The organism is Thiothrix unzii (assembly GCF_017901175.1).
GTDB classification, from domain to species: Bacteria; Pseudomonadota; Gammaproteobacteria; order Thiotrichales; family Thiotrichaceae; genus Thiothrix; species Thiothrix unzii.
Genome location: NZ_CP072793.1, coordinates 740,571 through 855,913, shown reverse-complemented (window position 1 = coordinate 855,913; position 115,343 = coordinate 740,571). Strand labels below are relative to the sequence as shown.

General features: G+C 50.2%; 105 protein-coding genes and 1 tRNA gene (2 of these 106 cut by a window edge). 43 read left to right on the top strand and 63 right to left on the bottom strand.

Annotated features, from left to right (window positions below):
- Together J9260_RS04470 and J9260_RS04465 are read right to left on the bottom strand one after the other, a co-directional pair.
- Positions 1-819, bottom strand: partial view of a class I SAM-dependent methyltransferase gene (locus tag J9260_RS04470; protein ID WP_210219845.1) — the 5' portion only. Its footprint begins 21 nt before the window's first position; 819 of the gene's 840 nt are visible here — the first part of the coding sequence; it begins with the start codon at positions 817-819; its stop codon lies beyond the left edge, outside the window.
- Position 820: 1 nt separating this feature from the next.
- Entirely contained in the window at positions 821-1,132 is a 312-nt protein-coding gene (locus J9260_RS04465; RefSeq protein ID WP_210219844.1) for a cupin domain-containing protein, read from the bottom strand.
- A gap of 122 nt (positions 1,133-1,254) precedes the next feature.
- Between J9260_RS04465 and J9260_RS04460 the strand changes: the two genes are divergently transcribed.
- On the top strand, positions 1,255-1,833 hold the full coding sequence (locus J9260_RS04460; protein WP_210219843.1) for a Uma2 family endonuclease: 579 nt from the start codon (positions 1,255-1,257) through the stop codon (positions 1,831-1,833).
- A 123-nt stretch (positions 1,834-1,956) separates the two neighbouring features.
- On the opposite strand, the gene J9260_RS04455 is transcribed toward J9260_RS04460, so the two are convergent.
- Entirely contained in the window at positions 1,957-2,250 is a 294-nt protein-coding gene (locus J9260_RS04455) for a UPF0175 family protein (RefSeq protein ID WP_246499629.1), read from the bottom strand.
- 88 nt (positions 2,251-2,338) lie between these two features.
- Here J9260_RS04455 and J9260_RS18870 point away from each other — a divergent pair, with 88 nt between their 5' ends.
- The 3 genes from J9260_RS18870 to J9260_RS04440 are packed head-to-tail and all read left to right on the top strand — an operon-like array spanning position 2,339 to position 3,085.
- On the top strand, positions 2,339-2,614 hold the full coding sequence (locus J9260_RS18870) for an element excision factor XisH family protein (RefSeq protein ID WP_210219842.1): 276 nt from the start codon (positions 2,339-2,341) through the stop codon (positions 2,612-2,614).
- A complete protein-coding gene (locus J9260_RS18865) occupies positions 2,538-2,762 on the top strand; it encodes an element excision factor XisH family protein (RefSeq protein WP_425520101.1) in 225 nt (74 codons plus the stop codon). The genes J9260_RS18870 and J9260_RS18865 overlap by 77 nt, the downstream gene beginning before the upstream one ends.
- Positions 2,747-3,085 carry a XisI protein gene (locus tag J9260_RS04440; RefSeq protein WP_210219840.1) on the top strand — a complete coding sequence of 113 codons (339 nt, stop codon included), beginning with the start codon at positions 2,747-2,749 and terminating at the stop codon, positions 3,083-3,085. Before J9260_RS18865 ends, J9260_RS04440 begins: the two co-directional genes overlap by 16 nt.
- Positions 3,086-3,197: 112 nt before the next feature.
- Here the strand turns inward: J9260_RS04440 and J9260_RS04435 are convergent, their stop codons facing one another.
- A complete protein-coding gene (locus tag J9260_RS04435; protein WP_210219839.1) occupies positions 3,198-3,869 on the bottom strand; it encodes a hypothetical protein in 672 nt (223 codons plus the stop codon).
- A 121-nt stretch (positions 3,870-3,990) separates the two neighbouring features.
- On the opposite strand from J9260_RS04435, the gene J9260_RS04430 reads away from it, so the two are divergent.
- Positions 3,991-4,416 (top strand): helix-turn-helix domain-containing protein, encoded by a 426-nt coding sequence (locus J9260_RS04430; RefSeq protein WP_210217478.1) that lies wholly within the window; start codon positions 3,991-3,993, stop codon positions 4,414-4,416.
- A gap of 139 nt (positions 4,417-4,555) precedes the next feature.
- Positions 4,556-5,011 carry a transposase gene (locus tag J9260_RS04425; protein WP_210217793.1) on the top strand — a complete coding sequence of 152 codons (456 nt, stop codon included), beginning with the start codon at positions 4,556-4,558 and terminating at the stop codon, positions 5,009-5,011.
- 4 nt (positions 5,012-5,015) lie between these two features.
- Here J9260_RS04425 and J9260_RS04420 read toward each other — a convergent pair whose 3' ends face one another.
- The 5 genes from J9260_RS04420 to oppB form a co-directional block, all read right to left on the bottom strand.
- Positions 5,016-6,902, bottom strand: a complete 1,887-nt coding sequence (locus J9260_RS04420; RefSeq protein ID WP_210219838.1) for a hypothetical protein — start codon at positions 6,900-6,902, stop codon at positions 5,016-5,018.
- Positions 6,903-6,904: 2 nt separating this feature from the next.
- A complete protein-coding gene (locus J9260_RS04415) occupies positions 6,905-9,037 on the bottom strand; it encodes an AAA family ATPase (RefSeq protein WP_210219837.1) in 2,133 nt (710 codons plus the stop codon).
- 261 nt (positions 9,038-9,298) lie between these two features.
- The gene (locus tag J9260_RS04410) at positions 9,299-12,124 is read right to left on the bottom strand and encodes a valine--tRNA ligase (protein WP_210219836.1); all 2,826 of its coding nucleotides are present in this window, start codon (positions 12,122-12,124) and stop codon (positions 9,299-9,301) included.
- A gap of 55 nt (positions 12,125-12,179) precedes the next feature.
- A complete protein-coding gene (locus tag J9260_RS04405; RefSeq protein ID WP_210219835.1) occupies positions 12,180-13,013 on the bottom strand; it encodes an ABC transporter permease in 834 nt (277 codons plus the stop codon).
- Positions 13,006-13,926, bottom strand: coding sequence for an oligopeptide ABC transporter permease OppB (gene oppB, locus J9260_RS04400; protein WP_210219834.1), 921 nt, complete (start codon positions 13,924-13,926; stop codon positions 13,006-13,008). The genes J9260_RS04405 and oppB overlap by 8 nt, the downstream gene beginning before the upstream one ends.
- A gap of 133 nt (positions 13,927-14,059) precedes the next feature.
- Here oppB and J9260_RS04395 point away from each other — a divergent pair, with 133 nt between their 5' ends.
- Positions 14,060-14,377, top strand: coding sequence for an ArsR/SmtB family transcription factor (locus J9260_RS04395; protein ID WP_210219833.1), 318 nt, complete (start codon positions 14,060-14,062; stop codon positions 14,375-14,377).
- A gap of 12 nt (positions 14,378-14,389) precedes the next feature.
- Here J9260_RS04395 and J9260_RS04390 read toward each other — a convergent pair whose 3' ends face one another.
- On the bottom strand, positions 14,390-15,967 hold the full coding sequence (locus J9260_RS04390) for a peptide ABC transporter substrate-binding protein (protein WP_210219832.1): 1,578 nt from the start codon (positions 15,965-15,967) through the stop codon (positions 14,390-14,392).
- Positions 15,968-16,141: 174 nt separating this feature from the next.
- Between J9260_RS04390 and J9260_RS04385 the strand changes: the two genes are divergently transcribed.
- Positions 16,142-16,669 carry an SCP2 sterol-binding domain-containing protein gene (locus J9260_RS04385; protein WP_210219831.1) on the top strand — a complete coding sequence of 176 codons (528 nt, stop codon included), beginning with the start codon at positions 16,142-16,144 and terminating at the stop codon, positions 16,667-16,669.
- Positions 16,670-16,732: 63 nt separating this feature from the next.
- Here J9260_RS04385 and J9260_RS04380 read toward each other — a convergent pair whose 3' ends face one another.
- Positions 16,733-17,188 (bottom strand): transposase, encoded by a 456-nt coding sequence (locus tag J9260_RS04380; RefSeq protein ID WP_210217793.1) that lies wholly within the window; start codon positions 17,186-17,188, stop codon positions 16,733-16,735.
- Between the two features lie 139 nt (positions 17,189-17,327).
- Complete coding sequence (locus J9260_RS04375) at positions 17,328-17,753, bottom strand: helix-turn-helix domain-containing protein (protein WP_210217478.1); 426 nt, start codon at positions 17,751-17,753, stop codon at positions 17,328-17,330.
- Positions 17,754-17,981: 228 nt separating this feature from the next.
- Between J9260_RS04375 and J9260_RS04370 the strand changes: the two genes are divergently transcribed.
- From J9260_RS04370 to creD, 3 genes are read left to right on the top strand one after another with little or no spacing between them, the layout of a single operon-like run.
- Positions 17,982-18,761 carry a hypothetical protein gene (locus J9260_RS04370; RefSeq protein ID WP_210219830.1) on the top strand — a complete coding sequence of 260 codons (780 nt, stop codon included), beginning with the start codon at positions 17,982-17,984 and terminating at the stop codon, positions 18,759-18,761.
- Positions 18,758-20,911 carry a DNA methyltransferase gene (locus J9260_RS04365; RefSeq protein ID WP_210219829.1) on the top strand — a complete coding sequence of 718 codons (2,154 nt, stop codon included), beginning with the start codon at positions 18,758-18,760 and terminating at the stop codon, positions 20,909-20,911. Before J9260_RS04370 ends, J9260_RS04365 begins: the two co-directional genes overlap by 4 nt.
- A 32-nt stretch (positions 20,912-20,943) precedes the next feature.
- On the top strand, positions 20,944-22,314 hold the full coding sequence (gene creD, locus J9260_RS04360; protein WP_210219828.1) for a cell envelope integrity protein CreD: 1,371 nt from the start codon (positions 20,944-20,946) through the stop codon (positions 22,312-22,314).
- On the opposite strand, the gene J9260_RS04355 is transcribed toward creD, so the two are convergent.
- Positions 22,303-23,589: a DEAD/DEAH box helicase gene (locus J9260_RS04355; RefSeq protein ID WP_210219827.1), complete on the bottom strand. Its 1,287-nt coding sequence runs from the start codon at positions 23,587-23,589 to the stop codon at positions 22,303-22,305. The genes creD and J9260_RS04355 overlap by 12 nt on opposite strands.
- A 247-nt stretch (positions 23,590-23,836) precedes the next feature.
- On the opposite strand from J9260_RS04355, the gene pckA reads away from it, so the two are divergent.
- Positions 23,837-25,450: a phosphoenolpyruvate carboxykinase (ATP) gene (gene pckA / locus J9260_RS04350; protein WP_210219826.1), complete on the top strand. Its 1,614-nt coding sequence runs from the start codon at positions 23,837-23,839 to the stop codon at positions 25,448-25,450.
- Positions 25,451-25,673: 223 nt separating this feature from the next.
- Complete coding sequence (locus tag J9260_RS04345) at positions 25,674-25,991, top strand: hypothetical protein (RefSeq protein WP_210219825.1); 318 nt, start codon at positions 25,674-25,676, stop codon at positions 25,989-25,991.
- On the opposite strand, the gene J9260_RS04340 is transcribed toward J9260_RS04345, so the two are convergent.
- From J9260_RS04340 to J9260_RS18770, 3 genes are read right to left on the bottom strand one after another with little or no spacing between them, the layout of a single operon-like run.
- On the bottom strand, positions 25,988-27,253 hold the full coding sequence (locus tag J9260_RS04340) for a replication-associated recombination protein A (protein ID WP_210220709.1): 1,266 nt from the start codon (positions 27,251-27,253) through the stop codon (positions 25,988-25,990). The two genes, J9260_RS04345 and J9260_RS04340, sit on opposite strands and share 4 nt — an antisense overlap.
- 17 nt (positions 27,254-27,270) lie before the next feature.
- A complete protein-coding gene (lolA, locus tag J9260_RS04335; protein ID WP_210219824.1) occupies positions 27,271-27,903 on the bottom strand; it encodes an outer membrane lipoprotein periplasmic chaperone LolA in 633 nt (210 codons plus the stop codon).
- Positions 27,904-27,919: 16 nt separating this feature from the next.
- Positions 27,920-30,421 (bottom strand): FtsK/SpoIIIE family DNA translocase, encoded by a 2,502-nt coding sequence (locus J9260_RS18770; RefSeq protein WP_210219823.1) that lies wholly within the window; start codon positions 30,419-30,421, stop codon positions 27,920-27,922.
- Between the two features lie 99 nt (positions 30,422-30,520).
- Between J9260_RS18770 and trxB the strand changes: the two genes are divergently transcribed.
- Together trxB and aat are read left to right on the top strand one after the other, a co-directional pair.
- On the top strand, positions 30,521-31,486 hold the full coding sequence (trxB, locus tag J9260_RS04325; protein WP_210219822.1) for a thioredoxin-disulfide reductase: 966 nt from the start codon (positions 30,521-30,523) through the stop codon (positions 31,484-31,486).
- Between the two features lie 3 nt (positions 31,487-31,489).
- On the top strand, positions 31,490-32,236 hold the full coding sequence (gene aat, locus J9260_RS04320; RefSeq protein WP_210219821.1) for a leucyl/phenylalanyl-tRNA--protein transferase: 747 nt from the start codon (positions 31,490-31,492) through the stop codon (positions 32,234-32,236).
- Positions 32,237-32,276: 40 nt separating this feature from the next.
- Here aat and J9260_RS04315 read toward each other — a convergent pair whose 3' ends face one another.
- On the bottom strand, positions 32,277-32,879 hold the full coding sequence (locus tag J9260_RS04315) for a hypothetical protein (RefSeq protein ID WP_210219820.1): 603 nt from the start codon (positions 32,877-32,879) through the stop codon (positions 32,277-32,279).
- A 196-nt stretch (positions 32,880-33,075) separates the two neighbouring features.
- Between J9260_RS04315 and uvrA the strand changes: the two genes are divergently transcribed.
- On the top strand, positions 33,076-35,895 hold the full coding sequence (gene uvrA, locus J9260_RS04310) for an excinuclease ABC subunit UvrA (RefSeq protein ID WP_210219819.1): 2,820 nt from the start codon (positions 33,076-33,078) through the stop codon (positions 35,893-35,895).
- A gap of 113 nt (positions 35,896-36,008) precedes the next feature.
- A complete protein-coding gene (locus tag J9260_RS04305; protein ID WP_210219818.1) occupies positions 36,009-36,500 on the top strand; it encodes a DUF333 domain-containing protein in 492 nt (163 codons plus the stop codon).
- A gap of 89 nt (positions 36,501-36,589) precedes the next feature.
- On the opposite strand, the gene hflC is transcribed toward J9260_RS04305, so the two are convergent.
- The 3 genes from hflC to J9260_RS04290 all read right to left on the bottom strand — a co-directional run bounded on the left by hflC (position 36,590) and on the right by J9260_RS04290 (position 40,080).
- Positions 36,590-37,591, bottom strand: coding sequence for a protease modulator HflC (gene hflC, locus J9260_RS04300; protein WP_210219817.1), 1,002 nt, complete (start codon positions 37,589-37,591; stop codon positions 36,590-36,592).
- Positions 37,588-38,574, bottom strand: coding sequence for an FtsH protease activity modulator HflK (gene hflK, locus J9260_RS04295; protein ID WP_210219816.1), 987 nt, complete (start codon positions 38,572-38,574; stop codon positions 37,588-37,590). The genes hflC and hflK overlap by 4 nt, the downstream gene beginning before the upstream one ends.
- An 84-nt stretch (positions 38,575-38,658) precedes the next feature.
- Positions 38,659-40,080 (bottom strand): cytochrome-c peroxidase, encoded by a 1,422-nt coding sequence (locus tag J9260_RS04290; RefSeq protein ID WP_210219815.1) that lies wholly within the window; start codon positions 40,078-40,080, stop codon positions 38,659-38,661.
- Between the two features lie 224 nt (positions 40,081-40,304).
- Between J9260_RS04290 and J9260_RS04285 the strand changes: the two genes are divergently transcribed.
- Positions 40,305-40,901 carry a helix-hairpin-helix domain-containing protein gene (locus J9260_RS04285; protein ID WP_210219814.1) on the top strand — a complete coding sequence of 199 codons (597 nt, stop codon included), beginning with the start codon at positions 40,305-40,307 and terminating at the stop codon, positions 40,899-40,901.
- 75 nt (positions 40,902-40,976) lie between these two features.
- Here J9260_RS04285 and J9260_RS04280 read toward each other — a convergent pair whose 3' ends face one another.
- The 4 genes from J9260_RS04280 to J9260_RS04265 form a co-directional block, all read right to left on the bottom strand.
- Positions 40,977-41,195 (bottom strand): helix-turn-helix domain-containing protein, encoded by a 219-nt coding sequence (locus tag J9260_RS04280; protein ID WP_246499627.1) that lies wholly within the window; start codon positions 41,193-41,195, stop codon positions 40,977-40,979.
- A 58-nt stretch (positions 41,196-41,253) separates the two neighbouring features.
- On the bottom strand, positions 41,254-42,234 hold the full coding sequence (gene dusB / locus J9260_RS04275) for a tRNA dihydrouridine synthase DusB (RefSeq protein WP_210219812.1): 981 nt from the start codon (positions 42,232-42,234) through the stop codon (positions 41,254-41,256).
- A 140-nt stretch (positions 42,235-42,374) separates the two neighbouring features.
- Positions 42,375-42,884 (bottom strand): disulfide bond formation protein B, encoded by a 510-nt coding sequence (locus J9260_RS04270; RefSeq protein ID WP_210219811.1) that lies wholly within the window; start codon positions 42,882-42,884, stop codon positions 42,375-42,377.
- Between the two features lie 88 nt (positions 42,885-42,972).
- Positions 42,973-44,976, bottom strand: coding sequence for a monovalent cation:proton antiporter family protein (locus J9260_RS04265; protein ID WP_210219810.1), 2,004 nt, complete (start codon positions 44,974-44,976; stop codon positions 42,973-42,975).
- Between the two features lie 163 nt (positions 44,977-45,139).
- Between J9260_RS04265 and J9260_RS04260 the strand changes: the two genes are divergently transcribed.
- Together J9260_RS04260 and J9260_RS04255 are read left to right on the top strand one after the other, a co-directional pair.
- On the top strand, positions 45,140-45,604 hold the full coding sequence (locus tag J9260_RS04260) for a hypothetical protein (RefSeq protein ID WP_210219809.1): 465 nt from the start codon (positions 45,140-45,142) through the stop codon (positions 45,602-45,604).
- 2 nt (positions 45,605-45,606) lie between these two features.
- Positions 45,607-46,110: a tetratricopeptide repeat protein gene (locus J9260_RS04255; protein ID WP_210219808.1), complete on the top strand. Its 504-nt coding sequence runs from the start codon at positions 45,607-45,609 to the stop codon at positions 46,108-46,110.
- Here J9260_RS04255 and J9260_RS04250 read toward each other — a convergent pair.
- Positions 46,058-46,714, bottom strand: a complete 657-nt coding sequence (locus J9260_RS04250; RefSeq protein ID WP_210219807.1) for a YceH family protein — start codon at positions 46,712-46,714, stop codon at positions 46,058-46,060. The genes J9260_RS04255 and J9260_RS04250 overlap by 53 nt on opposite strands.
- 38 nt (positions 46,715-46,752) lie before the next feature.
- A complete protein-coding gene (locus J9260_RS04245; RefSeq protein ID WP_210219806.1) occupies positions 46,753-47,133 on the bottom strand; it encodes a YchJ family protein in 381 nt (126 codons plus the stop codon).
- 91 nt (positions 47,134-47,224) lie between these two features.
- On the opposite strand from J9260_RS04245, the gene J9260_RS04240 reads away from it, so the two are divergent.
- Entirely contained in the window at positions 47,225-48,466 is a 1,242-nt protein-coding gene (locus tag J9260_RS04240) for a TIGR03862 family flavoprotein (protein ID WP_210219805.1), read from the top strand.
- Here the strand turns inward: J9260_RS04240 and J9260_RS04235 are convergent.
- The 7 genes from J9260_RS04235 to J9260_RS04205 form a co-directional block, all read right to left on the bottom strand.
- On the bottom strand, positions 48,450-50,207 hold the full coding sequence (locus tag J9260_RS04235) for a hybrid sensor histidine kinase/response regulator (RefSeq protein ID WP_210219804.1): 1,758 nt from the start codon (positions 50,205-50,207) through the stop codon (positions 48,450-48,452). The genes J9260_RS04240 and J9260_RS04235 overlap by 17 nt on opposite strands.
- On the bottom strand, positions 50,207-50,824 hold the full coding sequence (locus J9260_RS04230) for a response regulator (RefSeq protein ID WP_210219803.1): 618 nt from the start codon (positions 50,822-50,824) through the stop codon (positions 50,207-50,209). The genes J9260_RS04235 and J9260_RS04230 overlap by 1 nt, the downstream gene beginning before the upstream one ends.
- A 26-nt stretch (positions 50,825-50,850) precedes the next feature.
- Entirely contained in the window at positions 50,851-52,509 is a 1,659-nt protein-coding gene (gene lnt, locus J9260_RS04225; protein ID WP_210219802.1) for an apolipoprotein N-acyltransferase, read from the bottom strand.
- Positions 52,510-52,524: 15 nt separating this feature from the next.
- Complete coding sequence (locus J9260_RS04220) at positions 52,525-52,887, bottom strand: hypothetical protein (RefSeq protein ID WP_210219801.1); 363 nt, start codon at positions 52,885-52,887, stop codon at positions 52,525-52,527.
- 612 nt (positions 52,888-53,499) lie between these two features.
- Positions 53,500-54,453 (bottom strand): hypothetical protein, encoded by a 954-nt coding sequence (locus J9260_RS04215; protein ID WP_210219800.1) that lies wholly within the window; start codon positions 54,451-54,453, stop codon positions 53,500-53,502.
- Between the two features lie 172 nt (positions 54,454-54,625).
- Positions 54,626-56,950, bottom strand: coding sequence for a coiled-coil domain-containing protein (locus J9260_RS04210; RefSeq protein ID WP_210219799.1), 2,325 nt, complete (start codon positions 56,948-56,950; stop codon positions 54,626-54,628).
- 101 nt (positions 56,951-57,051) lie between these two features.
- On the bottom strand, positions 57,052-59,361 hold the full coding sequence (locus tag J9260_RS04205; RefSeq protein WP_210219798.1) for a DNA internalization-related competence protein ComEC/Rec2: 2,310 nt from the start codon (positions 59,359-59,361) through the stop codon (positions 57,052-57,054).
- A 54-nt stretch (positions 59,362-59,415) separates the two neighbouring features.
- Between J9260_RS04205 and J9260_RS04200 the strand changes: the two genes are divergently transcribed.
- Positions 59,416-59,979 carry a DUF2062 domain-containing protein gene (locus J9260_RS04200; RefSeq protein WP_210219797.1) on the top strand — a complete coding sequence of 188 codons (564 nt, stop codon included), beginning with the start codon at positions 59,416-59,418 and terminating at the stop codon, positions 59,977-59,979.
- Here the strand turns inward: J9260_RS04200 and lolD are convergent.
- The 3 genes from lolD to J9260_RS04185 are packed head-to-tail and all read right to left on the bottom strand — an operon-like array spanning position 59,976 to position 63,157.
- On the bottom strand, positions 59,976-60,659 hold the full coding sequence (gene lolD, locus J9260_RS04195) for a lipoprotein-releasing ABC transporter ATP-binding protein LolD (protein ID WP_210219796.1): 684 nt from the start codon (positions 60,657-60,659) through the stop codon (positions 59,976-59,978). The genes J9260_RS04200 and lolD overlap by 4 nt on opposite strands.
- Positions 60,652-61,917 carry a lipoprotein-releasing ABC transporter permease subunit gene (locus tag J9260_RS04190; protein WP_210219795.1) on the bottom strand — a complete coding sequence of 422 codons (1,266 nt, stop codon included), beginning with the start codon at positions 61,915-61,917 and terminating at the stop codon, positions 60,652-60,654. The genes lolD and J9260_RS04190 overlap by 8 nt, the downstream gene beginning before the upstream one ends.
- A complete protein-coding gene (locus J9260_RS04185) occupies positions 61,910-63,157 on the bottom strand; it encodes a lipoprotein-releasing ABC transporter permease subunit (RefSeq protein WP_210219794.1) in 1,248 nt (415 codons plus the stop codon). The genes J9260_RS04190 and J9260_RS04185 overlap by 8 nt, the downstream gene beginning before the upstream one ends.
- An 86-nt stretch (positions 63,158-63,243) precedes the next feature.
- Here J9260_RS04185 and J9260_RS04180 point away from each other — a divergent pair, with 86 nt between their 5' ends.
- Positions 63,244-63,495, top strand: coding sequence for a hypothetical protein (locus J9260_RS04180; RefSeq protein ID WP_210219793.1), 252 nt, complete (start codon positions 63,244-63,246; stop codon positions 63,493-63,495).
- Between the two features lies 1 nt (position 63,496).
- Here J9260_RS04180 and pssA read toward each other — a convergent pair whose 3' ends face one another.
- Positions 63,497-64,276, bottom strand: coding sequence for a CDP-diacylglycerol--serine O-phosphatidyltransferase (gene pssA, locus J9260_RS04175; RefSeq protein ID WP_210219792.1), 780 nt, complete (start codon positions 64,274-64,276; stop codon positions 63,497-63,499).
- 189 nt (positions 64,277-64,465) lie between these two features.
- On the bottom strand, positions 64,466-64,585 hold the full coding sequence (locus J9260_RS04170) for a DUF3149 domain-containing protein (protein WP_210219791.1): 120 nt from the start codon (positions 64,583-64,585) through the stop codon (positions 64,466-64,468).
- A gap of 173 nt (positions 64,586-64,758) precedes the next feature.
- On the opposite strand from J9260_RS04170, the gene fnr reads away from it, so the two are divergent.
- Entirely contained in the window at positions 64,759-65,511 is a 753-nt protein-coding gene (gene fnr, locus J9260_RS04165) for a fumarate/nitrate reduction transcriptional regulator Fnr (RefSeq protein WP_210219790.1), read from the top strand.
- On the opposite strand, the gene hemN is transcribed toward fnr, so the two are convergent.
- The 7 genes from hemN to ccoN form a co-directional block, all read right to left on the bottom strand.
- Positions 65,508-66,893 carry an oxygen-independent coproporphyrinogen III oxidase gene (gene hemN / locus J9260_RS04160; protein WP_210219789.1) on the bottom strand — a complete coding sequence of 462 codons (1,386 nt, stop codon included), beginning with the start codon at positions 66,891-66,893 and terminating at the stop codon, positions 65,508-65,510. The two genes, fnr and hemN, sit on opposite strands and share 4 nt — an antisense overlap.
- A 330-nt stretch (positions 66,894-67,223) precedes the next feature.
- Entirely contained in the window at positions 67,224-67,727 is a 504-nt protein-coding gene (locus J9260_RS04155; RefSeq protein ID WP_210219788.1) for a FixH family protein, read from the bottom strand.
- A gap of 9 nt (positions 67,728-67,736) precedes the next feature.
- Positions 67,737-69,134, bottom strand: a complete 1,398-nt coding sequence (gene ccoG / locus J9260_RS04150) for a cytochrome c oxidase accessory protein CcoG (protein WP_210219787.1) — start codon at positions 69,132-69,134, stop codon at positions 67,737-67,739.
- Between the two features lie 167 nt (positions 69,135-69,301).
- Complete coding sequence (gene ccoP / locus J9260_RS04145) at positions 69,302-70,201, bottom strand: cytochrome-c oxidase, cbb3-type subunit III (protein ID WP_210219786.1); 900 nt, start codon at positions 70,199-70,201, stop codon at positions 69,302-69,304.
- Positions 70,198-70,377: a cbb3-type cytochrome oxidase subunit 3 gene (locus tag J9260_RS04140; RefSeq protein WP_210219785.1), complete on the bottom strand. Its 180-nt coding sequence runs from the start codon at positions 70,375-70,377 to the stop codon at positions 70,198-70,200. The genes ccoP and J9260_RS04140 overlap by 4 nt, the downstream gene beginning before the upstream one ends.
- A 4-nt stretch (positions 70,378-70,381) precedes the next feature.
- A complete protein-coding gene (ccoO, locus tag J9260_RS04135; protein ID WP_210219784.1) occupies positions 70,382-70,996 on the bottom strand; it encodes a cytochrome-c oxidase, cbb3-type subunit II in 615 nt (204 codons plus the stop codon).
- 12 nt (positions 70,997-71,008) lie between these two features.
- Positions 71,009-72,442, bottom strand: coding sequence for a cytochrome-c oxidase, cbb3-type subunit I (gene ccoN / locus J9260_RS04130; RefSeq protein ID WP_210219783.1), 1,434 nt, complete (start codon positions 72,440-72,442; stop codon positions 71,009-71,011).
- A 367-nt stretch (positions 72,443-72,809) separates the two neighbouring features.
- On the opposite strand from ccoN, the gene J9260_RS04125 reads away from it, so the two are divergent.
- Positions 72,810-74,045 (top strand): glycosyltransferase, encoded by a 1,236-nt coding sequence (locus tag J9260_RS04125; protein ID WP_210219782.1) that lies wholly within the window; start codon positions 72,810-72,812, stop codon positions 74,043-74,045.
- On the opposite strand, the gene J9260_RS04120 is transcribed toward J9260_RS04125, so the two are convergent.
- The gene (locus J9260_RS04120) at positions 73,991-74,896 is read right to left on the bottom strand and encodes a LysR family transcriptional regulator (RefSeq protein WP_246499742.1); all 906 of its coding nucleotides are present in this window, start codon (positions 74,894-74,896) and stop codon (positions 73,991-73,993) included. The genes J9260_RS04125 and J9260_RS04120 overlap by 55 nt on opposite strands.
- A gap of 281 nt (positions 74,897-75,177) precedes the next feature.
- Here J9260_RS04120 and ppsA point away from each other — a divergent pair, with 281 nt between their 5' ends.
- From ppsA to folD, 3 genes are read left to right on the top strand one after another with little or no spacing between them, the layout of a single operon-like run.
- Positions 75,178-77,559: a phosphoenolpyruvate synthase gene (gene ppsA / locus J9260_RS04115; protein WP_210219780.1), complete on the top strand. Its 2,382-nt coding sequence runs from the start codon at positions 75,178-75,180 to the stop codon at positions 77,557-77,559.
- Complete coding sequence (gene ppsR / locus J9260_RS04110; protein ID WP_210219779.1) at positions 77,559-78,389, top strand: posphoenolpyruvate synthetase regulatory kinase/phosphorylase PpsR; 831 nt, start codon at positions 77,559-77,561, stop codon at positions 78,387-78,389. The genes ppsA and ppsR overlap by 1 nt, the downstream gene beginning before the upstream one ends.
- Before the next feature lie 43 nt (positions 78,390-78,432).
- A complete protein-coding gene (gene folD / locus J9260_RS04105; RefSeq protein ID WP_210219778.1) occupies positions 78,433-79,290 on the top strand; it encodes a bifunctional methylenetetrahydrofolate dehydrogenase/methenyltetrahydrofolate cyclohydrolase FolD in 858 nt (285 codons plus the stop codon).
- Positions 79,291-79,462: 172 nt separating this feature from the next.
- On the opposite strand, the gene J9260_RS04100 is transcribed toward folD, so the two are convergent.
- Together J9260_RS04100 and queA are read right to left on the bottom strand one after the other, a co-directional pair.
- Complete coding sequence (locus J9260_RS04100) at positions 79,463-80,278, bottom strand: SH3 domain-containing protein (protein ID WP_246499626.1); 816 nt, start codon at positions 80,276-80,278, stop codon at positions 79,463-79,465.
- 239 nt (positions 80,279-80,517) lie between these two features.
- The gene (gene queA, locus J9260_RS04095) at positions 80,518-81,552 is read right to left on the bottom strand and encodes a tRNA preQ1(34) S-adenosylmethionine ribosyltransferase-isomerase QueA (RefSeq protein WP_210219776.1); all 1,035 of its coding nucleotides are present in this window, start codon (positions 81,550-81,552) and stop codon (positions 80,518-80,520) included.
- Between the two features lie 79 nt (positions 81,553-81,631).
- Between queA and J9260_RS04090 the strand changes: the two genes are divergently transcribed.
- Positions 81,632-81,718: transfer RNA gene (locus J9260_RS04090), tRNA-Leu, on the top strand.
- 72 nt (positions 81,719-81,790) lie between these two features.
- Here the strand turns inward: J9260_RS04090 and J9260_RS04085 are convergent.
- Positions 81,791-82,951 carry a glycosyltransferase gene (locus J9260_RS04085; protein WP_210219775.1) on the bottom strand — a complete coding sequence of 387 codons (1,161 nt, stop codon included), beginning with the start codon at positions 82,949-82,951 and terminating at the stop codon, positions 81,791-81,793.
- 261 nt (positions 82,952-83,212) lie between these two features.
- The gene (locus J9260_RS04080; protein ID WP_210219774.1) at positions 83,213-85,384 is read right to left on the bottom strand and encodes a PhoX family protein; all 2,172 of its coding nucleotides are present in this window, start codon (positions 85,382-85,384) and stop codon (positions 83,213-83,215) included.
- Between the two features lie 175 nt (positions 85,385-85,559).
- Between J9260_RS04080 and J9260_RS04075 the strand changes: the two genes are divergently transcribed.
- Both J9260_RS04075 and J9260_RS04070 read left to right on the top strand, forming a co-directional pair.
- Positions 85,560-86,375 carry an RMD1 family protein gene (locus J9260_RS04075; RefSeq protein ID WP_210219773.1) on the top strand — a complete coding sequence of 272 codons (816 nt, stop codon included), beginning with the start codon at positions 85,560-85,562 and terminating at the stop codon, positions 86,373-86,375.
- A gap of 4 nt (positions 86,376-86,379) precedes the next feature.
- Positions 86,380-86,709 carry a DMT family transporter gene (locus J9260_RS04070; protein WP_210219772.1) on the top strand — a complete coding sequence of 110 codons (330 nt, stop codon included), beginning with the start codon at positions 86,380-86,382 and terminating at the stop codon, positions 86,707-86,709.
- 16 nt (positions 86,710-86,725) lie between these two features.
- Here the strand turns inward: J9260_RS04070 and J9260_RS04065 are convergent, their stop codons facing one another.
- The 3 genes from J9260_RS04065 to J9260_RS04055 form a co-directional block, all read right to left on the bottom strand.
- Positions 86,726-87,454 carry an esterase family protein gene (locus J9260_RS04065; RefSeq protein ID WP_210219771.1) on the bottom strand — a complete coding sequence of 243 codons (729 nt, stop codon included), beginning with the start codon at positions 87,452-87,454 and terminating at the stop codon, positions 86,726-86,728.
- Between the two features lie 78 nt (positions 87,455-87,532).
- Entirely contained in the window at positions 87,533-88,492 is a 960-nt protein-coding gene (locus tag J9260_RS04060) for an acetylxylan esterase (RefSeq protein WP_210219770.1), read from the bottom strand.
- Between the two features lie 132 nt (positions 88,493-88,624).
- Positions 88,625-90,421 carry a pyruvate kinase gene (locus tag J9260_RS04055; RefSeq protein WP_210219769.1) on the bottom strand — a complete coding sequence of 599 codons (1,797 nt, stop codon included), beginning with the start codon at positions 90,419-90,421 and terminating at the stop codon, positions 88,625-88,627.
- 173 nt (positions 90,422-90,594) lie between these two features.
- On the opposite strand from J9260_RS04055, the gene J9260_RS04050 reads away from it, so the two are divergent.
- Complete coding sequence (locus J9260_RS04050) at positions 90,595-91,635, top strand: PstS family phosphate ABC transporter substrate-binding protein (protein WP_210219768.1); 1,041 nt, start codon at positions 90,595-90,597, stop codon at positions 91,633-91,635.
- 133 nt (positions 91,636-91,768) lie between these two features.
- Here the strand turns inward: J9260_RS04050 and J9260_RS04045 are convergent, their stop codons facing one another.
- The 6 genes from J9260_RS04045 to J9260_RS18765 form a co-directional block, all read right to left on the bottom strand.
- Positions 91,769-92,575, bottom strand: coding sequence for a UDP-2,3-diacylglucosamine diphosphatase (locus tag J9260_RS04045; protein ID WP_210219767.1), 807 nt, complete (start codon positions 92,573-92,575; stop codon positions 91,769-91,771).
- Entirely contained in the window at positions 92,526-93,224 is a 699-nt protein-coding gene (locus J9260_RS04040) for a class I SAM-dependent methyltransferase (protein WP_210219766.1), read from the bottom strand. Before J9260_RS04040 ends, J9260_RS04045 begins: the two co-directional genes overlap by 50 nt.
- A 2-nt stretch (positions 93,225-93,226) precedes the next feature.
- The gene (locus J9260_RS04035) at positions 93,227-94,441 is read right to left on the bottom strand and encodes a BtaA family protein (RefSeq protein WP_210219765.1); all 1,215 of its coding nucleotides are present in this window, start codon (positions 94,439-94,441) and stop codon (positions 93,227-93,229) included.
- 185 nt (positions 94,442-94,626) lie between these two features.
- Entirely contained in the window at positions 94,627-94,764 is a 138-nt protein-coding gene (locus J9260_RS04030) for a hypothetical protein (protein WP_210219764.1), read from the bottom strand.
- Positions 94,740-95,345 (bottom strand): transcriptional regulator, encoded by a 606-nt coding sequence (locus J9260_RS04025; protein ID WP_210219763.1) that lies wholly within the window; start codon positions 95,343-95,345, stop codon positions 94,740-94,742. Before J9260_RS04025 ends, J9260_RS04030 begins: the two co-directional genes overlap by 25 nt.
- A gap of 140 nt (positions 95,346-95,485) precedes the next feature.
- Positions 95,486-95,614 (bottom strand): hypothetical protein, encoded by a 129-nt coding sequence (locus tag J9260_RS18765; protein WP_281419448.1) that lies wholly within the window; start codon positions 95,612-95,614, stop codon positions 95,486-95,488.
- An 83-nt stretch (positions 95,615-95,697) separates the two neighbouring features.
- Between J9260_RS18765 and J9260_RS04020 the strand changes: the two genes are divergently transcribed.
- The 7 genes from J9260_RS04020 (at position 95,698) to phoR (ending at position 102,978) form a co-directional block, all read left to right on the top strand.
- On the top strand, positions 95,698-96,507 hold the full coding sequence (locus tag J9260_RS04020; RefSeq protein ID WP_210219762.1) for a GNAT family N-acetyltransferase: 810 nt from the start codon (positions 95,698-95,700) through the stop codon (positions 96,505-96,507).
- Between the two features lie 97 nt (positions 96,508-96,604).
- On the top strand, positions 96,605-97,996 hold the full coding sequence (gene pstC / locus J9260_RS04015; RefSeq protein WP_210219761.1) for a phosphate ABC transporter permease subunit PstC: 1,392 nt from the start codon (positions 96,605-96,607) through the stop codon (positions 97,994-97,996).
- Positions 97,997-98,007: 11 nt separating this feature from the next.
- Positions 98,008-99,291, top strand: a complete 1,284-nt coding sequence (gene pstA / locus J9260_RS04010) for a phosphate ABC transporter permease PstA (RefSeq protein ID WP_210219760.1) — start codon at positions 98,008-98,010, stop codon at positions 99,289-99,291.
- Positions 99,292-99,367: 76 nt separating this feature from the next.
- Positions 99,368-100,255 (top strand): phosphate ABC transporter ATP-binding protein PstB, encoded by an 888-nt coding sequence (gene pstB / locus J9260_RS04005; RefSeq protein ID WP_246499625.1) that lies wholly within the window; start codon positions 99,368-99,370, stop codon positions 100,253-100,255.
- A 23-nt stretch (positions 100,256-100,278) separates the two neighbouring features.
- The gene (gene phoU / locus J9260_RS04000) at positions 100,279-100,986 is read left to right on the top strand and encodes a phosphate signaling complex protein PhoU (protein ID WP_210219759.1); all 708 of its coding nucleotides are present in this window, start codon (positions 100,279-100,281) and stop codon (positions 100,984-100,986) included.
- On the top strand, positions 100,979-101,683 hold the full coding sequence (gene phoB, locus J9260_RS03995; RefSeq protein WP_210219758.1) for a phosphate regulon transcriptional regulator PhoB: 705 nt from the start codon (positions 100,979-100,981) through the stop codon (positions 101,681-101,683). Before phoU ends, phoB begins: the two co-directional genes overlap by 8 nt.
- Positions 101,683-102,978, top strand: coding sequence for a phosphate regulon sensor histidine kinase PhoR (phoR, locus tag J9260_RS03990; protein WP_210219757.1), 1,296 nt, complete (start codon positions 101,683-101,685; stop codon positions 102,976-102,978). The genes phoB and phoR overlap by 1 nt, the downstream gene beginning before the upstream one ends.
- Here phoR and J9260_RS03985 read toward each other — a convergent pair.
- From J9260_RS03985 to purL, 4 genes are all read right to left on the bottom strand, one after another.
- Positions 102,975-105,698, bottom strand: a complete 2,724-nt coding sequence (locus J9260_RS03985) for an ABC transporter substrate-binding protein (protein WP_210219756.1) — start codon at positions 105,696-105,698, stop codon at positions 102,975-102,977. The genes phoR and J9260_RS03985 overlap by 4 nt on opposite strands.
- Positions 105,691-106,953, bottom strand: a complete 1,263-nt coding sequence (locus J9260_RS03980; protein ID WP_210219755.1) for an inorganic phosphate transporter — start codon at positions 106,951-106,953, stop codon at positions 105,691-105,693. The genes J9260_RS03985 and J9260_RS03980 overlap by 8 nt, the downstream gene beginning before the upstream one ends.
- A 12-nt stretch (positions 106,954-106,965) precedes the next feature.
- Positions 106,966-107,643 (bottom strand): TIGR00153 family protein, encoded by a 678-nt coding sequence (locus tag J9260_RS03975; RefSeq protein ID WP_210219754.1) that lies wholly within the window; start codon positions 107,641-107,643, stop codon positions 106,966-106,968.
- Between the two features lie 169 nt (positions 107,644-107,812).
- Positions 107,813-111,706 carry a phosphoribosylformylglycinamidine synthase gene (purL, locus tag J9260_RS03970; RefSeq protein ID WP_210219753.1) on the bottom strand — a complete coding sequence of 1,298 codons (3,894 nt, stop codon included), beginning with the start codon at positions 111,704-111,706 and terminating at the stop codon, positions 107,813-107,815.
- Between the two features lie 171 nt (positions 111,707-111,877).
- On the opposite strand from purL, the gene J9260_RS03965 reads away from it, so the two are divergent.
- The 4 genes in view from J9260_RS03965 to J9260_RS03950 are tightly spaced (at most 33 nt apart) and all read left to right on the top strand, a layout consistent with a single transcriptional unit that may run on beyond the window.
- The gene (locus J9260_RS03965; protein WP_210219752.1) at positions 111,878-112,171 is read left to right on the top strand and encodes a type II toxin-antitoxin system Phd/YefM family antitoxin; all 294 of its coding nucleotides are present in this window, start codon (positions 111,878-111,880) and stop codon (positions 112,169-112,171) included.
- On the top strand, positions 112,158-112,577 hold the full coding sequence (locus J9260_RS03960) for a putative toxin-antitoxin system toxin component, PIN family (RefSeq protein WP_210219751.1): 420 nt from the start codon (positions 112,158-112,160) through the stop codon (positions 112,575-112,577). Before J9260_RS03965 ends, J9260_RS03960 begins: the two co-directional genes overlap by 14 nt.
- 33 nt (positions 112,578-112,610) lie before the next feature.
- Positions 112,611-112,784 carry a hypothetical protein gene (locus J9260_RS03955; RefSeq protein ID WP_210219750.1) on the top strand — a complete coding sequence of 58 codons (174 nt, stop codon included), beginning with the start codon at positions 112,611-112,613 and terminating at the stop codon, positions 112,782-112,784.
- 12 nt (positions 112,785-112,796) lie between these two features.
- Positions 112,797-115,343, top strand: the 5' portion of a protein-coding gene (locus J9260_RS03950) for a class I SAM-dependent DNA methyltransferase (RefSeq protein WP_210219749.1). It continues 12 nt past the right edge of the window; the window shows 2,547 of its 2,559 coding nt (coding positions 1-2,547); it begins with the start codon at positions 112,797-112,799; the stop codon falls past the right edge of the window.

The following is a 115,343-nucleotide window of genomic DNA, read 5'->3' as shown; positions in this document are numbered from 1 at the left end:
CATCAGGTGCTCGACTTTTTGTGTGTGTCGGAAGCCTGCTGCTTTGAGGCGGTGGATAACGCCATCGACAAAGCTGCTACCTTTTTTGACGACGTGTGGATTGCCGGTGTAGTGAAAGAGTCGTCCGTCGCGGCGTAGTACCCGGAAGATTTCGCGGTAGAATTCTTCGCTGTATAGCTCTCCGGCGAGGGAAAAACGCGGGGGGTCGTGAATGACTGCATCAAAAGAAGCGGCAGGTAGGGTGTTTATTAGTTCGTAGCTGCTGCCTTGGCGTTGCACGATTCCTGCTTGCTTTAAGTCGTTTGACCAAGGGTTTAGCGCACGTAGCCCCATGACTTCTGGGCTTAGTTCGATGCTGAGCACTTCGCTTGCACCTAGGCGGTGAGCGGCGATGGCGGCATAGCCCAATCCGCTACAGCAATCCAGCACTTTGTCACCTTTGCGCACGGCTTGTTGCGCCATTGCGGAGGCACTGGTAAAGGGGTCTGTTCCTTTGGAAATGTGCATTTTGACACCGCTAATTTCTAGCAGCGGTGCGCCAGCGGTGGGAACGAGCTTGTAGTAGCCTGTGCTACGGTCTTCCAAGGGGGTCATTGCGCCATCGTGACAGAGGTAGATTCGCTGGGTCTTTTTGACGATGCTTTTGAGGGTGTCGATGGAGAGTTGATTGTCTGCGTCGAGTACCAGGCACTGACCACTTAGGGCAAAGTCTTGTTCGGAAAGGTTCAGGTCGGTGGAAAGCCGGATGCTGGAAAGCCCGTTGGCGATAGCATCCAACGCTTGTTTGGCATTGTCGGTATGAAAGTAGAAGTTGGGCATATCAATAAAATACGGCTAACCAGAGGGTTTCTTCGGTAGGTGTTGTCCACGCGACGCGGTGCTTTTGGTGAGCCGCAATGTTGAGGTAATCACCTGCGTTTAGGTCAACAGTATGTGTTTCAAATTGAATACGCGCTTGGCCTTGAAGCACCAACACGAATTCCGCTTGATCTTGGTCATACCAATAGCCTTCGGCTGATTGTTGACCTTTGGAAATAATGCGTTCGATTTTGATGGTATCAGTTTGGATGAGCGACTCAAAGATTTCTGTGGGAATAGTCGCGGGGATATTCGCGAACATATTATTTCTCATGGGAAATTCCGTTTAACGTTGGGTTGTTTGCATAAACGCTTACTTGTACCATGTTTATCTAACCGTAGAACATAGATCGTACCCATGCCATGTTCGGCAGTAGTGATTTAAGGAAATGAGCCATGCCAGCGCAACCTGCTTACCTGTTGAGCGAAGCGGAATACCTCCAGCGCGAACGCCAAGCCAAGTTCAAAAGCGAATATTTGAACGGCAAAGTCTACGCAATGGCAGGAGCAAGCCGTGAACATAACCAGATTTCTACTAATCTGGTGGTTTCATTGGGGGCGCAACTGCTGGAAACACCTTGTGGGGTGTATTCCAGCGATATGAAAGTCAGGACTCGCACCGACAAAACCAACAAGTTCAGCTATCCCGATGTGGTGGTGACTTGCGGCGATGAGCAATTTGAGGATGAAAATGGCGATGTGTTGCTGAATCCGCTGGTGATTATCGAAGTCCTGTCCGCATCCACTGAAGCCTATGATCGTGGGCTGAAATTCTTCCATTACCAACTGATCCCGCCTTTGCAGGAATACCTGTTGGTGGCGCAGGATTATTGCCGCGTGGAAAAATACCAGCGGCAGGCGGATAAGCAGTGGGTCTATTCCGAGTTTCACGAGATGCAGGATGTGGTGGAAATCAGCACGTTGCAATGTCGGGTTAGGGTGGCGGATATTTATCGGCGGGTGTTGGCAGAATGAAGTGGGTATTGATCGTCGGCTTTTTGGCCGTACTGGGTCTTGGATATGTGTTGTACGATTATTTGACCGTAGATAGCTGCTTAGATGCTGGTGGGAAATGGGATTCAGATCGAATGGCTTGTATCAAGTAATCATCCGCAAATCTTCCAGTTCTCCATCCAGTGCTTCCGGTGCGGAATCAACCAGCGGGATGTTATGCTGTTGACATTCGGTGATGAAGGTAAAAAGGTCAATACCTGCAAACTCGGATGCAGCACCCGCCGACAAACTTCCCTCTTGGAACATCATCAGGGCAGCGTACAACTTGATGCGTTTGCCGAATTCTTCGGGGGATTGGTCGATAAGGTGTTGATCAGGAATGTCTAACGTGATTTGCATGGTGTGTTCCAGCATGAAGCGATTAGGTAATCGTAGCATGTTTGTCCCAAAGCGTTTCAATCGGGATGGCGACGGTTTGCCAGCCGTGCTATGTTCAGCGTAATCATGGTTGCAGCAAAGGATAGTCATGCCCCGCTTGGATATTTACCACGAAACGGTCAAACATGCCTTGGTCAAGGATGGCTGGACGATCACGCATGACCCATACAAACTGACCATTGGCAAAAAACGCCTGTTTGCTGATCTTGGCGCGGAAATGCTCCTCAGTGCAGAAAAAGGTATGCGCCGGATTGTGGTTGAGATCAAGAGCTTTACGGGTGTATCCGATGTCAACGATTTGGAACAGGCTATTGGTCAATACGTCCTGTATAAACAAATCATGGAGACTGCAAACCGAGCCTGATCGGGAATTGTTTCTGGCTGTCACCAATAAAGTAGCGAATACCATTTTCTCTGTTGAAATCGGTCAGATATTACTGGATGGCAATATTGTTAAAGTTTTGGTGTTTGATCCTGAAAGCGAGATCATTACGCAATGGCTACCGAATTGAATTACCCTGAAATTATCAAGAAAATCCTGCTGGAATACCTCAAGTACGATTCCGCAGATGATGTCATCAAATCCAGTGTTAGTTTTGATGATGAACACGGCAATTACGTTTTATTGCAAGCGGGTTGGCGTGGGGATGATTATCTGCAAGGTGCGGTTATTCATGTCCAGTTGATTGATAGTAAAGTTTGGGTGCAGTACGATGGTACGGAATATGGGGTTGCCAATGAATTGGTGGATGCGGGAATTCCCAAATCAGATATTGTGTTGGGTTTTCGACATCCATCTATTCGGCAGTATACAGGCTTTGCTATAGCTGGATAGCTACAACGTGCAGTTTTATGTCTAGAATCAAGCTTTTTCCTTTGGCATGTAGAATATGGAGAGTGCCTTAATGCAGCTAATTTCTTTTTTGCAATAAATATTGGAAAAAACATTACAACAAACTTTCACACGCCGGGCATTTTATATTCAATGGTTCTATTGGCATCTGTGAGTGATAAGACCAATAATCCCCATTCTTAATAAGGCGCGTATTACAATGATGGCAATGGTTGTAAGTGGTAAAATGTTTGCAATCATTACATTCATACCAAGAAGCTTTCATATTTCCAGTGGTTACCCGAACTGATTTTAAGTCATGAGAACCGCAGGCTATACAGAAATTAATAGACTCCACATCATCTGATTGAGAGCGATCAAGTTGATTATTCTCAACTCCGTATTGTAAGAACATTCCTATTAGGCGCTGAAACTCATCTAGATACCTAATTCTAAGCACTGGATTGGCGCAGATTGCACCGTACTTATGATAATTCTTTTTACGCAGGCCAAGATCCCAATTAAACATTTTTAACTCACCAAAATAACTATTATCGCCCCATATTTGTGGCGATATTTTTTCATCAATCGCATTTTGAGAAGGATGCAGAATGAATACAGCATTTTTGCCACCTTCACTATAATCCTTACTTTCATATAGTTCTCTGATTACAGCAGAGATACCACCACGTCTTTGCAAAACATCATCAGAATAAAATTTTGCATCCATTACAAAACGTTGTTTCAAGTCTTTTCTTTTATCCTTTTTATTACAGGTGACATCCATAACAAAATCAGGAGTTTTTCCATTGCTGAGTTTAGATTCATAAGTAACTAGCTAGAAGTTTCCACGTATAAGATCCTGCTGGTGTAAACTGGTAGTTTGTCACTTAAGAATGTCCGCACCGATGAAATTTGCCCAGCCGATCCCTGAAGAAATCCGCGTGACCTTGCAGGAAATGTATATGAACCACCCTACATTCCGCTGTCGTCAACGTGCGCAAGCAATTTTGTTGAGTACACGCGGCTTTACCCTTGCGGAACTGTGGTCAATCTTGGATGTACGGCGCGATGCCATCAGTGAGTGGCTCGACCGCTGGGAACATGAAGGGCTGCTGGGACTTTACGACCGTCCCCGCTCTGGTTGCCCCCGGATATACACAGAAGCTGAAGTAGCGTTGTTGAAAACCCTAGTGGACGAAGAGCCACGCCAAATCAAGACGGCTCAAACCAAACTGGCTGATCTAACCCAGAAAGTAGCCAGTACCAGCACCTTGAAACGCCTGTTAAAAAAAAGTTCCACTACCTCTGGAAGCGGATGCGTAACTCATTGAAAGATAAACGTGACCCCGTGGCTTTCAAGCGTGAGCAGGAAATTCAAGCATTACTCCACCAGCAAGCGGCGGCTGGCAAGTTGCTTATTTACTACTTCGATGGTTCAGGTTTTACCACAACTCCTTGCGTCCCTTACGGGTGGCAGAAACGGGGGAAACACGCAGGCTACTCACAGCTCAGAGCAAACGCTTGAATGTCTTGGGTTTTATGAGCCTAGACAACGATAGTTTTTTCCACACGGTGGAAGGGCGCGTTGACTCACAAGCTGCCATCGCCGCCTTTAGTGCCTTTGCTGACCGTTATGCCGAAGAATTTGCACAAACAAAAATACCTTGCTTGGTTATTCTGGATAACGCCCCGATACAAACCAGCAAAGCCTTTCTTGGTAAACGTGAAGATTGGATGTTGGCGGGAATTTGCTTACATTTTTTGCCAACCTACAGCCCTGAACTCAATCCTATCGAAATACTCTGGCGAAAAATCAAATATGAATGGTTGCCGCTGGATGCCTATAAAAGCTACAAGGACATGAAGGAACTGGTGTTAGCTATACTGGCTGGCTTCGGCGAAAAATACACGATAACTTTTGGATAATTACTTACCATAGCTTTATATGCCGCCCTACATTGTTATTAGTAAAATCTAGACTTTCATTACGGTTGTTTGTTAGCGCTATTTTTAAAAGCTTACGTTTCCAATCATGTGATGGACTATAGTGATAGTTTTGTACTAATACCTTGATTATTTGTAATAAGCACCAGCGTTCATATAGTAGTGGCATATTGATTAAGCCAATTTCATCAACTTGCTCCAAGGATAATAATAAATCGTCATCGCTTAAGTTTGTTAGTTCACGCAATGCTTTATAGCCAGAATGAATCGCTTGGTAATGGGGATTCTGCACAAAAGTCATGGAATTCGGAAAAGTAGGCGATGGCTTTATGTTAAGTCGCTTAAATTGATCTAGAATTACTTTAATTTTTTTCAATTTTGGTTCAAGAAATTCATATACTTGTTCTGCTTTTTTATGCTCATCCTCATGGATTTTCAGTCGATTTTGTATAGAGCGTTTTTCTCTTTCTTGTTCTTCTTTTTCTTTTTTGCTGAGTTCTTTAATCCAATTTTTAGCATTAAGGGCTATGGCTAGTTCCTTCATTTTTTTGAAATTTTCTTTTCTTTTTTCAAAATTAACCCCCCCAATTACTTCAATATTTTTTAATTTAATTAGTTTATAATTATGCCAGCGCACATCATTTTTTGACACGCCAGTGCTATAATCAAGTCGAGCATCTGTTTTATATTCAAAGCCTTCTTCTAATAAGTTTTGATAATGTTCGTTTCCAAGATTTAAGAAAACGTTTCTTTCTCCTGCCACTCGCTCAAACCAGACATCATTTAACTGCCGTTTCACACCCACAAAATAAGATTTACCATCGCTTGTTTTTCCTGTAATTTTTAAATACCACTTGTTTAATTCCGTGAATTGATCTTTATCATTAATCAGGTTTTTTAGTTCTCCTTTTAACGTGTTATTTACATGTTCAATATTATACAATTTCTTAATTGCTTCTAAATCTTTGCGTACTAAATTTTTATCAATTGGTTTTGTATTTCCAAAAGAATGGTATCGTTCATTCAATTTTTCGATTGCTAATTCAAAGCGATTTTTTTTATTTTGAGATATTGCTACTAACTGTCGTACAATTCTGTAAATTCTTTCTAAGGCAAATAATATATATCTATTTTCTGGTACATTGAAAATTGGATTAGTTGCTCTACTAGTTAAAAAATTACTATCGCCTTTTGTGGCAATTTCCATGAATGTTCGAGATACAGGTTTGACCATTTTTCGTGGCTTAAGCTCTTGATTTTCACGTAGTTCTGACTTGGGGTTCTTTAGTATTTGTTGAGTGTGAGATATTATATGGTTAATCAAATGAATGGTTTCTTCATTTATACCGCCACTTTGTGTTATTTTTGCTTTTCCAGTGACATAACTATGCTCATCTAAGATTAATTCCCATAAATCACTTTTAAAATCTGATAAGTAGCGATTTAATTGTTTTGCTGTAAACTCTGATGACCCAATATTTACTTGACATATTTGGCTTTGTAAAACAACCGTTATTTTACCAGCAGTTCTGTAGGTTTTGCTTTCCCAGCGTTTGTCTTTTGCTATCCAGAAATTAGCTTCAATCCACCATTCTTTACCTGTGTCTTTGTCAGTGATTTTTTTGAGTGGAATTTTGGTGTCATCTGCTCCCTTAATATAAGGGGCAATCAGATTGTTTTTTAAATATCGAAAAGCTAATTGTCCAAGTCTAATGCCATCTGCTTTTGGATATATCTCGGTATAGCAAAGAAAATGTTGAAGTTCATCATCAAACTCTACATTCAATGAACTAGAAGATTCCTTAATGCTAAGGATCGTATCTTCATTATACCAACTGACATCAAGATACTTCATTTCAAATATTGCTTGCATATTTACGCCCAGTAATTTACAACGCCATCATTTGCTCTAGCATTCGCAATAATGTTTTTAAGCGCAACTACACTTGAAAACTCATCTGTAATCAAGTTATGAGTTCTTATGATATTTTCAAGTTTCGGAAGCATTACCTTATCTATTAAGTCTAGTTTGTTTTGATTGCCAGACTGTTTGTTTCCATCAAAAGTAAATTTTGGTAGTATTTTATGGATTATGAAATTATTAATTGCTTGCTCATTGTTTTCGTTTAAATCAGAAAATAATTTCAAATAATTTAGACCTTGACGAATAGTTCGCATACCAAATTCAACACCTAAAGGGGAGAAAAACTCTTTATTTAAATCAATAAATATTTGACAGAATTTATCTTCATTATCAAATCGAGGGTACGCTTCTCTTATACCTAAGTCATTAATATCAAAATGAAGTGATTTGCTCACATTTTCAAAGCCATAACTTTCAATTTCAGAAGAAATACTCTGCCAATCACTTAGCAAAGGACTTTTAAATTTCATAATATGGGCGCGATCAAGAATTTTAGGTGATAGGTAATGTGTTGTTTCATCAATATTTACTGTGCCGATAATGCGAACATTTGCTGGCATTTTTATTTTGGAAGGGGTGCGAATAACGCCTGATAACATTCTCCTAATATCGCCATGATATTTAATTATTGAATCTTTTTCACTAAATCCAAAAATACGTTTCATCTCTGAATTAATATTTTCGTTTTGTACTAATTTGATAAAATCAATGATTCCATCTTGAGAATGCTTTTTTTCTGCCTCAGAAATGACAGTGACAACGGCTTTAAGTTCTGAAAAAATATGCGCAGATTCATCATCTGAGTACAATTGAATTTCAGGATTAGAATCTCTTGATTCGAGTTTTGATAAAAAGTCGGCGAAATAAAATTCGACTCTCGCCAAGTTCATTTCATCTAGGCAAATAAAATAAGGTATATCAGGATTATTCTGAGCTTCAATTAATGCTTCTAGGAACGGAGTGGCAAGATATTTTTTTTCAAGTGGATTGTAATACCCCAATAGATCTTCAGAACTAGTCCAGTTTGGTTTTACAGGAATGATTTTGGCAACTCCACCTACAGCTTTTGCAAAAGATTGCACTAAATTTGTTTTACCTGAACCAGAGTCACCCGCCAGGATAATTAAATCATTTGTACGAATAAGCGTTAAGTAATTCTCAATAATATGTCTTGGATAAAGAATATCCATGTTTTTTAAGTATGATTGAATATAAAAAACTGCCTGCTTATAGTCTAAATTAAAATCACTGGAAAAACTTAGTGTTTCAATTTTATTAAATTCTGGTACTATATTAATAGAAATTTCATCAAAATCATCATCATCAATAAACTCAAATTTTTTAAGGAAAATAGCTTTTTCTGCAATATATGATTTTAGTTTTTCGATTTTCTTGGACATTTTTTGTATTTCCTTTTCATGCTGATCAATCGCAGTTATCAGCTTTTTATTTTGAATATCAATATCTGACTTTAACTGAGAGCTATTTTCTTCAAGTATAGATTTTTGTTTGGCTAGTTTATTTATTTCAATGTCTTCTTGAGTCTTCTTTGCCTCAAGTGATTTTAAACTCTCTTGTAAAGCAATTTCTTTTTTAACTATATCTTTAGTGAGTTTTGATAACTCAAAATTATAAATAGCTTTTGCGATGTAACTTTCACAATCTGATTCTAAGATGTCGTTTTTATTGATGGGTATTGACTCAAGAATCTCTACTGAACCTATTTTAACTGCCATCTGAAAAGGATTATTATGCCTTATACGTTCCCTTTCGGGGGACAGACTAAGACTGCACTTTATAAAAATACTTTGGTTGTCTCCTAATATCTGTTTGGCATACTCAACATAAATATATGGATCTAGTTTTATATATTCATCCAATGGATAGTTAATTTCCCGGTTTTCGGTTGTTGTTCTTACCTCTTCAATAGAAGCCCACCGGCCATCATTCCTAAGTTTGAGTCTTCCCCAAATTTTAATTTCACCATTAGTTATATTCCAACTTTCATACAATCTCTGATACAGTTCACGGTCAGAAAGATTTTTAATTTCATCTACATGATAGATTGTCTCTGTCGCATTCATCTACGCTTCTTTTCCACTAGAATTGTTATAATTACACTGTTACAGTCTACTCAAATCACCATCAATAAAAAAGTTATATTGACAAGGTGTCGGTTCTAATTCGCATGTTGCTACCGATTGTCTATTTTAGGCGCATTGCCCTTGTGTGCATCCAAAGAATCCACAGGGAATGGATTATTTTTAAGCAATCAACCCGAGTCCAATACGGACAAGGGTTTCATGCACTTTCATTCAAGATTTAAAGTCGATTACGGTTTGTAATCACAACGCCCTTATCTTCTCCAACTGCCCCACCAACTGCCCCAACGCAGCCCGCTGCTCATCCGCCTGCTTGCGCGTCTGTTCCAGCACTGCCGCCGGAGCTTTGTCCGCAAACGCCGGATTATTCAGCCGACCTTCCAGCCCGCCGAGGTTCTTTTGCAGCTTATCGATTTCCTTGCTCAGACGCGCGATTTCCGCGTCTTTGTCGATCAGCCCCGCCAGCGGGATGAGGATTTGCATTTCGCCGACCAGTGCCGTAGCCGATTCCGGCGCATCCGCACCTGCTTCTAGCCACGTCACGTTGCCGACTTTCGCCAGCGTCCGCGCAAACGCTTCGCTGGTGGTGAACAGTGCCTTGTCGGTGTCGCTCCAGTTTTGCAGCAGCACATCCAGCACTTGCCCCGGCTTGATGTCCATCTCGGAACGGATGCGGCGGATGCCCATGATGAAGGCTTTCACCCATTCGATTTCCGCCAGTGCTGCCTGATCAATCAGCGCCGTGTCGGCGACGGGGTAGGGTTGCAGCATGATGGAATCACCGGACACGCCCGCCAAGCCCTTGATGTTCTGCCAAATTTCTTCGGTAATGAACGGCATGATCGGGTGCATCAGGCGCAACGCCGCCTCCAACACGCGCACCAAAGTACGGCGCGTGCCACGTTTGGCGGCTTGGTTGTCGTTGGCTTTGCCCAAAATCGGCTTGGTCAGCTCCAGATACCAGTCGCAGTATTCGTGCCAGGCAAATTCGTACATCGCTTTGGCGGCAAGGTCGAAGCGGTAGTTGTCGATGTGGTCAGCGACTTCCGCCTCAGTCTGTTGCAGCAAGGAAATGATCCAGCGATCCGCCGCCGACAATTCCACCGGCAAAGTATCGTCCAGCCCAGTATCCTGCTCTTCGCACTGCATCAGCACGTAACGCGCCGCGTTCCACAGCTTGTTGCAGAAATTGCGGTAGCCTTCCAGCCGTTGCATGTCGAAGCGGATGTCGCGCCCGGCGGTGGCGAACGAGGCAAACGTCATGCGCAGCGCATCCGTGCCGTGCGGGGTAATGCCGTCGGGGAATTGCTTGCGGGTAGCTTTTTCGATCTTGGGCGCATCTTCTGGACGCATCAAGCCTGTCGTGCGTTTGGCCACCAGTGCTTCGAGGTCGATGCCGTCGATAATGTCGAGCGGGTCAAGCACATTGCCCTTGGATTTGGACATTTTCTGCCCGTCCGCATCCTTCACCAGCCCGTGGATGTACACGTCGCGGAATGGCACGTCGCCCATGAATTTCTTGCCGAACATGATCATCCGCGCCACCCAGAAGAAGATGATGTCGAAGCCGGTCATCAACATCTGCGTGGGGTAAAACGCTTTCAGCGCCTCATCGTCCACATTCGGCCAGCCGAGGGTAGAAAACGGCCACAGCGCGGAGGAGAACCACGTATCCAGCACGTCCTCATCCTGACGCAATACCAGATCGGCAGGCAGGTTGTATTTGCTGCGCACCTCATCTTCGGAACGTGCCACGTAAACATTGCCTGCGTCGTCATACCACGCCGGAATGCGATGCCCCCACCACAGTTGGCGTGAAATACACCAGTCGTCGAGGTTGTTCATCCAGTGGTTGTAGGTGTTCACCCAGTTGCCCGGAATGAAGCGCACTTCGCCGCTTGTCACCACGTCAATCGCGGGTTGCGCAATCGCAGTTTTGCCGCCGGGTCGTCCGTCGTCCAGCGTTTCGCGGGTCAAATCCACGTACCACTGATCGGTCAGGTACGGTTCAATCACCGTGCCGGAACGGTCGCCGCGCGGAACCATCAGTTTGTGGTCTTCGATTTTGTCCAGCAAGCCGAGCGCATCCATGTCCGCCACGATTTGCTTACGCGCAGCAAAACGTTCCAGCCCTTGATACTTTTCCGGTGAAACGTCGTTGATGCAGGCATCAATGGTGAAAATATTGATCAGCGGCAGGTTGTGACGCTTGCCCACTTGATAGTCGTTGAAATCGTGCGCTGGGGTAATCTTCACGCAACCCGTGCCTTTTTCCGGGTCAGCGTAATCGTCGCCCACCACCGGAATCAAGCGGCCTACCAGCGGTAGCACCACGTTTTTGCCGATCAAATGCTGGTAACGCTCGTCTTTCGGGTTTACGGCAACGGCGGAGTCACCCAGCATGGTTTCCGGGCGTGTGGTGGCTACGATCAGGAATTCGTCGGTGGCATTGCCCGCCGCATCCGCCAGCGGGTAGCGGAAGTGCCACATATTGCCGTTTTCTTCTTCGGACACGACTTCAAGGTCGGAAACGGCGGTGTGCAGCACGGTATCCCAGTTCACCAAGCGTTTGCCGCGATAGATCAAACCTTCTTCATGCAGGCGCACGAACACTTCGCGCACCGCTTCCGACAAGCCTTCATCCATCGTAAAGCGTTCGCGTGACCAGTCGGGGGTCGTCCCTAAACGGCGCAATTGGCGGTTGATGGTGTCGCCGGATTGGCCTTTCCATTCCCAGACTTTTTCGAGGAACGTTTCGCGGCCTAAATCGTGGCGGGTTACGCCTTGCGCGAGCAGTTGGCGTTCGACCACCATTTGCGTGGCGATGCCCGCGTGGTCAGTGCCGGGTTGGTAGAGGGTTTTGTCGCCCTTCATGCGGTGGTAGCGGATCAGGGTGTCGATCACCATCTGGTTGAAACCGTGCCCCATGTGCAGCGTGCCGGTGACGTTCGGCGGCGGGATCATGATGCAATACGGCTTGCCGTCGCCTTTGGGGGCGAAATAGCCGCTTCGTTCCCAATGCTGATACCAGCGTTGTTCGATGTCTTGAGGTTGGTAGGTCTTGTCCATGTGCCGCTACTTATAAAGTCGGAAAAAGAGCGGCATTATAACGGGATTTTAACCGTCACCCCAACCCTTTCGGGTCAAGCGCATCACGTAAACCATCCCCCAGAAAATTCAGGCACAACAACGTCACTGCCAGAAACCCCGCCGGAAACAGCAACATCCAAGGGGCAGTTTCCATTTGCGCCGCGCCTTCCGCAATCAACACGCCCCAACTGGTCAACGGCTCTTGCACCCCCAACCCCAAAAAGCTCAGAAACGACTCAAACAAAATCACCTGCGGCACGGTCAACGTCGCATAAACTAGCACCGTTCCCAAGGTATTCGGCACAATATGGCGGCGAATAATCCCGAAATGCCCTACCCCGCCAACCCGCGCGGCTTCCACAAAAGCGCGACCTTTCAGCGATAAAGCTTGCCCGCGCACAATCCGCGCCATCGTCAGCCATTCCACCGCACCAATCGCCACAAAAATCAGGAAAATACTGCGCCCGAAATAAACCATCAGCAAAATCACAAAAAACATAAACGGCAGCGCGTAAAGCACATCCACCAAGCGCATCATCAGCGCGTCAGTGCGCCCGCCCACGTAACCCGCCGTCGCCCCGTAAAGCACCCCAATCAGCAAACTCACCGCCGTTGCCGCCAGCCCCACCGCCAACGAAACCCGCCCGCCCATCAAAGTGCGCACCCACAAATCGCGCCCGTTCGCATCCGTGCCAAACCAATATTGCGCATCCGGCGGCACACCCATTGCGTCCCAATAAATTTCGTCATAAGGGTGCGGGCTAAACAACGGCCCCAACAGGCACAACGCAATGATTAACCCCAACACCAGCGCACTGCCCATTGCCATTTTATTGCGTAATAGCCGCCGCCACGCCTGCTTACCCATAGCGCACCCGTGGATCAAACCAGCCGTACAACACATCTACCAGCAAATTCATCGCAATAATTAACCCGCCGTAAAACACCACCACGCCCATGACCAGGGTGTAATCGCGATTGAGCGCACCTTGCACAAAATGCCGCCCAATCCCCGGAATCCCGAAAATCTGTTCAATCACCACCGAGCCGGTGACAATCGCCGCCGTTGCAGGCCCTAACCACGAAATCAGCGGCAACAACGCCCCTTTCAAAACGTGCCGCCACAAAATTAAACGCAATGGCAAACCCTTGGCAAACGCGGTACGGATGTGCGGGCTACTCAAGGTTTCCAACATACTCGCCCGCATCAGCCGCGCCGCATACGCAACCTGTGGCAATGCCAATGCAATCACCGGCAGCACCATCGACTGCCAACCACTGCCCCACCCCGCCACTGGCAACCACTGCAAAAACACCCCAAACACCAATGCCAACAGCGGAGCCATCACAAAATTGGGGATGGTAATCCCCGTCATTGCCACCGCCATAAGCGCGTGATCCAAGGGACGATTATGATGCAACGCCGCCGCCATTCCTGCCGGAAGCCCCAACAATAACGCCAGCAACATAGCCAACATTCCCAACTGCAACGACACCGGAAAACCTTGCGCAATCAACTCGCTAACGCTGTGATCTTTGTATTTAAACGAAGGGCCAAAATCGCCTTGCAATACATTCAGCAGGTAATACCCGTATTGCACCGGCAACGGCTGATCAAGGTGATAAGCGCGTTCAAGATTTGCGGCAATTTCCGGCGGCACAGGGCGTTCACTGTCAAACGGCCCGCCCGGTGCGAGGCGGATCAGGAAAAACGCGAGAGTAATAATGACCAGCAAGGTAGGTAATGCACCTAATAAACGCCTGATAATGTACCGCAGCATATAAAACGCAACCTTTTTAAAATTTACAGGTGACAAACCATACCAAAGGGCATATTATTTAGTTTATTATAATATGCTAATAAGCTTTTTCCTGCTAGGAACCTTTGCAAACACCACCTAGAGGGAATAAATAATGCATCACGATCAAAACTACGATTTAACAATGGACGAAGCATCGCTGCAAGAAAAAGACATCGAAGCAGCCTGCCGCTCCCTCAAAGCTATCGCCCACCCGTTGCGCCTGAAAATTTTGTGCGTGTTAGGTAAGCATGAGATGAGCGTACAAGAGATTGTCGATTATGTCGGCACTAGCCAGAGCAACGTTTCCCAACACTTAACCATCATGCGCGAAAAAGGCTTACTGCACTCACGCAAGGATTCTAACCGCGTGTTTTACCGCATTTCTGAAAACCGTGCCAGCCTCTTACACGCTTGCTCATCCTTCCGCTAAAGCACAGCCTCACTAGGGCTTGATGCCCAAATAACGGCTCGGATGCACGTCCATCACATTATCCACCCAGCCCGTAACTTTGGAGCTAACCAAGTGCTGAGTGGTGTAATGGTAAACCGGCACAATCGGCATATCGGCAAGCAATACCCGTTCCGCCTGCGCCATTGCCTCGCTGCGTAATTTCGCATCCGCTTGGGTTTCAGCCTCTTTCATCAGGCGGTCAAATTCGGGATTTTTATAGTTGGATGGGTTCATTTCCCCCACGTCTGACTTGAACAAGCCCAAAAAGCTGTAGGCATCGTTGTAATCGCCAATCCAGCCAGAGCGGATCACCTGAAACTGTTTTTGGCTGCGCGAACTCAGGTAAACCTTCCACTCCTCGTTGCGCAATTGCGTGGTTACACCGAGCGTTTGCTTCCACATTGCCGCCACTGCCACCGCCAACTTTTTGTGGTTGTCGCTAGTGTTGTAGAGGATTTCCAGCTCCAGCGGTTTATCCGCCGTGTAACCACTCTCGGCGTAAAGCTGTTTGGCAAGGGCAACACGTGCAGCTTTATCCAGCGATTTTTCCTCCATCGTTTGCTGGGTGTAACCCTCCACCGCCGGAACCCAACCATACGCGGGAATTTCCCCCGATTGGGTAATCTTTTCGGTCAAAATTTCACGGTCAATCGCCAAACTCAAAGCGCGGCGCAATTTGGGGTTATCTTTGAACGCCGGGTGTTCCAGATTCAGCGCGTAATAATACGTGCCAATGTAAGCGGAATTGCGGAAGGCATCCGGCAAATTTTCCTTCACCCACGCGGTTTGATCGGACGGAATGTCGTCGGTAATATCGAGTTCCCCAGCGCGGAAACGCTTCAATTCGGTATTTTTATCTTCAGTGGGAATGTATTTCACCGCGTCGAGAGCCACGTTAGCGGCTTCGCGGTACTGCGGATTCTTTTCCAGTTTAATGTGTGATTGCGGCTGCCATTCGCTCAAACGGTACGCGCCATTGCTTACCAAATTGCCGGGTTTTGTCCAGTCTTTACCAAACTTTTCCAGCGCGGCTTGCGGTAATGGGTACGCCATATGATGCGTCAACATACCGAGGAAATACGCGGTCGGAGCCTTGAGTTGCACTTCCAAAGTGTGCGGATCAACGGCTTTCACCGCGATACTTGCCGGGTCTTTGTTTTCGCCTTTGCTGTAACTTTCCGCTCCCGCAACAGGCCAAAGAATAAAGGCGTAATCGGACGCGGTTTCTGGGGCAAGCGCACGTCGCCACGCGTAGACGAAATCGGCGGCAGTCAAAGCACTGCCATCCGACCATTTCACCTCTTTGCGCAAGTGAAAGGTGTAGATTTTGCCATCCGCGCTGGTTTCCCACGATTCCGCCACACCGGGTTGGAGCTTACCGTCCGCACTTTCTGTCACCAAACCCTCGAACAAATCACGCTGAATATTGGCTTCAGGTACGCCGGAAGATTTGTGGAAATCCAGCGTTTCCGGCTCTGCGCCATTGCCGCGTTGCAACACGGTTTCCGCCCAGCTCAGCGGTGCGTACAGGAAAAGCGCGAAAGCGACCAGACGGAGTATTGTTAGCATCAGTAAAGTTCCGGGCGTTGGGTGGTTCAAGGTAAGTGCATTATGCCACAAGGTTTTTCCAGAAAATATTCACCAGCACTTTTCCGCGCGGGGTTTATCTGTTATACCCTTGGATCAGTTCTCAATACTCAGTATTGGGGATTGTAATGACCGTATAATGAGGAGGAGTTTACTATGATTAAAAAAATTGCAGGCGCATCCGCGTTGTTGATGTTGCTGTCCGTTCCTGCGCAAGCCGCGAATTTCATGGATGCTGCTTGGGCTACGCAAGCCTGTGCTGCGTGGAATGCTGATTCAACCCTGACCAGTGGCTTGATGGATACCGATGGTTACTCATGGGTAAAAAATGACGGCGGACGCGGCTACAAACTGGTGCAAATGTACCGTACCCAATGCGGTGATGCGACCAAAATTCAGCTCAATATCGTGGTGAAAGACGGCAAAGCAAGCTGTGCTTACGGCGGCGCACCCGATGGCAAAGCAATGGATTACGGTGTTGATTACCTGATGCACGCCAATGACGCAGACTGGGCTTGCATGGGCAAAGGTGAGTTTGGCTGTGGTGCAATGGGCGCGATGATGTCCGGCAAGCTGAACTTCAAAGGCCCCAAAGTCGAAGCCATGAAAGTCATGTCACCGTTTGAGAATTTCCTGAAACTGACCGGCAAAGTGGCGGGTGAGAAGAACGAGTGTAAGCAGTAACATCAAAACGCAGGGACACTAGAGGGTATTGACTCTCTGTGTCCCGCTAACAAACTTAAGTAATTATCCAAAAGTTATCGTGTATTTTTCGCCGAAGCCAGCCAGTATAGCTAACACCAGTTCCTTCATGTCCTTGTAGCTTTTATAGGCATCCAGCGGCAACCATTCATATTTGATTTTTCGCCAGAGTATTTCGATAGGATTGAGTTCAGGGCTGTAGGTTGGCAAAAAATGTAAGCAAATTCCCGCCAACATCCAATCTTCACGTTTACCAAGAAAGGCTTTGCTGGTTTGTATCGGGGCGTTATCCAGAATAACCAAGCAAGGTATTTTTGTTTGTGCAAATTCTTCGGCATAACGGTCAGCAAAGGCACTAAAGGCGGCGATGGCAGCTTGTGAGTCAACGCGCCCTTCCACCGTGTGGAAAAAACTATCGTTGTCTAGGCTCATAAAACCCAAGACATTCAAGCGTTTGCTCTGAGCTGTGAGTAGCCTGCGTGTTTCCCCCGTTTCTGCCACCCGTAAGGGACGCAAGGAGTTGTGGTAAAACCTGAACCATCGAAGTAGTAAATAAGCAACTTGCCAGCCGCCGCTTGCTGGTGGAGTAATGCTTGAATTTCCTGCTCACGCTTGAAAGCCACGGGGTCACGTTTATCTTTCAATGAGTTACGCATCCGCTTCCAGAGGTAGTGGAACTTTTTTTTAACAGGCGTTTCAAGGTGCTGGTACTGGCTACTTTCTGGGTTAGATCAGCCAGTTTGGTTTGAGCCGTCTTGATTTGGCGTGGCTCTTCGTCCACTAGGGTTTTCAACAACGCTACTTCAGCTTCTGTGTATATCCGGGGGCAACCAGAGCGGGGACGGTCGTAAAGTCCCAGCAGCCCTTCATGTTCCCAGCGGTCGAGCCACTCACTGATGGCATCGCGCCGTACATCCAAGATTGACCACAGTTCCGCAAGGGTAAAGCCGCGTGTACTCAACAAAATTGCTTGCGCACGTTGACGACAGCGGAATGTAGGGTGGTTCATATACATTTCCTGCAAGGTCACGCGGATTTCTTCAGGGATCGGCTGGGCAAATTTCATCGGTGCGGACATTCTTAAGTGACAAACTACCAGTTTACACCAGCAGGATCTTATACGTGGAAACTTCTAGCTAGTTACTTAATAAACGACCTCTAAAAACACCAAAGCCTCGTATATCCGAATTCTGCTCGCCCTAATCCATATCAGTAATCCGCTGGAAAAGACTTTATTCCTGAAATCGCTATAATAGACGCACAATCCATCTGACTGAACAAAGGAATTCCCCCAATGCCTCAAACAACCTGCTTTGATGTGTTTGAACAGTGCGTACTGGCTGTGCAGGCAGGTGAACTTATTGAGTCCGCCAGTGCCAAGGACAAGGAATTTCACTTCCAGAACTGGTTCGAGAAGCGCCTTCAGACACTTGCGCTGCATTACGAAGGCGCAGGGCGTAACACTTACCCTGATTTTTCTTTGGTCGAGTGTGCAGAAGGTTATGAGGTCAAAGGGCTAGCATGGCCGGGGCGCGAACGTGATTACGATTCCAACAGCCAAGTGCCGACGGGCTACCACAATGGACGGCAGATTTTCTACGTGTTCGGGCGTTACCCGGCAGATCTGTCGGGCTATTCAGAACTGAGTGGGCGGCGGCAATACCCTGTGGTCGATCTGGTGGTTTGTCACGGCGATTTCCTCAACGCCGACCACCACTACGAACACAAAAACAAAAACGTCAAAGGCTTCGGTACTTTCGGCGACATCATGATCCGTGATCGCAAAATGTACGTCGCACCCACACCCTTTGCCCTCACCGAAGGAACGACCGGGTTGATGACCCTGATTGTTCCCGAAGGCTTTAAGGCGGATGCCCGCTTTCAGGAAGTGGGTCGTCTGAGCCGTGTTGAGTCTGATACCTTGGTCGTCGGTTACAGCTTCGATTTGCGTACTAACGCCCTCACTGCTGAACGTATTCCCAATCCGAGCGCGGGAACAGAACGCAAATTCATCGCCTACCGCTTGGTAACTCAGGCATCAAAATCTGTCGTAATGGCGGGTACGGACGCATGAACACCACCGCCCACACCATCCCGTTCCTGCCTACCAGCGAAACCACCGCGATTGAAGGCGATTTCCCGATTGTTGAAATCAGCCAGATTGCCGAACAGGAAAGCTGGCGCAAGGAAATCAACCGCCCGATTTACCACATCCATAAATGGTGGGCGACACGTTTGGGTTCAGTGTTCCGGGGCATTACCTTGGCAGCCTTGAGCGAGCCGGGAACGGATGTTTGGCAAAGCTTTTATAAGCACCACCAACTCAGCGGCAAAGTGGTGCTTGATCCCTTCATGGGCAGTGGCACGACCTTGGGCGAAGCCACCAAACTGGGGGCAAAAGCCATTGGCTGCGACATCAACCCGGTCAGCACATTTCAGGTACGGCAGGCATTTACCCATGTTCCAGAATCGGAGTTACGCGCAGCTTTTGCCCACCTTGAAGCACAAGTTGCCCCTGAAATACGCCGCTACTACCAAACCCGTGATCCTGTCTCAGGTGAACTGATCCCGGTGCTGTATTGCTTTTGGGTCAAGACGGTTACAACCCCGGAAAACGAAACTATTCCGCTGTTTTCACGTTATGTGTTTTCCCAAGACGCTTATCCGAAGAAAAAGCCGAAAGCCCAACTGGTATGCCCTGCTTGTTGGGAGGTGATGGAAAACCGCCACGATGCCACTGAGGTGGTTTGCCCGCATTGCGCCCAGCCTTTCAATCCCCAGCAAGGGCCAGCAGCGGGGCAATACGTCACCGCCACAAACGGCAAACGCTACCGGATTAAAGACCTGTTGCCTGCTGATAAACCATTAGCGCAGCGTATGTATGCGATGATGGCTCTTCGACCCAATGGTGAGAAAATCTATCTCCCCGTTCGGGATGAAGACCAGGCTTTATATGCCGAAGCCGAAACCCGATTAGAGCAGGAAGAGTTGCCGTTGCCGACCTTGTCTGTCCGGTCAGGCCATAATACCGATCAGGCTCTGGGATATAACTACCGCCATTGGCGCGATTTCTTTAATGCCCGCCAATTGTTGTGTTTAGGGTTGCTATTGCGCAGCATCCTTGAAATTGAGGATGTAGCAGTTCAGGAGCAAATGCTGTGTTTGTTTTCCGGCACGTTGGAATTCAACAATATGTTTTGCAGTTTCAAGGGCGAAGGCACGGGCGCAGTACGCCATATGTTTTCCCACCACATCCTGAAACCGGAACGTGCGCCGCTGGAAAACTCGGTGTGGGGAATGGATAAAAGTAGCGGCACATTTAGCACGCTGTTTGAATCCCGTTTGCTGCGAGCAAAACGCTATCTGGATGAGCCGTTTGAAGTGGATTTTCAGCGGACATTATTCGGTGAACGTTTAGGGGCAATTAAAACAGTAGCCAGTTCAGCGATTGATGTGCAACGGGTGGATTCATGGGCGCAATTCAAAGCGATACCGAATGCCATGATGGTGTTGAATGGTGACAGTGCTACTTTGCCAATTCCCGCTAAATCGGTTGATGCGGTGGTGACTGACCCGCCTTATTTCGATTTCGTCCATTACAGTGAATTGAGTGACTTTTTCTTTGCGTGGTTGTCGCCCGTGCTGAAAGGGCGTTATGCATGGTTTGAACGGGCGGATTCTTCTGCTCCCGGTGAAGTTCAGCACAAGGATTCCCGTGTGTTTGCCCGCCAACTTGCTGCCGTGTTTAGCGAATGCCAGCGGGTGCTGAAGGACGATGGGGTGCTGGCGTTTAGTTTCCACCATTCACGGGTCGAAGGTTGGGCTGCTATTTACGAAGCGATTACTTCGGCTGGCTTGGCAGTGGTTGCGGCGCATCCTGTCCATGCAGAATTACGTGCCGCCAGCCCCAAAACGGCAGCGAAAGAACCTATCAGTCTCGATGCCATTCTGATTTGTAAGAAGCGGTCTGTAGCTGATGTTTATATGGATGAAAAGTCAGCCATTGCCAATACTAGAACATTGGTAAAACGGCTGGAAAACGCCGGGATGTCGATTTCCACCACTGACCACTTTGTCATCACTGCATCCCAAATGCTCATCGTTTTATCTTCGCAAACACTGAACTTTGATGCCGTTTGCAATGCCTTACAGAAAGCATCAAAACACACTCATAACTTGTATGTAGTTCATGAAAAAAAGCGCATCCCCGCTGACATGCTATAGTTTACCTAACTCGAACAAGGATCATCGCAGGCATGTCTGAACAAACCCCGCCCTACGCAACCTCACCCCGTTATTTACACACCCTCGTTCACTCGTTGGGGTTTCGCGCTCTCAGCATTGCGTTATTGACGTTGCTGATGTTGATTCCACTGTTTATGGTGATGCAAGTCGTGCAAGAGCGACAGGCGTATCATCAAGGTGTGCTGAATGAAGTAGCAGCGGCGTGGGGGCAACGCCAAACCCTCGTGGGGCCGGTGCTGGTCGTGCCGTATGTTGAACACTTCACCAATGTGGACACGGTAACGGACAAAGACGGCGAATCCCGCGTAGTCAGTAAAGACATTTACAAGGATCATCTCGCGGTATTATTGCCGGAAACCTTGGAAATCCGGGCGGATTTGGCGGAAGAACACCGTCAACGCGGCATCTACGACGCGCTGGTGTATAACGCTAACATCAGCATCAATGGGACATTTGATCATTCGGTACTGCTAAAAGCCAGCGAAGGCGAACGCCGCATTCAGTGGGAAAATGCCTACGTCATGTTTGGCATTGACGACCCCAAAGCCATCAGCAATACGCCCGCGCTGCTGTGGGGTGAAGACACGCTGGCGTTAGAACCGGGCACGGGAATGCCGAAACTGTTAGCCAACGGTTTCCACGCGCCGCTGCCACCCGGCGAATACACCGACGGCGCGACCCACCCGTTTAAACTCAGCTTAAAACTGCACGGTAGCGACGGGCTGTTTTTCGCCCCCGTGGGTAAAAACACCAAAACCCGCATGAGTTCCGCTTGGACTAACCCCAGTTTCCAAGGTGCGTTATTACCTAACACCCACGAAATCAATGCGCAAGGCTTTAATGCCACTTGGGAAATTTCTCATCTGGTGCGTAACTACCCGCAAGCGTGGGTTGCGTCTGACAACCAAACTTACGATTTACACAACTTCACTGCGGGCGTGAGTTTGTACGAAAGTTCTTCGCTGTATACCCAAGTCAATCGTGCGGTGAAATACGCTATTTTGTTCGTGAGTTTAACGTTTTTACTGTTGTTTGCGTTTGAAATCGGCTTGAAACGGCGGTTGCATACCCTGCAATACGTGCTGGTGGGCGGTTCACTGGCATTGTTTTACTTGGTGTTATTGGCGTTGGCAGAACATATCGGCTTTTTGTACGCTTATATTGCTGCCAGCAGTGTGACGGTGCTGCCATTGACTTGGTATTTAGGCGGTATTTTGCGCGATGTCTGGCGCACAGTTGGGGTGTTTGTAGTGTTGGCGTTGCTGTATGGGCTGCTCTACCTGCTGTTGCAGATAGAGGATTACGCGCTGTTGGTGGGCGTAGGCTTGTTGGTCGGCGCGATGGGGATGATGATGGTCATCACCCGACGTTTACCGGCCTGAAGAGCGATTGCCGCGCGGGGCATTATTGTTGCGGCGCGGCGGACGGCTATCACCACCGTGTTGTCCGGCACGTTCACGTTGCTGCCGGTGCGGGCGCACCAGATCGGTTGCCAATAATGCGTTGGTGATTTTGGTCACGGGAATCGATTTGCCGGTGTATTCTTCAATCTCCGGCAAGTAAAACGCGGTATCTTCACACGCAAAGCTATGCGCTTCACCCGAAGCCCCGGCACGCGCAGTACGCCCAATCCGATGCACGTAATCTTCCGCCATTTGCGGTAAATCGAAGTTAAACACATGGCTCACATCAGGAATATGCAACCCGCGTGCCGCCACGTCGGTAGCAATCAACACCTGAAACTGCCCTGCTTCAAAATCTTTAAGCAGCCGCTCACGTTTATTCTGACGCACATCACCGGAAATCAAATCCGAGCTAATGCCGTTGCCACGCAAGTAATCATCAATCTTTTCCGCAATGTGTTTGGTATTCACAAACACAATCGCCCGAAACGGGGTCAATTGCCGAATCAACCCAATCAATAACGGAATCTTTTCTTCATTGGCGGGGAAATACACGTGTTCCACAATGTTATCAGCACGCACCGATTCCGCTTCGATTTGTACTTTTTGCGGGTTGTTCATGTGTTCATACGCCAGCTCCAACACCCGGTGCGAGAGTGTCGCGGAAAACAGCATATTTAAGCGTTTATCCGGCGGTGGCAGTTTGCGCATTAAGTAGCGCACGTCCTGAATAAAGCCCATGTCAAACATGCGATCCGCTTCATCCATGACCAAAGCTTGCACATGCTTGAGGGTGAAAACGTGCTGTTTCCAGTAATCAATGACGCGCCCAGGTGTCCCAATCAATACGTCCACCGGCTCTTCAAATTGCCGCCGCTGCTTGTCGTAACCCGCACCACCGTAAACCAATACAGTGCGCAACCCAATGTGCTGCCCCAGACTTTCCGCATCACGCGCAATCTGAATCGCCAACTCGCGGGTAGGAGCCAAAATCATGCAACGCACCGTGCCAGCTTCCGCATTCGGCTGCGGATTGTTCAGCAAATGCTGAAACACCGCCACCAAAAACGCGCCGGTTTTACCCGTGCCCGTTTGTGCTTGCCCTGCTACGTCTTGCCCCGCCAATGTCAACGGCAATGAATCGGCCTGAATCCGCGAGCAATACTCAAAACCAGCATCACGCAAGGACGCTAATAAACGTTCATCCAAAGGGAATGAATCGAAACGTGTTTGACTTAAGTAGAAATTTTCCATCACGTGAGAATATCACACTGATTGCGAAAGACTGCACAAAATCCACAATTATTTAGCACGATGCAATGGCTATCCGGCATTACCCACATTGTCGACATCACAAAATAATGTGTCGACAATACCTATGAAATTTTATTCATAACGTTAACTATTTCTTCTAAAAGTCGACAATATCGCTTATTATAACGCGCCTCCTTATCACGATAAGTTAACTTTGTCGACATACACGCTACACCGGAGGCGTTACATGAGCACAACAGCTATCTTGGCAGACTACCTAGCAAGCACACACGGTCTGGACAAGTTGCAGAACATCCACTGGAATCAATCTTCCCCTGTCCTGTACGAACAAGCCCTTAATCGTAACGAAGGCAAAATCAGCGCGGATGGCGTTTTCGTGGCTTACACTGGCACGTTTACCGGACGCGCCCCCAACGATAAATTCATTGTTGATGACGCTGGCAGCCACGATAAAGTGTGGTGGGGCAAGGTCAATAAATCCATGACCGAAGCCCATTTCGAGCGCATTCTCAACGATGCCCAACAATTTTTAGCAGGCAAGGAAGTCTTTGTTCAAGACTTGCTTGCTGGTGCGAATGAAACCGATGAATTGCCGGTACGTATCATTACCCAATACGCATGGCACGCCCTGTTTGCACGTAATATGTTCATCCGCCCTGACGATTTGAACCGTCAATTGGCAGTTGATGAACCCAAATTTACCGTGATTCACGTTCCCGATATGCAGGCTGATCCGCAAGCGCACGGCACATACTCTGGCGCGTTTGTATTGCTGAACTTGTCACGCGGTTTGATTTTGATTGGCGGCACGCATTACGCTGGCGAAATCAAAAAATCCATTTTCTCGGTGCTGAACTACCTGTTACCACAGCGCGGCATTATGTCGATGCACGCTTCTGCGAATGTCGGGACAGACGGTGATGTGGCGATTCTATTCGGACTTTCCGGCACGGGCAAAACCACCCTGTCCGCTGATCCGAATCGCGCTTTGATTGGTGATGATGAACACGGCTGGAGCGATGACGGCGTATTCAACCTAGAAGGCGGTTGCTACGCTAAGGTTATCAATTTATCAGCAGATCAAGAGCCACTGATTTACAAAACCACACAAACTTTCGGCACGGTTCTCGAAAACGTGGTTATGGATGCGGCAACCCGCAAGCTGAATCTTGACGATAACAGCCTCACCGAAAACACCCGCGCCAGTTACCCGATTACGCAAATTCCGGGTGCGTTGTACCCCGGTAAAGCGGGTCATCCTAAGCACATTATTATGCTGACTTGCGATGCGTTCGGGGTATTACCACCGATTTCCAAACTTACCACCGAACAGGCGATGTACCACTTCATTTCTGGTTACACCGCGAAAGTCGCTGGTACAGAAAAAGGTGTTACCGAACCAACGGCAACTTTCAGCACCTGTTTTGGCGCACCGTTTATGGCTTTGCACCCTTCCGTTTACGCGGGTTTGTTAGGGCAAAAAATCAATGAACACGGCGTTTCTTGCTGGTTAGTCAATACAGGCTGGAGCGGTGGTAGCTACGGCACTGGTAAACGCATGAATATTCATCACACCCGTAGCATGGTCAATGCCGCGCTCAACGGTGAACTGGATACGGTAGAAACGCGGGTTGACCCGATTTTTGGTCTGAATATTCCAACGAGCTGCCCGAATGTTCCGGCTGAAGTGCTTGACCCGGCTTCTACATGGACAGATGCCGCTGCTTACCAAGCCAAAGCCACGCAACTGGCTACTGCCTTCCATCAGAACTTTACTGCCTATAGCGACGGCGTATCTGCCGCCATTCTTGACGCTGCCCCATTAGCGGGACGCGCTTAAACTTTCAAGCTCCTACCTCTCCTGAGCTGCCGTACTGACTTAACCGTCGGTACGGTTTTTCGCGCCCATTAATCCAGTTTTTGGCGAAATATATTTTCTTGTTCAGTTAATATTCATAAAACTTTTCTATATAGCACTTTTTTTAGGCAAAGCTATCTATACTCAGGATCAGAAAAGTTTCCGTTTAAAATAACTCAGCAGTGCATCGCACAAGGAGAGTGTTATGGATATTCGCAAAACACATCTATGGGTATTGGCTTCTTGCTTCAGTATCAGTTTGTTATCCGCCCCAGCTTACAGCTCCGGCAGTGTCAATTTAGCCGCGACCTTACGTGACGCGCCCGCCTTCACCCCGGTTGCATGGGAAGTATTCCGTTTGGATAACAATAGTTCCGCTGGCAGAGCCACTACCCATTCAGTCAATATGGAACTGACCCCCGGTAATTACCGCGCAGTGGCACGTTACGGCGATGTAGTACGTGACCGTATGTTCACCGTTGGTAGCACTGGTCAGGTAAATGTCGTGATTGCGATGGATTAATCGCTAGGATGGCGGCGCAGTGCGGCTAGTTTTTCGCGAATTTTGATTTCTAGCCCACGCGCCACAGGCTCGTAATAACGCCGCCCCCGCAACGCTTCCGGGAAATAGTTTTCCCCTGTCGCGTAAGCATTCTGCTCATCATGGGCGTAACGGTAGCCTTTACCGTAATCCAGTGCCTTCATTAACGTAGTCGGAGCGTTGCGTAAATGCAGCGGCACATCCAGTGAGCCGGATTGTTGAGCATCCATCATCGCTTGTTTGAAAGCGGTATACACCGCGTTGCTTTTGGGTGCGCACGCCAAATACACCACGGCTTGCGCAATGGCTAAATGCCCTTCCGGGCTGCCAAGGCGTTCGTAAGTGTCCCATGCATTTAAAGCCAGTGTTAAACCGCGCGGGTCGGCATTACCAATATCTTCTGTTGCCATGCGTACCACGCGCCGCGCAATGTATAAGGGGTCACAACCGCCGTCCAACATCCGGCACAGCCAATACAACGCCGCATCCGGGTCAGTACCACGCACTGATTTATGCAAAGCGGAAATCTGCTCGTAAAACAAATCACCGCCTTTATCGAAACGCCGTAAGTTACCGCCCACTACTTCCTGCACGCTGGCAATACTCAATACCGCACCGGCGGGCGTTGCTTCAGCCAAATCTGCGGCCTGTTCCAACCAATTGAGCGCACGCCGCGCATCACCATCGGCGGCTTGTGCCAACGCATCCAGCACTTCATCGCTCACCTGCAAGCCCTGTTCACCCAAACCGTGTTCACGATTATGCAGCGCACGTTGCAACACCCCGACAATCGCTTCCGGGGTTAACGGGCGTAACACGTAAGTCCGCACCCGCGACAACAAGGCGTTATTGAGTTCAAACGAAGGATTTTCGGTAGTCGCACCAATAAACAACAGCGTGCCATCTTCAATGTGCGGCAGAAAAGCATCCTGCTGGGTTTTATTGAAACGGTGAACTTCATCGACGAATAGCACCGTCGCCCTGCCCCGTTGCTGGCGATTATCACGCGCCACCTCTACCGCTGCACGAATATCTTTAACACCGGCTAATACCGCCGAAAGCGTCAAAAATTCGGCATTCCAATAATGGGTAATTAAACGTGCGAGGGTGGTTTTGCCGGTTCCCGGTGGCCCCCAAAACAGCATGGAGTGCGGGCGGGATTCTTCAATCGCTCGCCGTAGCGGTTTGCCAACGGCGAGGAGGTGAGACTGCCCAGCGTACTCGTCTAAAGTCGCCGGGCGCATTCGTTCAGCGAGTGGAATCAAGCCGGATTGCCAATCACATCCGCCCCTTTCGGTGGTGTGAAACTAAAGCGCGAATCGTCGATGCCACTATTGGTACGCAAGCCTTGGAACTTAATGTAAGTCATTTGCCCAAACTTATCGTTGAGGATCATTTCCTGAACACCGCTCTCGCTAATGCCCAAGTCCATCGAGGTGAAATCGGAATCTTTCTTGTGCGGTGTCAAACGAAACCATTCCAGATTACTGCCATCCGCTTCCATTTCAGCTACCGCGAATTGCTTTTCAGCCGCTTGCTTTTGCAGTAATAAACCTACAGGCGCGGCTGATAACGCTTGTTTCATCGGCTTTACCGTCACCTGATCCAGCTCAACATCGTAAACCCAGACGTTTTTACCATCCGCCACGATTTGATGCTTATCGGGTGCTGCGTATTCCCAACGGAACTTGCCGGGGCGTGACAGAAAAACTGTACCGCTGGATGACTGACGTACCTTGCCTTTATCATCCACCACTTGCTGGGTAAAACCGGATTGCATGGTATCAACCTGAGTAAAAAACTCATTGAGTTTCTCGCGCCCCCCTGCCCAAGCGTTGCTTGCCAGCCCGGTCATCAACAACATCAGCAGTGTTTTCGCAAACTTCGTTTTCATCATTAACCTCTTGTATTTAATCCTTTATCGGTGCGGGAGCAAGCACATCACGGGTTCCGTTACTGAGTACCGCGCTCACCACACCTGCTGTTTCCATGTCTTCTATCATGCGTGCCGCGCGGTTGTAACCCACTTTTAAACGGCGTTGCAAATAGGAGATCGACGCACGCCGCGATTCAGTGACCACTGCCACCGCTTCGTCAAACAATGGATCAGCTTCACCTTCGCGCTCGCCCAGCGGCTCCAATCCGGGTATCGCATCGGATGAAGACGTTGTATCAGCTAAGACATCCGCAATGTAATCCGGTTCCCCTTGCAGCTTGAGGTAATTCGCCACGTCTTCCACTTCGCGGTCTGTCACCAGCGCACCGTGCACCCGCAATGGCAACGAGGTTCCCGGCGGCATATACAGCATATCGCCGTAACCCAGCAATTGTTCCGCGCCACCTTGATCCAAAATGGTACGTGAGTCGATTTTCGTCGACACCTGAAACGCAATCCGGGTCGGAATATTCGCCTTAATCAAACCCGTAATAACATCCACCGACGGGCGTTGTGTGGCTAAAATCAAGTGTATCCCCGATGCCCGCGCTTTCTGTGCCAAACGTGCAATCAGCTCTTCGACCTTCTTACCGACGACCATCATCATGTCGGCGAATTCGTCGACGATTACCACAATGTAAGGCAAGGTTTTCAGCGGTAACGGATGCCCATCGACGGCGGTTAACGGATCAAACAACGGATCCATAATCACATCACCACGGTCTTCCGCTTCACGGATTTTCTCGTTGAAACCGGCAATATTACGCACTTTCAACTTCGACATCAGCAGGTAACGCCGCTCCATTTCTGCCACGCACCAGCGTAATGCATTGGCAGCGTGTTTCATATCAGTCACCACCGGAGCCAATAGGTGCGGAATGTCCTCGTAACTGCTCAATTCGAGCATTTTCGGGTCAATCATAATCATGCGCACCTCTTCGGGTGTGGCTTTATACAGCAAGCTCATTAACACCGCATTGATGAACACCGATTTACCCGAACCTGTCGTCCCTGCCACCAGCAAATGCGGCATCCGCGCCAAATCCACCACCATCGGATTGCCTGCAATGTCTTTACCCAACACCAGACACAAGGGGGAAGCGTTTTTCTTGTAAGCCGACGAGCCAATCATTTCACTGATCGTCACCACGTCGCGGCGATCATTAGGAATTTCAACCCCAATGGTTGGACGACCCGGAATCACTTCCACCACGCGCACGCTGGAAACGCACATATTCCGCGCCAAATCCGACGACAACCCGGAAATTTTGGACGCTTTAGTTCCATCCGGCAATTCCAGCTCGAAACGGGTAATCACCGGCCCCGGAGCTTGCGCCACCACTTTGACATCCGGCACACCGTAATGCCCCAAGGCTTCAACCAACTTACCCGCAAGTTCATCCAAGCGTTCTTTGGATTGGGTAACACGCTCTTTCGGCGGCGGATTCAGCAAGGTCAAACGCGGCAATACCAACATGCTGCCTTTGCCACCGATACGTGGTAATTCTTCCACCACACTGCGTAGCTCTTCATCTTCGATCGCATCGGCAACAGCGGCGGGTTTAGCAGCGGATTTCGGTTTTGCAACTTTAACCTCGCCCACACTCGCCGGGTCACGGCTGGCGAACGCTGGTACACCCAAAGTGGATTCACGACGTTCCTGATGGGATTCTAAATCGGCTAAATCCGCACCCTCCTCCAACACAGGATCGGTACGCCCGCCACTCAGCCCACCCGCAGTCCGGCTGACCCAACCGGAAGCTTTATCCAGCGAGGCTTTGCTGGTTTTCAGGTAATCTTTACTGGTGTCTAATACACCGGAAACTTTACCCAGCAAGCCCGCTTTCGCATCCGCACTGCCGCCTTTCACCTCTTGGGCTTTATCGAAGAGTCTTAGCACTTCATCACCGACTTTTTCGGCAACGGTTGCCCATGAAATATCCGTGACCAGCGTTAAACCGCCAAGAAACAACGACATTAACAACAACGCCGCACCGTATAAGCCCAAGAACGAGTGCGCCACCAGATTGCCCACTAACTGCCCCAGCAAACCGCCGCCGCCGTAACCGTTATGCCCCTCAAACAGCAAATGCGCCAAACCACTACCCGATAGCAGCAGCAAAATAGCACCGCCCGCACTGATCAGATCGTTAACGCCGCCAATGGGGTTATTGGGGTTTTTCATTTGCGGGCCAATGCGGAAGGACACCAAGCCCATCACCACCAGCACTACCGGCAAACCGTAGGCAAAATAGCCCATTAATCCGAATAAAAAATCAGCTAACCACGCGCCGGGACGTTCCGCCACGTTGAAAATCTGCCCCGGATTACTGTTGATGTTGAAAGGCCCAGGATCGCGGGCATCATACGTCAGCAGTGCCAACATAATGACCGAAGCAATGCCTAAAAAAATAATAATTGACGCTTGCTGCACCGCAAGGCGTTTCTTCGGATTGAGTGTAACTTTGCTTGCCAAACCAATATCCCTGTTCGTTTTGTCGCGTTTATACCGTAATATTAGCCGATTCAAAGCGGCGGTGGTTCCTCACCTGCACGCATACAAGGAGAATTATACATGAATACGACGAAACATTGCCGTTTACTGATTCTAGGTTCAGGCCCTGCGGGTTATACCGCTGCGGTTTATGCGGCACGCGCCAATCTCAACCCCGTTTTAGTCACTGGGATGCAACAAGGCGGTCAATTGATGACCACTACCGAAGTCGACAACTGGCCGGGTGATAATGAGGGTGTCATGGGGCCGTCGCTGATGGAACGGATGCAAAAGCACGCGGAACGTTTCAACACCGAAATCATTTTCGACCACATCAGCAGCGTTGACCTGCAAAATCGCCCGTTCACCCTCACCGGCGACAGCGGCACTTACACCTGCGACGCGCTGATTATTGCAACCGGTGCTTCCGCGATGTATTTGGGGCTGGATTCCGAAGAAAAATTCAAAGGCCGTGGGGTATCCGCCTGCGCTACCTGCGACGGTTTCTTTTACCGCAAGCAAAAAGTCGCGGTGATTGGCGGCGGCAATACGGCTGTGGAAGAAGCTTTGTATTTGGCGAATATCGCCTCGGAAGTGATTTTGGTACACCGCCGCGACACCTTACGCTCTGAAAAAATCCTGCAAGACCATTTGTTTGCAAAAGCCGCAGAAGGCAAAGTCAAACTAATGTGGAACCACACCCTTGATGAAGTCCTCGGCGATAAAAGCGGCGTAACCGGGATGCGCGTCAAACACGCCACCACGGGCGAAACCCAAGACATTGACGTACACGGAATTTTCGTAGCGATTGGACACAAACCCAACACCGATATTTTCAACGGGCAGTTGGAAATGCACAATGGCTACCTCAAAGTCAAAAGCGGTTCCGACGGCAACGCTACCCAAACCAGCATCGAAGGCGTATTTGCCGCTGGCGATGTCACCGACCACGTTTACCGCCAAGCAATCACCTCCGCTGGCACGGGCTGCATGGCGGCATTGGATGCAGAAAAGTACCTCGATCAATTGGCAAAACAAGGCCACTAAGCGTTGACGCAGCCACTAAGCTTAACCCTGTTGAACAACAACTGGTCGGAAGAACCCTTCCCGCCAGTTGAATTGGCATGGGAAGAACCGAATGGGTTACTCGCCGTTGGTGGTGATTTGAGCATCAAACGCCTGCTCAATGCTTACCGCAATGGCATTTTCCCTTGGTTCGGGCCGCGTGAACCGATCTACTGGTGGTCGCCTTCACCGCGCACCGTATTGTTTCCGCAGCACATCCGCATTACCCGCAGTTTACGCAAATCGCTGCGTAATAAAGGTTATCGCATCACTTTTGACACCTGTTTCAGCGAAGTGGTGCAAGCGTGTGCCGCACCGCGCAGTTACACCAGCGGAACCTGGATTACCAACGAAATGCACACCGCGTATTGTCGCTTACACGCGGCGGATGTTGCGCATTCGGTGGAAGTGTGGAACTCGACGGGTGAGTTGGTCGGGGGCTTGTACGGGGTCAGTGTTGGCGGGATTTTCAGCGGTGAATCCATGTTTAGCCGTGAACCGGATACCTCGAAAATCGCAATGGTCGCCCTCGCCTATCATCTGCAACGTTGGGGATTCCGGGTGATTGACTGCCAAATCGAAAACCCGCACCTGATGAGCATGGGCGCGGAAAATATCCCGCGTGAAGACTATTTAGCCCTGCTGCGAGCCAATGCCCAGCATCAACCACCGCGTGAATGGGCAACCGATACGCAAATGGATTTATCACGTTGGGAACCGCTTACCTCATGATTGGATAGGCTCGTGATTCGAGTGGGTAAATTCTGTCAGGTTACTGCGGGCGTGGTGGTGCTAATTGCTCATACACATTTACCGCATAAGCGTGTGGTAAACCGCTCAGGGTCAAGCCGTGCAAGATGGCTTCCCGGTTGTTGAATGCTGCTTGAGGCGTTGGGAAAGTTCCGGCGCGTACCAGCTCTTCGCACATCCACGCCACATTTGCGTAGGCGGTGCGCATTCCAAATTGTGGGTTGATTTGGAACATCCGGTAGATTTCGGAACTCATCCGTAACCAGATTAACTGGCGTTGGTCTTTGATGCGGTCAAGGGTGGCGGCGGTTTGTTGCGCGGTTGGGGTCATGGCGGGAATGATCGCCCTGAATATCTGATAGCTCAGGTCAATCAGGTTTTCGCCGCTGGCTTGCAGGGTGTATCCGCCCCGTTCGCAGTAAAACAACTGCTGTTTAAATTCGCTGATTTCCACCGACAACCAATCCTCGGCGTATTCACCGAAAGCAGGCCAGCGACTGATGGGGTAAGGTAATTGTTGCGCCAACGCCTGCAATTGCGTGGCGTAAGCACGGTGATCACGCAGCGGGAGCAAGCTGGTCAGGTCACTGAATGGAATGCTGGTGGTTGGGGTGGGTAGTGGCATTGCGGTGGTTTCCAAAGGGTGGTCGGTAAACGCGGGCTTGGATTCTGCCAAACGGTTGCTGACGATGTTATCCTAAGTGCCTATCACCGATATATGTGAAGGCCGTTTTTTAACCTATTTTTCAGTTAGTAAGGAAATCTCCCTTTCTGCCAAAACCTGCTAGAATTCGTTTTTTGTTCGGCACGAGCTTGCACTCATGGAAAAATTCATCCGCATTCGCGGCGCACGCACCCACAACCTGAAAAACATCGACCTTGACCTGCCGCGTGACAAGCTGATCGTGATCACGGGCTTGTCGGGTTCGGGCAAGTCGTCGCTGGCGTTCGACACGATTTTTGCGGAAGGGCAGCGGCGTTACGTCGAGTCGCTATCCGCCTACGCTCGCCAGTTCTTGTCGATGATGGAAAAGCCGGACATTGACCACATCGAAGGGCTTTCCCCGGCGATTTCCATTGAGCAGAAAACCACCTCGCACAACCCGCGTTCCACCGTCGGCACGATCACCGAGATTTACGACTACCTGCGCCTGTTGTATGCGCGGGCAGGTGTGCCGCGTTGCCCGACGCATCACGTTGATTTGCAAGTGCAAACCGTCAGCCAGATGGTCGATCAGGTGCTGAGTTTGCCCGAAGGCAGTAAGCTGATGTTGCTGGCTCCGGTGGTGCGCGAACGCAAGGGCGAGCATGTGCAACTGTTTGATTCGTTGCGGGCGCAAGGCTATTTGCGAGCGCGGGTGAATGGCGTGGTCTACGAACTGGACGTGCCGCCAACGCTGGAATTGCGCAAGAAACACACCATCGAAGTGGTGATTGACCGTTTCAAAGTGCGCGACGACATGCAGTTGCGCCTTGCGGAATCGTTTGAAACCGCGCTGAAACTCGCCAACGGGCTGGCAACAGTGGCGTGGATGGACGGTGACGGCGATGACATGATTTTTTCCGCCAACTACGCCTGCCCGCATTGCGGCTGGTCGCTGACCGAACTCGAACCGCGCTTGTTCTCGTTCAACGCACCCGCTGGCGCGTGCCAGACCTGCGACGGCTTGGGCGTGGAACAGTTTTTCGACCCGCAACGGGTGGTGGCAAATCCGTCGATGAGCCTTGCGGGTGGCGCGGTGCGCGGCTGGGATCGGCGCAACGCCTACTACTTCCAGATGCTCACCTCGCTTGCCGACCATTTCAGCTTTGACGTGGAACAGCCGTGGGACGCATTGCCCGCATCTGTCCACAAACTGATCTTGCACGGCAGCGGTTTGGAGGAGGTGGAATTCACCTACGTCGGGCAAAAAGGGCAAATTTACACCCGTTCGCACACCTTTGAAGGCGTGTTGAACAACCTCAAACGCCGTTACCGCGAAACCGATTCGAGTGCGGTGCGCGAAGAATTGGCGAAATACCTTGCCAGCCGTGCTTGCCCCGATTGCGGCGGCACCCGCTTGAACGAACAGGCGCGGAACGTGTTCATCGCGGGGCGCAATTTGCCTGCCATCACGCATTTGCCGATTGGCGAAAGCCATACGTTCTTCCGCAGCCTGAATTTACCGGGGACGCAGGGGCAAATTGCCGACAAGATTTTGCGCGAAATTGCCTTGCGCTTGGAATTTCTGGTCAACGTTGGGCTGGATTATCTGACCCTGAGCCGTAGCGCGGAAACGCTTTCCGGCGGCGAAGCGCAACGCATCCGTCTCGCCTCGCAGATTGGCGCGGGGCTGGTCGGGGTGATGTACGTGCTGGATGAGCCGTCCATCGGTTTGCACCAGCGCGACAACGCCCGCTTGCTGAAAACGCTGTTCCGCCTGCGTGACCTCGGCAATACCGTGATCGTGGTCGAGCATGACGAAGACGCGATCCGTTCCGCCGATCATGTGCTGGATATTGGCCCCGGCGCGGGTGTGCACGGCGGCTACATTATTGCGCAAGGCACACCGGAAGAAGTGTTTGCCACGCCGGATTCGGTGACGGGGCAATTCATGTCGGGGCGGCGCAAAATCACCATGCCCGCCCAACGCACCCCATTCAACCCCGAACGCACCATCAAACTGATCGGCGCGACCGGCAATAACCTCAACGACGTAACGCTGGAAATTCCGCTGGGGCTGCTGACCTGCATCACCGGCGTGTCGGGGTCGGGCAAATCGACGCTGATCAACCGCACGCTGTACCCGTTTCTGGCGCGGCATCTGCACGACAGCAGCGTGGAAGTTGCCCCGGTGCGCGAAGTGCTGGGCGTGGAACAAATCGACAAAATTATCGACATCGACCAAAGCCCGATTGGGCGCACCCCGCGTTCCAACCCCGCGACCTACACGGGCGTGTTTACCGCGATTCGGGACATGTTTGCGGCGACGCAAGAAGCACGCTCACGCGGTTATTTGCCCGGAAGATTTTCGTTTAACGTCAAGGGCGGGCGTTGCGAAGCCTGTTCCGGCGATGGCTTGATCAAGGTCGAAATGCACTTTTTGCCGGACGTGTACGTGACCTGCGAAGTGTGCGACGGTAAGCGCTACAACCGCGAAACCCTCGACATCCGCTACAAGGGCAAGAACATCAGCGAAGTGCTGGCGATGACGGTGGAAGATGCCTGCGAATTCTTCGCCGCCGTGCCGTCGATCCACACCAAGCTGCAAACGCTGATGGATGTGGGGCTGTCGTATATCACGCTGGGGCAAAACGCGACTACGCTTTCGGGTGGTGAAGCGCAGCGGGTCAAGCTGGCGAAAGAGCTGTCCAAACGTGGCACGGGCAAGACGATTTATATTCTGGATGAGCCGACCACGGGGCTGCATTTCCACGACGTTGATCAGTTGTTGCAAGTGCTGCACCGCTTGCGTGACGGCGGCAATACCGTGGTGGTGATTGAGCATAATCTGGATGTGATCAAGACGGCGGATTGGGTGGTGGATTTGGGGCCAGAGGGCGGGAGTCGTGGGGGGCATATTATTGCGGTGGGTACGCCGGAGCAGGTGGCGGAAACTGAGGGGTCGTTTACGGGGGAGTTCCTGAAACGGATGCTATAACGCTATTCAGCCCCCCTTTGAACTTCAACGACACTCACTGCGTCAAACTCAATAAGTTCAGCAATCGTTGAGCTTAAGAAACGCTGTTATTAATTGAATCAGGAAGATCGTCTATGTCTATTATCAAAAAAGCGTTGTTGGGATTATCAGGGCTAGGGTTAATGTTCAGTTTTAGCTTCCAGTCAGCAAGTGCGATGCCAAACCCCGCATCCGAAAATTGTGTCAAGCAAGGTGGAAAACTGGAGTTAGTCAACGGGCAAGGTTATTGCACACTGCCGGGCGGCGTGCGTTGTGAAGAATGGGCGTTATTCCGTAACGAATGCCCAACTCAAGCGAAACCCGCCATCGTCGGAGGCTACACAACTATTTCAGTGAAAGATGCTGGCGTACAAGCTGCCGCGCGTTTTGCAGCGGGCAAATTGGGCAACAAAAAAACCAAATTGGCTGCGGTGCACAAGGCTGAATCCCAAGTGGTTGCGGGGACAAACTACCGCATGAAGCTTACGTTGAGCAATCGCAAACAGTATGAAGTCGTGGTTTTCCAAGGTTTGAATAAACGTTACCAATTGACCAGCGCGAACCCCATCAAGAACCACGCTCGTTGATAGGCATCGCTACTCGCGACGAATTCAATCACCTTTACCGTTCAAAACGCGCCCCCATCGGGTCTTGATGATCCGTTGGGGGCCGCCCGCTAATTCCCTTCCTGTGGCGCAGAATAAGTTTCTGGTAATGCCGATGTGCCTTTGAGCAGTCTGAAAATATCGCTATCGGTCGACAAAATCAGGCTGGTATCCGATGTCATAACCGCTTGGTAAGCCTCTAGGGTGCGGGTGAAAGCATAAAAATCAGCCGCTGCCTGACTCTGGTTGTAAGCCTTGGCGTAGATTTCAGTAGCTTCCGCATCGCCTTTGCCGCGAATGTCCTCCACTTGGCGATAAGCTTCGGATTGAATGCGGTTCAGGTCACGAGTCATATTGCCGCGAATCCGTGCCGCTTCACCATTGCCTTCAGAGCGGAAACGTTCGGCAATCTGGCGACGTTCGCTGATCATGCGTTCGTAGATTTTGGGTTCAACACTGGCATTGTAATTAATGCGCTTGAAACGAATATCCAGCAATTCCACCCCAAACACTTTGAGCTTTTCAGCAGCGGCTTTGTAGATTTCCTGCTCTACCAAGACCCGCCCTTTCTGAATGGGTACGAGTGACCCTACCACGTTATTGGTGTCTGCGCGGTCTGCTTCGTTTTCCACCAAAGTGGCATCCTTGAGAGGCACACGCCCTTTGGTGGTACGCACAATTTCAATCAATTCATGCTTGGCAATGGCATTGCGGGTTTCGCTGCCAAGAATATCATCCAAGCGCGATAAAGCACTGCGTTCATCACGTAAGCGCAGGAAATAAGCAAGCGGGTCGACAATACGCCAGCGGGCAAACAAGTCCACCGAGATATAGAGCTTGTCTTTGGTCGGCATATCCGAGGGACTGCCATCCCACGGCAATACCCGCTTGTCGATGCGGTTCACCTCTTGAATGAATGGCACTTTCATTTTCAAGCCTGCTTCGGTCACGGGTTCTTTCACCGGCTTGCCGAATTGGGTCAGAATCACTTGCTGCGCTTCACCCACGGTATAAAACGCATTGAACAGTACAAACGCCAGCAAACCGGCAATCACCCAGAGTAAACGGTTCATGGTGCTGCCTCCGCTGGGGGTTTTTGTGAGGTGTTGAGATTAAGCAGCGGTAACAGATTTTTCATACCCTCATCCACCACGATTTTGTTTTGAATGCCCGGTAAAATGGCTTGCATGGTTTCCAGATACAAACGCCGTTGGGTAATGTCGGGGGCTTTTTGGTATTCGGTGAATACCGCGTTAAAACGTGCTACGTCGCCTGCGGCTTCGTTGACGCGCTTGAGACGGTAGCCTTCGGCTTCGCGGATACGCTGGTCTTTTTCACCTTCCGCCAACGGGATGACTTTGTTGTAATCGCGGCGGGCTTCGTTAATGAGCTTTTCTTTTTCCTGTTGCGCTTGGTTGACCTCGTTGAAGGATTCTTGCACCGGGTGCGGCGGGTTAATGTTCTTTAACTGTACTTGGTCGATGCTCACACCCATTAGGTAACGGGTAGCGAGTTGCTGGAGTTTGACCAGTGCTTCGGCTTCGATTTCTTGCCGCCCAATGGTGAGAACTTCATCGACGGTACGATCCCCGACCACTTCACGCATCACCGATTCCGAGGCATTGCGCAAGGTGATGCCCGGTTCGCGCACCGCAAACAAATAGTTGGTGGGTTCAGCAATACGGTATTGCACCACCCATTCGACCAGTGCCACATTCAAATCGCCCGTCACCATTGGGGACTCAACCGTGGGGTCATCAGAATATTGGTCGACATTGGTCGCACCTTCAGTATAAAAGCCGAATTCCTGTTTTAACTGGCGTTTGACTGGCAAAATGGTAGCGACATCCACACCCAAGGGAATCTTAAAATGCAAACCGGGCTGGACTTCTGCCTGAAACTTCCCAAAGCGTTGCACAATAGCCACGGAATCGCTGGGAACGGTGTACCAAGATGACCAAACGACAAGGATGCCGAGCAGCGCGAGAATAACAGGAACCGCACTAAAATTACGCAGGGATGGTAATCGGAACGCCGGTAATATTGGCGGATTCATGAGCTTAACCTCCGGTGATAATCATTATTATAGGGGCAACTGTACGCGCTATCGGGTGATTTGGCTATTAGCAAATCCACCAGATTACCGCTCAAACCGCGCGTTCAACTGTAACCCCATCGGATCTTGCTGATCCGCTGGGGGCATCCACTTCGCCATACACTCCGCTTTTTTAACACACGGGTCAGTTAAGGTTTGCAAGAACGCCACTAACTGACGTACATCCTGTTCTTGATAGGTTTGCCCACTCAAATCACTGTCGCTGCGCAGCATTTCGCGGATATTTTCGCGCAAATGTTGCGTTTGTAAATTCGGCTGACGCAGTTGCGCGACATCGTAATAAACCGCGCCGTTAAACGGATTCAGCATGTGCGCCACCATACCCTCTAACGTCGTATACGCACCATTGTGCCCCCACGGGCCAGTCACTTCGACGTTGAGCAAGCTTGGCGTGCGGAAGCGGAACTTATCCTCCTCACGTTGCGTGACCAGAAAACGTCCGAAATCTTGTTGATCCTCCGCTGCTGTCAGCGACTTACCGGGGCCAATCGGTGGCAGTAATACATTGTGAAAAGCTTCATCGGTAAAAAAATCTCCACGATGGCACTCAACACAAGCATATCCACCTTGGTCACGCCCTTTAAAAAACAGCAATGCACCTTGTTTAGCCGCAGCGTTAATAGCTTCTAAATCACCGCTCACGTAAGCACGCCAAGGGTTATTCACAAAGACTTGCGAACGCTGGTACTCCGACAATACTTCCGCAATGTGCTGTTCAGTAATAAGTGTTTTGGGGGAAGCATCCGGTGCTTGATAAGCCTTACGAAAAGCATCAAGCCAGTAACGGGTTTCTGTTTTTTGCAATGCCTTGGGGGTGTTGACATAGCCCCCCAAACGCCCTGCGAGAGAATCGCGACACGATTGTGCCGTGCCATGCGGGTCAAATTGTTTACCGCGCATTTCCGCCACCGAGGTAATGGGGAAACGTGCTTGGGCATGTACCAAATTGCCGCCCGCTAACGCATCGACCGTAGGAAAAGGCGTGTCAGGTGTGGTAATGCCATCCGTGACTTGCGCCACACGCCCGTCGTGAAACATCGCTTGTTGCCATAAACCAATATTAAAAGTGCTGGGCGCATTACGCGGCACTCCGGGGGCTTGATTGCCCGCCAAAACTCTGCCATGCCCTAATAAATCCGGGTCAGCCGCATCCACCCCAATCGACAACGACAAATTATCACCGCCCCCCAATAACGGATGGTGGCACGAAGCGCACGCGACATCCAAATTGCCGGACAACGCTTTATTGAAAAACAGCAACATTCCCAACTGTGCTTTGGGGTCATTAATGTTTGGCGGCGGAATGCGCACCGGATTGCCTGTCAAGCCTTGCTGAGTAATCACTTCAGACAGTGCGATGTCCCATTCGGAACGTAATACCGGAGCCGATGCATTCGCGGGCGTGTAAATTTTCTGCTCATCTGTAGGGCGCGATTCACAGCTCATCAACAAGGGGAGCAAGCTGGCTAGAATAAGAAAATGTAATCGCATGTTTGGCTGAATAATGTTGGGGTTATACCGAACATTATTACATTGCCTTTAATCAAGGAGAGAGCAAGCTCATCTGCTTATCCCTACCATTTGGTGTATTCTTTTCGGTGTGCGTCCGGGTTTAGGATGCACATGGTAAGTTAATGAGCCAAGATGTTAATAATGAATGGAGTTTACTCATGTCACAACTAGCAGGAATTTTTATCCTGGGGGTATTGAGCGGTTGGTTACTGGAATGGATTTTTGTCCGTTTGTTCGTGCCCAATCCTAATAGAAAGTTGGAAACCGCCCTACAAGCCAGTCGTAAAGAAGCGAGCGCATTGCAGCAACAAAATCGTGAATTACAAGCGGCACTCACCGCCGCAAAAGCTGCGCCGAGTGCGCCAAGCGTCGAAGTTGTTGCACCTGCCGCACCTGAAACGCTTGAAACACCAGCAGTGGCAGAAAGCGTAGATGCACCAATGCCTGTTGCTGAAACAGTTGTCGAAGCAAGCACGGCAGCAGAACCCGCGCCGACGACAGCGGAACAAAGTGATGATGATTTGACGCGCTTAACAGGTATTGGCCCTAAGCTTGCGGAAGCCATGAAAGCTGCGGGGATTTGCACTTATGCGCAATTGACAACAATGAGTGTAGAAGACGTAAGCCAAGCGTTAGCCGGTAGTAATATTCGTTACAACAAAGCGAGCGCGGAAAGTTGGGCGGAACAAGCCACATTAGCTGCGGCTGGTGACTGGAAAGGTCTGAAAGCACATCAAGCTGCCCTCAAAGCGTAACGCCTTTCCCAATAAACAACAGCACCCAAAAGGGTGCTGTTTGTATCGAAAGCAGGCGAAACAACACCGCTGAAATTACAGCAGGTTGTGGCGCTTCAATTTAGTACGCAGTGTCGCGCGGTTAATCCCTAAGCATTGTGCTGCCCGTGATTGATTGCCGTGCGTATAGCGCATCATAATTTCCAGCATCGGACGCTCAACTTCATCCAGCACGAGGCGATAGATGTTGCTGGCTTCGTGATCACCAAGTGTATCCAGATAGTCTTGTAAGGTACGGTTAACCGTTTCAGACAAGGAAGAGTCCAGACCAACTGTACGAGAAGATGTATTCGTCATGTTTGTACAACCTTTTTTAATATTGTGTTAGTGCGATAATACCTAATGCATCATTAACCGCAGCTAACTGATTATTGGAACAAGTGGTAGAAAATATCCTTTGCTTGTAACTAGGGTCGGATGTCATCCGATCCAGATACCAGCCGATGTGCTTCCTTGCGACTCGAACACCTGTTTCCTCTCCGTAAAAGTCATGAATAGCCCTGATGTGTGCAAGCACAACTTGTGACCTTGTGTAGACATCCGGCTGTGCGGGAAGTTCCCCAGTTTTAAAAAACTCACCCAATTGCCAAAATATCCAAGGTTGTCCCCAAGCCGCGCGTCCAAGCATCAAGCCGTCAGTATGCGTGTAATCCAGAATGAAAGCGGCATCAAGCGGCGTTTGAATATCACCATTCGCAATAACCGGAATGCCGACATTCATCTTCACTTGCCTGATCGTTTCATACTCAGCGTACCCTCGGTAAGCATCAGCACGAGTGCGACCATGAATCGCGATTGCTTGTATGCCAACATCCTCGGCAATTTGTGCAACCGTCACCGCATTGCGGTTCGATACTGACCAACCCGTCCTGAACTTCAAGGTAACAGGCACATTCACCGCTGTAACCACAGCCTGTAAAATATCCCGAACCAGCACCTCATCCCTAAGTAACGCAGAACCAGCCGCTTTGTTGCAAACTTTTTTAGCCGGGCATCCCATATTGATGTCTACAATATGAGCACCCTGTTGCACACTGGCGTGGGCCGCTTCAGCCATTTGCTGAGGCTCACTTCCCGCAATCTGAACACTGCGCGGGGCAGCTTCCTGTTGCTGGGGAATTCGCGTTCGAGATTTCTTACTTCCCCACAAGCTCACATCAGCACTGAGCATTTCCGACGTTGCTAAGGCAGCTCCGTATTGCCTGCACAAACGTCGAAATGGATAATCCGTTACCCCCGCCATCGGCGCGAGTAACAGGTTGCTATCCAGTGTATAGGAACCAATCGAAAGCATCTAGTTAACGCATCACTTCAGTCAAAAGATTACCACAAAAATATATGAATTTTTAATCACTTCAGGATAGACGGCTAGAAAATTCATCCTAGCGGTAGTTTTATGAGTATTTTTAATGGAGCATTAAGCTAAACCGACCATCAGTAAAACATACGTCTATCTTGTTTAAAGAACAACCATACCAGATAAATAAAGAACAGGATAATCACCGGAAAAACCAATTGCGGCATACTGAAACCCAGCAATGTCCAGCTCATTTCTGTGCATTCCGCACCGCTACGAAACAGGGTTTCGGTCACGCTGCCTTGGGGTAATACGGCAATAAAACGATCCAGCCAAATCTCCATGCCGGGGCCACAAGAAGCCGCTTCATCTTTTGGCAAACTGAGCAACCATACATGGCGAACCGCCACACCCAGACTGCCCAAGCCACCTACTATCAGGAGCACACCGTATAAACGATCTGCGAAGCCACGCGGATTATGCAAAAACGCTAACAAGCCAACCAGCCCGATAAACAAAAGAGCGATACGCTGAAACACACACAACGGGCAAGGCTCTAAGCCCACGACCAGTTGGAAAAATAACGCGGTGCTGAACATTGCCAAGCAAAAAAGGACAACAAACAGGTAATGATTACGTTTTTGCACGAGCTTGCTCCTAAGCATTCAAACCAAATAAGCTGGTTAATTGTAGTTGAAATAGGCGGATGCGGTGGTTTTTTCTTTTGTCGCTGCCCTAAACTGCCGGGATTTTGCTAATTTTACTGCCAATACGCAAAGCATTCTCTGCTTTACGGAAATTGTCCGCCTTACCTTCCAGCACCAGTTTATCACCGGCTTGTAAGCGCATAGTAACATCCGGGTGATCCCCACGAATCTCGCCACGCCGTAAGCTTTTAATACTAAAACCGTAACGCTCCAGATTTAACTCACTGATTAATTTACCGTTAGCAAAATCGGTTGGCTGCAATACAAAAGTATGCAGGAAAGACTCGCCCATATCGCGCGTCGGTTTAACTTTATCGCCGTGGTAATAGCTGCGCAAACTTTTATAGCCGTCACGCCGAATGCCTTCGATTAGCGGTAGCAATTCATCCGCTGACATCCCCAATTGTTGCAGCATATTTTCTGCAATAACCACCGTTGCTTCCAGCATTTCGGGCAACACATGCGTTGCGCCCAAAGCCAGTAACGGCTCCATGTAACTGTCTTCGCGGATCCGCACTAAAATGGGAATATCCGCATTAGCGTGACGCACCGACGCGGTAATACGCTTCGCCACCTCCATATCCGTCACGGTAATAATCACCATCCGCGCCCTGCTCAAACCCGCCGCCAACAAGATTTCCGGGCGCGTGGCATCGGCAAAATACACTTTATCGCCAGCTTCCCACGCTGCTTGCACAATCAACGGGTCAAGATCCAACGCCGCGTAAGACACACCCTGCTGATTGAGTAAACGCGCTAAATTTTGCCCCATACGCCGATAGCCGCAAATCAATACATGACCGTCCAGCTCCTGCACCGCAGCACTGACTTCGTGGGTATCTTTTTGACGCTGATTTAAATAACTGTTACCCAATAAGCGTTTAGTCAGCACATCGTTATAACGAATAATAATTGGTGACAAAACCATGCTGATAATAATCGTTGCCAGCACAATTTGTGATTCTTTTTCATCCAATAAACCGTTAGTCAACGCCAACGCCAACAATGCAAAACCGAATTCACCACCCTGTGCCAATACCAAGCCGGTGCGTAATGCCGTGCCATCATCAGCGGAGAAATAACGCGCTAAAAAAGCGACTAACAAGCTTTTACCTACGATCAATCCCACCACTAATAACAAGATGGGTTGCCACAATTCGGGCAACACCGCGACATTCAATTTCGCGCCGACCGTAATAAAGAAAATGCCCATTAAAATATCGCGAAACGGGCGAATTTCACTTTCCACTTGGTGCTTATACTCAGTTTCGCTCAACAACATCCCTGCGAGGAATGCCCCCAAAGCCAAGGAAAGCCCCAGTGATTCCGTGATCCAAGCAGCGGTTAACGCCACCAATAACACCGTGATATTGAATAATTCAGTCGATTGCGCCCGCGAAATGTAATGGAACAACGGGCGTAAGGTGTAATGCCCCACAATCATCATCGTGGCGAAGAGCACCACCGCTGCCAGCACATCCAACCCGATTTGCGCAGCACTTTGCGTCCCCGCTGCATCCCCCGCCAAAATGGGGATAATCACCAAAAACGGTACTACCGCAATGTCCTGGAACAGTAAAATCGCCAGTGCCATCTGCCCGTGTTTAGCCCGCATTTCAGCCTGATCGGTTAATTGCTTGACCACAATCGCGGTGGATGACATCGCCAGTGCCCCGGCGGCAATCACTCCACCCTGCCAAGACATCCCGAAATACACGAAAATCGCCAAGCCACTCAAGGTAGAAAGCACCACCTGCATTCCGCCCAAGCCCAGAATGGTACGGCGCATTGCCATAAACTGCTTAACCGAGAACTCCAGCCCAATCGCAAATAACAGGAACACCACACCCACTTCGCCCATAAAAATGAAGCCAGTACTACGGTCATCCAGCCAGCTAAGCGCGTACTGCCCGGTCAGTGCCCCAACCAGTAAATAACCCAAAATAGGCGGTAAATTAAACGAGCGAAATGCGGCAACAGCCCCAACAGAGAGTACCAATAACAACAAAATGTTGTGTAATAAGTGATCCACGTAATCCCCTTTGCGTTGGTTGTAGTCCTTGAAATGCTTATGCCTAACGCGACAAACCCAGTTTAACGGATTTACGCTATGCAAAAAACCTACCAAACAGATTAATCGCTGCCGATTGATCTATCATTGGTTGATATAATCGGCAAATGGTTCGATGCAGACGATGAAAAGACACTCAATTTGGCTAAAAATCTTGCGTTACCTTTGGGTCGCGCCCATTAGCCTTGGCTGCACGCCATTGGCGGCACTCGCATGGGCAACGGGTGGGCATTTCGCGTTACACAGCGGGGTTTTAGAAATTTGGGGCGGTTACATTGGCAAACGTTTACAGCAAGGTTTGCCGATGTTTGGGCGGGTTAATGCGTTCACGCTAGGGCATGTGGTGATTGGCATGTCACCTGCGCACCTTGCTGCCAGCCGCGTTCATGAGCGGGTGCATGTGGCGCAATTTGAACGCTGGGGCGTGTTATTTCCGCTGGTTTATGTCATTGCCGGATGGCGGGCGCAACGCCGGGGTGGGCACGCTTATTGGGATAATCCTTACGAAATAGCGGCGCGACAGGCGGCGGCACAAGTCCAACAGATTGACCTATACTCCTTGCAATGCGACGGAGAAACCAAGGAATAACGATGTGTCGATGGAAACGCCCAGTCTTGCTGGCTGTCATAGCCACTTGCCTGCTCTCAACCCGCATAGGTTGGAGCGAACCGCCTGACGATGATTACCAACAGGCACTCGCTTACGAACAAACCCCTGATATGCCACGCGCTGAATTTTGGTATCGCAAAGCCGCCGATGCGGGCAGCCTTGACGCGCAATTACGCTTGGCTAAGTTGTACCGCGAAGGGCTTAAACTCTCCCAAAATGACGAGCGTGCCGCACACTATTACCGCATGGCAGCCGAACAAGGCAATGCCGTAGCCGAATATAAATTAGGCACGATGTATTACGGCGGGCATGGCGTTGAGCAAGACAATCAACAAGCCGTCACTTGGTTTGGGCTGGCGGCACGTCAAGGCTTACCACAAGCAGTGCAAGCCTTGACGATCATGCGCCACAACGGGCATTGCTGCACGCCGCCTACGCGCCTAAGTTCGCTTCCAATGCCGTCAACCGCTGCTCTAACGCCATAATCCGCGCTTCCAACGCTTCATACGCATCATCGTGACGGGCAGGCATTGCCACACTTGCTGATGGGATTTCGTCTTGCAAATCCTCAGCAGTTTCTGTGCCAAGGGTGTGGTAATAACGGTCTTCGCGCCGCCCATGCCCCGCCGGTAAACGCATTACCAGCGGTTGCGCGTCACTTAACCAAGCGTCCAGAATATCGCGGATTTCGTCCGTGCTGGTAAATTCCGCCATGCGTTCGGTGCGTGTTTTGATTTCATTCAAGGTTTGCGGGCGACGCAATAACAATACCGCTAGAATCGCGTGTTGCTGCGTAGTCAATTTCAAGCGGCGCGTTACCCGATGTTCAAACCGTTGCGCCCGTTCGCTGTTTTGAATCGCTACCCAACCCGCTTCCACTAAGTCTTTGGCAATACGCCCGACCACGCCTTCTTTGAGGTTCATCAGGGGTTCGCGGCTGCTTTTTTGATTGCACGCCAACATCAGCGAATTCAGCGTCAGGGGGTAATTGTTCGGCGTGGTTAAATGTTTTTCCAACAAACAGCCGAGAATGCGTAATTCCTCAGCGGCAAACGGTGGTTTAGGTGCATCTGTTGCTTCGAGTGTCATGGTTTAGCCCCTTACTGTTATTGATAAAATTCCGGCGATTACAGCGCGTCCACATACGTCCAACGCCCTGCTTCACGCACAAAACGACTGGTTTCCTGCAAGACTGCTTCAGCATCAGCTTCGCGGTAACGTGCAATAAACGCCACCACGCCGCTGGTATCGGTTGCACCGCCCTGCTCGGTACGCACAATCTCTAACCCCAGCCATTCGGTGGGCGGTAATTGGAGCAAGCTCTTTTTGTTCGGGCGGGTGGAAGCGTGCCAACTGCGGTGTAAATACGCACCGTTGCGCAATACATACGCACTGTAACGCGAACGCATTAACGTTTCGGCAGTGGGCGCGGCTTTACCGTCATGATACGGGCGGCAACATTGGGTATAAGTTTTCCCCGATTGGCAAGGGCAAAGTGCGGCAGTCATGCGCGAATTCCAGACGACGTAAAACGCCTAACTTTAGCACAGACACGCGCCTCGCTTGCAATTTACCGGAGCGGCTTTTACATTGCCTGCCATGAATATCACACACCCTATTGTCGTCATTGGCGGCGGTCCTGCCGGACTCATGGCAGCCGAACAACTCCTCAACGCCGGATTTGCGGTGGATTTGTACGATGCTATGCCGTCAGTCGGGCGCAAATTCCTGTTGGCGGGAATCGGCGGTTTAAACATTACCCACTCGGAAGCGTTCCCCGCTTTTTGCAGCCGTTACGCACCCCACGAAACGCAGATGACACCGCTCTTAACCCAGTTTGGCGCGGATGCTTTACGTGAGTGGTGCGCAAACTTAGGGGTAGAAACCTTTGTCGGCACATCCGGGCGGGTATTTCCGCGTGAAATGAAAGCCGCGCCGTTGCTGCGGGCATGGTTAACCCGCTTAAAACACGCCGGTTTGCGGATTCATCCGCGCCATTGCTGGCAAGGTTGGGATGCCAGCGGGCAATTGCAATTCGACACCCCCAACGGTGCTATCAAGGTGGCTTACACCGCTGTCATCCTCGCGTTGGGCGGTGGCAGTTGGAAAAAACTTGGCAGCGATGGCGCGTGGATGCCGCTATTAAACGCACGTGGGGTGGAAACCGCGCCGTTACTGCCCAGCAACTGCGGTTTTTTATGCGCTTGGAGTGAACATTTACGCAGCCGTTTCGCCGGTGCGCCGCTGAAATCCGTCGCACTGCATTTCACCGATGAGCGCGGGCAACACGCAAGCCGCAAAGGTGAAATGATCGTCACCGCACAAGGCGTGGAAGGCAGTTTAATTTATGCATTTTCCGCACGCTTGCGCGACACCTTGATGGCACACGGGAGCGCGACGTTTTACCTCGATTTATTACCCGACCACAGCCAAGAAACCTTACTCACGGTGCTGGCGACACGCCCCGCCCACAAAACGCTGGGGCATTTCCTCAAAAGCCGGTTGAAACTCGATGGGGTAAAAGCCGCGCTGTTGTTTGAAACGCTGGATGCCGCGCAACGTAACGACCCGCAGCGGGTGGCGACGGCGTTGAAAGCGGTTCCAATCACGCTGACTGCCACTACCGCGCTGGATGAGGCGATTAGTACGGCGGGTGGTGTGACGTTTACGGCGATGGATGACAATCTGATGTTAAACGCCATGCCGGGAGTGTTTTGCGCGGGGGAAATGCTGGACTGGGAAGCCCCGACAGGTGGGTATTTGCTGACAGGGTGTTTTGCGAGTGGGTATCACGCGGGGCGGGGGGTAATTCGGTGGTTGGCAATCAACAAGCTTTCATGACCGTCTCTGCTAAGCTTCGCAGTACGCGGGGATTAATGGGTTTATAACTAAGTGCGATTCCTGATGATGCAATCATTTTCAGTACGTCAGGTGACGTATTCCCGGTAATTAAAATCGCAGGAATTTCCCTACCACTAAGCAAACGCAATTGTTGGATAAGTTGTAAACCGTCATAACCTTCTTGTAACTGGTAATCGCTGACTATCATTTGAATGTCAGTGTGTTCCTGTAAAATAGTGGCAGCATCCAATATTTCTGCGGTTACGATGGAAAAGCCCCACAACTGAAATAATAAAATCAAAGCATCCAATACTGTTTTATCGTCTTCTACCAGCAACACCTGCCCCGGCATAGGTACTGATACAGCATCTATTGGATTAGATGTCACGACAGGAAGTGCCATCACGGAAGCAAGTGGCAACGTAATGGAAAATACACACCCCCTTCCTTCTTGGGATACCAAGCCCACCTCATGCCCCAATAAACCCGCAAGCCGTTTAACAATGGAAAGCCCTAAACCCAATCCCTTATTGCGATTACGCTCTGGGTTATTTAGCTGATAAAACTCCGTAAAAATAGCAGTTTGTGCCGCAGTTGGAATTCCAACCCCATTATCATGCACTTCAACCCGTACTCCACCCGCACACCGACGTGCACCCAAAACAATACGCCCGTGTTTTCCCATGTGTTTAATGGCGTTCACCACTAAATTTTGAATAATACGCTCTAATACTTTAGGGTCAGAGTCAACCCAAACCCGAATAGGCATATACTCCAAGTCAATCCCTGCATTTGCTGCTAGTGGAAAATAGCGTTGATATACGCGATGCAACAAATCATGTAAAAACAGCGGTTGACGTTTAATGTCAATACCACCCGCATCCAACTTGGAAATATCAAGCAAGGCATCCAGCAGCTCAGTCAATGATTGGGTGGATTCCTGCATCTTTCTGAAAACAGCCCAGTCTTGATCTGTGGGAAGTTGCTTTTCTAAAGCATACTGAAAGAAGTGGATAGCTTGCAACGGCTGGCGCAAGTCGTGGCTGGCTGCCGCTAAAAAACGGTTTTTTTCTTGATGGGCTAATTCGGTTTGCTTTTTTTCCTCTTCCAAACGGCGGGATAATGTGATTTCACGCTCACGCCGTGCCAAGGCATCTAACAAGAAGAAATGCAGGTTTAAGGCAAACCCAAAAAAGGTCAGCGCGTAAATAACAATTGACCCAGCCAACCATGGGTGCAATAAACTGCCATTAAAAATGACATTCAACGTAATGGGTGTAATAGAAGAAAATGTAAAAGCCAGCATAGAAGGAAAATAAAAAGCAGTAGCAAAAAAACCACCGCTAACAACACCTGCGCAAATCACAATATACAAAATCGCATGATTTGTCTGATTATTTTCCGCGAACAATACCCAACCAATACCCCAAGATAATCCATACAACACACTGGCTATGGTAGAAGCATATGACCAAAATGGTTTAAACACAGATGATTTGTAGTGAAACCCTCCCAAAAACAAAAACCAAGCCACAAACAAAAAACATTGGAAGGCAAACCACAAACTGACCACATAATCTGGAAAATAACCATACGGGTGTGTCGAATAAACAACACTAGCCATGACTGTAGCTGCAACCGTACCAATGCTAGTTTGGATTCGCTCTAACCGAATACGCTCATTCAGCAATGCTTCACTAGAAAGTCCAGGTAAAGAATAAAATAACTTACGCCATAACATCAAGACACCAAACCTAATAATCGTGCCTTCTGAATAGCCTGCGTGCGATTATAAGCATCTAAAGTTTTTAATATTGCATGAAAATGCTGCTTGACCGTCCCTTCGGTTATCGCCAACATGGCGGCAATTTGCTTATTAGAATAACCATTCGTTGCCAAAGTCAGCACCTCCAGCAAACGGGGGGGAAGCAATGCTTTGTCCACAGTGCCGCTTCCATTCGTATGACTTGGCGACGCTGGTATGTAAATCCCACCCCGCAAAATATGCTGGATAGCCTCGACCATAACGTCAGGAGGGGATGCTTTAGAAATAAAACCCACAACCCCCAAACCCAAAGCCTCTTGGATGTAATGCGGGGCATCGGCGGCTGAAATGACTGCAATCCGCAAATCAGGCACGATGTCCCAAAAAGCTTGTAAATGCTGCAAACTATCCACCCCCGGCATGGTACGGTCGAGCAATAGCAAATCGAAAGGGGCGTTATCCTGCAATTGCTGTTTCACTTCTCGCAAATGACTCGCCTGATGAATCACACTGCCCAGAAAGCGGTCACGCAATACCAATGCTAGCCCTTCCATAAACAGTAAGTGGTCATCTGCGATAAGCAATTTAAGCATAAGGGATCCTCAACAAAATTTGACGTTCAGTCTACGCTAGTCCCATTGATAAAATTAAAACTTTTATTCGCCGCACTTACCTTTCTCCGGCAAGTGACTCCCGCCAGTAACACAACTGCACAACACACCTTCGGCAGTAGATCAATCCACTGCACATAGACCGTCGGTGGTGTGGCAATCAACCCCAAGGATGCCGAAAATCCCCCAAATACCCGGTGATTATCCATCATCTGCCACTCACCAAAGGCATCAATCACGCCCACAACCCCGGACGTACTGGTTCGCACTACTGGGCGGCGGGTTTCAATCGCCCGCAAACGCGCAAAAGATGCAGCTTGCCATGCCTCTGTCCCGCCAAAATGGATGTCATTGGCTAACACAAACAGTGCTTCCGCCCCATCACGTACCGCTTGAGCTGCCAAATGGGGAAAAACGGCTTCATAACAAATCAGTGGGGATAAACGGTGTTCCTGACCTGTCCTTGAGATAAAACGTAAAGGTCGACTACTTTTGGTGGTATGCAACATACGGGAAGGTAAAACTTCCCGTAATGCCGACCACCGCCATAAAATACTGTCAGGCACTAACTGCAATTCAGAATGGGGAACTAAGCGTTGTTTACGGTAATGTGGCTCTAATAAACTCAATACTGGCCCTTTTAAGATTCGCCCCAATACCGTATTGTCCATAATAATAGCAGCACCATAGGCATCGACGAAATCCGGGCGGTGCATATTGGATTGGGTAGCAATAAACACCATCATCACTGGAATATTCCAACGCTGAATATTTTCATTAAATGTCTTATCGTGGAAAGGCATTGACTCAAAAATGGATTCAGGCCATACCGCCATATCCACCTTGGTTTTATCCAGATTATCCATCAGTGTGGCAAGGGCTGTTTGCCCCGCTTTTTCTGAAGCATTCGGCTGTAATAGGCTTAACTGCACCATATCTGTGGGTTGCCATGGCAACGTATGGATGCGCCACTGCCCATACAGTATCGGCGGCAACAAAAAAAGTGTGAGGATTAAGGAAAACCGCTGCCATAACAGACGTTTTTCCAAGGCAGCATAGCGGTATAAAGCGTAAGCCAAGGCAGCATTTAATGCCACCAGCCAAAAACTCAAGCCCCACACCCCGGTCAAATCCACGAATTGCACCAACCACGTTTGATTAGCTTGGGTTGCCCCCAATGCCCCCCAAAAAAAAGGTTGGTTATTGGCAGCAATCCACTCCCACGCTGTCCAGACAAATGGCAATAACAGCAACGCCATCGCGTAACTGCACCGTTTCAGCAACCAATGGAAAAACCACAACGGCGGGGCAACGATTAACCCGTGCCAAATGATTGCCAATATCCCAAATCCAAGGCTATGCCCCAGCGTCCAATGCCCTGCAATCAGACTACCCAACACCCCAAACAGCAAAGCAATGCCGCTGTAACGCCAAAACGGGAGAGCAACCATCGGTGGCGACAGCAACGGCAGCAAGCAAATCCACGCTAATGGGAATAACTCAACACCTTCCCACGACGGAAAAGACAAGCCGTACAGTAGTGCCGCTAGTAATAGATACCCCAACCATCTCCATGAATTAATACCAGAGCTATCACCTGAACTACCACCGAAGCAACTTGTTGAAACCGAGACAATACAAGCCATCAACGGTGGTTTCTTTTTCATAAATACTCTCGAATCCTAATTACAATTCGCACCAAGTTCATCCCACCATACAAGACTGTAGTTATAAATGAACCCACCGCCATTCCTGCTGTACTTACAATTTTTATGGTCTTGCCCAAGAAATCCCCAGCGATTAGCACACGCCTCACCAGCAGCAATGTCCACCACGTCGCAGATACTTTTATTCGGCAAGTGGTCACGCTTTACCCGCCCAAGGCAACGCGCCAACCCTGTAATGTCCCAAGTATCCAAATAGCTCCCACAATTATTACGTACCGTTCGCGCATCATCACTTCGCTGATAGCCACCGCCGCCAACGGCTATGAGTGGCAATAAAAACAAAATAACGGATAATCCGTGCAAAATAAGCTTTTTCATTACGAATTTATTCCTACTTAACCATTAATGGCGTAGCAACCACTATCAAATCCACATGACAAACAGTTTATCTCAGTGGAAAAACCATCCAATCCCACTAAATATCAGGTGGAATCACATGCAAACCACAAGGCGGAAGATTGACTGGAGGTGCATTTAAAACCGGAGGATTTATACTAGGACAGGCTGTATGGCAGTATCCAAAATTATAAACCCATCCTGGGTTTCGTCCTATTTTTTTACTTCTCTCATTAACACACGCTTTATGATCCCCACCCATAAACCCCCATATTCCACTGCATGATTCTGCGACAGCCAATTCCAGAATGTCGCAGTTCGTGTAATTTCTCACAAGCCGTATGCTCCTATCCCTTGCGTCTATCAGGCAGTAACCTAAATTATGACTAAACCCATCACTGATAAAAGCAACACCACCGTTCTTAAGATCAGAAACCATTGTACTGCACATGGCTTTAAAATACCGAGAGTCACTGCTCCCTTCATAGCCGCCGGAAGGTACCGCAAATGTATCAAAAGACAAAAGGGTAATAACCATCATCATAAAAATCAGAATAAACCGCTTTACTGTGTTCCTATAAAACATAACGCACCTCAATCAAAATAATCATCAACATCATCCCAAGCATGGAATTCAACAGATGCCCCATTGATTTCCACATAAATACCTGCGGGGTCAAGGCGGGTAATCACACTGGAATTTCCCGCGCCGGTGATTTTGTATTCACCTTGGGTTTGATCATTATTGATTGGAGCAACGGTATCCACTCGGAAAGAACCGCCTAACATAGCATCTCCCTCCTCATCTGTACCCGTTGCAGTCACAATACCACTAAATGTTTGTTGATCCGTCGTAGCATCAATGACTACATTAAAATCTTGAGCAGCGATGGTATAATCGTAGACGGGAGAATTTACCGAATCTCTTCCCCAATAACGGGTACTCATATTCATATTTTTAATCGCATATCCCGTGTCACTGTAACCCGTCACAAATGAACCTTTTTCAGTTGAGTTTTCTTCTTTACCTAAGGTATCGGTAAATGATTCGCGCAAATCAATCGTCACGCTTTCAGCATCTGGGTAGCCATCCATCGTGCTGTCAGAAAAGGTAATTGAACCATTACTGATGTCTGTCGAGGAATAAGCTGGGGTCGTGTCTGTTGCCGCCACGCTTTCCGTCTCAGTGCAGTTTTCCAAGGTAATAGTAAATGTCGTGTCGCTTTCCTCAACGATCACCTTACCGCCGTGGCTACAAGCTTCCTCTTCACGCGTTGGTGCCATAGCGGCGGCAATACCTGCCATCCGATTAGTTGTCCGTGTTTCAATGTCTGTAAACACCTCATCAGGAACATCTTCAATCATTCCTTCTAATAAACCTGATACCGCTTTTGGCGCAGCCATAGAAAGTTGAGCAGCAGTGGCAGCATTTTCCGGCGTTAAAGCAACAGATAATCCATTACCACTAGAACTTCCACTGGAACTTCCACCAAAACACCCACTCAAAATTAATAGGCTACCAAAAACAAAAAGATTTTTGTTTTGCATAATAGCAAATCCCTCGCAAATCATAGGACGCTGATATTGTTTATTGAACGAGGTTAAGTATAGAAGTTATATTTATCCTGTAAATATAACTTTAGTTATGCTGGACTAAAATCGTCCAGCATAGAATGAATGGTCAGAAATACTTCTTGTAATAAAGAATGTTAAAACACTTTTAGAGAATCGCCAACAACCGCAGCCCCAACACAAACGCAAACGCCGCCAGCAACCCCGTTACCGCACCTTTAATAAAGATGCTTTGCGCACCAGCCGCGTACTTGACCACGCTTTTGTCGAGCTTGTCGATTTGACGGTCACGCTGGGCAACGATTAAATCGCGCTGGCGTAACGCTTCATCGCGCTGCTGCAATTGCTGCATTTGTTCTTTCGAGAGGTTTTCTAAATGCTGGATGTGTAAGGTTAATTCTTGAATGCGCTCATCGCGGCGGCGAATGTGGCCTTCTTTGGCGATGATGGTTTGATCACGGTCATGCAGGCTGACATCGCGGTTTTTGATCTGTGCATCGCGTTCGGCTAACTGCCCGTCACGCTTTGCTAGTTGCCCGTCACGCTCATTCAAACTGAGGTCACGCATCGCCACCGTCGTATCGCGGGTTTTGATTTGATGGTCACGCTCTTGTAACGCTTCTTCTTTTTTCTGGATGTGTAAATCGCGCTGCTCTAATTGTGCGTCGCGCTCCGCAATGCTGGCATCGCGTTCCGCCACGGTTTCATCGCGCACATCAAGCTGTTCATCGCGGTCTTGCACAGTTTGATCGCGTAACTGCAATTGCACATCGCGTTCCGCCACGCTTTGGTCACGCAAATGCACTTCAAGTTGCAAATCGCGCACTTGGGTATCGCGGGCGGCGATTTCTTTATCACGCTGTTGCAGGCTTTTATCGCGCTCGTGAATTTGCAGGGTCAAACCTTCAATATTAACATCGCGTTGCTGCACGCTGGTGTCGCGCTGCTGCACACTCAAATCACGCGCCGCCAGTTGTAAATCGCGCTCACCAATGGTTTCGTCGCGCCCTTGAATCACCGCATTGCGCTCAGTAATCAGGGAATCGCGGTCGTGAATGGTTTCGTCACGCTCCTGCATTTGCGCATTGAGCTGGGAAACGTGGCTGTCACGTTCCTTGAGGCTGTGGTCACGCTCGCCGATGGTGACATCGCGGCTTTGGATTTGCGAATCACGCAGTTGTAACTGTTTATCGCGCTCCCGCAGTTGCAAATCTTGCCCACTAATGCGGGTGTCACGTTCACGCAGGGAAATATCGCGTTCTTTAATGCGCCGGTCACGCTCTGACATTTGCGCGTCGCGCTCTTCCACGGTGCGGTCACGACTGCCCAAACGGGTATCGCGGTCACGCAAATCTTCATCAGCTTTATTAATGCGCTCATCGCGTAATGACAACTGGCGGTCACGCTCACTGATCTGCCCATCGCGTTCTTGCAAGTGCGTTTCTAACTCGCGGATGGTTTGCAGAAATTCCAGACCTTGTTGGTCACGGTTGCGAATCGCTTCTTCACGGGCGCGTAATTCCGCATCACGCTCGGCAACGGTACGGTCACGCTCACTGAGTTGTTGGTCACGTTCGCTTAAAGTATGGTCACGCTTTTCAAGCTGCTGCTGCTGAATGCCTAGGGTTTGATCGCGCTCTTGCAGCAAGTTTTCTTTTTCCGCCAGCAAGCGTTCGCGGCTATGAATTTGCTGATCGCGTTCATCCAATTGCGTATCGCGGTTTTGCAACTGCTTGCTGACAAGGTTGATGTGCTCGTCACGCGCCGCGAGTTGGCGGTCACGTTCCGCCACTTGAGTATCGCGTTCGGTTAAATGTTTATCGCGCTCTTTAAGCATCCGCTCCTGTTCAAGCGTCTGCCGGGTACGCTCTTGCAACAGAGCTTCGCGCTCCAGCAATTGCTGATCTTTTTTACTAATGCTGTCGTCGCGGCTTTGGAGTAATTTATCTTTACTTTGAATCGCCTGATCAATGCGCATTAAGGAGCGGTCTTTATCCTCCATGCTGCGGTCACGCGCTTGGATTTGCAGCTCTTTTTCCTGCAATAATTTTTCGTAATTGACCAGATTTTGTTCGACAATTTTAAGCCGTGCTTCACGCTCGGCTAACGCTGCATCGCGCTGGTGAATGGTTTTATCTTTGCTACTTAAATGCTCATCGCGAATCCGCAATACGGTGTCTTTTTCAGCGGTAGCCTGACTGATTTTGAGTAAAATCTGTTCCTTTTCTGCGAGTAACTGCGCCAGCTCCGCCACCCGCCTGTCACGCTCGTCAATGCGTGCATCACGCACCCGCACATGCCCATCCTTTTCCAACAGCACCCCGGAAAACTCCTGCAAACGCCGCTCACGCTCCTGTAAACGCCGATCCAGCTCATCCAAGCCGGATTTCAATGCTTGCTTATCATTAAATGTGAGATAAACATTGGAATCCAATTTCTTGAATATTTCGATGTCCTTTTCTTCCAAATTCATGTCGGTTCCTGCTGGCCTACTGTCCCGTGCGGGATTGTGCGAGTCTTTAATTGATGGGGTATGAGGCAGGATTCTGGCACAAATAACCCAATTTCGCTACGTTACATTGTGGTCTTCTGCCAAATATGCGGTTGCACTTGCCGCCATTCACGAATCTCAAACGCTGCATTTGTATCAGGAAAATCCAAACGCAATTCCCCACTATTTACGGTATTCAGTAATTTTATACCGCGTGCTTCATAACGTGCAGTCACGGACGGATGCGGGTGATGATAACGGTTGCGATACCCGCTGGTAACAATACCCAAACGTGGTGCAACCGCATTGATAAATGCCGGACTCGATGAAGTTTTACTACCATGATGCGGCAATAACAGTACTTCTGCCGCCAAATCTGCACGCTGTTTAAGCAACCACTGCTCAACCGGACGCTCAATATCCGCCGTCAATAATAAACTGTGATGCGCATTGCTCACTTTTAACACGCAAGAACGGTTATTATCACGCGGCTCTTGAAACGCTGGCGACGGGTGCAACACGCTAAATTGCACCCCATCCCATTCCCACTGCTGCCCCGCTGCGCACAAAGCGGTTGGCTGTTGCGGTAAAATATCCGGCGTTCCCACCCAAATGTCACCAACGGGCATGGTGTTGACCAACGCTTGTGCACCACCGCTGTGATCATTATCCGCGTGTGAAACCAGCAAACGATCGACATTGCGCAAACCTTGCCCGTATAACCATGGCAATACCACCAATTCCCCCGCATCAAAACTGTCGGAAGTTTTCGGGCCGGTATCGAACACCAAGGTATGCTGCGCGGTTTGCACCACTGTTGCCAAGCCCTGCCCCACATCCAACACACTCGCCCGAAACGCCCCCGCAGCGGGTTTTTCCGGTTGATAAAGCAGCATCGGCAACATCAATACCAGCCCCAACCACCGCCCCGGCATTCCACGTGGCGCACACAATAACCCAAAACCCAACAATGCCAACCCCAGCCAAACCAACGGCACTAAGGGCATGGAAACCGCCGCCAACGGCAACCCCGCCAACCATTCCAACGCCGCCATTAACCAAGTTAATAATACCGCCGCACCCGACCACACCAACGTCGCCGCTGTTGACCACCAACCAACCAATACAATGCCCAGCAATACCAACGGTGTGACCACAAACGTGACCAGCGGAATCGCCAACAAATTTGCCACTGGTGAACTCAGCGACACCATCCCAAAAAATCCAGCAGTTAACGGCAATGTGCCCAACGACAATACCAATTGCATCCACACCACCGCCGTTTTACCCACACGCCGTTGCCGCAAACTCAACCATGCCAACAATCCCACTGTCACAAACGACAACCAAAACCCCACCGCCAAGGGAGCCAACGGGTCAAGTAATAACACCGCCAGCAACGCCGTCGCCAAAGTCACGCTAAACGGAATTTGTCGTCGCCACACCAAGCCCAGCAACACCACCAGCAACATCAACAGGGTGCGTTGCGTAGGAATATTAAACCCCGCCAACAACGCATATCCAATCGCCAATCCTCCGCCCGCGATACCCGCTGCCACCCGCAACGGCAACCACAAATACAACACCGGAAATAGCCGCCAAATACCCCACACCGGCAAAATACCCAGCCCCGCCACCATCGTAATGTGCAACCCCGAAATCGCAAGCAAATGAATCGTGCCGGTATCGCGCAACACCGCCCATTGCTCCGGGGTAATCGCTTTGGTGTAAGCCACCGCCAAACCCTGCACCAAACCCGTCGCGGGCGAATCTGGCAAAGCGGTTTCAATCGCCATCTTTAAATTCTGCCGCCAAGCATTCACTGCCCAAGGCGGAGCGGCGGCTAATCGCTGATTCTCGGTCGATTTACGCACATGCCCGCTGCCACCAATACGCTGAGTAAATAACCACTGCTCGTAATCAAACCCGTTGGGATTACGAAAACCGTGCGGACGTTTGCCGCGCACCAACAATTGCCAGCGTTCGCCAGCGTGCATTGGCGGGGTTTCATCCTCATACCACGCCAAACGCAACCGCCCGTTAAACGCGGGATGCTCTGCGTCAAACACAAAATGCAGTCCGTCCACCCCCAACTCAGGCACGTCAGCCACGGTTCCGGTTAGCAACACATCTTCACCTTCCCACGCCACCGGCAACCAACTGGCTAATACGCCATCCGCTGTGTGCAATGCGTAACCACCACCCAGCCATAGCCCGGATAGCAGCAACACCAGCGGCAAGCGCAAACGCCGTCGCCACACCACACAACCCACGCTAAACAGCAACGCAACGCCAAGGTATACGCCCCAAAATAGCGCATCTAAGCTAGGCATGTGCGGCAGCAGCAATAACAGCAGCGTGCCGATAAAAAAACTCACTGAAAAGGTGCGCATTGAAATGAAACCATGGATAATGTGGTGCTTCTTCTTTTGGTGTTATTGTGCTTCATGCCACGGAAATTTTTACGGAAATTCTCACCAGATCCAGCCAAGCTAAAGCAGCATAAGCATCTCCAGTTTTTGGGGGATACTTTACACCTGCCCTACTTATGGCATCTGAATCGACGCAATGTCGCCTCTGCGTTTGCGATTGGTTTGTTTGCCATGTGGCTTCCCATCCCATTCCAGTCGATTATTGCCGCGTTGTTAGCGGTATTTTTTCGCGCTAATTTGCCTTTGGCAGTCGCATTGGTGTTTGTTACCAACCCAGTGACCATGCCGCCGATGCTGTATGCCGCTTATGAATTGGGTGCAATGATCGTCGGACACCCCGGCACAGGCTTTAACTTTGAACCCAGCCTTGACTGGCTGATGAACGGGTTAATCCTCATCTGGAAACCGTTTGTGCTGGGCATTGCGCTAATGGCAGTCATTTCTTCGCTGGCGGGATATTACGGTGTGCATTTATTGTGGCGTTTACACTTGTTGCAACATTTGAAAGAACGCCGGGCGCGTAAATTACGCCCTAAAAAATCCGCTGAGAGCAACGATACGCCACCACCGCAGGATTAACGTTCGCGCGTCAAGGTTCCGGCAGTAATGCGGTACACCGTGTCCATCCGGCTTGCCAGTTGCAAGTCGTGGGTCACAACCACGAACGCGGTTTTCATCGCGGTGTTTAAACCTTGCATCAAATTGAACACATTCTCAGCCGTTTGCTGATCAAGGTTGCCGGTCGGTTCGTCAGCCAATACCGCTTGCGGACGTGTCACTAAAGCGCGTGCAATCGCCGCTCGCTGACGTTCCCCACCCGATAATTGAGCGGGTTTATGCGCCAAACGCTCACCCAAACCGACTTTTTCGAGAATATCCGCCGCTTGCTGACTCGCTTCGGCAACTTTCACACCACGAATCAACAAAGGCATTGCCACGTTTTCCAGCGCGGTAAATTCCGGTAACAGATGGTGAAACTGGTAAATAAAACCTAGCGATTCATTACGCAATTGACCACGTTCGGTATCAGAAAGCTGATCCATGCGTTTACCCAACACTTCCACGTGCCCACTTGAGGGTAAATCCAAACCACCGAGGATGTGTAACAAGGTACTTTTACCGCTGCCAGAGCTGCCCAAAATTGCCACTTTTTCGCCAGCATGGATTTGCAAATCAACCCCGCGCAGCACCTGCACATCCAAACGCCCTTCCTGAAAACGTTTGCTTAATTGTTGGCAGGAAATAATCACATCACTCATAGCGCAAAGCCTCCGCAGGTTGAACTTTGGACGCACGCCAAGCCGGGTAAAGCGTCGCTAACACAGACATCAGTAACGAACTCAAGGCAATCAACACCACGTCGCCGACGTTAATGCGTGATTCCAATTCGCTGATAAAATACACTTCTGAATTAATGAAACGGGTATCAAACAAGCGTTCCAAAAATTGCACAATCACATCCACATTACTCGCCAGCAACACGCCCAACACCACCCCCATGAGCGTGCCAAGCACCCCGATTAACGTGCCTTGCACCATAAATACTTTCATCACGCGCCCGGATGACAGCCCCAAGGTACGTAAAATTGCAATGTCACCCTCTTTATCGGTCACGACCATCACCAAAGTTGACACTAAATTGAATGCAGCTACCGCAATAATCAGCAATAAAATCACAAACATTACCGATTTCTGCGATTGAATTGCTTTAAATTGGTTCTCGTTGAGGCGTGTCCAATCACTCACCCACATATCCGGCCAAGAGGCACTCATCCGCCCTAAAATATTTTGTGCAGTTTTCGGTGCGAGGTACAAATCATCCAATTTCATCCGCAATCCGGTCACATCCGTGCCGAGTTTAAACACTTCCTGCGCATCCGCGAGGTGGATATAAGCAAATGCTGAATCGTACTGCTGCATATCAACCCGAAAAATCGCCGCAATCGTGAAACGCTGTAACGCAGGCAATTCCCCCATTTCCAACGCCCCTTCCGACGGGCTAATCAAGGTCAGCGAATCACCCACGTCCACTTTTAGTTCTTTAGCCAAGGTCGCGCCAACGGCAATCTTAAAACTACCAGGCTGCAATGCCTGCATATCGCCTTTGGTAACGTGCTTGAAGACCGAACTTACGCTGCCCTCCAGTTCCGGCAATACCCCTTGCAATAACGCGCCTCGCGCTTCATCGCCTTGGTTAAGCATCGCAGGCTTTTCTACAAACGGTGACACCGCTTTCACATGCGGAAATGCTTGCAGCGACTCGCTCACTTTTTGCCAATCTGACACCACGGTATCGCCTTCTGACACCGTAATGTGCGCAAACATGCCCAATACCCGTTCGCGCATGGTTTGCTCAAAACCGTTCATTACTGACAACACCGTAATCAGCACCAATACGCCAATCGCAATGCCTAAAATCGAAGCCAATGAAATAAATGAGATGAAATGCTTTTGACGACGCGCACGGGTGTAACGCCAGCCCACCGACAATTCCAGCGGATGAAACAATTTATTCATAACGCAGCGACTCCGCAGGCTGAATTTGAGCGGCGCGGCGTGCCGGATACACCGTGGCGAGTACCGACGCAATCAATGCCGCGATGGTAATCCAGATCACATTTTCCCAACGCAAATCCGAAGGAATTTCGCTGATGTAAAACAAATCGGCAGAAAAAACTTTAAACCCAAAGGTGGTTTCTAAAAATGCCATAACCACGCTGATATTCAGTGACAACAACACGCCCAACGCCACGCCCACGAGCGTACCGAATACTCCGATAATGCTGCCTTGAATCATGAAAATGCGCATCACACGTCGCCCCGGCATCCCAAAAGTGCGCAAAATGGCAATATCGGCTTCTTTATCATTGACCGCCATCATTAACGATGCCACCAAATTAAACAAAGCCACGCACACCACCAAGAACAAAATCATCGTCATCGCGATGCGTTCCATCCGCACTGCGCGGAACAAACTACCGTGTTCCTCACTCCAGTCAGTGACTTTAAAATCATTACCGAGGCTGTGTTGTAAATCCGCCTGCAAGCCTTGCGCCGCAAACAAATCATCCAATTTTAAACGGATACCACCCACGTCTTCGCCCAATTTAAACAAGCGCGACGCATCACCCAACTCAATAAAACCCGTCATCCCATCGTATTCGGGATGCCCGATTTGATACACCCCCACCACGGTAAACCGCCGGACGCGCGGCAATACCCCGGCAGGCGTAACCTGCACTTGCGGCACGATTACCGTGACTTTATCACCGGGGATTACCCCCAAACCCGAAGCCACTTCCACACCTAACACAATGCCGTATTCACGCGGCTTCAGGTTGAAAAAGCTGCCTTCAAGCATTTTGAAATCGACATCGCTGACCTGCCCTTGCTGTGCGGGGTCAATCCCCTGCAACATGACTGCCCGCATTTGATTGCCATTGGTCAACATGACTTGTTTTTGCACGTAAGGAGCCGCACCGATAACATGATCAGCGTCCCTTAGTCGCTCCAATTGCGCCGCCCAATCGGACAGTTGCCCATTTGTCCCCGAAACCGTGACATGCGCAACCACACCCAGTATTTTATCCCTGAGTTCCTTTTCAAAGCCGTTCATAATCGACAAAACCGTGATCAATACCATGACCCCCAGCATGATGCCGAGCATGGAAGCGAACGAGATGAACGAGATGAAACGGTTGCGCCGCCGTGAATGCGTGTAACGCTGACCGATAAATAATTCAAGTGGTGTAAACATGGCTGGCGATTGTACCGTGACAATGAAAAAAACACAGCATTAACTGACGAGTGCCGTTCAATAAAACCAATACCGGAGATTAAGACATGCGTTTGTCGAAATGGTTTGCCGCCGCGCTACTGTGCGTACCTTTTTTTACCACCACCGCGTTTGCCGATTACCCCACACGCGGCACAAAAATGACCAGCGTAAAGGCGCAATACGGTCAACCGCAGAGTGTGCGTGTTTCTAAAGGCAAAGTGAAAAAGCAGTGGCCGCGCATTACCGTGTGGAATTACGGAACATTTTCGGTGTATTTCGAGCGTAACACCGTGCTACACACGGTGGTACATCGCTGAATTACTCGACACCTTTTTTGCGGCGTTGCAATTTACGATAACGCCGCCAAGCCCATAATAGCGGCCCTGACAAAGCGTACAACAAGAACACCCCAAACAAGACTTTGGGTGGGTCAATCGTGGTCAACGCAAACAGCAGCACAATCACTAACACCGCGACGAAAGGCACGCGATTACGCAGGTCAAAATCTTTGAAGCTGTAGAAACTGATGTTGCTGACCATTAGTAAACCAGCGGCGAAGGTCAAAAACAGCGCGGGCATCTGTACATTGCGCCCTAAGACCTCAAGATCGTGGAATACCCACACCATGCCGACGACCAAGGCCGCCGCTGCCGGACTGGGTAGCCCGACGAAAAAACGCTTATCGACCTTACCGATTTGCGTATTGAAACGCGCCAAACGCAATGCTGCGCAAGCCACGTAAATAAAAGCAACCAGCCACCCGGCCTTGCCCCATGCCGTGCCGTAAGCCTGTAAATGCACCAATGCCCATTGATACATCACCAAACCGGGCGCAACCCCGAAGGAAATGAGGTCAGCCAAACTGTCGTATTGCGCCCCGAATTCAGACTGGGTATTGGTCATGCGTGCGACACGCCCGTCCAAACCGTCTAAAATCATGGCGATAAAAACGGCAACAGCAGCAGCTTCAAATTTGCCTTGCATCGCCGCGACAACCGCGTAAAAGCCACAGAACATCGCTCCTGTGGTCAATAAATTAGGTAAAAGGTAAACACCCCGGCGCGGACGTGCTGTTAATTGTGATGATTGTTCTTCCACTTTGCGTTCCCAGTAGCTGGTGTAACTGATGACTCTGTAGGAGCGGATGACGTTATCGCAGACTGCCGCACGGTCTGGGTAATATTTTGGTAAATCATCCAGACCGTGTAGGCAAGGCTAAACGCACTCGCTGCCAGCAGGATATTAGCCAGCATTCTGCCAAAGTGAAATGTATTTTTACGCGACTGATCAGTTCTCACCGGACTTTTTAACAAATAACCAAGCAAAATACGACACGATAACGAACGTAATCACGATGACCAACAAGCTCAGGATGCCCATCCAGCTTCCAAACAGTAGTTCTGCCATGATAGCCTATTCTCCTATACTAATGAAAATAAACGTGTACAATGCACAGTTTAAGTGAATATGCTCACATAACTTTGATTTACATCAAAAAACTATCGAATTATTTGTGCTACGCGAGGGCATTCACAACCTTTCACGTAGATCGTTGATAATTGTCACGGTTCAGGATTTCTATGAAAACAGTGCCAATACAAACAGCCAAAAAATCAGCCGTCGCCTGCCACAATTGCAGCCTGAGTGAGCTTTGTTTACCTCGCGGCCTGAACCGCGAAGAACTTGAGCTGTTGGAAAATGCCATTAACAAGACAGTTAAGATCAAGAAGAAAGATTACTTATTTCGCCGTGATGACCAGCAATATTCCATCTACGCGGTCAAAGCGGGTGCGGTGAAAACTGCGTTGTCCACCCCCGATGGTGAAGAACAAATTTTAGGATTTTACCTGCCCGGTGACTTATTGGGCTTTGATGCGTTTGCGAACAACCGCCACACCTGCGATGCACAAGCATTGGATGACACCCTTGTTTGCGAACTCAATATGGATAGTTTTCAAGAGCTTTGCGGCAAACTCAGCAGTATGCGCGGGCAAATGATGCGCCAAATCGGTGCCGAAATTGAACGCGAACACATGCTGTTATTGACCTTGGGGCAAATGCGCACTGAGGAACGGCTGGCGACATTCCTTTCCAGCTTATCGGAACGCAATAAAGAACGCGGTTTTTCCTGTACGGAATTTAACCTGCCAATGGCTCGCCACGATCTTGCCAATTACTTAGGTATGGCGGTCGAAACGTTGAGCCGGATGTTCTCACGCTTGCAAGACGACGGCATTATTGCCGTACAACACCGCTTGATTAAGATTGAAGACATGGCACGCCTGAAACAACTGGCGCACCACACTTGTCGCCCCGCGAGTGAAGCGCGTTAAATCACTCGCGAAAAGCGTTGTTGCACTCCGTTTTTGCGTAAACTCACGTCAAAAACCATGCAAATGTTACGGATCAGGAAACGCCCTCGTGGCGTTACCTCGAATCCCGCTTCGGTAAACACCAACAAATCATCCGCTGCCATTGGCTGCAATAATGTCAGCTCACGTTCAAAATACGCTTCAAAATCGACCTTATACGCACGCGCTATCGGCGAAAAATCCAAACGGAAATGGCACGCAAGTTGCTGAATAATTTCACGACGCAACACGTCATCGTCATCCAACGTAATCCCTTTGATTACCGGCAAATGCTCTGCATCAATCGCCGCGTAATATTCTTCCAGCGTTTTCGCATTCTGGCTGTAGCATTCCGCGACACTACTGATCGAACTCACGCCCATTGCCACCAAATCGCAATCCGCATGAGTGGTGTAACCTTGGAAGTTGCGGTGCAACGTACCTTGACGCTGGGCAATTGCCAACTCATCGTCAGGCTTGGCGAAATGATCCATCCCGATGTATTCGTAACCAGCCGCAGTCAGGTGTTCCACCGCCAACTGCATGATTTGCAACTTAGTTTCGGCAGAAGGCAAATCGGCATCGTTAATACGGCGTTGCGGTTTAAACAGATTGGGCATATGCGCGTAGTTGAACACCGAAATCCGATCTGGGGCAAGTTCGATCATCGTATCCAACGTTTGCCGGAAACTTTCGGCTGTTTGGAACGGCAAACCGTAAATCAAATCCACACTGATCGACTTCGCACCGTAAGCGCGACAGGCTTCAATTACTGCTAATGTTTGCTCAATCGGCTGCACCCGATTCACCGCAATTTGCACGCGCTTATCCACATCCTGCACGCCCAAACTGAAACGGTTGAAACCGATTTCACGCAATACACCGATGGTTTCCGGGGTAACTGAGCGCGGGTCAATCTCAATGGAGTAATCGCCTTCGTCGGTATCGTACAAAGAAAAATGCTGGCGGATTTTTGCCATCAACGCCCGCATTTCCTCATGATTTAAGAAGGTTGGTGTACCACCGCCCCAATGCAACTGCTCCACCATACGATCACGGTCGTACAACTTGGCTTGCATTTCGATTTCGCGGAACAGGTACTGCAAATAGGTTTCTGACTTGCTGCGGTCTTTGGTCACGATCTTATTGCAGGCGCAGTAAAAGCACACGGTATCGCAAAACGGAATGTGGAAATACAGCGACAACGGCAATGGAATGGGGTCTTCATTGCTCAAATAAGCGTGCGCTTTGTATTCGTCTTCTGTAAATGCGCCAAATGCAACCGCCGTCGGATAAGACGTATAGCGTGGCCCTGCCGTGTCATAACGGCGGATCAAATCTGCATCAAATTGGACTGTACTCATACCAACCTCATTCGTACCCAAGTATGGGAGAACACATAAATGCTGCATATCAGGGCAAAATGCAAGTTTGCGCCAAGAAAGATTCTACTAAATTGATATGCATCAAGAAACCAACAGCTCATGGATTGTATCCCTACTTTAAAAAGGGTTTAATTACCCTCGGAAGCTGTTAACACCGATGTTCGTTACCTCCTCTGGTTAACAGTTTCCACAACGCTCTACATACCCTAAAGCACTTAGGCTCTCCACGTTGGAGAGCCTTTTTTTTGCCTATTATATGCGCATAAGGGCGAAACACTGTTCGCCCCACACGTCACAATCATCGAATGCTCACAGTGCTGGTTGCAATTCCAACGTCACTGTTTCTAGGGTAGGGATAACGCCCTCCAGCCGCCAGCTTTGATCAACGGGCAACAAATGTGCAAACCACTTACCTGCCGACAATGGCTGGATTTGCCCAGACCACATTCCCGCGCCGCTGTGAGTTAAGGTCACAGTCTGATCGCGCCCCGGTATGGTAGCGTGATACAAACTCAAGGTCAGGGTTTGCTCCGGCTGCACGGCAACATGATCCAACAAAATACGCACGGCTGAGTCGTTCACCGCAAGATTGGCGTGTAAACCCAAAGCGGCGGCTTTTTGACTTTTTTCCATCGAGCGGTTAATCGCTTTGCCCGCTTTATAATAATCGTCTACGACCAATCCACTGCTGCCAGAAGCCGCCAGCGAATAAGTGTAAAGCCCCGCCACAACAGCAGTGGCTGGCATTACCATCAACGCCCAAGGCCAGAACTGCTTGTACCACGGTTTGGTATCTTCCACTTCAACGTACATACCTAGCTCCTATAATTTCGGGCCTAACAGGCGGGCTTTTTGTGTTTGCGCCAGTGACGCATCGTCCTTGGCTTCAATGTGGAACATGACTTCTTGACTGCGCTCAGTCATGTGATCCGGGTTAACGATAACTTTTACCGGCACTTCTGCCACTCTGCCCGAATCAACTTTGATGGTTTCTGCGCCGCGCAATTCAATACCTTCAATCCCGGCAACACTGACCGCGAATTCATGCGGTTTGGCATCCATATTAATGACTTTCAAAGTGTAAATATTTTCGATATTGCCGTCGCCAGTATCGCGGAACAGTGCGTTACGGTCACGGATAATATCCATTTCCAGCGGCACTCGCTGCGAAATGGAATACAGCAAACCAGCGGTAATCAGCAATAACAATCCCGCGTAAACGAAGGTGCGAAAACGTAAAACATGGGTTACACCACCGTGCAAAGCGTGTTCGGTAGTGTACCGCACCAGCCCACGTTCGTAGCCCATTTTATCCATGATGCTATCGCAGGCATCAATACACAACGCACAACTGATACATTGGTATTGCAAGCCATCACGGATGTCGATCCCTGTCGGGCAAACCTGCACACACAAGGTACAGTCAATACAATCGCCTTTATCGCCGGGTTTTTCTTCACCACGCTTGCGTGAACCACGCGGCTCACCGCGTGCCTCATCATAGGAAATAATCAGCGTATCTTTGTCAAACATAGCACTTTGGAAACGTGAATAGGGGCACATATAAATACACACCTGCTCACGCAAGAAGCCCGCATTACCATAAGTGGCAAAACCGTAAAACAACACCCAGAACAATGCCCAGCCACCAAGCGTTCCGGTAATGGTCGCCGTCCACAAGGTTTCCATCGGTACGAAATAACCCACGAAGGTAAACCCGGTCAGCAGGGAAAACACTAACCACAACACATGCTTGAGAGTGCGCTTAGTGATTTTATCTTTATTCCAAGGGGCTTTATCGAGTTTGATCTGTTGTGGACGATCGCCCTCAACCCATTGCTCAATCCAGAGGAAGACTTCGCTCCATACCGTTTGTGGACAGGCATAGCCACACCACACCCGCCCCGCCAATGCGGTGACGAAAAACAATACCAAGGCAGCTAAAATCAGCAGAATCGCTAAATAGAAAATATCCTGAGGCCAAAAAGTTTGCCCCAAAATGTAGAATTTACGGGCGGGCAAATCGAACAATACCAAATGCTGCCCTTTCCAAGTTAACCAAGGCAATACATAGTACAACCCCAGCAACGCCCATACCGCCCACTTGCGTAAGTCAGTAAAACGACCACTGGTTTTTCGTGGGTGGATAATCGTGTGTTTCTGGTAAAAGCCGCTATCAGTGCTTCCCGCTGTATCTGCTTTGTTGGGATTCTCAGACATTCCAATACCTTCCTGCCTGTTGATGACAATGCTCGTAAGCTAACACGCAAACTGTAAGATTAATTTGATAAAAAGCGGTTTGAAAAAAGTTTATTGTTTTGCAAACAACTTTCACGACATTTATCAAAGAATAGGCCGTCATGTGACGGCCTATTCTCAATGGTCACTTATTTCTTCTGCGACAAACTATACACATAAGCCGTCAGCAAATGCACTTTGTCCGCACCGAGGAAGTCACCTTGCGCGGGCATCTGCCCGTTACGGCCGTTGGCAATGCTTTCTTTAATGGTGTCTAACGATGAACCGTACAACCAAGTGCTGTCGGTCAAGTTAGGTGCGCCCATCGCCTGATTACCTTTACCATCAACCCCGTGGCAAGCCAAACAGCCATTAGCGGTAAAAAGTTGCTGACCTTGTGCCACTTTCGCAGCATCAGCTTCTTTACGACCACTCAGGCTCATGACGTAATGCGCCAAGGATTCGATTCCAGCCGCATCGACACGCTCTTTGTGCGCTGGCATTGCTGCCTGACGACCCGCCATAATGGTTTGCTTGATTTGCTCAGGCGCACCACCGTAAAGCCAGTCATTGTCCGTCAGATTTGGGAAGCCTTTACCACCGCCCGCATCTGAACCATGACACTGCGCACAATAGCTCAAGAACATGCGCCGCCCCATACCTTGGGCTTCCTCGTCTTGCGCTACTTGGTCAATCGGCATCGCTGCGTATTTCTTGAAAATCGGGTCGTAAGTTTGCGCCGCGCTTTCCATTTCCGCACCGTATTGACTGCCTTGTGAACTCCAGTTCAACACGCCCTTGAACGTGCCCAAACCGGGGAACAACACCAGATAAACCAGTGAAAACACGATGGTGATGTAAAACAACCATAACCACCAGCGCGGCAGCGGGTTATTGAACTCTTCCAAGCCATCCCACTTATGCCCGGTGACATCTCCCATCGCTGACTCACCCGGACGCTTTTTCGTTGTCCAGCGAACCAGCCAGTAACAGGCAAAGATATTGCCCAATGTGATCAGGATGATCCAACCACTCCAGAAACCACTCATTTGTCTACCTCCTTAACTGACGCATCGTGCAACTGCTTTTCCTCGGTATCGAAGATGGAATTAGCAGCGTTGTCAAACCGGCGTTTGCTCCGGCTGCTGTACGCCCACCACACCACCCCGAGGAATGCGATCATTGCTAACAGCGTTGTTATGCCACGGAAATCGTTGTAATCCATAAGATCACCTTTGGGTCTTGACGACAGTACCCAAGTTTTGCAGATAAGCAATCAAGGCATCTTGTTCAGTCTTGCCTTTTACCTCTTCTGCACCCTTGGCGATTTCCTCGTCGGTGTAAGGTACGCCCAACGCCTTCATGGTTTTCATCTTTGCCGCCGTATCACTCTCATCAATGAGTGTTGTGGACAACCAAGGGAAACCCGGCATATTGGATTCAGGAACAACGTCACGAGGGTTATTTAAATGCACCTTGTGCCAGTCGTCACTGTAACGCCCACCAACACGCGCCAAATCAGGGCCAGTACGCTTGGAACCCCATTGGAACGGATGGTCGTAGACAAACTCGCCTGCTACCGAATAGTGTCCGTAACGCTCAGTTTCCGCACGGAACGGGCGGATCATTTGCGAATGGCACAGATAGCAACCGTTTTCGATGTACACGTCGCGCCCTTCCAGTTGCAACGCGCTATACGGCTTCAGACCTGCGACTGGCTCAGTGGTATCTTTCATGAAGAACAATGGCACGATTTCCGCCAAGCCCCCCATACTCACCACCAGCACAATCAACAGAGCCATCAGCCCGGTATTTTTTTCAACAATGTCATGTCCGCTACTCATGGTTACTTCTCCTTAATGGGCTACAGCGGGAATCGCGTCGTTAGCAGGTTTGGCATCCGCAACGGTTTTCCAGACGTTGTAAGCCATGATAAACATGCCTGCCAGCACCAAAACCCCACCGAGGAAACGCACGAAGTAGAACGGATACATTGCTTCTACTGATTCCACAAAGCTGTAAGTCAACGTACCGTCAGCATTCACTGCACGCCACATCAAACCTTGCAACACACCGGAAATCCACATGGAAGCGATGTAGAACACCACGCCAATGGTCATGACCCAGAAATGTACTTCGATCAACTTGGAGCTGTACATCCCGTCACGCCCGAACAATTTCGGAATCAGTGCATACAATGAACCAATAGAAACCATCGCCACCCAACCCAACGCGCCGGAGTGAACGTGACCTACTGTCCAGTCAGTGTAGTGGGAAAGTTCGTTAACGGTTTTGATCGCCATCATCGGCCCTTCAAAAGTCGACATGCCGTAGAAAGACAGGGAAACAATCAAGAAACGTAAAATCGGGTCAGTGCGCAATTTATGCCACGCCCCAGAGAGCGTCATGATACCGTTGATCATCCCGCCCCAGCTTGGTGCAAGCAAAATCAACGAGAAAATCATACCCAGTGATTGAGTCCAGTCAGGTAATGCGGTGTAGTGCAAATGGTGCGGGCCTGCCCACATATAGGTGGAAATCAACGCCCAGAAGTGAACCACTGACAAACGATAGGAATACACCGGACGACCTGCCTGCATTGGCACGAAGTAATACATCATCCCCAAGAATGCTGCTGTCAGGAAGAAGCCCACTGCGTTATGCCCGTACCACCATTGCACCATTGCATCAATCGCACCGGGATAAACAGAGTAAGATTTGAGCCAGCTCCCACCGTACAACGCAATTGGCAATTCCGCATTATTGACCAAATGCAGCAATGCGATAGTCAGAATGTAAGCACCGAAAAACCATAACGCCACGTAAATGTGCGGCGTTTTACGTTTCATAATTGTTCCGAAGAACAAAATGGCGTAAGCCACCCACACGACGGTGATCAATAAATCAATCGGCCATTCCAGTTCTGCATATTCCTTGGAAGACGTAATCCCCAGCGGGAAAGTAATGGCAGCCAGCACGATAATCAACTGCCAGCCCCAGAACACAAAAGCAGCCAGCTTGTCGGAAATCAAACGCACATGGCAAGTACGCTGCACAATGTACAACGAAGTCGCAAACAAAGCGGAACCGCCGAAGGCGAAGATAACCGCATTGGTATGCAGTGGGCGTAAACGACTAAACGTCAGCCACGGAGTGTCGAAATTCAACTCCGGCCAACGTAACTGTGCGGCGATAATCACACCTACCAACATGCCGACGATCCCCCAGACCACCGTCATAATGGCAAACTGCCGCACGACCTTGTAATTGTAGGTCTGCTGATTTTGCATAAAATCCCTCCGAAAGAGTTAAACACCTCGCGGAGACGGGTCATAACACACAAACTACTGCGTGAAATCACACACTCCGGTTTCCGAAGCATCTACCAGAGAGATGTCGTCATGCTTGACTAAAGTCAATATAGCGGCTGGCAACGCGACCACATTTCAAAAAATCACTGATTCCATGACTTATATCAAGAATAATAACTACCGCTACGGAACAAAGAATAAGCAAGTGCATCAACACCTTGCGCACCTCAGCACTCTTTTCCGATTATCGCCACAACGTATCCGGCTAACCGCCCGCCGCCACAGTCATCACGATATTGAATGCTATGCTCAAAACCGTTACGGAACTTGACTTCAGGCCGCCCCAATGCGAAAAAAAACCAGCCAAATCTACGTTGTGCACATCATCACCAGCCTTGCTGCCGATGGTGCAGGAACTATGCTGTACCGGATACTGGCACACACCAACCGCAGCCATTACTACCCTGTCGTGATTAGTTTGGATGATGACAATGGCGGTGCTGACAAAATCCGGGCGCACGGGATTCCGGTGCATTGCCTGAATATGGCAAATAGCCTCACCTCCGGCTGGCACATTTTGCGACTGGTGCGTCTGCTGCGGGAACTGGAACCCGACGTGATTCAGGGCTGGATGTATCACGGTAATTTAGCCGCATCCATCGCCAATCTCGCGCTGTCTAACCGTCACCCGGTGTTTTGGAATATTCGCCAAAGTCTGTACGACATCACCCTCGAATCCACTGCGATGCAATGGGCAATCCGGCTTTCCGCGAAACGTTCCGGCAAACCGACCGGGATTATTTACAATGCGTACCGCGCGGCGGAACAACACGCAGATTTCGGCTTCAAGGAACACAACGCGCACATTATTCCCAATGGTTTTGACACTCACGTTTTTGCACCGAATGCCTACAGCCGCGAAACCATTCGCCACAGCCTAGCGATTCCCGAAGAAGCGTTTGTCATTGGCATGGTGGCGAATTACCACCCTATGAAAAATCACGCGCTGTTCCTAGAAGCTGCCAACCTGCTGAATAAACATCAAAAAAATGTGCATTTCATTTTAACCGGACGTGAAATTACCCACGAAAACCGTGAAATTCAGCAATTGCTAAAACGCTTCCCCGCATTGCAAGCGAACTTACACCTCACCGGGGAACGTCAGGATATTCCGGCGATTCTCAATGCGTTGGATGTGTTTACCCTGACTTCCAGCTACGGGGAAGGTTTTTCCAATGTCGTGGGGGAAGCGATGGCGTGTGGTGTAGCATGTATTGCTACCGATGTCGGCGATGTGCCGCGTATTATCGGCAATACCGGGCATATTTTGCGGGATGCCAGCCCATCGGCACTGGCCTTTGCTTGGTTAGAATGGATCAATGCCGGGGCAACATGGCGGGATGAACAAGGACAACGCGCGATGCAACGCATCAAACGTCACTACAGCATTCACAACATTGCCCATCAGTATCAGGAATTGTACGCCAGTGCCACGCAAGAAATACGCACCAGCGAAACCGCTCTGGCTCACGTTGGCATGAAAAAGTTTTCATCAAACATTTCAATGAACCGTTTAGCCTGAGGACTGAAAAACTTACCACGGCGTACAATCAAGCCGTAACTTCGTGCGGGGAAATAGTCGTGTAACGGCACGGCTTTGACTTTTTCGTTACCAGTCAGACACACTTCGGTGACAATTGACACGCCCAAACCCATTTCCACGTATTTTTTGACGATTTCCCAGCCACCAGCTTCCATTGCCACCGTATACGGCACTTCATGCTGGCGGAATACCGTGTCCACCATGCGCCAGGTACTCATATTTCGCGGCGGCAAAATCAAACCGTAAGGGCCAATATCTTCCAACGTTACCCGCTCATGGGTTGCCAACGGATGATCTTGCGCTGTAATCAAAATCGACCCAAACGATGCAAATGGCTGATAAATAATACCTTCTGGCACTTGCAGCAACGGCCCCACGGCTAAATCCACCTGATCTTCCAGCAACATTTTCATACCGCTTTGCCCTGCGACGTTATGCAGGTTAATGCGGATACCGGGGTAAGCCTCGTGGAAACGTTTTAGGTATTCGGGCAATACATACAGCGCGGTGGATTGCCCCGCTGCAATATTCAACTCACCCTTTTCCATTTTGCCCAGATTCGCCGCAAAGCTTTCGCGCAAACCGTCAATTCCGGCGGCGATAGGCTGAACAAGCTGGTAAAGTATTTTGCCTTCCGGGGTTAAACGCACACTGGGGCCGCGACGCTCTAATAACTGCTCACCCATTTCACGCTCAAGTGCTTGAATTTGCAATGAAACAGTCGGCTGGCTAATGTGTAACTGCTCTGCTGCATGGGTAATATTTTCTTTTTGTGCGACCACACAAAAAGTCCGTAACAGCTTATAGCGTGTCTGCTTGTAGTAGTGCATTGCCACGTGGATTGATCCTCTAAGTTATTGCATTATTGTGCAATACAATAGTAATAATTGAAACAATTGATTTTTTAACGTATGGCTTTTTGGTTATCTTACGCACCAGTTAAACATTCACACCGAATGTTTTTCTCATGCTAACTGTGGTGCTTGCGGCGTTCGCTAAAGAACGCCGCTCTTTTTATCCCCCGCCCCTTATGAAACAATAACCCTTCAACCTATACCAACCAAAATATAAAGATCCAAACTTCCAACTTCGACTAAACGGAGATCGCGCAATGGCAGATTACATTCTTTGGTTTGATCAATTGGGGATGCACGATGTTAACATCGTCGGCGGCAAAAACGCCTCCCTTGGGGAAATGATCAGTAACTTGGCAAATGTGGGCGTTAGCGTCCCGAACGGTTTTGCCACAACCACACACGCTTACCAAGATTTTATCCGCGCTGACGGTCTCGCTGACCGCATCAACGCGCTCCTGAACTCCCTCGACGTAGACGACATCCACGCCCTCACTAATGCCGGTAAAACCATCCGTGGTTGGGTCATGGATACACCATTACCCGAAAAATTGTTAGAAACCGTGCGCGAAGCCTACGACACACTCGCAGCGGGTTCAGGTGATACTGCCTCTTTCGCAGTACGTTCTTCCGCCACTGCTGAAGACTTACCGGATGCATCCTTCGCCGGTCAGCAAGAAACTTTCCTCAATGTGCGCGGGCTAGATAATGTTATTGCCGCCATCAAGGAAGTGTTTGCCTCATTGTACAACGACCGTGCGATTGCCTACCGCGTCCACCAGCATTTTGAACATGACAAAGTGTTCCTGTCGGCTGGCGTACAAAAAATGGTACGCAGTGACATCGGCGCAAGCGGCGTATTGTTCACCCTCGACACCGAATCCGGCTTCCGCGATGCGGTATTCGTTACGGGCGCGTATGGCTTGGGCGAAACCGTGGTACAAGGCGCGGTCAACCCCGACGAATTCTACGTTTACAAGCCCAATATTGAAGCGGGTCGCCCGGCGATTTTGTCACGCCGATTGGGTAGCAAAGCGATTGAAATGGTGTATGCAGCCTCGGCTGGCGACGCACACAATAAAGCCACTTTGACTCGTGAAGTCGATGCAGCCCGCCGCGAACGTTTCTGCCTGAGCGAAGAGCAAGTCGAATCTCTCGCCCGCCAAGCCATGATTATCGAAAAGCACTACCAGCGTCCGATGGACATTGAATGGGCACTCGATGGCGGCGACGGCAAGCTCTACATTGTGCAAGCCCGCCCTGAAACCGTCGAAAGCCGCGCTTCTGCCACCATTATCGAACGCTACCAGCTCAAAGAAAAAAGCACAGTGGTTGCCGAAGGCCGCGCTATCGGTCAAAAAATTGGTCAAGGCCCTGCTCGCATCATTATGAGCATCAGCCAGATGAACGAGGTGAAAGAAGGCGACGTATTGGTAACAGACATGACCGACCCCGACTGGGAACCGATCATGAAACGCGCATCCGCCATCGTCACCAATCGCGGCGGACGCACTTGCCACGCGGCAATCATTGCGCGTGAAATGGGCATCCCCGCCGTCGTCGGCTGTGGCGACGCCACCCAGCGCATCAATGCTGGCGACGAAATCACCGTGTCTTGCGCGGAAGGCGACACCGGTTTCATCTACAGCGGCTTGCTGCCGTTTGAAGTGCGCACTGCTGACACCGGCAACCTGCCCGACCTTTCCGTCAAAATCATGATGAACGTGGGCAACCCGTCCCGCGCCTTCGCCTTCTCGCGCCTGCCGAATGCGGGTGTGGGTCTGGCGCGACTGGAATTCATCATTAACAATACCATCGGCATCCACCCGAAAGCCTTGCTGGAATTCGATAACCTGCCTGCGGATCTGAAAGCTAAAATCGGCGCGAAGATCGCCGGTTACGCCAGCCCAGTCGATTTCTACGTGGAAAAACTGGTCGAAGGCATCGCCACTCTTGCTGCTGCCTACGCGCCTAACAAGGTCATCGTGCGCATGTCCGACTTCAAGTCGAACGAATACGCCAACCTGATGGCAGGCGACCGTTACGAGCCGCACGAAGAAAACCCGATGATCGGCTACCGTGGCGTTTCGCGCTATTTGTCTGCCAATTTCCGCGATTGCTTCGAGCTGGAATGCCGTGCGTTGCGCAAAGTCCGCAATGACATGGGCTTAACCAACGTCGAAATCATGATCCCGTTCTGCCGTACCTTGGAAGAAGCGCAGCAAGTCACCGAATTGCTGGCAACCCAAGGCATTAAGCGTGGCGAAAACGGTTTGCGCTTGATTATGATGTGCGAAATTCCTTCCAACGCAGTGCTGGCGGAAGAATTCCTCGAATACTTCGACGGCTTCTCTATCGGTTCCAACGACATGACGCAGTTGACGCTGGGTCTGGATCGCGATTCCGGCTTGATTGCGCACCTGTTCGATGAGCGCAACCCAGCGGTGAAAAAGCTGCTGAAAATGGCGATTGATGCCTGCCACAAGCAAGGTAAGTACATCGGCATTTGTGGGCAAGGGCCATCGGATTACCCCGATTTCGCGGTGTGGTTGCATGAGCAAGGCATTAGCAGCTTGTCGTTGAACCCGGATACCGTGGTGGATACTTGGCTGCACCTTGCCAGTCTGGATGGTAAATAATGAGCAGTCGGCGGACAGTATTTTACCTATCTGACCGCACCGGGATTACCGTCGAAACACTGGGTCACAGCTTGCTGACCCAGTTCGACGGCATCCAATGGCGCAAAGTTAGCATCCCGTTTCTCGACTCCGAGGAAAAAGCACGGGAAACCGCTGAACAAATCAACCTGATGGCGCAACTGGATGGTTGCCGCCCTCTGGTATTCAGCACCTTAATCAATCCTATTGTGCGTCAGCATATCGAAGCGGCAGATTGCGCGATTTACGACTTTTTCGACAGCTTTATCGACTCGATGGAAAAAGAACTGGGGCAACCCTCTTCCCACGCTATCGGTCGTTCGCACGGGCTGCACAACGATGCGTCCTATTCCAAACGCATTTCCGCGATTAATTTTGCGCAAGCCAATGACGATGGTATCAGTGCGAAAAATTTCGCCGAAGCCGAGATTATTTTGGTGGGCGTATCGCGCTCCGGTAAAACCCCTACGTGTTTGTATCTGGCGATGCAGTACGGCATTTACGCCGCGAACTACCCACTGACGGAAGAAGACATGGATGCATCAGGCTTGCCTAAACTCCTGCATCCTTTCCGCAATAAGTTGTTTGGACTAACCATCAGTGCGGAACAATTGCAGCGTATTCGTCAGGAACGCAAACCTAACAGCCGGTACGCATCCTTGAGCCAATGCCAACAGGAATTGGAGTGGCAGCAAAGTTTGTATCGCCGCGAAAATATTCCCTACGTCAATACCACTGCGATTTCAATTGAAGAGATTGCTACCACTATCTTGAATCGTAGCGGGCTGAAACGGCAGTTGTACGGAGAGTGAGTCCAATGCGACAATACGCGCTTTTCCTTGCCCCGGAAACACCATGACAGCCCAAATTATTGATGGAAAGAAAGTAGCCGCCGAAGTTCGTCTCGAAGTGCAACAACGGGTTACTGCCCGTCTCGACAGCGGCAAACGTCGCCCCGGCCTCGCTGTCATACTGATTGGTTCCGACCCCGCATCGCAGGTGTATGTCAGCCACAAACGTAAAGCCTGCGAAGAAGTGGGCATTTTGTCGCGCTCTTACGACCTGCCCCCGCAAACCACTCAACACGAACTGATTGAGCTCATCAACGAACTCAATCGTGACCCGTTGATTGACGGCATTTTAGTGCAACTTCCATTGCCAGCGCATTTGGATGCCTCATTAATCATTGAGCAAATCAACCCCAGCAAAGACGTTGACGGTTTTCACCCCACCAACGTTGGGCGACTCACCTTACGCATCCCCAGCCTGCGCCCTTGCACACCTTACGGGGTTATGCGCTTGCTCGATAGTACCGGCGAAGTTTACAAAGGCCGTCATGCGGTCATCGTCGGCGCGTCCAATATCGTCGGTCGTCCAATGGCATTGGAATTACTGCTGGCGGGTGCAACTGTCACCGTCACCCACCGTTTCAGCGGCAGCATGACCCCCGAATTAGTGCGTCAGGCGGATATTGTGGTGGCAGCGGCAGGCAAACCGGGCTTGGTAAAAGGTGAATGGATTAAACCGGGCGCAACCGTCATCGACGTGGGCATCAATCGCTTGGAAAATGGCAAACTGACAGGTGATGTGGAATTTGAAAGTGCTGCTGAACGCGCCGCATGGATTACCCCGGTTCCGGGTGGTGTGGGGCCTATGACCGTCGCGATGTTAATGCAAAACACCTTAGAAGCGTGCGAAAAACATTCATTTTAATCGCTTGTGCAAAAAAATAAGGCATCCCAGAAGGATGCCTTAAATCTTTTAATTATCGTGGTACGGGTTTTCGTGTTTTTGCTTTACTAACCCTGCACCCCATGATTGATTTTATAATTAATACTTACTGGCAAAGAGTCTGGTACAAGACCTCGACTTTTGCCATTCAGTATTATTTATTGCCTTGAGCCTGTAATTTATTAATGGTCTCAGCATCCAATGCACCGGACTCTTGCAAGCGACGAATAACCGGAGCTGGCAGACAAACTACATCAGATTTACGGAAGTCCACTTCACCAGAGGTCATGCCGCCGCATTTTTGACGCTTACGATCACCTTCTTTAGTGGTGTCAGCATCAAACTTCAAATTCGCTGCATTTACCCAGCCATTTTGACCTGCCCAGCGTACCCGTTCCATCGCAAACTTACCTGCTTCTGCACGTTGACCCAGTTTCGCAACCCATGTTGCATTGTGTGGGATTTCAACCGCAATCGCATCAGTACCTTTGTCGACGTACATCATCAAACTTTCGCCTGCTGTCAATTGCTCGACCGCGTAGATAGGCACTGAACGGAACACGCCGCCTTTAGCCGCTTCAGGGTAGCCACAGCACTCTTTGTCTTGGACTTTAGGGTCTGCCATGCATTCACGACGAGCCTTAGCAACATCGGTTGCTTCTGGGTCAAATGCCAGCGCGTCAGATGCAACCCAACCGGTTTGATCATCCCAACTGACTCTTTCCCAAACGACTTTATCGACAGTTTTTTGCGCGTTGCGGCGCACGATCCACGTTGCATTGTGGGGGATGTTCACGATGACACCCTTACCCGGCTCTTGGTACATTTTAAGGACATTACCCGGAGTCATGCCCTGAACACGGTATACCAGTTTGCTATCAGCAGGCATTTCGAGTGCTGCTTGGCTAATCATTGGTGCTGCAAACAACAGAATACCTGCTGCCAAAGCCAATACTGGCTTTATTGTCATTCCTTTCTTCATAATCAATTAACCTCCGACCATGATCCCGTCTGACTACGGGGCGAGTCACCTGAAACAAAGCTAAAAAGCGTTTATCAGAAGAGGGGGACTTCCAATTACGCCACATTCGATACTAAGTGTAGGTAAAAATACGTTACCTTTCACGAAAACTATATAACTTTCGCAACAAGTGTTGCGTTTTACACGACAAGTTGTAAAAAAGTTACATCACATTATAGCCAACAACGCTAACAATTGTTGCATGAAGGCACAAGGAACATAGCATCACCGTAGCTAAAAAAGCGATAACCTCGACAAACGGCATGTTGATAAGCTTTCATTATCGCGTCATAGCCAGAAAACGCTGACACCAACATTAACAATGTCGATTCCGGCAAGTGAAAATTGGTGATCATCGCATCCACAACCTTAAAGCGATAACCGGGGGTAATAAATAAGCGTGTATCCGCTTGAAACGGCTGTAACGTGCCCTGTTGCGCAGCACTTTCCAAACTACGCACCGAAGTTGTTCCTACCGCCACCACACGCCCACCACGCGCCTTACACGCAGCCACCGCTTCACAGGTTTCCAGGGAAACATCCGCGTATTCGGCGTGCATAATGTGTTGCGACAAATCTTGCACCCGCACAGGCTGAAACGTACCCGCCCCCACGTGCAATGTCACCGCCGCAGTCGCCACGCCTTTAGCACGCAATGCTGCTAAAAGTGCCTCATCAAAATGTAACCCCGCCGTCGGTGCTGCCACTGCCCCCGGTGTTTGCGCAAATACGGTTTGGTAACGTTCGCGGTCAGCCGCTGTGTCTTGCCGCTCAATATAAGGTGGCAACGGCACATGCCCGTATTGATCCAGCAGATTCAATACCGTTGCTTCGTGCAAAAAACGCAGCTCGAACAACTCGCCCTGCCGCCCCACCACTTCCGCATCCACTGCTGATTCTAAGCGCAACCGGGTTCCGGGTTTGGGCGACTTACTGGCACGAACATGCGCCAACGCGGTATGTGCGTCCAACACACGTTCGATCAAAACTTCAACCTTCCCCCCGGACGCTTTTTGACCGTGCAGCCGAGCGGGAATAACGCGCGTATTGTTAAACACCAACAAATCATTAGGCTGAATCAGCTCTAACACGTCAGTAAATTTCCCGTCACGACACGCACCATCAGCCCCCACTTGGAGCAAGCGGCTGGCAGTGCGTTCTGATAACGGCTCGGAGGCGATCAATTCCGGTGGAAGATCGTAGTAAAAGTCACTTAATTGCATGGAAGTATTTTAACATGAGTCGCAAATTTGTTTCGACAAATGTAAAAAACATCCCTATAATGCGCCTCCACGACATCCTGCCGGGATGGCGGAATCGGTAGACGCAGCGGATTCAAAATCCGCCGATGGTAACATTGTGCGAGTTCGAGTCTCGCTCCCGGCACCAAATTCATAGTCTGGCTCACACCGGACTAATAAAAAAGCTCAAGTCTTAACAACTTGGGCTTTTTTTATGTTCTCAACCTCGCTTCGCGTTCAATGTGTCCTGATAAAATGCCAGCAACTTTTCCGCCTGCGCGGTATGTGACCAAGTAGCAGCGTACTGACGAGCCTCCTTGGCTTTTTGCGCATGTAACGTCTTACCTATCATCAAACGCTTCACTTGTGCTGCAAACGACGCGGCATTTTCCGGCGCAACTAAACCACCGATACCTGCCCCAATCACATCCTTTGTACCCAGTACCGCCGTTGAAACCACCGGCGTGCCGCACGCCATTGCCTCTAATAACACCAGACCTTGGGTTTCAGTCCGCGAAGCAAAGACAAATACATCAGCCGCTTTGTAACAGGCTTGCAAATCACCGTCACGCCGCAAATAGCCCATGAAACGTACATTCTGCTCCAAGCCACTCCGCTGAACCTGAGCGTGCAGGGATTTTTCAGCAGGGCCTTCGCCGGTAATCAGCAGCAATACATCCGGTAATGAGGGCAACAATTGCTCAACAACTTCCAGTAAAAAGCCGATGTTTTTCTCAAATGCTACCCGCCCTACAAACAACAATAACGGGCGATCCGCAGCCAAACTGTGATGTTGACGAAATGCCGCTCCATCACCGCTATCAAACATTCGCAAATCCAGACCCGTCGGTAACACAGCCATTGGGGTGGTAATGCCGTAATTTTCCAACACCTGCTTCATTGCGGTGGACGGCACTACCAAGGCATCCAAATCTGCGCATTGCGTCCGCGAAAACCGCCGTGCGACATAACGCAGCCACGACTTCGGCAACCAAGGAATGTAGTTGTAGAGGTATTCCTCGAAAAACGTGTGGTAAGTCGCTACCACAGGTAGCTTGAGTTTACGGGCAAGTTTTAACCCGGCGTAATGCGCCACAAACGGGGTATGGATGTGAATAATGTCGTAATGTTCCGCCTGTAACTCCGCCGTCAAACGATGAATATGGCGGATGCGCATCATGCGGTCTTCCGGGTCAATAATCACGCCCCGCGAAGCAATACGGATAATGCCTGCCTCATCTTCCACGGCTTGCCCATAATCCGGGGCAATCAACGTGACACTGTGCCCTGCCGCCTGCAATGCTTGCCGGAACGCTTGGATCGAGGTGGAAACGCCGTTGACACGCGGGAAATATACGTCGGAAACCATCAATATACGCATGACTCTTGAACCTTGCTGGATAAGTGCTTCAAGACTCTATTACATTTGCGTTAAGGTATTATTTCATCAGGCTGAAATTTTTGATGAGGCGTATTTTCTTACCATGTTTCGTGACAAGTAACACCTTCTTCATGATATTCCGATGATACATGCAGCGTGATGATTAGATGATTGGTGCTAAGCAAGGGGTAAGCCCGGCATTGCACCGGGCTATCATCTTAAAGACATGGGAGAGGTAATTATCGTTAACGTCCGTCAGTTTTAGACGGCAATTTTACCGCCATCATTGCGGGTAATGACCACGGTTGCGGAGCGTGGGCGGGCGTTGCCACCATCAGGCCAATGGCTGGTCATATTGCCATCGGTTGCCCAAGTTTCGCTGCTATTTTCGCCGGGATGCTGAATGTTGATAAACAGTGCTTTGCCATCCGGGGTTTCTGTCATGCCGGTAATTTCACAATCTTTTGGCCCCACAAGAAAGCGGCGCAAATTATCGCCCGGTTGCTTGCCAACACGAGTATTCACGTCCTGATCTGCACCATTATTAGTGGCTACGGCTTTATTGGTCAGCGTCGTTGACACGCCGTCACCAACCTGCCCCGGAATCGCTGCCAACATCATGCAGTTAGTGGTATCGGTGTAATAAGCATCATCCGTTTGCACCCACAAAAGCCCCGGATTTACCGCGCTAAACCACAAACCATCAGGGCTGGAAAAATCATTATCTGCGGTCAACTGAGAAATATTGGTGTCCACAGCAGCGGATGCAGGTGCACCGAACAAATAAACATCCCACTGAAACTGCGTAGCTGCGTGATCATTGCTGGCTTCGCGCCAACGGATAATGTGTCCGTTAAGATTGCCCGCAACGGCTTTTTCACCTTTGACACCGTTGTAATAACGTGGATTAGCCGCATCCAAAGGTGTTGCTACCCCGCGTCCATTTTTCTCAGAAACATTATTGGTCAAGGTCATGTAAACCTCGCCGTTCAGCGGATTAATCGCGCCCCATTCCGGGCGATCCATTTTAGTTGCACCGACCGCATCCGCAGCAAGCCGGGCATGAATCAGCAAATCCGCCGCATCATTGAAAGCGTAGTCGGGGTAAGCAGTAATCGCTTTATTGTCCATTGCCAGCAATAACCACGCTCCCGTGCCATCAGCGTTAAATTGAGCAACGTATAATTTTCCGGCATTCAAATATTTATCGCCCGCAGCCATGCCGCCGTTAGCATCAGCTTCGTTCCACAGCGCATCCGACACGTATTTGTAAATATATTCATTGCGTGAATCATCCCCCATATAAAACACCACTGGCTTTCCCGCAGTTACTGGCGCAGGCCACGCACCTTCGTGGGCAAAACGCCCTAATGATGTGCGCTTTTTGGGTGTTTCATCAGGCTTGAAGGGGTTAATTTCGACTACCCAGCCAAACGTATTGGCAATATTGCGGAAATCTTCTGCCGCAGTCGCACCGCTAACCCCTGTATTCCAACGACGGTATAAGTCGGAACTATCATTTGCACCAGCACGCGCCCAGTTATAACGCCCGGAGGTATCACCTTTGATACCGTAACGTTTAAAACCTGCCAACTCTTTCGGAGTACGCACGCTGTCATCTTCGCGCCGGTAGAAATATTCTGCCCAGTTTTCTTCACATGTCAGGTAAGTACCCCACGGGGTATAACCATTAGCACAATTATTAACCGTGCCTCGCGTTTGTTGACCCGTGGGTGAAAATGCGGTTTTCATTGCGTCACTACCGGCTGCAATGCCAGCCAATTCAAACAGCGTTGCGGCAGTAATCCGGCGATTCAACGGATTTTCTGGATTAATCCGATAACCCGTTGCAGTTTTAGTAACTTCGACCACCGTAACGCCGTGAGCTGCCACTTCTTTACCAATTTCTTGAGTGGGACGTTGATTGGTACTGTCTTTACCATAATCCGTCGCCCCTGCCGGATGCATAAAGCCTAAATCTTCCGCAACTTCATGGTTAATACACAGCAAGCCCCGTTGCGCATTGCTTGCATCCCAACCGTTACCGGCGGCATTCAAGCCGAAATAAAACAAGCCATCGTGGTGGTCGCCTGCACGGTTATTAAAATCATGGTCTGTGCCATCGTTTTTATACGCAGTCACTCCGGCTTTAAGCGGGTCACCTGTCGCTAATAACACCGTTGCGGTATAGCCTTCAGGAACACTGAGCACGTCAGCAACACTTTTCGCGACAGGTTTAAACGTCAACGCCAAGCTTTGTGCTGGAACGTCGGCAACGGTTTTTTCCGCCGTATCACAACCACTTAAGCCAGCCCCCAACACGGATGCGGTCATCAAGTAAAAACCGCCTTTAAGTAAGTGACGACGACTCAGCCGTGCCTGTAATACTTGTTCAAAGGTCAGATTATTAGACGTGTTGTGTACGTCGCTCATGCCGAAATCCTCTTGTCACACTTAAAGTTATTCCGTCGTGCAGACTACGCGCTATTGTTGACGTATTTGTTTCATTTAGATTAAGAAATGATGTCAGTCATCGCCAAACAAACTATTCACCTTTACCATGCATAGGTAATCAACCTGCAACCCGATAACCAAACAGAGTATTCGTGTGAATAACGTCACCTTGAACTTACAAAATACCGTGCAGATTCGTGTGCGTGCCGCATTAATCGGTAGTCGCATTGACGCAAAACCGTTTCGTGCGGATGAAACGCTTGCCATTAACCCACTGACGGTGGCGATTCCCGGCGGGGGCTGTGTCGTCCTGTTTCGCTATGGGGTGGTAGTATTTTTTGGCATGAACAGTGAGCAAGAAACCCAATTTTTAGAACGACTGTTACCTTTGACCAATGAACCGCGCACTTGGCCTGACGATGAATTGATCGAGGTACGCATTGATACCGAACAGCTCGAAGGTGTGGATGCGCAAGGGTGTTTGTGGTTACACGACACCTCTATTCAACGCTTGCAATTGGTAGCCGAAATGCTGGCGCGTAGCTCCGTGCTATCCGATGATGAAGCGCGGGTGGCGAAAACCTTTGAGCAAATTGAACCGTTGGCACAGAACTTAAGCAAAGGCGGGCACGGTGGGCGTAAACGGCATGAATTACTCAGTTACATTGGTGATTCACTGCTCAGCCAGCAACGCATGGTGGGACGTGCAGAAGTCGCTGAAAAACCGGATTTATTATGGGAACGCCCCGAATTGGAAGGCTTGTATTTGCGTTTAGAGGATGAATTCGAGCTTCGCGAACGCCACCTTGGCCTAGAACGCAAGCTGCAAGTCATTTCTAACACCGCTGAAACCTTGTTAGATTTATTGCAAACTCGGCAAAGCCACCGCGTCGAATGGTATATAACTATCTTGATTGTGGTAGAAATTGGCTTAACACTCTACGAATTATTTTTTCGCGGGCAACATTAAACTTATGGCTTACTTTTACCTTACACTCGCCATTATTGCTGAAGTTATCGCCACCAGTTCACTACGAGCTACCGAAGAATTCACCAAACCGATTCCCACCTTGATTATGGTAATCGGTTACGGGCTGGCATTTTATTTCATGACACTGGCATTACGCACTCTGCCACTGGGGTTCACTTACGCCGTATGGTCGGGCTTAGGCATTGTACTGATCAGCGTTATTGGCATTATTTTTTACGACGAACGCTTGGATTTAGCTGCCGCACTCGGCATGGGCATGATCATTGCTGGAGTCATGATCATCCAATTATTCTCGAAAATCGTGAAACATTGAGCGGCGTAGTGTGCAATTACAAATACAATGTTGCCATGCGCCGCCAATAGTAACCACGGTGCGCCCGCTCGTCCCATTCGTGCAACTGATGGCGAATACCCTTGCTATGCAAAATATGGCTGAGATGGTGGTTATTGCCCAGAAATGGATCTTCTTTACCAATCACCAACACAATATCCATTTGCCGCAAATGATGCAGCCGCCAGTCGCAATGCAAATCCGGTAAAAAGTGGGTAGGCGTGTGAAAATAAATGTCGTTGTCGTAATAACCATCAAACAAATTAGTGAAACTTTCCACCTGCATGGTCAAGTCGTAACGCCCGGAAAATGCTGCCAATTTTTGGAATAAATGCGGATGCCGAAACGCAATATTGGCAGCATGAAACGCCCCCAGACTACACCCGTGCGCAATGGTGCAAGGGTGGTGGTTCTTGTGCTGCATAAACGGCAGCACTTCATGCAGAATGTATTCTTCAAAACGAATATGATAGCGGATACGTTCAGCCGGATGTTTCCAGAAACAGTACAGTGACTCATGATCAAGGCTATCCACGCAAAACAGTTGCAACTGCCCCGCCTCAATTTTATGGGCAAGCTGTTGCACCACGCGCAGTTTTTCATACTCGTAAAAACGCCCGTCACGGGTAGGAAATACCAGCACTTTCGCACCGGCATGTCCAAATACCAACAATTCCATCATGCGCCCGACACGGGCACTGTACCAACGGTGATATTCCCTGCGCATCCTGCACCTAAATTGCGTACTCACATGAGTGGCACAATAAACAGGCAATATTGCAATTTGATGACTGACAAACCCCTATCACAAGCGTGAGAAAAACTCTTCCAGTTCCCCCTGTAATGCCTGTTCCTGTGCAGCTTGTTGCGGGTAGGCAAAATGCCCCGCATCCAACGTAAACAGCGATTTTTCACCAGGCAGTGCGTTGTAAATAGCAAACTGCCCCGGTGGCGCAACTGCCGGGTCAAACAATGCAGCGGCTACGTGCATCGGTTGCCGGATGAAAGTGGCAGCACTGGCAGCGTCGTAATATTGCAAGGTTGCCAGCACGTTACCGTGTTGCTGCTGATAGCGTTGCACTGCCGCCCCACTACCAATAGTCGGTAATTGCAAACGTAACGGCTGATTACCAAACGTGGGAACATTCAAATGCGCCCGCTGGATACGCGGCTCCCAGGGCAAGGCCAATGCACCAATCCCGCCCCCGAAACTGACACCCGAATAACCAATATGCCCTTGCGTGGCCGGAAACAACATTTGCATGGACGACACCGCCAGCCACACATCATCCACGCAGCCGCCAATAATGTATTGTTGCGGCTTGTCGATGTCATGCAAGACATGGAAAGCAGGGTTGGTGGAAATAGGCGGGTGCTGGCTACGAGCCAAGCCCCGGAAACACGGAAATAGTAGCGCGGCTCCCTTCGGGCATAAACGGTAATCCGGTCCATCACAACCACCGTAGCCGTGTCCGAACACCATTCCCCGCGTGACGGGCTGGTCTTGCGGAATCAGCACCCAACCCCGGATAACCACATGATCGGTAGAAAAATAGCGCAGGCTATAGACTTCAAAACCCGCGTGTGACGTACCCGTATGCCTAATTCGCGGGCAAGGATGCACCTGCAACGCTCGCGCATAGCGTGCTTGCCAGAATTCGCGGAAATCCGTTGGTGCAAGTGGTGCACCAACATTCAGCAGTTCATCCAGTGAATAATCATAACTGGGATCAAAAGCAAAACCATGAGTAAAACTGGCTGGCATCCGTGCTCCTTTATCAAGCTATGGAAACCTGCGTTATACCCTATTTTGCTTCATACACGCACAATGGAATTTTCCCCATCCACACCGTTTAGCGCGTAACCATATGTTTCTAATAAATTTTTATGCCCAAGCTCATAAACCTGCATTTCGGCATACGCTTAAGGGGCGCATCATCAGCCGTCGCTTATGGTAATGGTTGCCCATACGTTGCAGGATGCCATCCAGAAAACGCACGGTTTCTACGATATTCGGCCCTTTGTTCAACATGGCGCACTCGGCGCGAATGCTCATGGCGGCATCAGAAACTTCCGCACGGGATGGCGCACCTTTTTTCGCCATGCCCTCCAAGATTTGAGTAGCCCAAATGACCGGAATATGGGCGGCCTCGCACAACCAGAGGATTTCCTCCTGTACTTCCGATAAGCGTTCAAAACCCACTTCTACCGCTAAATCTCCCCGCGCAATCATGACTCCAATGTGAGGCGAGCGCATGGCTGTCAGCAAAATCGCAGGCAAATTCTCAAAAGCAGCACGGTTTTCAATTTTGAGGATGATCCCGGTTTCCGGGATGCCTAAACGTTGAAAATGTTGCTGCAAATCCGCCACGTCTTGCGGTGAGCGCACGAAAGACAAGGCAACCATATCCACTTTGCCAGCCATTGTTTCCAAATCAGCCAAATCCTTAGCCGTTAATGCGGGTAACTCAAAAATGGTATCGGGGAAGTTAATACCTTTTTCCGCCCGCAATTTCGCACCGCCGGGTGGGGTTTGAGTAATACGCACAAGGATTTCCGCGCCATCATTGTGTTCAACTATCCCGCCGATTTTGCCATCGTCGAGCCACACGGGCTGGCCTGCCTGCACCACATCAAAAGCTTGCTCCAAAGTACAGTGGATACGTGCGGGTGAGCTGCTACCCGGTTTATTTTCACGGGTTAGCGTCAGATAGTCGCCGCACTGTAAAACCAGTGGCAGGGTTACTTCGTGAACATCCGTCAGCCTGCCCTTGCCCAGCTTGTCACCGTTACGCATGAAAAAAAGTGGGGTGTCTTCCACCAAATAAATGGTTTGGTTGGTTTCGACCAAACGGGCGTGCTGGTGTTCGGCAACAATGGTTAATTCACGATTGGCCTCGCGCGTATCGTTTAACAGGATGGAATCCCCGATGCGAGTCTCTGCCAAGACATCGCCACTCACCGTTAAACTGGGAATATCATGTATCACCGCATCGTCACCGGGAGGGATTAACCAAACCCGCGCGGGGGTTTGCACCTGCCCAAATAAGTCGCGGACAGGTTTCAGTTTTAATACCCGCCCCGCAGCACCCAACGCACCGGTACGGAGTTTTGGCCCTGCTAAATCCAATTGAGTTTTGCACAGAGTATGCGTTTGGGATTCAGCCAGTCGCAGATTGCCAATCATTTGCTGCCAAGTGTCGGCATTATCGTGGGCGCAATTAATACGCATCACATCCATGCCTGCTTCCAATAAATCACTGAGCAACTTATGTCCATCCGCTGCTTCGGTGGGCATTGTGACCATAATGCGGGCTTCACGTTGGTTGGGGCGTTTTCCAAACAATGAACAACTGGCTTGCTCCAATAGCTGCTGACTTTCGGTGACGTGGATAGGAGCTATGGGCGCAACGGAAGGGGTGCAACCATGCAAGCATTCCAAGGCGGCAATCACGCTATTGAGGGTTGCCAGCGTATGGGCTTCAAGGATACCGAGGGAGCTTAAACCGCGTTCAATCAAGGCAAGTTGTACGTCACGCAGTTCATGACTACGCAAAGCCAAATAGTGCAATAAATTTTGTGCCGACAGAACGTGGTTGGGATGAATATTTCCCCTGTCGGGATGTTCTTCTGAAAAATCAACCGCTTGTTCACGTAACCGGCGCAAGCGGTGCAGTAAGTCGTTATCATCCATCGACTGAATTCCATTTTTGGGGACTTTAATATTATGCCGTCATTGTGGCAATTTAATGACAGCCGACGAGATGATGCATGTCATCAATTATTAATATATATGCCATAAAAGTTTCATAGAAACGCTCTACGATTCGCGCAAATCCACTCGGATTCTTTTTAAGGAGCTTTTAAATGAAACAACTCACATTGGCAGTCGCACTGGGCTTGGTCGCTGCATCTGGCGTAGCACAAGCACGCGATAGTATCGAAATCGTCGGTTCTTCCACCGTATTCCCTTTCAGTACGGCTGTTGCTGAACAGTTTGCTAAAAAAAGCGGCGGTGCTGCCCCTAAAGTAGAATCCACTGGTACTGGTGGTGGTATGAAATTGTTCTGCGCAGGTGCAGGCATTGAAACGCCAGACATCACCAACGCTTCCCGCCGCATGAAAAAAGGCGAAATGGAAACCTGCATCAAAAATGGCGTTACCGATGTTACTGAAATCAAAATCGGTTATGACGGTTTGGCTATCGCACAATCCAAAACTGGCGAGCCAATCAACCTGACAGCACGCGAACTGTTCTTGGCTGTTGCTAAAGAAATCCCAATGCCAGATGGCACGTTTGTTCCAAACACTTACCAAACTTGGAAAGACGTTAACCCTGATCTGCCAGCGCACGAAATCGAAGTTATCGGGCCACCACCAACTTCCGGTACACGCGACTCTTTCGTAGAACTGGGCATTGAAAAAGGCTGCTTGATGTTCCAAGGCATCCCTGCCCTGAAAAAGAAAGACGAAAAGATGTTCAAGGAAAAGTGCCACACCCTGCGTGAAGATGGCAAATTCGTTGAAGCTGGCGAAAACGACAACCTGATCGTACAAAAGCTGCAAGCTAACCCTAAAGCGGTTGGCGTATTTGGTTACAGCTTCCTCGAACAGAATGCTGACTCTCTGAAAGCCGTTTCAATCAATGGTGTCGTACCAACGCCAGAAACAGTTATTGGCGGTCAATACCCAATGGCGCGTTCTATGTTCATCTACGCTAAGAACAGCCACGCGGGTCAAGTTGCTGGCTTGAAAGAATTCTTAACTGAATTCACTAGCGATACAGCAATGGGTGCAGACGGCTATTTGGCTGACAAAGGCTTAATTCCTCTGCCAGCAGGCGATTTGAAAGCTTCTCAAGATGCAGCAGCCAACATGAAAACGGTTTCTGTTAGCTCTCTGAAATAAAAAAGTCTCTTCATCTTGATGAGATTGAAGGGGACGGTTACTCGTCCCCTTTTTTTATTTTCACAAAAAACACAAGCAAAAATAAAGGGCGGAAATCCGCCCCAATCTTTCCCCAGTACTTTTCTTTTTACTGTTATACAACCACTGCATTGGTTGGAATTAATGCATCTATTTGTTTTACTGAATCATTTACCGCACTCCAACGCACCACATGCAAACTTCCATCCCACTCTTCCACCAGTGCGGTACAACTTTCGACCCAATCGCCATCGTTGCAATACAACACGCCATCAATATCGCGGATTTCAGCATGGTGAATATGACCGCAAATAATCCCATCCAACTGACGTTTCTTGGCCTCTTTTGCCAACGTTTCCTCGAATGCCGAGATGAAATTCACCGCCGACTTGGTTTTGTGCTTAAGGTAAGCCGAGAGTGACCAATACGGATAACCCATGCGCCGCCGCAAACGGTTATACACATTGTTCACCACCAGTAAACGCTCGTAAACCCAATCCCCCACCACCGCCAGCCACCGCGCAAACTGCATCACGCCATCGAACTGGTCGCCATGCAGCACCAAAAACTTGCGCCCATCGGCCGTGGTATGCACCACTTCGTCTTCCAGACTGATCGCCGTAATCCGGTGATGGATAAATGGACGCAAAAACTCATCGTGATTGCCGCTGACATAAGTCACTTGCGTGCCGCGTTGCGCCCGTTCAAACAGCAAGTGCAAAATCTGGTCGTGGAACGTATCCCAATACCAGCGTTTGCGCAGTGCCCAACCGTCGATAATATCGCCGACCAAATACAAATGATCGGCTTGATTGTGTTGCAGGAAATCGAGCAAGAACTCGGCTTTGCACCCACGCGAACCGAGGTGCGTATCAGAAATCCAGATACTGCGATATTTGCGGAAGTTCTGGTTGATGGTCATTGGGAATCCCCCCTTTCTGGTAATGCGCAAGCATCGCGTAACGCCCACTTAGGTGGCGGATACGCAATTGGTCATGGTGACGGGCTGCCATTTGCTCCAAATACGCCGGGACTGCCGGATCAGGGTGGACGTTGAACCAATCCAACCACTGCAACAGCAGCTTGCGAAACCACGCGGGCATGGTTTGCTGGTCGGAAAAATCCACCACATGCAAACAACCACCGGGTTTAAGGATGCTCAAGGCATGTTCCAGCGCATCCTGCCAACCGGGGATCATCGACAGCACATACGAAAACACAATGTGATCAAACGGTTTTTCCAGCCCAAAACTGGTGTGGTCGACCTGCCCCGCCAAGCCTTGCTGCAAGGTAATTTGTTGTGCATACAAGGTGTTACGCAAATTATCGCGGGCAGTGTCGAGCATCATCGCCGACGCATCCATGCCGTAGAGTTTGGCGTGCGGATGGCGGTAAGCCAGCTTGGTTAAATTACGCCCCGTGCCACAGCCGATTTCCAGCAAGGTTTCACCCGACTGCAACGGGATTTCCGCCAGCAAGGCATCGCGCCCCAGCAAATAATACTTGCGCGACAAGTCGTAAACGTACCGCTGGTAACGGTACTGCTGATCCATTTTCTGTGCGGCATCCATCGTCAATCAGCCTTACGGTAGAGGTGGAAACCACCGTAAATCGCCGAACGGTCTTGCTGGAACAGTTGCGCGGAAAGCTCGGCTTCGTACACAAACTGGCTGCGTAACTCGGCGGGCAACGCGGCTTCCAACGGTGATTCGGCGGCGGCGGTACGGAAGATAATGCGCGTCCCCGGCTTGCCCACACGAGCAACCTGCGTCCATAACTGAGTGAGGACTTCATCCGTCATCCAGTCCTGTGCATCGAGGAACACGAAACGGTCGTAACTGTGCGGGGCTTGCTGCTCAAGGAAGTCGATCATGGAACCGAGGTGCGTATCGACCTTGCCCAACTGGCTGTGGATAGCGTCGTAGTTTTCGGCTTTCAGGTAATCGGGAATCGCCTGACGCTTTTCATGATCGTAGCTGTGGCTAAAACCTTGCCATGCAAAATAATTGGTCTGAATTGGGGTATCACACGCCAAGCGTTCGACACGCTCGCGGTATTGCTCAATCAGATTGCCTTGCTCTTTCATCGCCTTGTATTGCTGTGGCGGAATGCCGAGGCTGAACACCGACATCGGCAATTTGCCCAAAAACTTCACCAGTTTATTGTCGAAAAACGGCGCAATGTGCTGGCTAAAAATCGCTTTCTGTTCGTACAAACTGGTGGCAGTGAGGAGCTTTTCGGGGTGGTAATTGGTGCGGCGGGCAATCCAATGCAAGAAGCGCATGAAGTAGCCAAAGCGCGTTTGCCGATACAGCCCGTCACGGAACATATGAATCCGCTTTTGCCCCAAAATGCTGCGGCCTTGCCAAAATCCATCCAACGCATCATCCAAATGCGGGCGGATGTATTGCTCGTAATGCGCCGGATTGGTATCGCGGTCAGCGTAACCAAAGAAATCGTAGAAGGTGGCGTGATTTGGCAAATGTTTCATTGCTGCCAGCTTCAAGCGCGTCAAGGACAAATGGTAGGGATTCAGGTCAATCGCGGTGATATGCGCAGGGCTTGCGGTCAAGTAATTCAACACGTTACAGCCGCCCGAAGCAATTGTCAGTACGCGGCTTTCCGAAGTCAGTTGCAAGGCTTGCATGTCAACCGTGGGGTCTTCCCAAATCTGGTTGTAAATGAAGCTATTGAACCAAAAACTGAACAAACGTTGCTGCATCCCCATCAAGGACGTGGGGGCATGTTGATGCACAGCATCGCGCATTGCGTCGGAAATACCTGCCATGAAACTCTCGCTAACAAAATCTAATCGTGGGCTTGAGGCTAAGGCTTGGGAATGACGGCAAAATGACGGTTATATGATGGTTGTGTTATGGGTTTCGCATCAGCGGGGATGTGCTAACAGCAACTCGTGCCCCCGCAACCGCTTTGAAGATTTGCAACCACTCGCTTCATTGCTGACGGATGCGGTTAGACAGGCGCGAATGCCTCCACAATCTGCAACAGCTCCTTCGTAATCACGATGAGTTCCTGCGACAGTTGCGGGGTAATGTCTAACTGGCCTTCGTATTCCGCTAGATTTCTCAGTTTGTGGCACTTATCCAGCACACACCATTTTCACCTTTTATCCAGAGTTTGGGCTGTGCCAAAACGCGGGTGATGAATGCGTTATTGCCGTGCAGTTTATCGCGGATTTGTTGGGCGGTGTAGATGGTCGGGTTAATCGGTCTGCCCACAGTGGGTTCTGCTTCAATCAGGGCGGTCATGAGGGTGGCGTAGGGCAATGTGTCGCTGATCACCATCAGGTCGATGTCGCTGCTGGCGGTGTCTTGTTGTTTGGCAACTGAGCCGTAGATGAAGGCTTGCTCAATCTGCGCATCCAGCGGTAGCAGGGCTGTTTTGATCACGTCGGCAATGCCAAAGGTTTTGCGGGTGATGCCGAGCAATTCGCTGTAAATGGGGCTGTCCGGGTTGGCTTGGTAGTGGTTCTGGTTGCCGATGCGTTTGATGGTGAGCAAGCCAGCGGCGGTCATCCGCTCCAGTTCGCGCTTGACCGTGCCTTTGCCGATATTCGCCAGCCGCACGATTTCATTCAGGTAAAAGCTCTGATCCGGCTTGCCGAAGAGCGTGGCTAATACACGCTGCTGGGTTTTGGTGAACAAGGCATCGGCGATGCTGGTGGTATTCATGATATTCATCCGAAAAAGTCCCTTAGTGGGTACTATAGGTCTTGAATTGGGACTTTTCAATGGGAGTGTAGCGCAACGATACCTACCGAAAAACAATCATTCGTGATTTGCGAATAGCGAATGGTATTTGGAGGGCGGAATCAGCCGTGCGCTACCTCATTCAACGCTTCGGTAATCACTTCTTCGCTGACACCGTGGCGTTTCAGGCTGGATAGCAATCCCGATTTGCCAGAGTAGGATAGGTTGTAAATGGGGCTGCTTACATACATTTAACCTTCCTGCAAAATAACCGTCATTCCCCTGTCACACACCTTTCATAAGCTGGCGCGATATTATGAAAGGAGTGCAACCTATGACCGCCGCTATTCACCACGACAGCCACCAAAACTTACGCCCGCATCTGCCGCAATTGCGGGTAGAACTCGCTGCCACCCCCGCTGATGTGTACGCATCGCAACGCCTGCGCTATGAAATCTTCGCTAAAGAGCAAGGCGCACAGCTAGAAAGTGCCAGTGAAGGCATCGACCGTGACCATTACGACGACTACTGCCATCATTTGCTGGTGCGTCGCACGGATAATAATGCAGTGGTTGGTTCCACCCGCATTCTCACCACCCCGAATGCGCGGAAAGCGGGCAGCTTTTACTCCGAAAATGAATTCGACCTGCGCGGCCTGTTCCCGCAACTCAAAGGCAACGCCATTGAAATCGGGCGCACCTGCATTCACCCCGACTTCCGCAATGGCGCGGGCATCGGCATGTTGTGGTTAGGGTTGGCGCAATTCATGGAAATGCACCGTGTCGACTTCATGTTCGGTTGTGCCAGCATCAGCATGAACGACGGCGGTGCGCAAGCCTCAGCGATTATGCAGGAAGCCCGTGCCAACAACATCGCCCCCGCCGAACTGCGCGTCAAACCTTTAATGCATTTACTGCCCACGCAACCCGCTGCTAAAGTGAATATGCCACCACTGCTGAAAGCCTACCTGAAACTCGGTGCGTGGGTAGCGGGCGAACCGTGCCTCGACCCTGATTTCAACGTCGCTGATATTTTCATCCTGCTGGACGTGAACAATCTCAATACCCGTTATCACCGCCATTTTGTGCAAGGCAGTTTGCAACGCCGTCCGGTAAGCGACGTGGGTTTATTACAAGCTGCATAAAAGCATTATCAGTTTGTAATAATACTGTCATATTACGCGCCTACAATCCGAGCCGCGATCTTTCAACCTGACCGAACAGTCCCAATCAGGAGTTTTCATGAGTACCTTGGGTATCTTGCTGACGCTAACGGTGTTAGCGGCATTCAGCTATTACATCGGCCGCAAACGCTCTCTCGCACTCGCCACCCCGGTGAAGCGTGGCGGTAATGACCTGCATTCCTTGCCTAGTTACTACGGGTATCTGGTGGTGATCTGGGCGATTGTTCCTGCTTTGTTGGTGTTTGTATTGTGGTCAAGTTTGGAAAAGCCGCTGTTAACCTCCAGCATAATGTCGCACTTGCCTACGGAATATCAGGGTAAATCGGCTGATGAGCTGAGTCTTGTCACCAACCGTATCCACAATCTGGCAAATGACCCAGCGCAACTGGCGACGGCTGACCCCACACTCAAAGCAGCCGCTGAGGAATATCAGCAAATGCAATCCCTGAGCAATACCATCAAAACGGTGCTAGTGCTGGCGTTAGCGATTGCAGGGATATTCATTGGCTTGCGTTACGTCAAACCCAAAACCCGCGCGCGTAATCAGGTGGAACGGGTGGTGCAGTACATTATGATTGGCTGCGCCTCCATCGCGATTTTGACCACGGTGGGGATTGTGTTCTCGGTCTTGTTTGAATCGATTCGCTTTTTTGGACACGTCAATATTTTTGACTTTATCTTCGGCACACACTGGAGTCCGCAAACCGCGCTGCGGGCAGACCAAGCGGGCAGTTCTGGGGCATTCGGTGCGGTTCCTTTATTCGTTGGTACGTTGCTGATCTCCTCCATCGCTTTACTGATTGCAGTTCCCTTGGGTTTGATGTCGGCGATTTACTTATCCGAATACGCCAGCCCCATGATGCGGGCTTACGCAAAACCTGCGATGGAAATTCTGGCTGGTATTCCAACCGTGGTTTACGGCTTCTTTGCCGCACTAACGGTTGCCCCGATGATTCGCGGACTCGGTGAAAGCGTGGGTTTAAGCGTGGCCTCGGAAAGTGCCTTAGCCGCTGGCATTGTAATGGGCGTAATGATCATCCCGTTCATGTCCTCTTTGTCTGACGACATTATCAATGCAGTGCCGCAGGCCATGCGCGACGGCTCTTATGGCATGGGTGCTACCAAGTCGGAAACCATCAAGCAAGTCGTGTTACCGGCAGCGTTACCGGGGATTGTGGGCGCGTTTTTGTTAGCGGCTTCGCGGGCTATCGGTGAAACCATGATTGTGGTGATGGCGGCTGGTTTGGCGGCTAATATTTCCTTCAACCCCTTGGATGCTGTTACCACGATTACGGTGCAGATTGTGACCTTGCTGAAAGGCGACCAAGAATTTGACAGTGCGAAAACCTTGGCGGCCTTTGCCCTTGGCTTGAGCCTGTTTATTATCACTCTGATTCTTAACGTGCTTGCGTTGCATATTGTGCGCAAATACCGTGAACAATACGATTAACCGGAGGCTGTATGAGTACCACCAATACTGAAAAAGTTAAGGCCACATTGGCTAAGCGGTACGCACGGGAAAAACGTTTCCGCGCCTACGGTTTTATCTCGATTGCTTTGAGCATTATGTTTTTGGCGATTTTATTGCTGGATATTTTCAGCAAAGGCTTGCCTGCGTTCACTAGTACTTACATTAAGTTGGATGTGGTGTTGGATGCGCCAACCCTTGGGCTGGAGGCGAACCCTACGCAGGAACAATTGAATGCGGCGAATTACAACAAAGCCATCAATACCAGTTTAGAGACGCTATTCCCCGGTGTAGAAGAGCGTAAGCAAAAGAAAGCCCTGAAAGCGATGATTAGTGATGCGGCTGGATACACCCTGCGTGATCAAGTGGTAGCTGATCCCAGTTTGATTGGCACGACGCAATCGCTGTGGTTGCTGGCAGATGATGAAATCGACGTATTCCACAAAGGTGGGGTAGACCGCGCTTTGCCAGAAGCCGACCGCCGCATCAAGGATTTCCAGCTCACTTGGTTGGATAAACTGGAAGCCGAAGACCGTATTGAAAGCCAGTTCAATACCATTTTCTTTACGCACGGTGATTCGCGTGAACCGGAACAGGCGGGGATTATGAGTGCTTTAATCGGCTCGATCTACACCATGCTGGTAACACTATTACTATCCTTCCCGATTGGGGTAGCTGCGGCGATTTATCTGGAAGAGTTTGCACCCAAGAATAATTTCTGGGTGGATTTGATCGAGGTCAATATCAATAACCTCGCAGCCGTACCGTCGATTGTCTTCGGTTTGCTGGGGTTAGCGGTGTTTATCCAGTTCTTTGGCTCACCACGTTCCGCGCCACTAACGGGCGGTTTAGTCATGACCTTGCTGGTGTTACCGACCATTATTATTGCCTCGCGTGCCGCATTGCGGGCTGTGCCACCCTCCATTCGTGAAGGCGCACTGGGCTTGGGTGCATCCAAAACGCAATCGGTATTCCAAAACGTGTTGCCACTGGCGATGCCCGGTATTATGACTGGCGCAATCATCGGCATGGCGCACGCCTTGGGGGAAACCGCCCCGCTGCTGATGATCGGCATGGTGGCTTTCATTATGGATGTGCCTAGCGGTGTGACCTCCCCCGCTGCGGCCTTACCCGTGCAGATTTTCCTTTGGTCAGACAGCCCGGAACGTGCCTTTATGGAACGCACCTCGGCTGCCATTATCGTGCTGCTTGCTTTCCTGATTCTGATGAATTTGCTGGCAGTCATTCTCCGCAAGCGATTTGAGAGACGGTGGTAAGACCTAATCACTGCATTCATGGTGCATGACTATTAACCTGAACTCTTTTACCCTTTAACATGCGAAGGTAAATCTAATGACTGAAGCGACCATTGACATGACAACGACAACCGTACCTAAAGCTCATACTGCCACCAGTGGCGGACGCGAAGAATTTGCCCACACCATTAACGGCACCATTGGTAAGCCGTATCTGGATGGCAAAGACGCGAAATTTTTCTGCCGTGGCGTAAACGTATTTTACGCAGGCGCGAAACAAGCGATTTTCGATGTGAGCATGGACATCGGGCGCAATGAAGTAATCGCCATGATCGGCCCGTCTGGCTGCGGCAAATCCACCTTCCTGCGTTGCTTAAACCGTATGAATGACACCATTGCAGGCTGTAAAGTCACGGGTGACATCAAACTTGACGGTGAAGACATCCACGACAAAGAGCAAGACCCGGTATTGCTCCGCGCCCGTGTTGGCATGGTATTCCAAAAGCCGAACCCGTTCCCGAAATCCATCTACGACAACGTAGCGTATGGCCCGCGCCTGCACGGTCTGGCAGCCAATCGTGCCGAACTGGATGATATTGTGGAACAAAGCTTAATCAAAGCCGGTTTGTTCAAGGAAGTTAAAGACCGCCTGTTATCACCTGGCACTGGGCTTTCCGGTGGTCAGCAGCAACGTCTGTGCATTGCGCGTACCATCGCCGTCAGCCCGGAAGTGATCCTGATGGACGAACCAACGTCCGCGCTTGACCCGATTGCAACCGCGACTATCGAAGAATTGATTGACGAATTACGGGCAAGCTTTACTATTTGCATCGTAACCCACTCGATGCAACAAGCCGCGCGGATTTCGCAACGCACCGCTTACTTCCACATGGGTTATCTGGTTGAATTGAACGACACCAAAACCGTGTTCACCAACCCGCAACATCAATTAACTGAAAACTACATCACAGGCCGCTTCGGCTAAAGGCGGTACGGGGTATGGAAAAGATGAACACAACACAACATACGTCTCAAAAATACAATCACGAGCTGGAAGAAGCCCGTAGCAAATTGATGACAATGGGCGGCTTGGTCGAAGCGCAAGTCACCAATGCCATCAAAGCCTTGCTGGATCGTGACAGTGCTTTAGGTGAAAAAGTCGCGTATTCCGACCATGAAATCAACGCAATGGAAGTCGCCCTCGATGAACATTGCGCCGAAATCATTGCACGTCGTCAACCTACCGCCAGCGATTTACGCTTGCTGATCACCATTATCAAAGTCATTACTGACCTTGAGCGCATTGGTGACGAAGCCGAAAAAGTCGGGCGTTACGCAGTGGAAATGACAGAATCCGCTACCTACGGCGACTTGCACAATTCCTTGCGTCACTTGGGCGAACACGTCAAGGTCATGTTGGGCGATACACTGGATGCATTGGCGCGTTTGGACGTTGCCCAAGCCATGCAAGTGGTGAAAAACGACCAGCAAGTGGATGACGAATTCGATTCCATTACGCGCCAGCTCTACACCCGCATGTTGGAAGACCCGCGCTATATCAAAGACAGTCTGAACGTCACCTGGTGTGCGCGGTCACTGGAACGGGTCGGTGATCACTGCAAAAACATTTGCGAATACGTGATTTATCTGGTGAAAGGCAAAGATGTGCGCCACACCAATTTAGAAAGCATCCGCGAAGCGTTGTTGGGTGAGTAAGAAACGCATTCTGTGCATTGAGGATGAAGCCGCCATCCGGGGCATGATCCGCTTTTCGCTGGAGCGCGAAGGCTATTTGGTGATGGAAGCCGCTGATGCACGGGCGGCACGTGATCTGGCAGCAGACCAGTTACCCGACTTAATGTTGGTGGATTGGATGCTGCCGGATCTTTCCGGCCCCGAACTCATTCGGCGGTTTCGCAGTGACCCGCTGACCCGTGACATTCCGATCATTATGCTGACCGCCAAAAGCGAAGAGGATGACATGATCCACGGGCTGGATGCGGGTGCGGATGATTACCTGATCAAACCCGTGTCGCTCAAGTCCCTGAGTGCACGAATCAAAGCTCTGTTGCGCCGTACCGACGGTTTCGACGAGCTGCGGGTGATCAACGCCGGACGCTTGCAACTCAACCAAGATGCTCACCAATTGCGCATTGACGGCGCACCTGTGCATCTCGGCACGACCGAATACCGCCTGCTAGAATTTTTCATGCAGCACCCCGAAAAAGTCTATTCCCGCGCTCAATTGCTGGATTTTGTGTGGGGTCAAAATACCTATATCGAAGAACGCACCGTTGATGTGCATGTGCTACGCTTGCGCAAAACCTTGAAGACCTACGCCGCCGATAATGTGATTCAAACCATTCGGGGCGCAGGCTATTTGTTTAGTGCTACCGAAACAACAGGTGAATAATGGTCGTGGATTATTGGAGCGTCGAGCGTTACCGCTTTGGCCTAGTGATTGGCTGTGGTGCATTAGTCGCGTGGTTTACCCCCTACCCTTTAGTCATTATGTTGCTGGTATTGCTGGGCTATATCGGCTGGATGTTGCAGAAACTGTATCAACTGCAACGTTGGCTTACCAATGGGCAAAAGCCCGAAGAAATGCCGGATAGCGATGGCGCGTGGGAACAAATTGCTTACCTGTTCCACAAGTCGCAGCAAAAAAGTGCTGAACGTAAACGCAAACAACAGGAATTGCTTACCCGCTTTGATAATGTGCTGTCGGCGTTGCCGGATGCCGCCGTGTTGCTGGATGCCGACAATCACATTCAGTGGGCGAACAAATCCGCCGCTAAATTATTAGGCGTACAAGATGCTGCCGACCGTGGCAAACGCATTGACACGCTGTTGCGCAACCCGGATTTGCACAAATTGCTGGAAGAAAACAGCGAACGCAAAGTCACGCTTCCCTCGCCACGTAATAGTAACCTGACCTTACGGGCGCGGTTATTACCGTTGCAAGGCGGCTCCCGTGTATTAAGTGTGCGCGACATTAGCGAAGGCGTGCAATTGCAGAAAACCCGTAAAGCGTTCATTGCCAACGCTTCCCATGAATTACGTACCCCGCTGACGGTGCTAACCGGCTACATAGAGCTGTTTGAACAAGACCCGGAATTGCCGGAGTATTTACTCGGCCCCTTGCAGCAATCCCGCGAACAAGCCGCCCGAATGCAGCAAATCATCAGCGACATGCTGGCCTTGTCACGACTGGAAAGTCAGGAAACCACTCCGCTGATGGGCAACCGGATTGATGTACCGGCGATGCTGGAAAGCAGCATTCAAGCCATCCGCGATACTTTGGCAAGCGATACGCACCATTTGGAAACCCAAATCGAACCCGATTTATGCGTATGCGGCTCGGAAAAGGACATTAACAGCGTCATTACCAACTTGCTGGCAAATGCGGTGAAACATACCCCAGTCGGCACAACCATCCGCATTCATTGGGAAAGCACTGACGATGGGCAGGCGTGTTTGAGCATTATCGACAACGGCCCCGGCATTCCTGAAAAGCACTTGCCGCATTTGACCGAACGCTTTTACCGCGTGGATGAAGGGCGTTCGCGTGCCAGCGGTGGCACGGGTTTGGGGTTAGCGATTGTGAAACATGTGATGCAATGGCATAACGGCAAGCTGGCGATTACCAGCAAGCCGGGAAATACAGAGTTTAAGGCGTGTTTTCCGGCGAAACGGGTGTTGGATTAAACGACTCTCTCCGCCAGCCACCGCACTAACATCGCCCGCAATTGCGCCACATCAAACGGTTTCGCCAAATAATCGCTCATCCCACTGGCGAGGCAATGTTCACGGATTGTGGTCGAAGCATGAGCGGTCATCGCAATAATCGGCAAAGTTTGCCAACGCGGATTAGTCCGCAATTGACGGGTCAAGGCATCGCCCGTCATCCCCGGCATCTCAATATCCATTAACACCAGATCGAAGGTATTCGCCATCAATGCTGTCCGCGCTTGCGTAGCATTTTCCGCACGTTCGGTAACACAACCAAAAATGCGCAACAACTCTGTGCTGATCATCAGGTTTAATTCATCATCATCCACCACCAGAATCCTCGCGCCCTTGAGCAACGCCTTCGTGTCATCAGTGGCATGGCTTGGCTGTGTATCGGGCAACAGCGTAGAGGCAGCTTCACACTCAAAATCCGCACTGAAAGCGAATTCACTGCCCACGCCGGGAATGCTTTCCACGCTAATCGCGCCGCCCATCAACTCCACCAAATGGCGGCTGATGGATAAGCCCAAGCCCGCGCCTTTCACCGCTTCATGTTCGCCGGAATCAATCCGCACGAATGGCTCAAACAAGCTCTCACGCTGATTCGCCGGAATCCCGATCCCCGTATCCCGCACACTGAAGTGCAACCGAACTTTAGCCGCTGTGTGCGCTTGCAAGCTCACATGCAAAGAAATGCTGCCCTTATTGGTAAATTTAACCGCATTAATCAGCAAATTATTCAGCACTTGGCTCAAACGCAGCGGATCACCCACCAACACCGCCGGAATAGCGTCTTGCACCTCTAAACGAAACGCCAAGCCCTTGCCCGCAATAGGTTCTTGCACAATGTGCTGGACACTTTGCAGAATCCCGCGCACATTGAACGGTACTGGACGTAACACCACCTCCCCCGCTTCGATGCAGGAAAAATCCATCACATCTTCCACAATTCCCAGCAATAAGCGTGAGGAGCTATGCAGTTTTTCCGCGTAATCCCGCTGCTTACCCTGCAAACTTTCCTGTTGCAGCAATTGCGCCAAACCCGTGACTGCATTCAACGGCGTGCGGATTTCATGGCTGATATTGGCTAGGAAAATGGATTTGGCACGAGTCGCTGCATCGGCTTGTTCCTTAGCTTGCTGCAATTTCTGCTGAACATCGACCTGTGAGGTAATGTCCATGATCAAACCATCCAGCATCAGCGGCACACCATCTCCCGACCACTCCACACAGTGACCTTGATCCCACACCCAACGCCATGAACCATCATAATGCTTCATTCGATAATTCACACCGAATGACTGCCGCTGCGTAACAGCTACGGTGATTTCGTCCCACACATGTTGTTGGTCTTCGGGATGTATAAAGTCATTGAGTGCTACCCCTTTCTTTCCTTGCAAGTAATTAGCAGGACAACCGATAAGTGCCTCACACCCATCGCTGACAAACTCCATCGTCCATTCGCGATCATAGCGGCAACGGTAGGCCATTCCCGGTAGATTACTAATCAAGCTTTGCAAGGAACGCTGGCTTTCCTGCAATAAAAGCTCAATTTCTGCCTGAGCTTGTGTGGTCTGTTGTAACAGGGTGTTTTTCTCATGCAAACGCCCATTTACCCACGCCACTAAACCACTACCGACAAAGCCCAACAGTGCAACCACCCCAAACCCGCCGAGTATCCACCACAACCAGCGATAATCAGGTTTTTGATCAGGGTCATAGATAAAGCCATACAATTTGCTGGTGTCTTTGACCATCCCCAACTTGACGAAGGTATCCGCCATGCGCAGCCAGCGTTCCGAATTCATGTGACCGATTTTGACAATATCCGGCTTCACCAACTCGTGGATACGCGCCGCTTCAAACTGCAACGCCTCACGGTTCAACTGCGGGTAATGTTTCAGCAAAACCGTGATCACATCATTGGGATTTTCCAGCGCGTATTGCCAACCGCGCACCACCGCACGGCGTAACGCCGCCACTTGCGCGGGATGTTCTTCTAGGTGGCGTTCACTGGTAAACAAAGTATCGCCGTAAAAATCCACCCCGTAAGTGATTGGCTGGATATAGTGAATGTCGCGCCCCGCCTGCTTATTGAAGAAAGGCTCACTGGTCATATAACCGTAATCCGCATCCACCTGCCCGGACAGCAACGCGTCCATGCCCGGTCGATTCGGTTGCAATGCCAGCGCATCCAACGCCACCCCTTCGTTCACAAACATTGCGGCGATTTCCACAATCGGCTGCCCGCCGACCTGCATTCCAATGCGTTTGTAGGCTAAATCGTGCGGGGTGCGCAAACCTGCTTTGCCCTCGGTCATTAACATCGCGGGCGAATGCTGGAAAATACTCGCCAACGCCACCACCGGCTTGCCTTGCAAACGGTAGTACACCAATTCCCCCGCCTCAATCGCGTAGTCCGCCCGACCTTCCAACACCTCAATCAGCGGCGCAATGTCCGAACCACCAGGCAATAAGGTGACATCCAGCCCCTCCTCACGGAAAAAGCCGTATTCCAGCGCGGCATAATACCCCGCAAACTGGAACTGCGGCTGCCACTTCAATTGCACGATAACGGGTTCTAAAGGCGGTGCGGAAGCACCTACAGGCGAGAGCAACAAAGACAAGCAAGCCAGCAACGCCCAGCGACAAATCGCTAGGCTCGCTGGCTTGAACGATGAAATGTTCTTAAACAAATATCCCACGCAATAAATAGAAGAACATCACTGATAGTAACGCACCCGCAGGCAAAGTGACTACCCATGACATGAAAATACCGCCAACCACACGCAAATCAATGGCCGCAATGCCTCGCGCAAAGCCTACGCCCAGAATTGCCCCCACCAAGGTATGCGTGGTAGATACCGGAATCCCCGTATAGGAAGCCATAACAACCGTCATTGCTGTAGAAATTTCCGCCGAAAAACCCCGGCTAGGTGTCAATTCCGTAATATCATGCCCCACGGTTTCGATAACTTTGTAGCCGTAAGTCGCCAAACCAATGACAATACCGATAGCACCTACTAACAATACCCACGGTGGCACATTCGCTTTTGCTGCCATTGTGCCGCTTTGTGCCACATCAATCACCGCTGCCATTGGCCCTACGGCGTTGGCTACGTCGTTTGAACCGTGCGCAAATGCCATTGCCGAAGCGGTGAACACCATCAATACCGCGAATATTTTTTCCACATTCGCATAATGGAAACGCTTTTCCGCCTGTTGGTCAAACTTGACTTTACTGATCAGAATACGCCCAACCAAAGCAATCGCAGCACCAATCGCCACCGCGAGAACGAATTCCATGCTTTCGCTCAAATCCAAGCCAACGTGCTTCAAACCTTTTTTGGTGGTCAGCAATGACAGTACAAAACCCACTAAAAACAGATAGAAAGGCCCGTATTTAATCGCATTTTGCAATGGATTTTTGGTATTCATCACTAGCTTTTGAATGCTCATGAAGATCAAAAAAGCCACCACACCCGCAATTACCGGAGAAAAGACCCAGCTCACGGCGGTTGTCCCCACGGTGCTCCAGTTGACAGCATCAACGCCGACACCAACGGCAGCAAAACCCACAATCGCGCCCACGATACTGTGCGTGGTAGAAACCGGCCAACCGCGCATGGAAGCAATCAACAACCACGTACCCGCTGCCAGCAAGGATGCCAACATCCCCCACACCAACATTTCCGGGTTGGCATCAAAGGCACTCATATCCACCAAACCTTTACGGATGGTTTCGGTCACTTGCCCGCCCGCCAGATACGCGCCTGCAAACTCAAAAATCGCGGCAAGGATCAACGCCTGCTTAATCGTAATTGCTTTCGAGCCAACCGAAGTCGCCATCGCATTGGCAACGTCATTCGCCCCAATCCCCCACGCCATGAAAATCCCAAAAACAGCAGCGAGGGTGATATACACCATTGTGGTATCAGTAAAAAATTCCATGCCAATTCCCCTTTAACGTGCCAGCATCAGTTGTAAACGGCTACCCACACGTTGGGCATCATCAGCGACCCGCCCAGTCCACTCGATCAGGCGGTAAGTAAACATCACGTCGGTAGCTCGCAAACTATCTTCCAACGTAAACAATATGTTGCGTAATTCAATCTGGAACTCATCCGTCTCATGTTCAATGCGGCTCAATTCCTTGAGCATCTCCTCAACGTGCTCAACTTCCATGCCCCTAAAGCCGGTTTCCACCAACTCATCCAACTCATTGATCACCTCAAGAGCCTGCTTCACCGCTGCCACGCAACGTTGGGTATATTGCAAAAACAGCTCGCGCATGTTTTCCGGCAAACGCATTTTGCGCCCTACCACCATGCCTGCAATATCCTTGGCTTGATTGATGATCTGATCCTGCATCCACAATACGTCCAGCAAATCACGGCGATCTACCGGCATGAAAAAGCCGCGCGGCAAGTTGTGGCGCAAATCCTTTTTCATGTCGTCGGCGAGATGTTCGCTTTCAACGATAGCTTGATGTGCGGCGGTAATTTGCTGCTCATCGTCGCTATTCATCCCCTCTGCCAACATGACTAAATGCTTGATTCCTTTATAAACACAATACATGTGTTCCTGAAGGGGGCGAATCGGCGATTTACCGAACAAGCCCGCAATGTGGTTCCTAGGCATGACACTTACCTTTTCAAAGCTAGAAAAAAACCGGGATAGTATGAAGCCCTAGCTGCACAAGTAAAGGGCAAAGATGACAATTTGATTAAAAAATTCAAGACTCTAGCCAAGCTACCACCGGATAAACGGTAGGGTAGCTTGGCTAGTTAGTAACGTGCATTGGAGCGGGTTAACCCACCCACTTCCGCGCATTGCGGAACATCCGCAGCCACGCGCCGTCTTCGCCCCATTCCTGCGGCAACCACGAGTGTTGCACCGCACGGAATAAGCGTTCAGGGTGCGGCATCATAATCGTGAAACGCCCGTCAGCCGTGGTAACGCCCGTGATACCCAGTGGTGAACCGTTAGGGTTTTCAGGGTAATGTTCAGTCGCATGGCAGTAATTATCCACGTAACGCAACCCAACCAAACCTTCAGCCAACACATCAGCCGCTGCCACACCACCGTCGAATACCGCACGCCCTTCGCCATGCGCCACCGCGATAGGCAACACCGAACCCGCCATGCCCAGCAAGAACAATGACGGTGATTCCAACACCTCAACAGCAGCGTAACGTGCTTCAAATTGCTCGGAACGGTTACGGTAAAAACGAGGCCAGTGTGCCGCGCCGGGGATCATGTCACGCAATTGCGAGAACATTTGACAGCCGTTGCACACACCCAAGCCGAACGCATCTTGCCGCTCGAAAAAGGCCGCGAATTCGTCACTGGCACGCGGATTCATCAGGATGGTTTTTGCCCAGCCGCCGCCCGCGCCCAATACGTCACCGTAAGAGAAGCCACCGCACGCTACCAAGCCTTTCACGGTTTTCAGGCTCACCCGCCCGCTAATAATGTCGGTCATGTGTACGTCGATGGTTTTAAAGCCTGCGCGGTCAAACGCCGCCGCCATTTCCACCTGCCCATTAACACCTTGTTCGCGCAAAATCGCCATCGTCGGGCGCACACCCGTTCTAATGTAAGGCGCGGCAATATTATCATCTGGGTCAAAAGTGCGATGCACTGGCAAACCGGGGTCTTGCGCATCCGCTAACCGCTCGAACTCCTGTGCGGCACAATCGGCATTATCACGTAACGCCTGCATCTGGTAGCTGGTTTCAGCCCAGATCTGCTGCAAACTTGCCCGCGCAGCACTAAACACCGTTTCATGCCCAAAGGTCAGCACCAATTCGTCGCTGTCGTTGAGTTCACCAATAACGTGGGTGCAATGCGCTAAACCAGCTTCGCGGAAAGCCTCTAACACCGCATCCGTATCGCAATGGCGCACTTGCAGCACTGCACCGAGTTCTTCGTTGAACAAAATGGGCAACAAATCCGCGCCAATATCACCCAAACGTGCGGTAATCCCGCTATGCCCTGCGAAACTCATTTCCGCCAATACCGCCAGCAAACCGCCATCGGAACGGTCGTGATACGCCAGCAACAACTCGTCACTCAGCAAATCCTGCACCGTCTCAAAGAACGCTTTTAACGCATCCGGGTTATCCACATCCGGGGCGTAATGCCCGACTTGCCCGTACACCTGCGCCAACGCCGAAGCCGCCAAGCGGTTACGACCTTTGCCCAAATCCACCAGCAATAAATCGGTATCACCCACATCGGTACGCACTGCCGGAGTCAAGGTTTTGCGAATGTCCTGCACTGGCGAAAACGCAGTCACGATCAGCGACAAGGGTGCAACCATTTCGCGATTTTCACCGTCTTGCTGCCACACGGTTTTCATTGACAGCGAGTCTTTACCCACCGGAATCGCCAAACCTAAACGCGGGCATAATTCTTCGCCGACAGCTTTTACGGTGTCGAACAAGGCCGCATCTTCACCGGGATAACCTGCCGCCGCCATCCAGTTAGCCGACAATCGAATGTGGCGAATGTCAGCAATATCTGCCGCTGCAATATTGGTGAGTGCTTCCCCAATCGCCATGCGCCCGGAGGCTGCCGGATTCACCAGCGCAATCGGGGTGCGTTCGCCCATTGCCATTGCTTCGCCGAAATTAGTGGTGTAATCGCTGGACGTTACCGCTACATCTGCCACCGGCACTTGCCATGCGCCAACCATTTGATCGCGCACCACCATGCCCGTTACGCTGCGGTCGCCGATGGTGATTAAAAACGCTTTGGACGCAACCGTTGGCAAACGCAAGACGCGCTCCACAGCTTCCGTCAGCACGATATTGCTCAAATCCAAATCAGGCTTATGGAAGGTTTGATGATGCACATCGCGCAACATTTTCGGCGGTTTACCCAGCAAGACGTTCATCGGTAAATTGACCGGATTGTTGTCAAACAGCGAGTCACCCACCAGTAATTGCTGTTCCACCGTCGCCGCGCCCACCACGGCATACACCGCGCGTTCACGCTCACATAACGCTCGGAAGGTTTCCAATCGGTCTTCGGCAATCGCCAACACATAACGTTCCTGCGCTTCGTTGCACCAGATTTCCATCGGAGCCATGCCCGGTTCATCGTTTGGTACGGTGCGCAATTCAAAGCGTCCGCCGCGTCCGGCATCGTTAATGATTTCAGGAATCGCGTTGGAAATGCCACCCGCGCCCACGTCATGAATCGACAGAATCGGGTTTTCCGCACCCAAGGCCACGCAACGATCAATCACTTCCTGACAACGGCGTTGCATTTCCGGGTTGCCGCGTTGCACTGAGGCAAAGTCGAGATTTTCAGCACTCGTGCCGCTCGCCATTGACGAAGCCGCACCGCCGCCCAAACCGATTAACATCGCTGGCCCGCCCAATACCACAATTGGTGTGCCTTCTGGCAGCGGATTTTTGTTGATGTTTTGTTCGCGGATATTGCCCATGCCACCAGCAATCATGATTGGCTTGTGGTAGCCGCGCAGCTCCATGCCTTTCGCGCCGGGAGCCTGCATTTCAAAGGTACGGAAATAGCCGGTAATGTTGGGACGACCAAATTCATTGTTAAACGCCGCAGCGCCAATCGGCCCTTCCAGCATAATATCGAGCGCGGAAACGATGCGCCCCGGCTTACCGAAATCGTGTTCCCACGGCTGTCCGTAACCCGGAATCCGTAAATTAGACACCGAGAAACCGCTCAAACCCGCTTTGGGTTTGGAACCGTTGCCGGTCGCGCCTTCGTCACGAATTTCCCCACCCGAACCCGTTGCTGCCCCGGCAAAGGGCGAAATGGCTGTCGGGTGATTGTGGGTTTCCACCTTCATCAGAATGTGAACAGGCTCATTGGTGTAATGGTATTCGCCGGTTTTTACATCCGTCAAAAAGCGCGTCGCCAAAGGCCCTTCAATAACGGAGGCATTGTCATGGTAGGCGGAAAGGATACCTTCGGGCGCGTGCGCGTGGGTATTGCGGATCATGGCAAACAGCGATTTGGGCTGTTCCTTACCGTCAATAATCCAGTCGGCGTTGAAGATTTTGTGGCGGCAATGTTCGGAGTTAGCTTGCGCGAACATCATTAATTCCACGTCACTCGGATTGCGCCCCAGTTCCGCGTAATTTTCTGCCAAATAGTCGATTTCATCGGGGGAAAGTGCCAAACCCCACGCGCTATTCGCACTTGCCAGTGCTGCTTTCGGATCTTCGGAAATATCCACGTAACGCAGCGGCGCAGGTTCCGCTTGGCTAAATAACACCACCGCGTCTTGCTTGTCTGCCAGCACCATTTCAGTCATACGGTCGTGTAAGCGGGCGGCAATCGCGGTTTTTTGCGCATCCGTCAACGCTTCGCTGGTTTGCACATCGTAGGCAATGCCGCGCTCAATGCGCTCCACCGTATTCAAACCGCAGTTGTGCGCAATGTCGGTGGCCTTACTTGACCAAGGCGAAATTGTGCCAGTGCGCGGGGTCACTAAAAACAATGTGCCGCGCACATTATGATCACCCTGCACTTCCTCGTAAGTCAGCAGTGCTTGTAAACGGGCGTGTTCATCCGCCCCCAATTCACAGCGAGTGCGCACGAAATGGACATATTCCGCTTGCACAGCCGTCACGCTAGGCACAACAGTTTGCAAAGCATTCAACAACTTGGCGCGGCGAAAATCAGAAAGAGCAACGCTACCGGAGAGGATCAGCATAGGGGTCAACCAACGGGCAGTTCATCAAGGAGGTTATAATAACGGAAAGTGGGATGGGATTGTAGGCGATTGCCCTGCCAACTGTGGCGGATGCGTCCTCTGATAAATTTGCTCGAAAGACCTACTGTAGCTACAATAGCTACTATCAATACAACTTAGTGAGAAATAACCATGCAATCCATCGGCGCACGTCAGGCCAGTAACCAGCTCGGTTCTGTGCTTGATAAAGTCTGGCAGGGTGAACCGTTCAAAATTACCCGCAACAAACGCGACACTGCCGTTATCCTGTCCATGCGGGATTTTGAAATGCTGGGTGGTGAAACATTCCTGCTCCGCAGGCGGGCAGAAGCCATGCAGCAGGAACGCCAGCAGTTGTTGGCTTCATTGGAAGCTTTGCGAACTGAAGCGGAACAAAGCGGTCTGACCGAATCCGCGCTGGAAGCGATCCTGAATGATAAACCTTGAACGCTGTGTTTGCGACACCAATGTCTTGATCAGCAGCCTGATTTCCCGCTCTAGCCCGCCCGCGAAAATTGTTGATCATATTACCCTGAACGGATTTTTCCTGTTCTCGTCAACCACCTTTGCCGAGTTAGAGGAAGTCATCTGGCGGGAAAAGTTTGACCGCTATTTTTCAACCGAAAAGCGACAGAATTTCCTCAACAACATGCGCAGGGTGGGATTGTTCTATGAAATTGGGGAAACCGTGGAGCTGTGCCGTGACAAAAAAGACAACCCGTTTCTGGATGTGGCGTTAGCAGGCAAAGCCGACTACCTGATAACAGGTGATGCTGACTTGCTGGTGTTGAAACAGATTGGCGACATACAAATCGTGACCTCAACTTTCCTTTTCGCAACTGCGCTTTCCTGACAAATAGTCGATATAATCGGCGTTTTGCTGCTGATGAATACCGTAATGACCGCACGTTTGCACCACAACGAAATCCGTAACCGCTCCCACGCTTTCGTGCAGAAATGGCGCGAAGAAAGCCGTGAGGAAGCCGAAGCAAAATCGTTCTGGGATGCGTTTTTCAGCGTATTCGGCATTGAGCGCAAAGATGTGGCGGTGTTCGAGTGATCGGTTGCGAAGTTGGATACCCGCCAAGGTTTCATCGACTTGTTTTGGAAAGGCGTATTGCTGGTTGAGCACAAATCACGCGGTAAGTCGCTGAATAAAGCCGAGTCACAAGCTTTCGAGTATTACCTTGGCTTGCCGGAAAAGGAAAAGCCGAATTACGTGTTGTTGTCGGATTTTGCGACTTTCCGCTTGTACGATTTACGCCGCAAGCAGGAACACAGTTTCAGCATTGAGCAATTGCCCGAACACATTCACCTATTCGACTTCATGTCCGGTTTGCAATATTACAGTGATGTCGCAGCAGAAACCGCGCTGAATATTCAAGCGGCTGAATTACTGGGAAGCTTACACGACGCGCTGGCAGCATCCGGTTATGGTGGGCATGAGCTGGAAATTTTTCTGGTGCGCATCTTGTTTTGCTTGTTTGCGGAAGATACCGGGATATTCCAACATCACCAATTTATCCATTACTTGCTGAATTTCACAGCGGAAGATGGCTCTGATACGGAAATGCACTTGAGCAAACTGTTTCAGGTATTGGACACCGCATTCACCAAACGCAGCAAAAACCTCACCAAAGAATTGAACGATTTTCCGTATGTGAATGGGCATTTGTTCCGTGAGCGGCTCGACATGCCGTCGTTTGATGCGGTAATGCGCGATGTATTGCTGGATTGTGCGCATTTTGATTGGAGCGGCATTTCACCCGCGATTTTCGGTTCACTGTTTCAGTCGATTATGGATAAGGATGCGCGGCGCAATTTAGGGGCGCATTACACCAGTGAAACGCACATTTTGCGACTGATTAAACCGTTGTTTTTGGATGCGTTGTGGGCGGAATTCCACGCTATCAAGCAAGGTGGTAATCGCGACAAGCGGAAAAAATTGGCGGCATTTCAGCAGCGATTGACGGCGTTGCAGTTTCTTGATCCTGCGTGTGGGTGCGGTAACTTTCTAATCATTACTTACCGCGAATTGCGGCGGCTGGAATTAGCAGTGCTGCAAGCGCAACACGGCGATAAACTCGACACTACCCATATCGGTCTGGATATTACCGTTGAGCCGACCATCAAACTGGAACATTTCCACGGCATTGAAATTGAAGAATGGCCTGCGCGGATTGCCGAAGTCGCGATGTGGTTGACGCAGCACCAGATGAACCGCGAATTTGCACGCCAGTTTGGACGCGAACCGGATTTACTACCGCTCAAAACAGCCGCACACATCGTCAATGACAACTCGCTGCACCTTGATTGGAACAGCGTTGCGCCGCGTGCGTCTCTCGCCCACATCATCGGTAATCCGCCGTTTCGTGGCTCAAAAATGCAGTCAGATGTACAAAAATTGGAACTTGCCACACTGTTTGGAAAAGTACAAAACGCAAAACAATTGGACTACGTGGCCTGCTGGTTCAAAAAATCAGCGGACTTCATTCAAAACACCCGTGTTAGTGTAGCATTTGTCTCAACGAACTCTATCACTCAGGGTGAGCAAGTCGCCCCGTTGTGGCAGCCATTACTCAATATGGGCATCCACATTCATTTTGCCCACCGCACGTTTGCATGGGATTCGGAAGCGCGGGGCAAAGCAGCGGTGCATGTCGTTATCGTCGGTTTTGCCGATTACGACACGGATGGAAAACGCATTTTCGATTACCCCAATATCAAAGACGAACCTATAGAAATCTCCGCAAATAACATTAATCCTTACTTGATCGACGCACCGGATGTTGTCCTAGACAGCCGTAATCAACCGATCGGCAGCATTTCACCGATGTGGTTTGGCAATATGCCATTGGATGGTGGTGGTCTATTGTTATCTCCCATAGAAAAGGCCGAATTATTAGTAAAAGAGCCAAAAGCGGAAAGATGGTTAAAGCCTTGCTTGGGCGCAGATGAGTTTCTCAATGGGAAAGAACGCTGGTGTTTATGGCTGGTTGGCATTGCACCGAACGAATTGCGAGCCATGCCGGAGGTCTTAAAACGGATTGATCAGGTGAAGAAGTTTCGCCTTGCAAGTGTTGCTGCATCAACGCGCATACATGCCGAACGCCCAGCGGAGTTTCGAGATACCCGTTTACCAGAAACCTACATCCTTGTTCCCAGCGTTTCATCCGAGCGGCGCGAATACGTGCCAATGGGCTTTTTTGACAGCAATACCATTTCCACCAATCTGAATTTGATGATTCCTGACGCGAGTTTGTATGAATTCGGCGTGCTGGAATCGACGATGCACATGGCATGGATGCGCACCGTTTGCGGACGACTGAAAAGCGATTACCGTTATTCTGCCAAACTGGTTTACAACAACTTCCCTTGGCCTGATGCCGACGACAAGCACCGCCAAAAAGTCGAAGTAGCGGCTCAAGCTGTGCTGGATGCGCGGAAGAAGTATCCCGCTTCGACACTGGCGGATATGTACGACCCACGTTCCATGCCGCCCGATTTGCGCAAGGCACACAAGGCACTGGATAAAGCAGTGGAGCAAGCGTACCGCAAGGAAAAATTCGCGGATGATATGGAGCGGTTGGGGTATTTGTTTGGGCGGTATCGGGAGTTG

Coding starts and splice junctions, on each gene's coding strand:
- J9260_RS04100 (WP_246499626.1), bottom strand. CDS start 80,278: ATGACAATAAAGCCAGTATTGGCTTTGGCAGCAGGTATTCTGTTGTTT.
- J9260_RS04155 (WP_210219788.1), bottom strand. CDS start 67,727: ATGTACGTTGAAGTGGAAGATACCAAACCGTGGTACAAGCAGTTCTGG.
- J9260_RS18870 (WP_210219842.1), top strand. CDS start 2,339: ATGCCCCGCTTGGATATTTACCACGAAACGGTCAAACATGCCTTGGTC.
- J9260_RS04020 (WP_210219762.1), top strand. CDS start 95,698: ATGACCGCCGCTATTCACCACGACAGCCACCAAAACTTACGCCCGCAT.
- J9260_RS04465 (WP_210219844.1), bottom strand. CDS start 1,132: ATGAGAAATAATATGTTCGCGAATATCCCCGCGACTATTCCCACAGAA.
- J9260_RS04205 (WP_210219798.1), bottom strand. CDS start 59,361: ATGCGCACCTTTTCAGTGAGTTTTTTTATCGGCACGCTGCTGTTATTG.
- uvrA (WP_210219819.1), top strand. CDS start 33,076: ATGGAAAAATTCATCCGCATTCGCGGCGCACGCACCCACAACCTGAAA.
- J9260_RS04430 (WP_210217478.1), top strand. CDS start 3,991: ATGAAATTTGCCCAGCCGATCCCTGAAGAAATCCGCGTGACCTTGCAG.
- J9260_RS04080 (WP_210219774.1), bottom strand. CDS start 85,384: ATGAGCGACGTACACAACACGTCTAATAATCTGACCTTTGAACAAGTA.
- J9260_RS03960 (WP_210219751.1), top strand. CDS start 112,158: ATGATAAACCTTGAACGCTGTGTTTGCGACACCAATGTCTTGATCAGC.
- J9260_RS04045 (WP_210219767.1), bottom strand. CDS start 92,575: ATGACCATCAACCAGAACTTCCGCAAATATCGCAGTATCTGGATTTCT.
- J9260_RS04050 (WP_210219768.1), top strand. CDS start 90,595: ATGAAACAACTCACATTGGCAGTCGCACTGGGCTTGGTCGCTGCATCT.
- J9260_RS04085 (WP_210219775.1), bottom strand. CDS start 82,951: ATGCGTATATTGATGGTTTCCGACGTATATTTCCCGCGTGTCAACGGC.
- lolD (WP_210219796.1), bottom strand. CDS start 60,659: ATGAGTGATGTGATTATTTCCTGCCAACAATTAAGCAAACGTTTTCAG.
- J9260_RS04215 (WP_210219800.1), bottom strand. CDS start 54,453: ATGCAAAACAAAAATCTTTTTGTTTTTGGTAGCCTATTAATTTTGAGT.
- ccoO (WP_210219784.1), bottom strand. CDS start 70,996: ATGAGTAGCGGACATGACATTGTTGAAAAAAATACCGGGCTGATGGCT.
- hemN (WP_210219789.1), bottom strand. CDS start 66,893: ATGAGTACAGTCCAATTTGATGCAGATTTGATCCGCCGTTATGACACG.
- J9260_RS04070 (WP_210219772.1), top strand. CDS start 86,380: ATGGCTTACTTTTACCTTACACTCGCCATTATTGCTGAAGTTATCGCC.
- J9260_RS04060 (WP_210219770.1), bottom strand. CDS start 88,492: ATGCCAGCCAGTTTTACTCATGGTTTTGCTTTTGATCCCAGTTATGAT.
- queA (WP_210219776.1), bottom strand. CDS start 81,552: ATGCAATTAAGTGACTTTTACTACGATCTTCCACCGGAATTGATCGCC.
- J9260_RS04405 (WP_210219835.1), bottom strand. CDS start 13,013: ATGGGTAAGCAGGCGTGGCGGCGGCTATTACGCAATAAAATGGCAATG.
- J9260_RS04210 (WP_210219799.1), bottom strand. CDS start 56,950: ATGAATTTGGAAGAAAAGGACATCGAAATATTCAAGAAATTGGATTCC.
- J9260_RS04120 (WP_246499742.1), bottom strand. CDS start 74,896: ATGCACTACTACAAGCAGACACGCTATAAGCTGTTACGGACTTTTTGT.
- J9260_RS04395 (WP_210219833.1), top strand. CDS start 14,060: ATGCATCACGATCAAAACTACGATTTAACAATGGACGAAGCATCGCTG.
- J9260_RS04375 (WP_210217478.1), bottom strand. CDS start 17,753: ATGAAATTTGCCCAGCCGATCCCTGAAGAAATCCGCGTGACCTTGCAG.
- ppsR (WP_210219779.1), top strand. CDS start 77,559: ATGAGCAGTCGGCGGACAGTATTTTACCTATCTGACCGCACCGGGATT.
- pstB (WP_246499625.1), top strand. CDS start 99,368: ATGACTGAAGCGACCATTGACATGACAACGACAACCGTACCTAAAGCT.
- J9260_RS04040 (WP_210219766.1), bottom strand. CDS start 93,224: ATGGATGCCGCACAGAAAATGGATCAGCAGTACCGTTACCAGCGGTAC.
- J9260_RS04035 (WP_210219765.1), bottom strand. CDS start 94,441: ATGGCAGGTATTTCCGACGCAATGCGCGATGCTGTGCATCAACATGCC.
- J9260_RS04390 (WP_210219832.1), bottom strand. CDS start 15,967: ATGCTAACAATACTCCGTCTGGTCGCTTTCGCGCTTTTCCTGTACGCA.
- J9260_RS18765 (WP_281419448.1), bottom strand. CDS start 95,614: ATGTATGTAAGCAGCCCCATTTACAACCTATCCTACTCTGGCAAATCG.
- J9260_RS18865 (WP_425520101.1), top strand. CDS start 2,538: ATGTCAACGATTTGGAACAGGCTATTGGTCAATACGTCCTGTATAAAC.
- phoU (WP_210219759.1), top strand. CDS start 100,279: ATGAACACAACACAACATACGTCTCAAAAATACAATCACGAGCTGGAA.
- J9260_RS04260 (WP_210219809.1), top strand. CDS start 45,140: ATGAAAAGACACTCAATTTGGCTAAAAATCTTGCGTTACCTTTGGGTC.
- ccoP (WP_210219786.1), bottom strand. CDS start 70,201: ATGAGTGGTTTCTGGAGTGGTTGGATCATCCTGATCACATTGGGCAAT.
- J9260_RS04345 (WP_210219825.1), top strand. CDS start 25,674: ATGGATATTCGCAAAACACATCTATGGGTATTGGCTTCTTGCTTCAGT.
- J9260_RS03980 (WP_210219755.1), bottom strand. CDS start 106,953: ATGGAATTTTTTACTGATACCACAATGGTGTATATCACCCTCGCTGCT.
- J9260_RS04340 (WP_210220709.1), bottom strand. CDS start 27,253: ATGCGCCCGGCGACTTTAGACGAGTACGCTGGGCAGTCTCACCTCCTC.
- J9260_RS04285 (WP_210219814.1), top strand. CDS start 40,305: ATGTCACAACTAGCAGGAATTTTTATCCTGGGGGTATTGAGCGGTTGG.
- J9260_RS04025 (WP_210219763.1), bottom strand. CDS start 95,345: ATGAATACCACCAGCATCGCCGATGCCTTGTTCACCAAAACCCAGCAG.
- J9260_RS04455 (WP_246499629.1), bottom strand. CDS start 2,250: ATGCTACGATTACCTAATCGCTTCATGCTGGAACACACCATGCAAATC.
- J9260_RS04435 (WP_210219839.1), bottom strand. CDS start 3,869: ATGGATGTCACCTGTAATAAAAAGGATAAAAGAAAAGACTTGAAACAA.
- lnt (WP_210219802.1), bottom strand. CDS start 52,509: ATGAAAAAGAAACCACCGTTGATGGCTTGTATTGTCTCGGTTTCAACA.
- J9260_RS04250 (WP_210219807.1), bottom strand. CDS start 46,714: ATGACACTCGAAGCAACAGATGCACCTAAACCACCGTTTGCCGCTGAG.
- J9260_RS04055 (WP_210219769.1), bottom strand. CDS start 90,421: ATGGATGATAACGACTTACTGCACCGCTTGCGCCGGTTACGTGAACAA.
- pstC (WP_210219761.1), top strand. CDS start 96,605: ATGAGTACCTTGGGTATCTTGCTGACGCTAACGGTGTTAGCGGCATTC.
- J9260_RS04170 (WP_210219791.1), bottom strand. CDS start 64,585: ATGGCAGAACTACTGTTTGGAAGCTGGATGGGCATCCTGAGCTTGTTG.
- J9260_RS04460 (WP_210219843.1), top strand. CDS start 1,255: ATGCCAGCGCAACCTGCTTACCTGTTGAGCGAAGCGGAATACCTCCAG.
- J9260_RS04420 (WP_210219838.1), bottom strand. CDS start 6,902: ATGCAAGCAATATTTGAAATGAAGTATCTTGATGTCAGTTGGTATAAT.
- J9260_RS04315 (WP_210219820.1), bottom strand. CDS start 32,879: ATGCCACTACCCACCCCAACCACCAGCATTCCATTCAGTGACCTGACC.
- J9260_RS04240 (WP_210219805.1), top strand. CDS start 47,225: ATGAATATCACACACCCTATTGTCGTCATTGGCGGCGGTCCTGCCGGA.
- folD (WP_210219778.1), top strand. CDS start 78,433: ATGACAGCCCAAATTATTGATGGAAAGAAAGTAGCCGCCGAAGTTCGT.
- J9260_RS03955 (WP_210219750.1), top strand. CDS start 112,611: ATGAATACCGTAATGACCGCACGTTTGCACCACAACGAAATCCGTAAC.
- J9260_RS04355 (WP_210219827.1), bottom strand. CDS start 23,589: ATGGAAAATTTCTACTTAAGTCAAACACGTTTCGATTCATTCCCTTTG.
- J9260_RS04245 (WP_210219806.1), bottom strand. CDS start 47,133: ATGACTGCCGCACTTTGCCCTTGCCAATCGGGGAAAACTTATACCCAA.
- J9260_RS04290 (WP_210219815.1), bottom strand. CDS start 40,080: ATGAGCTGTGAATCGCGCCCTACAGATGAGCAGAAAATTTACACGCCC.
- J9260_RS04255 (WP_210219808.1), top strand. CDS start 45,607: ATGTGTCGATGGAAACGCCCAGTCTTGCTGGCTGTCATAGCCACTTGC.
- J9260_RS04065 (WP_210219771.1), bottom strand. CDS start 87,454: ATGCGCAGGGAATATCACCGTTGGTACAGTGCCCGTGTCGGGCGCATG.
- J9260_RS04220 (WP_210219801.1), bottom strand. CDS start 52,887: ATGAAAAAGCTTATTTTGCACGGATTATCCGTTATTTTGTTTTTATTG.
- J9260_RS03975 (WP_210219754.1), bottom strand. CDS start 107,643: ATGCCTAGGAACCACATTGCGGGCTTGTTCGGTAAATCGCCGATTCGC.
- J9260_RS04370 (WP_210219830.1), top strand. CDS start 17,982: ATGCCTCAAACAACCTGCTTTGATGTGTTTGAACAGTGCGTACTGGCT.
- purL (WP_210219753.1), bottom strand. CDS start 111,706: ATGCTGATCCTCTCCGGTAGCGTTGCTCTTTCTGATTTTCGCCGCGCC.
- creD (WP_210219828.1), top strand. CDS start 20,944: ATGTCTGAACAAACCCCGCCCTACGCAACCTCACCCCGTTATTTACAC.
- J9260_RS04185 (WP_210219794.1), bottom strand. CDS start 63,157: ATGTTTACACCACTTGAATTATTTATCGGTCAGCGTTACACGCATTCA.
- J9260_RS04235 (WP_210219804.1), bottom strand. CDS start 50,207: ATGTTATGGCGTAAGTTATTTTATTCTTTACCTGGACTTTCTAGTGAA.
- J9260_RS04190 (WP_210219795.1), bottom strand. CDS start 61,917: ATGAATAAATTGTTTCATCCGCTGGAATTGTCGGTGGGCTGGCGTTAC.
- J9260_RS04415 (WP_210219837.1), bottom strand. CDS start 9,037: ATGAATGCGACAGAGACAATCTATCATGTAGATGAAATTAAAAATCTT.
- J9260_RS04140 (WP_210219785.1), bottom strand. CDS start 70,377: ATGGATTACAACGATTTCCGTGGCATAACAACGCTGTTAGCAATGATC.
- J9260_RS03965 (WP_210219752.1), top strand. CDS start 111,878: ATGCAATCCATCGGCGCACGTCAGGCCAGTAACCAGCTCGGTTCTGTG.
- ppsA (WP_210219780.1), top strand. CDS start 75,178: ATGGCAGATTACATTCTTTGGTTTGATCAATTGGGGATGCACGATGTT.
- phoR (WP_210219757.1), top strand. CDS start 101,683: ATGGTCGTGGATTATTGGAGCGTCGAGCGTTACCGCTTTGGCCTAGTG.
- J9260_RS04410 (WP_210219836.1), bottom strand. CDS start 12,124: ATGGACAAGACCTACCAACCTCAAGACATCGAACAACGCTGGTATCAG.
- pckA (WP_210219826.1), top strand. CDS start 23,837: ATGAGCACAACAGCTATCTTGGCAGACTACCTAGCAAGCACACACGGT.
- ccoN (WP_210219783.1), bottom strand. CDS start 72,442: ATGCAAAATCAGCAGACCTACAATTACAAGGTCGTGCGGCAGTTTGCC.
- J9260_RS04365 (WP_210219829.1), top strand. CDS start 18,758: ATGAACACCACCGCCCACACCATCCCGTTCCTGCCTACCAGCGAAACC.
- hflK (WP_210219816.1), bottom strand. CDS start 38,574: ATGAATCCGCCAATATTACCGGCGTTCCGATTACCATCCCTGCGTAAT.
- trxB (WP_210219822.1), top strand. CDS start 30,521: ATGAATACGACGAAACATTGCCGTTTACTGATTCTAGGTTCAGGCCCT.
- J9260_RS04230 (WP_210219803.1), bottom strand. CDS start 50,824: ATGCTTAAATTGCTTATCGCAGATGACCACTTACTGTTTATGGAAGGG.
- J9260_RS04385 (WP_210219831.1), top strand. CDS start 16,142: ATGATTAAAAAAATTGCAGGCGCATCCGCGTTGTTGATGTTGCTGTCC.
- J9260_RS04180 (WP_210219793.1), top strand. CDS start 63,244: ATGCGTTTGTCGAAATGGTTTGCCGCCGCGCTACTGTGCGTACCTTTT.
- oppB (WP_210219834.1), bottom strand. CDS start 13,926: ATGCTGCGGTACATTATCAGGCGTTTATTAGGTGCATTACCTACCTTG.
- pstA (WP_210219760.1), top strand. CDS start 98,008: ATGAGTACCACCAATACTGAAAAAGTTAAGGCCACATTGGCTAAGCGG.
- J9260_RS04200 (WP_210219797.1), top strand. CDS start 59,416: ATGCCACGGAAATTTTTACGGAAATTCTCACCAGATCCAGCCAAGCTA.
- fnr (WP_210219790.1), top strand. CDS start 64,759: ATGAAAACAGTGCCAATACAAACAGCCAAAAAATCAGCCGTCGCCTGC.
- lolA (WP_210219824.1), bottom strand. CDS start 27,903: ATGAAAACGAAGTTTGCGAAAACACTGCTGATGTTGTTGATGACCGGG.
- hflC (WP_210219817.1), bottom strand. CDS start 37,591: ATGAACCGTTTACTCTGGGTGATTGCCGGTTTGCTGGCGTTTGTACTG.
- J9260_RS04440 (WP_210219840.1), top strand. CDS start 2,747: ATGGCTACCGAATTGAATTACCCTGAAATTATCAAGAAAATCCTGCTG.
- J9260_RS04305 (WP_210219818.1), top strand. CDS start 36,009: ATGTCTATTATCAAAAAAGCGTTGTTGGGATTATCAGGGCTAGGGTTA.
- dusB (WP_210219812.1), bottom strand. CDS start 42,234: ATGCTTTCGATTGGTTCCTATACACTGGATAGCAACCTGTTACTCGCG.
- J9260_RS04125 (WP_210219782.1), top strand. CDS start 72,810: ATGCGAAAAAAAACCAGCCAAATCTACGTTGTGCACATCATCACCAGC.
- ccoG (WP_210219787.1), bottom strand. CDS start 69,134: ATGTCTGAGAATCCCAACAAAGCAGATACAGCGGGAAGCACTGATAGC.